The organism is Halomonas sp. LC1 (genome assembly GCF_030247125.1).
Lineage (GTDB): Bacteria > Pseudomonadota > Gammaproteobacteria > Pseudomonadales > Halomonadaceae > Vreelandella.
Genome location: NZ_JASSPG010000006.1, coordinates 226,675 through 315,928 on the forward strand (window position 1 = coordinate 226,675; position 89,254 = coordinate 315,928).

Annotated in this window: 77 protein-coding genes, 1 tRNA gene and 2 pseudogenes (1 of these 80 cut by a window edge); 46 read left to right on the forward strand and 34 right to left on the reverse strand. The window is 58.9% G+C overall.

Annotated features, from left to right (window positions below):
* The 10 genes from ispG to trmJ all read right to left on the reverse strand — a co-directional run.
* Window positions 1-227, reverse strand: the beginning of a protein-coding gene (ispG, locus tag QIT27_RS11605; protein ID WP_285263902.1) for a flavodoxin-dependent (E)-4-hydroxy-3-methylbut-2-enyl-diphosphate synthase. Its footprint begins 889 nt before the window's first position; only the first 227 of its 1,116 coding nucleotides appear in the window; its start codon is at window positions 225-227; its stop codon lies beyond the left edge, outside the window.
* Window positions 228-235: 8 nt separating this feature from the next.
* The gene (locus QIT27_RS11610) at window positions 236-1,234 is read right to left on the reverse strand and encodes a RodZ domain-containing protein (RefSeq protein ID WP_285263903.1); all 999 of its coding nucleotides are present in this window, start codon (window positions 1,232-1,234) and stop codon (window positions 236-238) included.
* A gap of 40 nt (window positions 1,235-1,274) precedes the next feature.
* Window positions 1,275-2,009 (reverse strand): type IV pilus biogenesis/stability protein PilW, encoded by a 735-nt coding sequence (pilW, locus tag QIT27_RS11615; protein ID WP_285263904.1) that lies wholly within the window; start codon window positions 2,007-2,009, stop codon window positions 1,275-1,277.
* A gap of 118 nt (window positions 2,010-2,127) precedes the next feature.
* Window positions 2,128-3,312, reverse strand: coding sequence for a dual-specificity RNA methyltransferase RlmN (rlmN, locus tag QIT27_RS11620; protein WP_285263905.1), 1,185 nt, complete (start codon window positions 3,310-3,312; stop codon window positions 2,128-2,130).
* Between the two features lie 82 nt (window positions 3,313-3,394).
* Complete coding sequence (ndk, locus tag QIT27_RS11625) at window positions 3,395-3,820, reverse strand: nucleoside-diphosphate kinase (RefSeq protein WP_159341190.1); 426 nt, start codon at window positions 3,818-3,820, stop codon at window positions 3,395-3,397.
* Between the two features lie 178 nt (window positions 3,821-3,998).
* Window positions 3,999-4,325, reverse strand: coding sequence for a HesB/IscA family protein (locus tag QIT27_RS11630; protein ID WP_159341191.1), 327 nt, complete (start codon window positions 4,323-4,325; stop codon window positions 3,999-4,001).
* 54 nt (window positions 4,326-4,379) lie between these two features.
* Window positions 4,380-5,549 (reverse strand): aminotransferase class V-fold PLP-dependent enzyme, encoded by a 1,170-nt coding sequence (locus QIT27_RS11635; protein WP_285263906.1) that lies wholly within the window; start codon window positions 5,547-5,549, stop codon window positions 4,380-4,382.
* A gap of 31 nt (window positions 5,550-5,580) precedes the next feature.
* Complete coding sequence (gene iscR / locus QIT27_RS11640; protein ID WP_159341193.1) at window positions 5,581-6,048, reverse strand: Fe-S cluster assembly transcriptional regulator IscR; 468 nt, start codon at window positions 6,046-6,048, stop codon at window positions 5,581-5,583.
* Window positions 6,049-6,125: 77 nt separating this feature from the next.
* Entirely contained in the window at window positions 6,126-6,989 is an 864-nt protein-coding gene (cysE, locus tag QIT27_RS11645) for a serine O-acetyltransferase (protein WP_159341194.1), read from the reverse strand.
* A 166-nt stretch (window positions 6,990-7,155) separates the two neighbouring features.
* Window positions 7,156-7,935 (reverse strand): tRNA (cytosine(32)/uridine(32)-2'-O)-methyltransferase TrmJ, encoded by a 780-nt coding sequence (gene trmJ / locus QIT27_RS11650; RefSeq protein ID WP_285263907.1) that lies wholly within the window; start codon window positions 7,933-7,935, stop codon window positions 7,156-7,158.
* Window positions 7,936-8,075: 140 nt separating this feature from the next.
* Between trmJ and QIT27_RS11655 the strand changes: the two genes are divergently transcribed.
* On the forward strand, window positions 8,076-8,870 hold the full coding sequence (locus QIT27_RS11655) for an inositol monophosphatase family protein (RefSeq protein WP_253019022.1): 795 nt from the start codon (window positions 8,076-8,078) through the stop codon (window positions 8,868-8,870).
* Window positions 8,871-8,985: 115 nt separating this feature from the next.
* Here the strand turns inward: QIT27_RS11655 and secF are convergent, their stop codons facing one another.
* The 5 genes from secF to queA all read right to left on the reverse strand — a co-directional run bounded on the left by secF (window position 8,986) and on the right by queA (window position 14,568).
* Window positions 8,986-9,912 carry a protein translocase subunit SecF gene (secF, locus tag QIT27_RS11660; protein WP_159341197.1) on the reverse strand — a complete coding sequence of 309 codons (927 nt, stop codon included), beginning with the start codon at window positions 9,910-9,912 and terminating at the stop codon, window positions 8,986-8,988.
* Window positions 9,913-9,961: 49 nt separating this feature from the next.
* The gene (secD, locus tag QIT27_RS11665) at window positions 9,962-11,815 is read right to left on the reverse strand and encodes a protein translocase subunit SecD (RefSeq protein ID WP_159341198.1); all 1,854 of its coding nucleotides are present in this window, start codon (window positions 11,813-11,815) and stop codon (window positions 9,962-9,964) included.
* 134 nt (window positions 11,816-11,949) lie between these two features.
* Window positions 11,950-12,276, reverse strand: a complete 327-nt coding sequence (gene yajC / locus QIT27_RS11670) for a preprotein translocase subunit YajC (protein ID WP_159341199.1) — start codon at window positions 12,274-12,276, stop codon at window positions 11,950-11,952.
* A 78-nt stretch (window positions 12,277-12,354) separates the two neighbouring features.
* Window positions 12,355-13,482 carry a tRNA guanosine(34) transglycosylase Tgt gene (gene tgt / locus QIT27_RS11675; RefSeq protein ID WP_463415120.1) on the reverse strand — a complete coding sequence of 376 codons (1,128 nt, stop codon included), beginning with the start codon at window positions 13,480-13,482 and terminating at the stop codon, window positions 12,355-12,357.
* Window positions 13,483-13,536: 54 nt separating this feature from the next.
* On the reverse strand, window positions 13,537-14,568 hold the full coding sequence (queA, locus tag QIT27_RS11680) for a tRNA preQ1(34) S-adenosylmethionine ribosyltransferase-isomerase QueA (RefSeq protein ID WP_159341200.1): 1,032 nt from the start codon (window positions 14,566-14,568) through the stop codon (window positions 13,537-13,539).
* Between the two features lie 114 nt (window positions 14,569-14,682).
* Between queA and QIT27_RS11685 the strand changes: the two genes are divergently transcribed.
* From QIT27_RS11685 to QIT27_RS11695, 3 genes are all read left to right on the forward strand, one after another.
* Window positions 14,683-14,769, forward strand: a tRNA-Leu gene (locus QIT27_RS11685).
* 281 nt (window positions 14,770-15,050) lie between these two features.
* On the forward strand, window positions 15,051-21,197 hold the full coding sequence (locus QIT27_RS11690) for a calcium-binding protein (RefSeq protein WP_285263908.1): 6,147 nt from the start codon (window positions 15,051-15,053) through the stop codon (window positions 21,195-21,197).
* Window positions 21,198-21,378: 181 nt separating this feature from the next.
* The gene (locus QIT27_RS11695) at window positions 21,379-21,735 is read left to right on the forward strand and encodes a RidA family protein (RefSeq protein ID WP_253019017.1); all 357 of its coding nucleotides are present in this window, start codon (window positions 21,379-21,381) and stop codon (window positions 21,733-21,735) included.
* 105 nt (window positions 21,736-21,840) lie between these two features.
* Here QIT27_RS11695 and QIT27_RS11700 read toward each other — a convergent pair whose 3' ends face one another.
* Complete coding sequence (locus tag QIT27_RS11700; RefSeq protein WP_285263909.1) at window positions 21,841-22,953, reverse strand: pyridoxal phosphate-dependent aminotransferase; 1,113 nt, start codon at window positions 22,951-22,953, stop codon at window positions 21,841-21,843.
* Window positions 22,954-23,042: 89 nt separating this feature from the next.
* On the opposite strand from QIT27_RS11700, the gene QIT27_RS11705 reads away from it, so the two are divergent.
* The 11 genes from QIT27_RS11705 to QIT27_RS11755 all read left to right on the forward strand — a co-directional run bounded on the left by QIT27_RS11705 (window position 23,043) and on the right by QIT27_RS11755 (window position 33,778).
* Window positions 23,043-26,705 carry an ATP-binding protein gene (locus QIT27_RS11705; protein WP_285263910.1) on the forward strand — a complete coding sequence of 1,221 codons (3,663 nt, stop codon included), beginning with the start codon at window positions 23,043-23,045 and terminating at the stop codon, window positions 26,703-26,705.
* A complete protein-coding gene (locus tag QIT27_RS11710; protein WP_285263911.1) occupies window positions 26,702-27,331 on the forward strand; it encodes a condensin complex protein MksE in 630 nt (209 codons plus the stop codon). Before QIT27_RS11705 ends, QIT27_RS11710 begins: the two co-directional genes overlap by 4 nt.
* A complete protein-coding gene (locus QIT27_RS11715; RefSeq protein WP_285263912.1) occupies window positions 27,328-28,581 on the forward strand; it encodes a hypothetical protein in 1,254 nt (417 codons plus the stop codon). The genes QIT27_RS11710 and QIT27_RS11715 overlap by 4 nt, the downstream gene beginning before the upstream one ends.
* Entirely contained in the window at window positions 28,578-29,444 is an 867-nt protein-coding gene (locus tag QIT27_RS11720) for a DUF7281 domain-containing protein (RefSeq protein ID WP_285263913.1), read from the forward strand. Before QIT27_RS11715 ends, QIT27_RS11720 begins: the two co-directional genes overlap by 4 nt.
* A 248-nt stretch (window positions 29,445-29,692) precedes the next feature.
* Window positions 29,693-30,532 carry a DUF4747 family protein gene (locus QIT27_RS11725; protein ID WP_285263914.1) on the forward strand — a complete coding sequence of 280 codons (840 nt, stop codon included), beginning with the start codon at window positions 29,693-29,695 and terminating at the stop codon, window positions 30,530-30,532.
* Complete coding sequence (locus tag QIT27_RS11730) at window positions 30,529-31,053, forward strand: hypothetical protein (protein ID WP_285263915.1); 525 nt, start codon at window positions 30,529-30,531, stop codon at window positions 31,051-31,053. The genes QIT27_RS11725 and QIT27_RS11730 overlap by 4 nt, the downstream gene beginning before the upstream one ends.
* A gap of 81 nt (window positions 31,054-31,134) precedes the next feature.
* Window positions 31,135-31,395, forward strand: a complete 261-nt coding sequence (locus tag QIT27_RS11735; protein WP_285263916.1) for a hypothetical protein — start codon at window positions 31,135-31,137, stop codon at window positions 31,393-31,395.
* 2 nt (window positions 31,396-31,397) lie between these two features.
* Complete coding sequence (locus QIT27_RS11740) at window positions 31,398-31,721, forward strand: hypothetical protein (protein WP_285263917.1); 324 nt, start codon at window positions 31,398-31,400, stop codon at window positions 31,719-31,721.
* 396 nt (window positions 31,722-32,117) lie between these two features.
* The gene (locus tag QIT27_RS11745; RefSeq protein ID WP_096922274.1) at window positions 32,118-32,396 is read left to right on the forward strand and encodes a type II toxin-antitoxin system RelE/ParE family toxin; all 279 of its coding nucleotides are present in this window, start codon (window positions 32,118-32,120) and stop codon (window positions 32,394-32,396) included.
* A complete protein-coding gene (locus QIT27_RS11750) occupies window positions 32,396-32,689 on the forward strand; it encodes a HigA family addiction module antitoxin (protein ID WP_285263918.1) in 294 nt (97 codons plus the stop codon). Before QIT27_RS11745 ends, QIT27_RS11750 begins: the two co-directional genes overlap by 1 nt.
* A gap of 126 nt (window positions 32,690-32,815) precedes the next feature.
* Window positions 32,816-33,778, forward strand: coding sequence for a ribonuclease Z (locus tag QIT27_RS11755; RefSeq protein ID WP_285263919.1), 963 nt, complete (start codon window positions 32,816-32,818; stop codon window positions 33,776-33,778).
* A 41-nt stretch (window positions 33,779-33,819) separates the two neighbouring features.
* Here QIT27_RS11755 and QIT27_RS11760 read toward each other — a convergent pair whose 3' ends face one another.
* Entirely contained in the window at window positions 33,820-34,236 is a 417-nt protein-coding gene (locus QIT27_RS11760; RefSeq protein ID WP_285263920.1) for a hypothetical protein, read from the reverse strand.
* A 98-nt stretch (window positions 34,237-34,334) separates the two neighbouring features.
* Here QIT27_RS11760 and QIT27_RS11765 point away from each other — a divergent pair, with 98 nt between their 5' ends.
* Both QIT27_RS11765 and QIT27_RS11770 read left to right on the forward strand, forming a co-directional pair.
* Entirely contained in the window at window positions 34,335-34,988 is a 654-nt protein-coding gene (locus QIT27_RS11765) for a DsbA family oxidoreductase (protein WP_285263956.1), read from the forward strand.
* Between the two features lie 80 nt (window positions 34,989-35,068).
* Window positions 35,069-35,764, forward strand: coding sequence for an aspartate/glutamate racemase family protein (locus QIT27_RS11770; RefSeq protein WP_285263921.1), 696 nt, complete (start codon window positions 35,069-35,071; stop codon window positions 35,762-35,764).
* Window positions 35,765-35,804: 40 nt separating this feature from the next.
* On the opposite strand, the gene QIT27_RS11775 is transcribed toward QIT27_RS11770, so the two are convergent.
* Window positions 35,805-36,977, reverse strand: coding sequence for a UbiH/UbiF/VisC/COQ6 family ubiquinone biosynthesis hydroxylase (locus QIT27_RS11775; protein ID WP_285263922.1), 1,173 nt, complete (start codon window positions 36,975-36,977; stop codon window positions 35,805-35,807).
* Window positions 36,978-37,073: 96 nt separating this feature from the next.
* On the opposite strand from QIT27_RS11775, the gene QIT27_RS11780 reads away from it, so the two are divergent.
* Window positions 37,074-37,940, forward strand: a complete 867-nt coding sequence (locus QIT27_RS11780) for an NAD-dependent protein deacetylase (RefSeq protein WP_502875204.1) — start codon at window positions 37,074-37,076, stop codon at window positions 37,938-37,940.
* Here QIT27_RS11780 and QIT27_RS11785 read toward each other — a convergent pair.
* Window positions 37,937-38,590, reverse strand: a complete 654-nt coding sequence (locus QIT27_RS11785) for a DNA-3-methyladenine glycosylase (protein ID WP_285263924.1) — start codon at window positions 38,588-38,590, stop codon at window positions 37,937-37,939. The genes QIT27_RS11780 and QIT27_RS11785 overlap by 4 nt on opposite strands.
* 70 nt (window positions 38,591-38,660) lie before the next feature.
* On the opposite strand from QIT27_RS11785, the gene QIT27_RS11790 reads away from it, so the two are divergent.
* From QIT27_RS11790 to QIT27_RS11805, 4 genes are all read left to right on the forward strand, one after another.
* Entirely contained in the window at window positions 38,661-40,139 is a 1,479-nt protein-coding gene (locus QIT27_RS11790) for a protein adenylyltransferase SelO (protein ID WP_285263925.1), read from the forward strand.
* Window positions 40,140-40,202: 63 nt separating this feature from the next.
* A complete protein-coding gene (gene dinB, locus QIT27_RS11795) occupies window positions 40,203-41,249 on the forward strand; it encodes a DNA polymerase IV (protein WP_285263926.1) in 1,047 nt (348 codons plus the stop codon).
* A 104-nt stretch (window positions 41,250-41,353) separates the two neighbouring features.
* A complete protein-coding gene (locus QIT27_RS11800) occupies window positions 41,354-42,166 on the forward strand; it encodes an alpha/beta fold hydrolase (protein WP_285263927.1) in 813 nt (270 codons plus the stop codon).
* A gap of 36 nt (window positions 42,167-42,202) precedes the next feature.
* Window positions 42,203-42,451, forward strand: coding sequence for a YkoF family thiamine/hydroxymethylpyrimidine-binding protein (locus QIT27_RS11805; RefSeq protein ID WP_008958845.1), 249 nt, complete (start codon window positions 42,203-42,205; stop codon window positions 42,449-42,451).
* A 37-nt stretch (window positions 42,452-42,488) separates the two neighbouring features.
* Here QIT27_RS11805 and QIT27_RS11810 read toward each other — a convergent pair whose 3' ends face one another.
* Entirely contained in the window at window positions 42,489-42,905 is a 417-nt protein-coding gene (locus tag QIT27_RS11810) for a hypothetical protein (protein ID WP_285263928.1), read from the reverse strand.
* A 124-nt stretch (window positions 42,906-43,029) separates the two neighbouring features.
* Window positions 43,030-44,037, reverse strand: coding sequence for a zinc ABC transporter substrate-binding protein (locus tag QIT27_RS11815; RefSeq protein ID WP_285263929.1), 1,008 nt, complete (start codon window positions 44,035-44,037; stop codon window positions 43,030-43,032).
* A gap of 112 nt (window positions 44,038-44,149) precedes the next feature.
* Here QIT27_RS11815 and QIT27_RS11820 point away from each other — a divergent pair, with 112 nt between their 5' ends.
* From QIT27_RS11820 to QIT27_RS11830, 3 genes are all read left to right on the forward strand, one after another.
* Entirely contained in the window at window positions 44,150-44,896 is a 747-nt protein-coding gene (locus QIT27_RS11820) for a metal ABC transporter ATP-binding protein (RefSeq protein ID WP_285263930.1), read from the forward strand.
* Complete coding sequence (locus tag QIT27_RS11825) at window positions 44,886-45,722, forward strand: metal ABC transporter permease (protein ID WP_285263931.1); 837 nt, start codon at window positions 44,886-44,888, stop codon at window positions 45,720-45,722. The genes QIT27_RS11820 and QIT27_RS11825 overlap by 11 nt, the downstream gene beginning before the upstream one ends.
* A gap of 70 nt (window positions 45,723-45,792) precedes the next feature.
* A complete protein-coding gene (locus QIT27_RS11830; protein ID WP_350338773.1) occupies window positions 45,793-46,149 on the forward strand; it encodes a DUF1826 domain-containing protein in 357 nt (118 codons plus the stop codon).
* 340 nt (window positions 46,150-46,489) lie between these two features.
* Here the strand turns inward: QIT27_RS11830 and QIT27_RS11835 are convergent.
* Both QIT27_RS11835 and mapR read right to left on the reverse strand, forming a co-directional pair.
* Window positions 46,490-47,203 (reverse strand): annotated as a pseudogene (locus QIT27_RS11835) (metal-binding protein ZinT).
* A 122-nt stretch (window positions 47,204-47,325) separates the two neighbouring features.
* Window positions 47,326-48,735, reverse strand: coding sequence for a GntR family transcriptional regulator MpaR (gene mapR, locus QIT27_RS11840; RefSeq protein WP_285263932.1), 1,410 nt, complete (start codon window positions 48,733-48,735; stop codon window positions 47,326-47,328).
* Between the two features lie 206 nt (window positions 48,736-48,941).
* On the opposite strand from mapR, the gene ccoG reads away from it, so the two are divergent.
* Entirely contained in the window at window positions 48,942-50,372 is a 1,431-nt protein-coding gene (gene ccoG / locus QIT27_RS11845) for a cytochrome c oxidase accessory protein CcoG (protein WP_285263933.1), read from the forward strand.
* 48 nt (window positions 50,373-50,420) lie between these two features.
* Complete coding sequence (locus tag QIT27_RS11850; RefSeq protein ID WP_285263934.1) at window positions 50,421-51,068, forward strand: putative class I SAM-dependent methyltransferase; 648 nt, start codon at window positions 50,421-50,423, stop codon at window positions 51,066-51,068.
* Window positions 51,069-51,133: 65 nt separating this feature from the next.
* On the opposite strand, the gene gabT is transcribed toward QIT27_RS11850, so the two are convergent.
* From gabT to csiR, 6 genes are all read right to left on the reverse strand, one after another.
* Entirely contained in the window at window positions 51,134-52,408 is a 1,275-nt protein-coding gene (gene gabT, locus QIT27_RS11855; RefSeq protein ID WP_159341225.1) for a 4-aminobutyrate--2-oxoglutarate transaminase, read from the reverse strand.
* A 56-nt stretch (window positions 52,409-52,464) separates the two neighbouring features.
* Window positions 52,465-53,403 carry a sensor domain-containing diguanylate cyclase gene (locus QIT27_RS11860; RefSeq protein ID WP_159341226.1) on the reverse strand — a complete coding sequence of 313 codons (939 nt, stop codon included), beginning with the start codon at window positions 53,401-53,403 and terminating at the stop codon, window positions 52,465-52,467.
* Window positions 53,404-54,198 (reverse strand): EAL domain-containing protein, encoded by a 795-nt coding sequence (locus QIT27_RS11865; RefSeq protein ID WP_159341227.1) that lies wholly within the window; start codon window positions 54,196-54,198, stop codon window positions 53,404-53,406.
* A gap of 247 nt (window positions 54,199-54,445) precedes the next feature.
* Window positions 54,446-55,660, reverse strand: a complete 1,215-nt coding sequence (locus QIT27_RS11870; protein ID WP_285263935.1) for a CaiB/BaiF CoA transferase family protein — start codon at window positions 55,658-55,660, stop codon at window positions 54,446-54,448.
* 53 nt (window positions 55,661-55,713) lie between these two features.
* A complete protein-coding gene (locus QIT27_RS11875) occupies window positions 55,714-56,892 on the reverse strand; it encodes an acyl-CoA dehydrogenase (RefSeq protein ID WP_153842145.1) in 1,179 nt (392 codons plus the stop codon).
* Between the two features lie 84 nt (window positions 56,893-56,976).
* Window positions 56,977-57,666: a DNA-binding transcriptional regulator CsiR gene (gene csiR, locus QIT27_RS11880; protein WP_285263936.1), complete on the reverse strand. Its 690-nt coding sequence runs from the start codon at window positions 57,664-57,666 to the stop codon at window positions 56,977-56,979.
* Between the two features lie 111 nt (window positions 57,667-57,777).
* On the opposite strand from csiR, the gene lhgD reads away from it, so the two are divergent.
* The 4 genes from lhgD (at window position 57,778) to QIT27_RS11900 (ending at window position 62,714) form a co-directional block, all read left to right on the forward strand.
* The gene (gene lhgD, locus QIT27_RS11885) at window positions 57,778-58,971 is read left to right on the forward strand and encodes an L-2-hydroxyglutarate dehydrogenase (protein ID WP_285263937.1); all 1,194 of its coding nucleotides are present in this window, start codon (window positions 57,778-57,780) and stop codon (window positions 58,969-58,971) included.
* A 155-nt stretch (window positions 58,972-59,126) separates the two neighbouring features.
* Window positions 59,127-60,086 (forward strand): TAXI family TRAP transporter solute-binding subunit, encoded by a 960-nt coding sequence (locus QIT27_RS11890; RefSeq protein WP_285263938.1) that lies wholly within the window; start codon window positions 59,127-59,129, stop codon window positions 60,084-60,086.
* Between the two features lie 18 nt (window positions 60,087-60,104).
* Window positions 60,105-60,599 carry a DUF1850 domain-containing protein gene (locus QIT27_RS11895; RefSeq protein WP_159341232.1) on the forward strand — a complete coding sequence of 165 codons (495 nt, stop codon included), beginning with the start codon at window positions 60,105-60,107 and terminating at the stop codon, window positions 60,597-60,599.
* Between the two features lie 102 nt (window positions 60,600-60,701).
* Window positions 60,702-62,714 carry a TRAP transporter permease gene (locus QIT27_RS11900; RefSeq protein ID WP_285263939.1) on the forward strand — a complete coding sequence of 671 codons (2,013 nt, stop codon included), beginning with the start codon at window positions 60,702-60,704 and terminating at the stop codon, window positions 62,712-62,714.
* A 101-nt stretch (window positions 62,715-62,815) separates the two neighbouring features.
* On the opposite strand, the gene QIT27_RS11905 is transcribed toward QIT27_RS11900, so the two are convergent.
* Window positions 62,816-65,344 carry a penicillin-binding protein 1A gene (locus QIT27_RS11905; RefSeq protein WP_285263940.1) on the reverse strand — a complete coding sequence of 843 codons (2,529 nt, stop codon included), beginning with the start codon at window positions 65,342-65,344 and terminating at the stop codon, window positions 62,816-62,818.
* 193 nt (window positions 65,345-65,537) lie between these two features.
* Between QIT27_RS11905 and pilM the strand changes: the two genes are divergently transcribed.
* The 12 genes from pilM (at window position 65,538) to eno (ending at window position 82,683) form a co-directional block, all read left to right on the forward strand.
* Window positions 65,538-66,599 (forward strand): type IV pilus assembly protein PilM, encoded by a 1,062-nt coding sequence (gene pilM, locus QIT27_RS11910; RefSeq protein WP_159341235.1) that lies wholly within the window; start codon window positions 65,538-65,540, stop codon window positions 66,597-66,599.
* Entirely contained in the window at window positions 66,596-67,165 is a 570-nt protein-coding gene (locus QIT27_RS11915) for a PilN domain-containing protein (RefSeq protein WP_159341236.1), read from the forward strand. Before pilM ends, QIT27_RS11915 begins: the two co-directional genes overlap by 4 nt.
* Entirely contained in the window at window positions 67,162-67,812 is a 651-nt protein-coding gene (locus QIT27_RS11920; RefSeq protein WP_285263941.1) for a type IV pilus inner membrane component PilO, read from the forward strand. Before QIT27_RS11915 ends, QIT27_RS11920 begins: the two co-directional genes overlap by 4 nt.
* Entirely contained in the window at window positions 67,809-68,327 is a 519-nt protein-coding gene (locus tag QIT27_RS11925) for a pilus assembly protein PilP (RefSeq protein WP_285263942.1), read from the forward strand. Before QIT27_RS11920 ends, QIT27_RS11925 begins: the two co-directional genes overlap by 4 nt.
* Window positions 68,328-68,384: 57 nt before the next feature.
* Window positions 68,385-70,448, forward strand: a complete 2,064-nt coding sequence (locus QIT27_RS11930) for a type IV pilus secretin PilQ (protein ID WP_285263943.1) — start codon at window positions 68,385-68,387, stop codon at window positions 70,446-70,448.
* Entirely contained in the window at window positions 70,448-71,014 is a 567-nt protein-coding gene (aroK, locus tag QIT27_RS11935) for a shikimate kinase AroK (protein WP_159341240.1), read from the forward strand. Before QIT27_RS11930 ends, aroK begins: the two co-directional genes overlap by 1 nt.
* On the forward strand, window positions 71,011-72,129 hold the full coding sequence (aroB, locus tag QIT27_RS11940) for a 3-dehydroquinate synthase (protein WP_159341241.1): 1,119 nt from the start codon (window positions 71,011-71,013) through the stop codon (window positions 72,127-72,129). Before aroK ends, aroB begins: the two co-directional genes overlap by 4 nt.
* Window positions 72,130-72,569: 440 nt before the next feature.
* Entirely contained in the window at window positions 72,570-77,012 is a 4,443-nt protein-coding gene (gltB, locus tag QIT27_RS11945) for a glutamate synthase large subunit (protein ID WP_285263944.1), read from the forward strand.
* Window positions 77,013-77,044: 32 nt separating this feature from the next.
* Complete coding sequence (locus tag QIT27_RS11950; protein ID WP_062362444.1) at window positions 77,045-78,463, forward strand: glutamate synthase small subunit GltD family protein; 1,419 nt, start codon at window positions 77,045-77,047, stop codon at window positions 78,461-78,463.
* 332 nt (window positions 78,464-78,795) lie between these two features.
* Window positions 78,796-80,451, forward strand: coding sequence for a CTP synthase (pyrG, locus tag QIT27_RS11955; RefSeq protein ID WP_285263945.1), 1,656 nt, complete (start codon window positions 78,796-78,798; stop codon window positions 80,449-80,451).
* 10 nt (window positions 80,452-80,461) lie between these two features.
* Entirely contained in the window at window positions 80,462-81,325 is an 864-nt protein-coding gene (gene kdsA / locus QIT27_RS11960; RefSeq protein WP_285263946.1) for a 3-deoxy-8-phosphooctulonate synthase, read from the forward strand.
* A gap of 68 nt (window positions 81,326-81,393) precedes the next feature.
* A complete protein-coding gene (gene eno, locus QIT27_RS11965) occupies window positions 81,394-82,683 on the forward strand; it encodes a phosphopyruvate hydratase (RefSeq protein ID WP_253016641.1) in 1,290 nt (429 codons plus the stop codon).
* A gap of 497 nt (window positions 82,684-83,180) precedes the next feature.
* Here the strand turns inward: eno and fdxA are convergent, their stop codons facing one another.
* Both fdxA and mutS read right to left on the reverse strand, forming a co-directional pair.
* The gene (fdxA, locus tag QIT27_RS11970) at window positions 83,181-83,504 is read right to left on the reverse strand and encodes a ferredoxin FdxA (protein WP_044628866.1); all 324 of its coding nucleotides are present in this window, start codon (window positions 83,502-83,504) and stop codon (window positions 83,181-83,183) included.
* A gap of 182 nt (window positions 83,505-83,686) precedes the next feature.
* On the reverse strand, window positions 83,687-86,254 hold the full coding sequence (mutS, locus tag QIT27_RS11975; protein ID WP_285263947.1) for a DNA mismatch repair protein MutS: 2,568 nt from the start codon (window positions 86,252-86,254) through the stop codon (window positions 83,687-83,689).
* A 121-nt stretch (window positions 86,255-86,375) separates the two neighbouring features.
* Here mutS and QIT27_RS11980 point away from each other — a divergent pair, with 121 nt between their 5' ends.
* From QIT27_RS11980 to recA, 3 genes are all read left to right on the forward strand, one after another.
* Window positions 86,376-86,900 carry a CinA family protein gene (locus tag QIT27_RS11980; RefSeq protein ID WP_285263948.1) on the forward strand — a complete coding sequence of 175 codons (525 nt, stop codon included), beginning with the start codon at window positions 86,376-86,378 and terminating at the stop codon, window positions 86,898-86,900.
* An 89-nt stretch (window positions 86,901-86,989) separates the two neighbouring features.
* The gene (locus QIT27_RS11985; protein ID WP_044628863.1) at window positions 86,990-87,190 is read left to right on the forward strand and encodes a hypothetical protein; all 201 of its coding nucleotides are present in this window, start codon (window positions 86,990-86,992) and stop codon (window positions 87,188-87,190) included.
* Window positions 87,191-87,328: 138 nt separating this feature from the next.
* Window positions 87,329-88,378, forward strand: coding sequence for a recombinase RecA (recA, locus tag QIT27_RS11990; RefSeq protein WP_285263957.1), 1,050 nt, complete (start codon window positions 87,329-87,331; stop codon window positions 88,376-88,378).
* A gap of 45 nt (window positions 88,379-88,423) precedes the next feature.
* Here recA and QIT27_RS17070 read toward each other — a convergent pair.
* Together QIT27_RS17070 and QIT27_RS11995 are read right to left on the reverse strand one after the other, a co-directional pair.
* Window positions 88,424-88,855, reverse strand: a pseudogene (locus QIT27_RS17070) (IS30 family transposase); the annotation flags it as partial.
* Window positions 88,852-89,163, reverse strand: coding sequence for an IS66 family transposase zinc-finger binding domain-containing protein (locus QIT27_RS11995; RefSeq protein ID WP_239285177.1), 312 nt, complete (start codon window positions 89,161-89,163; stop codon window positions 88,852-88,854). The pseudogene QIT27_RS17070 and the gene QIT27_RS11995, both read right to left, overlap by 4 nt.
* Window positions 89,164-89,254: the final 91 nt, after the last annotated feature.

Genomic DNA, 89,254 nt, shown 5'->3' on the forward strand with positions numbered 1-89,254 from the left:
TTGATTTTGCCGAAGGCTTCAGCGGCGTCCATATCCGGCACGGAGACGCGGACGATATCCGCGCCCGCTTTTTCCAACTGTTGGATCTGGCCGACGGTGGCGTCCACATCCAGCGTGTTGGTGTTGGTCATGCTCTGTACGGAAATCGGCGCATCGCCGCCCACGGCCACATTGCCAACATGAATTTGGCGTGACAGACGGCGTTTAATCGGAGAAGGGGCGTGCATAAGACGGGTCACTCTCCCAGGGTAAAGCGGGCAACGTTATTGGCACCGGCGCGCTCGGCAAGGTTGACGAGCTCACCTTGGTAGCGCAGTTCTACACCGGTGGCGTTGCCGACGGTTAAACGAAAAGGCGGCTCGCCCTCAACGCTCGCGGTGGTGCCGGGGGTTTGCAGACCGACAAACACGCGCTGGTTGTTGGCATCGAAAATTTCGGTCCAGGACTGCTCGTTGAACGTCAGCTCGAGCAGGTTGGGGTTGGTCGCCGGGGCGGCCTCGGCGACGGTGTCTTCGGGCGCGTCTGCGTCGGCGGTCGGAGCGTCGGTTTCGGCTTCTGTCACCTGGGCGTCAGGCATTTCTTCGGTGGCCTGTACGCGCTCGTCAGTGTCAGCCACGGGCGCGGTGCTGTCGTCGCTGGAGGCGCTGTCGGTAGACGCGTCGCTGGCTGCATCGCTCGTCAGCTCTTCGGTGACGGCAGGTTCAGGCGTGACCACCGGGGTAGGCTCGGGCGCTGGCTCAGGGGACGGTTCGCTCATGGGGGCATCGTTCTCTTCCATGGCGGGGGAGGCGCCGATGCTCGGCGGCTCGCTGCCGCCGCGGCTCTGCCACCAGGCCACCGTCACGGCAATCAACCCGACGATCACCAGCAGCGTGACCAGTTTGAACAGCCACGCGCCGACCTTGGAGGGGGGCTTGGTGACGGCGACCGGCGTGACTTTGCGTTCCGCGTCGCTGGTGCCGTGGCGGGCTTGATAAGCGTCGAGCACCACGCGGTCATCCATGCCCAGGTATTTGGCATAGGCACGCAAATAGCCGCGACGATACGCGGCAACGGGAATCTCTTCGTAATTATCACGCTCCAGGCCATCCACCACGGCCGGGCGCAGATTGAGGGCGCGGGCGGCATCCGCCAGCGGGACGCCGAGCGATTCGCGTTGACGAGAGAGCAACTCACCAGGGGTTGCCGTGCTGTGGGCCGTAGTAACGCTATCGTGTAACTGTGTGTCGCTCATAGCTGAGCATCCTTCAATAATGTGGTGATCAGGGCGGCAATCAGTTGTTTAGCAAGCGCTGGTAGTCGGCAGCCGCGGCGTCGTCACCGCGGGCGAGGGCGACATCGATCGCCATTTCCAGTGCCGCTGGGTCTGGGCCCGCTAGCTGCAAATAGTTCTGCAGCGGTGCCCAGGCCTGATCATAATTGCCCTGCGAAACTTCCAGTTCGGCTAACATTAAATACCCGCGTGGGTTGCGCGGGTCGATGCTTTGCGCGCGTTGCAAACGTTCGCGCGCTTTATCCAATTCGTCGATGGCCAAATAACACTGGCCCAGGTTGGTAAAGAGCTGGGCGCGATTGGCATATTGGGCATCCTGGGATGCCATTTCTAACTGTTCGCAGGCTTTGGAAAACTCGGCCTGCTGATACAAAAACGCCGCGTAGTTGTTACGCGCGCGGGTGAACGATGGCTCGGCATCCAGCGCCTGCTGGAAGTAACGATTGGCCAGCTCGCTCTCCCCCTGCTGTTGGTAGACCAGCGCAAGCGCTTGAAGTGCCTCCGCATGACGCGGGTTCAACTCCAGGGCACGGTCGAGGGCGTTCAGTGCGCGTGGCAGGTTATCACGCTCTAGGTAGGCGACGCCAAGCTGGGTATAGGCATCTACCGCATCGGGATTGGCATCAGTATGGACCCCCTGGCCAGAGGTGGCGCAGCCCGCCAGCAGCAGGCTGCCAGCAAGCACGGACAGCATGGGCATCCTGATGGAGGTAATGCGCCTGCGGTGACCGATCATCTACGCCCTCTTGAGTCGAAACGGTTGAGCCAGTGCCGTACTGCGGACGCTTGGCGAGCGCCCGGCAAAAACGTGTCCATCAAAGCGCTGTGTCGGTTGGAAGTCAAGACAGCAGCGGTTAGTCAGCGTCGAGCTGCACGGACTGAATGTAGCGTGCGCTGCGCTTGGTACGGTCTTTCACACGGCCTACCAGCTGACCACAGGCGGCATCGATGTCGTCACCGCGGGTGGTCCGCACGGTGGCGTTGTACTCTAAATCGTACAGCCACTGTTGAAAGCGCATCACTTGGTTACGTGAAGGCTTCTCATAACCTGAATTCGGGAACGGGTTAAACGGAATCAGGTTGATTTTGCACGGCAGTTCTTTAAGCAGCGCGGCGAGCTGCTCAGCGTGCTCTTGCTGATCGTTGACGTCTTTGATCAGCGTGTACTCGATGGTGACCTGACGGTTATCGGGACACTTGGCCAGATAGCGGTGGCAGGCATCCAGCAGCGCACGGATGTTGTACTTACGGTTGATCGGCACCAGTTCGTTGCGCAGCTCGTCGGTGGAGGCGTGCAGCGAAATGGCAAGGCTCACATCCAGTTCGTCGCCTAGTTTGTCCATCATCGGCACGACGCCAGAGGTGGAGAGCGTGACGCGACGTTTGGAGAGCCCGTAGCCGTTATCGTCGAGCATCAGCTTCATGGCAGGCACGACGTTATCGAAATTGAGCAGCGGTTCGCCCATCCCCATCATGACCACGTTGGTCACCGGGCGGTTGGCGGTATCACGGCGCGGGCCCACGCTGCGTTGGGCGACCCACACCTGGCCGATGATCTCGGCGGCGGTCAAGTTACGCTGGAACCCCTGCTTGCCAGTCGAACAGAAGCTGCAATCCAGCGAGCAGCCCACCTGGGAAGAGACGCATAGCGTGCGCCGCTTTCCGTTCTCGGCCGGAATCAGGACCGTCTCGACGTAGCTGCCATCTTCCACCTCTAACACCCATTTACGGGTACCGTCGCTGGACGTGCCTTCGTAGACAACCCCTGGGCCGCGAATTTCAGCGACTTGGGCGAGCTTGTCGCGCAGCGGCTTCGACAGGTTGGTCATCGCCGTAAAGTCGTCGATACCCTCCTGGTGAATCCACTTCATGACCTGCGTGGCGCGAAACTTCTTTTCGCCGATCGACAAAAAGAACGCTTCCATCTGCTCGCGGGAGAGACCCAGCAGGTTCTGTCGAGCGGGAGACGCGTGTTCGGTCGTCTCGCTATCGGGCGTTGTGTGAGTGGCAGGCGTATGTTGAGCTACGGTGGTGGTCATGGCGGTCAGCGTTCAGAAAGAGGCGGGGGCAGAGCCCCCGCGAAAATGGCCGGCAACGAAGGTTGAAACGGCGGCGCTTGGTTTAGCGCGGGCAGATTTCGTCGTTACCGAAGAAGTAGCTAATTTCGCGCTCGGCGCTTTCCGGAGAATCAGAGCCATGGACAGCGTTGGCGTCGATTGTTTCCGCAAAGTCGGCGCGGATGGTGCCCGGAGCGGCTTCTTTCGGGTTGGTGGCACCCATCAGCTCACGGTTTTTCGCGATGGCGCCTTCGCCTTCCAGTACCTGTACGACGACCGGACCAGAGGTCATGAAGCCAACCAGGTCTTTGAAGAAGGGACGCTCTTTGTGCTCGGCGTAGAAACCGCCTGCCTTCTCTTCAGAGAGGTGCAGCATTTTGGCGGCTACGACTTGCAGGCCGGCTTTTTCAAAGCGAGCGATGATGTCGCCAATGGCATTTTTTGCAACGGCATCGGGCTTGATGATGGAAAGAGTACGTTCAGTCGCCATGCAGAAATCTCCTTAAAAGGGATAAAGCAGAAATTGCCGCCCCGGAAAGCCGGGGCGGCGCAGGAAAAAAGTGGTCGGCTAGGGCCGTCGGTGGCTGCGGCTGCCGAGTGGCCGCGATTATAGCGCCTCCCGGTGGGGATGAATACCGGTGATGTGCGCAACCGTCCTGGCGGGTGGTTTAGACCGTGAAGCTTTCACCGCAGCCGCACTGATCTTTGACATTGGGGTTGTTGAAGCGGAAAAAGCGGTTCAAGCCTTCGTTGACGTAATCCACTTCGCTGCCGTCCAGCATCTCTACCGCGTCTGGCGCGACGTACACGCTGGCACCGTGGGCTTCGAAGCGCACGTCGTCCGCTTGGGCTTCGTCGGCGAAGTCCAGTACGTAGCTGTAACCCGAGCAGCCGCTGGGTTTGACCGATACCCGAAGGCCCAGGCCTTGGCCGCGCTCGTCGAGTACGCGATGGATCTGTTCAGCCGCAGCGGGGGTAATGTTCAGTGTTGCCATGGAGCGTTCTCCTTTGAGAAGTCGTTAGCCGTGCGTCAGGAGAGCGTCAGCCGCCTAACGTGCGTTGGCACGTAAGCCGCTCACCGCGTGGCGCAGTAAGGTTAGTGCGTGGTCGATCTCGGCCGCTTGGGTAAAGCGCCCAACGCTGATACGTAGCGATGAGAGCGCCAGCCGACGGGGCGTGCCAATGCCCAATAGAACATAAGAGGGGTCGACGCTGGCCGAGTTGCAGGCCGAGCCGGTGGATACCGCGACGTCCCGCAGTGCCATCAACAGCGCCTCGCCATCGACACCTTCGAAGGCCAGATTGACGATGTTGGGAACGACGTTCTCGGATGGCGAGTTGGGAACGACGCCCTCCAGATCGGCCAAGCCACTTAACAAGCGCTCGCGTAGCGCGGTGATGCGCGCTTGGTCATCGTCCTGCTGCTGCTGCATGACGGAAAAGGCTTCCCCCATCCCGGCGATCTGATGGGTGGGCAGCGTGCCGGAACGCATGCCGCGCTCATGCCCGCCGCCATGAATCAGCGCTTCGATGCGAATGTCTGGGTGGCGCTTCACGTACAGCGCGCCAACACCCTTGGGGCCGTAGGCTTTATGGCCCGAGAGCGACATCAAATCGATGTGCTGGGCGATGACGTCGAGCGGCACTCGTCCTACCGCTTGCGCGGCATCGGTATGAAAGGCCGCGCCAAAGTCATGGGCGACGTCTGCCAAAGCGGCAATGTCATTGATGCTGCCCAGTTCGTTATTCACCGTCATGAGCGATACCAGCGCCGTATCGTCGCGCATGGCGGCGCGCAGCTGTTCGGGCGTCACGCGCCCGTCGCGGCCGGGGGGCAGCCAAGTGACCTCGAAGCCTTCACTCTCCAGCGCCTTGGCGGTATCCACCACAGCTTTATGCTCGATGGTGGAGGTGACAAGGTGCATGCCACGTTCGCGGTTGGCGCGCATGAAGCCAATCAGCGCGAGGTTGTTGGCTTCGGTGGCACCGCTGGTCCACACGATTTCACGCGGGTCGGCGCCGATCATGTCGGCCACTTGGCGGCGCGCCTGCTCGACCACCTGTTCGGCTTGCCAGCCCAGCATATGGCTACGGGAGGCGGGATTGGCGAAGAGTTGGTCGACTGTGAGGTAACGCTGCATGACCTCGGCCACGCGATCATCGACCGGCGTCGTGGCGGCATAATCGAGATAAATGGGCAGCGAGGGAGTAGCAGTCATCGTCATGGGTTCCAGCGTGCAGTAAAGGCCGTCAAGGAGAGGAGGCGAGGATGCCCGCCTCGACCCGCTGTTTTTGACGGGTAGCGATGCGGATGACATCCGGGCGCTGTATCAGTTGCGCCAGCGTAATATCGTCGAGAAAACTGCGGATTTGCCCGGATAGCTCGCACCATAAATGGTGTGTCAAACAGGTATCGCCCTGCTGGCAATCGGATAGCCCCTGGCAGCGAGTCGCGTCGACGGTTTCATTGACCGCATCGATCACTTGGGACACGCTGATCGCCTCGGGCGCTTTGGCCAACAGGTAGCCGCCACCTGGCCCGCGCACGCTGCTGACCAATCCCGCCCGGCGCAGTCTGGCAAACAGTTGCTCCAGGTAGGAGAGTGAAATCTCCTGGCGCTGGGAGATGTCCCCCAGACTGGTGGGGCCGCTGGGGGCGTTGATCGCCAAATCCAGCATGGCGGTAACGGCGTAACGGCCTTTTGTGGTCAAGCGCATGACAGGTACCTCGTCGCTGAGCGTTCAGCGCACTGGCAGCAAATGTTGCGCCATTATGGAAATCCTGAGTGCTTTGGTCAACTATTGCGGGAAGCGCTGTCCTCCGCCGCTGTATCGCTACGCTCCTGGGCGGCGCGGCCAAGCCCGGGGCAACCGGTGTCGTTTTCCTCCAGAATATCGGCAAAGTCTTCATCCCGCAGGGCGGGGAGCTGGCCGTCGCGGTAGTTGGCGTCCAGTTTGCGCAGCGTCGAGCACATGCGTTCGATACGCTCGTCCACGGCGTGCATGTGATCGAGCATGGCCTGCATCGAGCGCGCCACGGGGTCGGGCATGTCTTGGCTAACGCCATAAGCATCGAAGCCAAATTTCTGGCAGATGGCTTCACGGCGGGCCGGGTCGACGTCCAGCGCTTCTTCCACATCCGGGTCGGCGCGTTTGACGATTTTGCCGGGAATGCCCACAACGGTGGCGCCCGCTGGCACTTCTTTGGTGACCACCGCGTTAGAACCGATTTTGGCCCCGGCACCCACGGTAAATGGCCCCAATATTTTGGCCCCAGCACCGACGATGACGCCATCTTCCAGCGTAGGATGGCGCTTGCCTTTGTTCCAGCTAGTGCCGCCTAGCGTCACGCCTTGATAGAGAGTGACGTTATCGCCCACTCGGGCGGTTTCGCCAATCACCACGCCCATGCCGTGGTCGATGAAAAAGCGTCGCCCGATGGTCGCGCCCGGGTGAATTTCGATGCCGGTCAGCCAGCGGGAGAAGGTCGATAGCGTCCGTGCCAACCATTTGAAGTTCTTGTTCCATAGCCAATGGCTGCAACGGTGCAGCAGTAAGGCGTGCAGGCCAGGATAGTTGGTCAGCACCTCAAGAAAGTTACGTGCCGCAGGGTCGCGGTCAAAAACGCTATTGATGTCTTCACGCAGGCGTTGAAACATGGGTGATCCTTGGGCGATAGGGGGGGGGCGGCAGCAATACGGTATTGGAATTGGTTGAGTGCAAAGCGGCAATCGATAAGGCGATGTTGGGGCGCGTCGATGTAACTTCAAGTTTAGGCCATGGCCGCTTTGCTGGCGCCTTTTGCGACGAGGGCGCCGTGACGGGTTAGTCGAGTTTGTCGCGACTCTCTTTATTCATACGCTGCGTCTCGCTCTGTTGGGCGGCTTTTTCAGTCGCCGAAAGAATGCCGCGTAGAATGTTCATTTCCATCTTTTCGGGCCGTGACCGCAGGTAGAGGCGGCGCAAGCGTGCCATGAGCTGGCGCGGCTGGGCAGGATCGTGAAACTCGATGGCGATCAGCGTGCGCTCTAGGTGCTCGAAGTAGCGCTCGAGTTCTTCGTGGGTCGCCCGCTCGTCGTTGTCATCCGCCACCTGGGGGGCATCGGCCTGGCTAAGCCATGCCATACGGCACTCATACGCCACCACTTGCACCGCGGCGGCAAGGTTCAGCGAGCTAAATTCCGCGTTGGTAGGAATATGCACGTGGGCGTGGCAGCGCTGCAGTTCGGCGTTGGTCAGTCCACTATCTTCACGGCCAAATACCAGCGCCACGCGGGCGTTGTCGGCTTGGCACTCGCCCGGCAGGCGCTCGGCCAGCTCCCGAGGCGAGATCATCGGCCAGGGCAGCGTGCGCGAGCGAGCGCTGGCGCCCACTGCCAGGGTGCAGTCGGCCACGGCATCTTCCAGTGTGGCGTGCACCGTGGCTTGGTGCAGTAGGTGGTCGGCACCGGAGGCGCGGGAAATGCTGTCTTGGGTGATCACGTCGCAGCGAGGCGCGACCAAGGCGAGATCCGCCAAGCCCATGTTGTGCATGGCGCGTGCCACGCCGCCAATGTTGCCAGGGTGGCTGGTGCCAATTAGAACGATTCGGATGCGCTCAAGCATAGTAAGCCCGCTTCAAATGCGTAAAACGCGCAGTTTAGCATGAGTCGATGGCATGCCCGAGGGGGCTCTGTTAGAATTGCCCGCCAAAAGGCGTATGGCGCCTGACCTGTTCTTTAACATCACTGTGACAAGGCCCGATCATGAATCCGATGGTCCAATTTACGCTGCGCGCTGCGCGCGGCGCCGTTGAGCACTTTTTACGCGTTCGCGAACGCATCGAAAACGCCCATGAAGAATTCAACCTCGACCGCTTGCTAGAAGACACGGCACGCAAAGCCGAGGCGACCATCGTTCAGCAGCTGCAGCGCGGCTATCCGCAGCACGGCTTCACCGGCCGCTACACGCCCCATAAAGCGGGCGAAGGCGAAGGGGAAGAGATCGTGTGGAAAATCGAACCGCTGCACGGCTACTCCAACCTGGCGGTAGCCGGTAAGGGCTTTGCACTCTCAGTGGTGTGTCTCGTTAAAGGTCGCCCCGAGCATGCGGTGGTGATCTCTCCCTTTGGTGATGACGAATATATCGCCAGCCGTGGCCGCGGTGCTCAGCACAACGACAAGCGCATGCGCGTGAGCAAACCCACCGCGATTCCTGCCACCCGCATGGCGATGAGCCTGCCGGAAACCTGGTTGCGTCCGAGCCATCTCCCCGCGTACCTGACCATTACCCAACAGCTCGCCCCGCAGGTAGAGTCGCTGCTGGCGACGGGCAGTGGTTTGCTGGATATGTGCGAACTGGCCGCTGGCCGTGTCGACAGCGTCTTCGTCCTGGGGCTCGAAGAGCAGGACATGCAGGTCGGAACGCTACTGTTGAAAGAAGCCGGCGCGCTGATGGGTACCCCAGACGGCAAGCCGAGCGTGAATGCCGAAGGCCAACTGATGGCCGCTGGCCCGCGTCTCTACAAAGCATTGATCAAGCAGCTGGCGCCGCACTTTTAATCACTGGCGGCGCGGTCGCGCTGCGTAGTGAGTGGTGAGTAGTCAATAAAATGGTAGTAAAAAGGCCCTGCCGGGGTTACCCGGCAGGGCCTTTTCGTTGGCTGCTTTTGCGTGCTTACGGCAGCTCTTCTTCCTCTTCATCCACCTCTTTCTTAGCGGGAATGAGATCTTCCCGAGAGAGCTTCAGCGGAATCAGCAGGGCACCGGAGATATAGATAGACGAGAACGTGCCCACCACGATGCCTACCAGCAGAGCGATGGCGAAGTTTTCGATCATGTCACCGCCCAGCAGCAGCAGCGCCAGCAGCACCAGTACGGTGGTGCCTGACGTGGCCAGCGTACGCGACAGCGTGGCGTTGATCGCTTCGTTGAAGATCTGTGACATATCGTCGATACGCGACGTGCGAATCGTCTCGCGGATGCGGTCATACACGACGATGGTGTCGTTCAGCGAGTAGCCGATGACTGCCAGGATCGCGGCCAGTACCGTAAGGTCGAAGTCGAGCTGGAACACGGCGAAGACGCCTACCACGATGATGACATCGTGCAGCAGAGCCAGCAGGGCGCCGAGGGCGAACTTGTACTGAAAGCGGAAGGCCACGTAGAGCATGACCACGCCCAGGGCCACGAGCAGCCCCAGGCCGCTCTGATCGCGTAGCTGGTCGCCTACCTGGGCGCCCACGAACTCGGCGCGAACCAGATTGACGCTATCGCCGTTGCCCCGCAGCAGATTGACGACTTCGTTACCCACATCGCCGTCGAAGGCTTGCTGTAGGCGAATCAAGACTTCGGTCGACGCGCCAAAGGTTTGCACCGACACATCTTGGAAGCCGCTGTCTTCCAGCAGCTGACGAATGGCGTCCAGAGACGGTGCGGCGCCGTAGCGGACTTCCACCAGGGTACCGCCGGTAAAGTCCAAGCCCAGGTTGAGCTGCTGGAACACGATGGCACCAATCGAGACGATCAACATCACGGCGGAGACGATGAACGCTAGGTTGCGCCGCCCCATGAAGTCGATGCGCAGTTGGGATAGGGGTTTCATGACCACCTCTTAAATTCTGTGCTGAGCGCGTGTTGTGATCTCATCGATATCAGATCCACAGCTTTTTGACGGGCTTGCCACCATAGGCCAGATTGACCATGGCACGCGTCACCATCAGCGCAGTGAACATCGACGTCAGGATGCCGATCGATAGCGTGACGGCAAAGCCTTTCACGGGCCCGGTGCCAATCGAGAATAGAATCACCGCCACCAGCAGGGTGGTGATGTTGGCATCCACGATCGATGTGAACGCCCGCTCGTAGCCCGCGTAAATGGCCTGCTGAATCGACATGCCGTTGCGCAGCTCTTCACGTATCCGCTCGAAGATCAGCACGTTGGCGTCCACAGCCATGCCTAGCGTCAGGACGATACCGGCAATGCCGGGCAGGGTGAGCGTCGCCCCCAGCATCGACATCACGGCCACCAGCAGTGTCAAGTTGAGCGCCAGCGCGATGTTGGCAAACACGCCGAACACCTTGTAACGCACCAGCATGAACAGCACGACCAGCAGCAAGCCGATCTGAACCGATAGCAGGCCGCGTTCGATGTTTTCAGCGCCCAGGCTGGGTCCAATGGTACGCTCCTGAACGAAGTAGATCGGCGCAGCAAGCGAGCCTGAACGCAGCAGCAGCGCCAGCTCGGCGGCTTCGGTAGGGGAGTCGAGGCCAGTAATCCGGAAGCTGTTACCCAGTGCGCTCTGAATGGTCGCTAGGCTAATCAAGCCGCGTTCGGTGTAGGGATCCCGAACGATGGTCTCTTCGCCGGTTTCAGGGTCGACCTCGATGCGATCTTCGCTCTTGTGCTCGATGAACAGCACCGCCATGTTGCGGCCAATGTTGGTGCGCGTAGCGCGGTTCATCAGCGTGCCACCGGTGCCATCCAGGTTGATGTTGACCTGGGGGCGACCGTTCTCGTCGAAGCTGTTGCTGGCGCTGGAGACGCTGTCACCAGTAATGATCACATCCCGCATCAGCTCCGCTGAGCGGGCCGGGTCGTTACGAAACTCGAAGCGTTCGGTTTCGGCATCCGGTGTATCGTTGCGCGCTTCTAGACGAAACTCGAGGTTGGCCGTCGCGCCCACGATCCGCTTGGCGGCCACGGTGTCCTGTACGCCGGGTAGCTCGACCACGATTTGGCTCGGCCCTTGGCGCTGTACCATGGGCTCGGCCACGCCCAGCTCGTTCACGCGGTTGCGCAGCGTGGTCAAGTTCTGGTTGATGGCGTAGTCCTGGATTTCGTTGACCGTGACATCGCTCAGCGTCATGACCAAGCTCGAAGCGCGGCCATCCCCTTCGTTGGTGTACTCGAAGTTGGGGAAGTCGCGGCTGATCAAACGACGGGCGTCGTCGCGGTCTTCGGCGCTGGCGAAGTCGATCGATAGCGAGCGTTCGTCGATGGTGGTGTTGCGGTAGCGAATACGCTCACTACGCAGCAGTTCGCGCATGGCGCTGGCGTTCACTTCGAGGCGCTGGGTCAGCGCGGCGTCCATATCCACTTCCAGCAGGAAGTGAACGCCGCCGCGTAAATCGAGGCCCAGCGTCATCGGAGAGGCCGAAAAGGCTTGCAGCCAGCCAGGGGTGGCATCGGCAAGGTTGAGTGCAACGGTCGCGTTGGGACCCAGCACGTCTGCAGCGATGTCCCGCGCGTCGAGCTGGTCATCGTCGCTTTGCAAGCGAATCAGCCACTGGCCATTGGTCTCTTCGACGGCCTTGACAGCGATGTCGCGCTCGCTGAGCGCTTCTTCAACGCGGGTGATTTGCCGTTCATCCAGCGCGTCGCCTTGGGCATCGCTCACCTGAATGGCGGGATCTGCGGGGAATAGATTGGGAAGCGAGTAGATAAGGCCAACCACCAGGACGACCAGTATCAGCAGATACTTCCACAGGGGGTAACGGTTGAGCATGCAAGCCCTGCCTTCAATTACAAACGGAATCGCTGTGCACAGACAGGCTGCGCACAGCAACGTTCACCATCGACGCTACCATGTCACCCCTGCCGGGGTGGCTGGCACTGGGTCGGCAGGGGGGAGTGCAAGCGTTAGATGGACTTAATGGTGCCTTTAGGCAGTACGGCGGCCACGGCGTTTTTCTGCACGTTGACTTCGGTACCTTCAGAGACTTCCAGGGTCAGGAACTCGTCGCTGACTTTGGTCACGCGGCCAACCAGACCGCCGCCGATGACGACTTCATCGCCCTTGGCAAGGCTAGAGACCAGCTGCTTGTGCTGCTTGGCGCGCTTGGCTTGCGGACGCCACAGCAGGAAGTAGAAGATCAGCACGAAACCGACCAGCATGACGATTTGCGCGATGCCACCGCCAGCAGCGGCTTCTTGGGCATGGGCTGGTGAGATGAAGAAATCCAGCATTGCAGGGAACTCCTGGGTTAGAACACTCAATGGGTGAGTGAGTTACGCCACCCGCAGCGACGGGCGGCCATAAAGGGATTAGGTAGTAGCGCCCGCAAGGGGGGGCACAGGGAGGCCGCGCCTTGCATAGAAGCTTTCCACAAAGGTCGTCAATGTACCCGCTTCGATTGCCGCGCGCAAATCAGCCATCACCCGCTGGTAGTAGCGTAAGTTATGGATCGTATTGAGCATGGAGCCCAGCATTTCGTTGCAACGATCCAAGTGATGCAAGTAGCCACGGGAGAAGTTCTGGCAGGTATGGCAATCGCACTCTTCATCCAGCGGGCGGGTGTCGAAGCGGTGCTTGGCGTTGCGAATCTTGACGGTGCCTTCGGAGGTGAACAGGTGGCCGTTACGCGCGTTACGCGTGGGCATCACGCAGTCGAACATATCCACACCGCGACGCACGCCTTCGACGAGATCTTCCGGCTTGCCCACGCCCATGAGATAGCGCGGGGTGTCGTCCGGCATCCAGGTGGGCAAGTAATCGAGTACCTTGATCATCTCTTCTTTGGGTTCGCCCACGGAGAGGCCTCCGATGGCCAAGCCATCGAAGCCGATCTCCAAAAGCCCCTTGAGCGAGCGCTCACGCAGCTCAGGGTGCATGCCCCCTTGAATGATACCGAACAGCGCCGAGGGCGAATCGCCATGGGCGTCGCGGGAGCGCTTGGCCCAGCGCAGCGACAGCTCCATGGATTTTTCGGCCTCTTCGAACGTGGCCGGGTAGGGCGTGCACTCGTCAAAGATCATCACCACATCAGAGCCCAGCGAGCGCTGCACCGCCATGGACTCTTCCGGTCCCATGAACACTTTGCTGCCATCCACCGGCGAGCGGAAATGCACACCCTGCTCGGTGATCTTGCGCATTTCACCCAGCGAGAACACCTGGAAGCCGCCGGAGTCGGTGAGGATTGGCTTATCCCACTGGGCAAAGTCGTGCAGGTCGCCGTGGGCTTCGATCACATCGGTGCCGGGGCGCAGCCAAAGGTGGAAGGTATTGCCCAGAATGATCTCTGCGCCGATCTCTTTGACCGACTCGGGCGTCATGCCCTTGACCGTACCGTAGGTGCCGACCGGCATGAACGCGGGGGTTTCCACCGTGCCGCGTGGGAAGTGCAGGCGGCCACGGCGCGCGCGGCCATCTTCGGCGAGGCGCTCGAAGCGCATAAAACATTCGTTTCGCATGACAGTCACTCGTTGATCGATCGGTAGGCGCGGCGGTTAGCGGGTCAGCAGCATGGCGTCGCCATAGCTAAAAAAGGCGTAACGCTCTTCGACCGCCGTACGGTAAGCCTGCATGATGTGCTCATAGCCCGCGAACGCCGACACCAGCATCAATAGGGTGGATTCGGGCAAGTGGAAGTTGGTGATCAGTGCATCCACGCAGCGCCACTCGTAACCGGGATAAATGAAGATATCGGTGTCGCCGCTGAAGGGCGCAATCTGGCCATCGCTGCTCTTCATACAGGCGCTCTCCAGACAGCGAACGCTCGTCGTCCCCACGGCAATCACGCGCTTGCCAGCGGCTTGCGTCTCGCGAATTTGCTGGCAGGTGGCCTCGGTGACCTCGATCCACTCGCTGTGCATGTGGTGTTCGAGGATGTTATCCACCCGCACCGGCTGGAAGGTGCCTGCGCCGACGTGCAGTGTCACGAAAGCACTGTTGATGCCTTTCTCGGCCAAAGCATCCAGCAGCGGCTGATCGAAGTGCAGCCCCGCGGTCGGTGCTGCGACGGCCCCGTCCCGGCGAGCGTAGACGGTTTGGTAGCGCTCGCGGTCACTTAGCTCGTCTTCCCGAGTGATATAAGGGGGCAGCGGCATGTGGCCGTGCTTTTCCAGCAGCGCGATCATCGGCGTCTCGCCTAAAAAGCGCAGTTCGAACAGTGCATCGCGGCGGCCTTCCACCACGGCATGAATGTCGCCTTCGAAAATCAGCTCGGTGCCCGGCTTGGGCGACTTGCTAGAACGAATGTGCGCCAGCCCTCGGTGGCTATCCAGCGGACGCTCCAGCAGCATTTCCACCTTGCCGCCGCTGGCCTTGTGGCCGTGCAGGCGAGCGGGAATCACTCGCGTGTCGTTGAACACCAACAGGTCGCCCGGTTCTAGCAGGTCTAACAGGTCGGGAAAGCGGCGATGGTCCAGGGCACCGCTTTGTCCATCCACACACAGTAAACGGCAATCGCTGCGCTGTTCGGACGGATAGCGGGCAATTAGCTCATCGGGTAGCTCGAAATGGAAATCCGCACGCTGCATGTGAAGAAGCTCTTTTCAGTGGTCAAACAAGCCGCCTAGGATAGCGCTTTAGGTGGATAAAGTCAGTCGATGTGATTGACCTAGTGGGTTATCTACGTATAATGCGCATCCATTGCCGGTGTGGCGGAATTGGTAGACGCAGCGGATTCAAAATCCGCCGCCTTTACGGGTGTGCCAGTTCGAGTCTGGCCACCGGCACCAAATTCAAGGGCCTAGCGTTTATCGCTAGGCCCTTTTTTTGTGCCTAACATTGACGTCGGTGGACGTTTTTGCCCGTGATGATGCCTTTAATCCTGCGAAGCCTTGCATTACCCCGCCTTTTTACGGGTTTATTTCCTGCCTCTTTGTGAAATACTTGAGCCTATTTATCTAATCGCCTCTTGTCATCCACGATTGATGAGGGCGCTAAGGCGGCCAACGCCTGTCTTTCATAAAAACGTTTGGCGCAACGCGCTTGCGAACCTTCAGTGGAGATGTGCTCAATGGCGAAGTCATCAGCCGATATGCTTAAGTCAACGCAACCCGGCGTTATGAGTGGCCACCTGCTCAACAGTGTCAGGGTCAGCGCCCAAGAGTCTCACCGTGATTGGGACTTCTTGGCCAACACGCGCGACGACGTAGTGCGTATCGACGTACCGGCTGATCCCCAAGAGCGCATGGCGTTTGTCCGCCGCTGGATGGCGAAACATCAAAAAGCCCTGAAACAGGGCGGTATGGCCGCCACCCTCGTGCTGCCACTGATGGCGCAACAGGCCCTGGCGGATCAAATGGTCGCCGTCAATGATCTGCAAGGCGTGGCAGAAGTGATTCGCCAGCCCAACGGCAGCCTGACCCTCATCATGAACAGCGGCCAGCGCATTGATATTGCAGCCGCCGATGTGGCCTTGGAAAACGGCCGTGTCGTCGTCGATGTCGACTCCCTCATGGAGCTATTGGGCAACGACAGTGGCCTGTTGGTACCGCTGAGCCAGCTTCCCGACGTGCAAACCTGGGAGCGACTGCCCGACGGCAACGTGATGGTCACCCGTGCCGACGGCACGCAAATGGTCATCGAGCGCGGCGCGCTGGTGCAGCAAGGCGATTTATTCCTGATCAGCCCTAGCAATGCTCTGCAGCAAGGCATCGCCAGTGGCGAGGATTTCGGCAGTTTGTTGTTTGTGCCCAGCGCCTCTTTCGCCACCGATACCTCAAGCACCAGCAGCTTCCCTAGCACCGCAAGCAGTAGTAGCAGCGAGCCGGTCAGCTCGTTTGGTGACATTCCGCCTTGGCTCTATATAGGGGGTGGTGCTATTGCCGTGGGGGCTGCCGCTGCAGGCGGTGGGGGCGGCGGTGGCGGTGGCGATGCTGGTCCGGCCACTCTTAGCGGCTATGTGGTCGATGGCTATATCTCTGGCGCGACCGTCACCCGGGCCGTAAATTCGAACCAAGTCACCACCAATGACGATGGCTTCTTTAGCGGTCTGCAGGGCAGCGGTATCTTGACCGCGACTGGCGGTGTCGATATTGCTACGGGTCTACCATTTACCGGCGTACTACGGGCCCCTGAAGACGCGACGGTCATCACACCGCTGACCACGCTGATGGTGCAGCTCTCCGAGCAATTTGGCCTGAACGACGCTGACGCCCAAACGGCCATCAAAACGTCGTTAGGGCTCGACCAGCGGATCGATCTAACGACGACCGATCCGCTGGCAGAGTCCTCGCCGAATGTCGATCTGCTGGTGGCGGGCGTAAAAGTGGCGAGCGTGTTAGCGATGGCGGCCACGGCAGGCATCAGCAGCGCCGATGCCTTATCGCGCCTGGCGAGCGCCTTTAACCAAGCCAGCGACGCCGACCGCGAGCTGACCAACCAAGAGATGGCCGATGCGCTGTCGCTTCCGTCCATTGCAGGTCAGGTCAAGCAGGCCCTGGACGCCATCGATAATGCCAGTGATGGCCTCAATGTCGACGCCTACCGTGACGGTAACAACAACCCACTGCGTGATGCGCAGCAGGATGCCCAAGACCCTAACAGCGAACTGTCCGAAACGATCGACTCCCGCGCCGAAGTGCCCTATTTCACGCTACAGCAGGCGGTAGCGCTGGCGGCCAACGATGAACTGCCCGCTCAGTACTTGATCAACCCCGACCAGCCCTTTGCCGCTGGCACGCTGGGGCTCACGGCGGCAGGCAACCAATTAGCGCTGGTCGAAACGGTGCTGGCGGGAGATTTTGATGTCGCCACTGCGCCTATTGCGCTAGCTGACCTCTACACATGGTCGGTGCGTGCGGATGCCGAGGACGTGTTGGTGAGCGGTGGTTTAGGTCGCCCGGAGGTGGTGGGTGCGCAGAGCGTGACGCTGACCAATGCCACCATCCGTCCGGATCAGTTCGCTGACCTTAATACCCTCGACAATTTTGATCTGGGCAACACGGTCGTGCCTTACACGTTGGAAGAAGCGTTAGCGACCGACGTGATGCCCGCCAACTACACGCTGAACCCGAGTACCCCTTTCTCCGCCGGTGATTTGACCGTGCGGGAAGCCGCCGAGCTGATCGACAGCACCCGCATACTGCTGGATCTTGCCCAAAACACCGACAGCGATAACCTCTCTCGTGACTTGCTCTTAGAGTGGAACATCGTCGATAGCCTCGACACGATTTTAGGAACGCCCGCCGCGCGCCCGCAAATCGCCGAAGCCAACAGTATCAGCGTGACGGAAGCGATCATTACGCCTGCTCAATTCGTACAGCTCAATGGCTTGGCGAATTTCGTGCTTGGCGAGACCGAGGTGGATTACACCCTGGCCGAAGCGCTGGATGCCGATCCGCTCGCCAGCAATTACATCATCGACCTTCAGGCAGTGCTGAACGCAGGCACGGTCACCGTGGCCGAGGCAGAAACCAAGTTTGCCGACGTTAGCCGGGTATTGGAAGGCGCTAGCAACCAGCCGCCGCTCACGCTATTTGAGTGGGTCATTCGCGATGACGTTGATGCGATTATTGCCGACCTGGATCAAGGGCATGTGATCGAGGCGAATCAAGTGTCGGCGAGCAATCGCGTGATCACGTCGGCTCAATTTGACCAGCTCAACACGTTGGACAACTTCGAGCTGGGCGCGACTATCGTTCGCTACACGCTGGAAGATGCCGTCAATGCCGATGAATTGGCTGCCAACTACGAAATCGACACCACCGTGCCCTACGAAGCAGGCGAAATTAGTGTTGATGAAGCTTCTGCAAGGCTGGCAGATGTCGAAAGTATTCTTGCTGGTGCAGACAATACCCAAACGCCCGACGCCGATGAGTTGTTCAACTGGACGGTCGTCGATAGCGCCGCGGCGATTTTAGAAGCGGGTAACGTACCTCACCTCGTCCGCGCGGATGCAGTGAACGTCAATGACGACATCATTACGATTGCGCAGTTCGAAGCGCTGAGTGCCGCTGAATTTAACTACGTTCGTCTTGGTGAGCTGGTGGAGTACACGCTGGCTAACGCCATCTCCGTCATCGATGCTGGCGATAGCCCACTCGTCGACAGCTACGTGATTGATCTGGATACATCGTTCGACGCCGTATGGACAGTCGACCAGGGAGAGAGCTACTTCGCGATCATTGCAGGCGCAGAGAACCAGACGGCCTTGCTGGCAAGCGATGCCGTGGTATGGCAGATCGAAGACAACATTAGCAACTTGCTCAACGGTATCAGTAACGTCAACGCCGATGATGATGCGTTTGGCGACGATGCCATTGTGAATGCTGAAACGGTGCGGGTGACAGGTACCACCATCACGCAAGCTCAGTACGAAGAGCTGTCGGAGTTGTTAGGTAATACGCTGCGCTTAGATGCAACTGACAGTGCCGCCAGAACCACTGTCACCTATGCGAACCTGGAAGCAGCCGTGGGTGCCGAGGCCGGTGGTGTGCTTGCCCCCAGTGAGTTTTACTCCATTACAGGCAACACGCCCTACGAAAATCCCAACGGGGCATTGAGTGTTGCCAATGCGCTGACAGAAATTGAGACCGTCAAGAGCATTCTTGAGGGCTCTACCAATCGCGACGCAGCCAATTTTGAAGCCTTTTACAATTGGAGCATCACCGACTCTGCCAGCAATATTCTTGATGTCATTGAGAGCAGTACAGGCGGTATTCCGGAAGTACTTGAAGGCGCAGACAGCATCCTTGCGGCCAATGGCGGTGCAGATGGCAACATTCTAGCCGCTGAGTACGACGCCTTAGTCGATGGCCTTGGCGACGGCGGCTTTGATTATAACGAGGTCGAATACACGCTGGCCTACGTGTTTGACGAAACTGACAACACCTTTGCCGCTCCAGACGATCTAGCCGACCGCTTCTTCTTTACTCGCGACGTGTTCGACATTGACGAAGCCGTTGGCGAAGGCAATATCAATGTGGCCGAGGCAGAAGGGTATTACAACGCCGTATTAGCACTGGTGAATGCAAGCACCGACAATTTGTCAGTGACGGACATCTACGAGTGGAGCGTTTTAGATAGCGCAGCCGCCATTGTCACGGCCTATACAAATAACGGTAATCAACATCCTCCTCACATCCGCGATGCAACGCTGGTCGAAATAAACGACACGGCGGTTATTTCGTTTGAGCAATACGCCATTCTGGATCAAATCGCTGGCTTTGAGATTCAGACGTATACGCTTGAAGAAGCGGTGGTGATTTATCTAGAAAATAATAGTGGGCTGGCGACGAATTATATCATCGATGATTCAACAGCATATTTGGCTGAGTCACTATCCGTTGAGGAGGCTTTAGAGTACAGGAATGCCGTTAGTATAATCGTGGATGAAAGCGAACAGTCTGCAAGGAATGCGCGATTAGATAGCGCAGCTTTAGATGAGCTTTATAGCTGGACCGTCCTCGACAGTGCAGTTGCAATACTAGGTGCTGCAGACACAAATGGGCGCCTTTCAGAAGCCGCTGAAGTGTCGGTCAATGATGATGTGATAACGTCATCAACTGCCCAGGAACTTAGAGACAATTTTGATAATTTTGTCTTAGGTGAAACGCCGGTCAGTTTCACGTTTACAGAAACTCGTACGCTGGTTCAGATCGAAGGGATTACTGAAAACTATCAGATTCTTCCTAATGAGGGAGATATTCCAAACTTTGACTTATCAGGCGTTTCAGAGGCCGAGGCACGCTACACAGAAACACAAGAAATTGTGGATGGCGCGCTTAACAGAAATGACGTGTCGGTTGAGCAGCTTCAAACGTGGACGATTGCTGATGCTGGCCCTGTGGAGTTATTCAATGCACGGGCAGAGGCCTGGGTGACTGGTGCTGATAGCATTACCCTCGACCTACCGGCTGGCGCAACGCTCACTCCTGAGCAGTATGAGGCATTCTTGGTCTTGGAGAATGTGACCCTTGATACTGCAAGTGTCGAGTATACGTTGCAGCAAGCGGTTGAGTTCGTAGATGGTGGCGGCGTGCTACCTGGGCAAGCAGTAGAACGTCCAGGTAGTTACCAAGTTGAATCTTCGACAGTATTTAGCCCAGCCAACGCTCAAACAGTTAGCCAAGTCACTGCCTTGTTAGGGACGGCGGATGCGGTGTTGGCGGATGCTGACAATACTGCTGATTTGGATCGCAGTGCGCTCTTTAGCTGGTCAGTACAAGATAGTGCCGAGAATCTTATTGCTTCTATCGGCGAAACTGCAGTGACAGATGCTGATAGTGTACGTGTCGATGTGCCAGAAATTGGTTATGAGGACTTTGAAGCACTAAGTGTTTTAGATAACTTCAACCAAGATGGCCTGACGGTCTCTTATCCGTTGGGTGAGCTGGTTGAGCGCTTTCTCAGCGGTGAAGATATCCCTGCTGCCTATGCAATTGATACTGAGGCGCCGCTCTTTGAGGCAGGCGCATTAGATGTTCATGCCGCAGAGCGCCTCTACGATACGGCGACAACGCTGATTGATGGTGCGGTCAATAGTGACGTGTCGCTACCTTCTCTAACCTCTTGGATTGTTCAAGATACGTTCGAGAACATCTATACGCAGAATATTGTTGGTAATGGTGGTGAGCCAGCCGAATTTTTGGTGAGTGATGCAGCGACTATTTATGTTGTTGACGATGCTCTCACCCCTGGTGATATCGAAGATCTAGAGCTGTCATTAGGTCTAGGTGGTTTTGAAGAACGTCCAGAACTTGCGCCAGGCAGTAGTATTTCTCAACTCTCCAAAACGTTTGCCATTAATGGACAGCCGGACGGTGAGGTTGATCTCATTACTGATTTCCGGGTGGGGGATGCTCCTGGCTTTGATCAGGTATTTATTGACCTGACAGCAGATGAATTCGCATCACTTCGTGGAACCTATCCAGGGTTTGTAAAAGACCCCATAAGCGGAGCTCTTGGCGCGGAGGAAGCCTTCGCCGTTTTCACAACCGAGAGCTTTGCGGATCTTACGTGGCTTGATCAACTTGGCTTAGAGGATGACGAGGTCGTTTATCTCTTGGCTAATGAAGACGCGAGCGGAGAAAATGCCCAGTTATTCCGCGTTGAGGACATAGGCACTGAGTTCGATACGCAGGCGCTAGCCAACTTCGAAAACCTAGATCTCAATAACTTCCTCGATGACAACTGGAACACCAACTACTCCATTGCCTAATGCATGACTAAACAAACCCCCAGCAGCCGCAAGGCTGCTGGGGGTTTTTGCTGTTCCCTCCACGTTAACAACAGCCAGCCGTACCATGTCTATTGTTGAATCCCGCCAAGCATCGTATAAATGCGGTGCTTAAGTGCACATCAACTCAATAACATACACATCTTCGCTGGAGATACCCCCCATGGGCGTGACCTATCACGAAAGCAATGCACGTATGAGCCAAGTGGCTGTTCATAATGGAACGGTTTACCTTGCGGGCCAAGTACCTGCGGACGCCACGGTGGGCATGCGTGGCCAAACCGAGCAGGTGTTGGCGCGCATTGATGAGCTGCTGGCGCAGGCGGGCACCTCTAAAGAGCACCTGATCTCTGCTCAGGTGTGGGTGACCGATATGGCGGAGTTTGCGGAAATGAACGACGTGTGGGAAGCCTGGGTGGTGCCGGGGCGTCCGCCGGTACGTGCGGCGCTGGAAGCCAAACTGGCCAAGCCCGAGTGGAAAGTAGAAATTATGGTGATCGCAGCACTGCCTGACGCTTGAGCCAGGCGTTACCGCCGCGTTCGCTAGATGATCACGCCCGCAGCGACTAATGCGTCGCTGCGGGCGGTTGTATCAACGCTAGCCTTGATTAACGCTCTCCCCGAATCAGCACACTCCCTCTGCCACTGCCTTCTCCAGCGCGGCCAACCTGCCGGGCTCCAGCGCTGCTTCCACCGCCGTAATACGAATCACGTTGGCCAGTTCAGGGTGGGCGAGGCGGGCCACCAATACACCTTCGGCTAGCAGTTCCTGGTGAACCGCCGCTGCCAACTCCGCGCTGGAGAGCCGAATGCCGATGAAATTCGTCGCGCTGGGCAGCACGTCGGCACCCAGACCGATAAAGTGCAGCGCCAGCTGTTCGCGGCGGGCTTTCACCGCTTCAATGTGCTGCTGTACTTCCTCCGGGTGATCGAGCACGACTTCGGCCGCTGCCTGGGCGAACGAGGACACCGCGTAGTGAATACGCACCTTCATCATCATCGCCAACACGTCAGGCTCGGCAATCGCGTAGCCAATCCGCATCCCGGCAAGGCCGTGGGCCTTGGAGAGCGTACGCAGGCGAATCACCCCCGGAAGCGCCTGGCCGAGGAACTCGCTGCCCGCGTCGTCACGAAAATCGCCGTAAGCCTCATCCAGCAGCAGCCAGCACGCCTCCGGCAGCGCCTCGCGTAGCTTGAGAATCGCGCTATCGCTGTGCAGGTGGCCGCTGGGGTTATCGGGGTTCGCCAAATACACCAGCCGCGCATCTTCTTGATGAGCCGCCGCCGCCAGCGCTTCTAAATCCGGGGCGAGTACGCCGGGCGCTTCATGGTAACTTGGCTCGATCAAGCGGCAGCCCTGGCCTTTGGCGAAGTAACCGAAGGTAGGGTAGGTGCCCGCCGTACTCACGACCGCATCGCCCGCCGTGCAGGTAGTGCGCAGCGCCAGAGCGATCAAGCTATCGGCACCGGCATCCACCAGCAGGTGCTCCAGGGGAATGTTCTGCTGTGCGCTCAAGCGTTGGCGCACTCCGAACGCCTCGGCATCGCCATAACAGTAAACGTGCTGCGCCACCGCATCTCCAAAGTGCTCCCGCAAGGCGCGATGGGGCATGTCTAACCCCTCGTTAGAGCCCAGCCGGTGCGGGATCTCTCGGCCAAGCCGACGCTCCAATACTTTAATGCCGGGGAACGGGTTGGCCGGGCCTTCGCCAGTAAGATGCTCGGGGTAGCGGGGCATAACGTCTCCAAATCAGATAGCGTAAACTGTCGCCTAGCACAGTAATGAAAGCATGAACGGCAATGACAATACCCGTCCAAGGATACGGCATGGCTCACTTATTGCGAATCGTGATGATTCACGGCCACTTAAACGGGGTGGTCGAACTCAGTGTGGATGGCCACACCAATATTTGCGGCACCAACGCCTCCGGTAAAACCACGCTGCAGCGGCTGGTGCCGGTGTTTTACGGCGAATTACCTAACAAGGTAGTGCCCAAAACGCGTATGAAGTTCGACGCGTTCTACTTGCCCCACCGGAACAGCTATCTGGTGTACGAATACCGCCGCGAAGCGGGCAATATCTGCCAGGCGGTGCTGACCCGCAAGGCCGAAGGTGGCGTGGAGTACCGCTTCGTGGGCGCACCTTATCGACCGGATGATTACCTAGTGGAAACGGAGCAGGGCCCGCTGGCGCTGGACTATACCCAGTGGGCCAGCGGGCTGCGCCGTAGCGGCACGCCGGTTTCTCCCAAGCTGGGCGCGACCTCTGAATTCCGCTCGGTGATTCAGAACGACTTTACCCAGCTCCACGGCAACAGCCGCGACGGCCTGAGGCTGCGCCAGATCGCCGCTCAGTTTAGCCTAGTGAACCCCGAGCGGCGCATTCGCCATATCGAAAAGCTGGTCTCGGCGGTGCATGCCAAAGAGGGTAAGATGGATACCCTCAAGACCATGCTGGCGGCGATTTTCGAAGAGGACGGCGTCGAGCTGCCCGTCACCCGCATCCGCAGCGCCAAAGCCCGTGAATGGATTGCCCAGATGCGCCAATCCATGCGTCTGGAGCCGCTGCAAGCCTCGCTGGCCAAGCTCTCTGGCATCGACCGCGAGCTGGCCGAACTCGACACCACCCTGTGGCAACTCAAACCCCAATTGGCCGACGACCGCGAACAGGCCCAGCGGCGGGTGGCCGATGTAGACAGCGAACTCAATCGCCACCAGCAGGCATTCCAGGCCGAAGAGCAGGCCTACACCGAACGGCGGGATGCACTCAACGACCAGCACAGCGAAGTGGCAAGCCAACTGCAGCACACCCAGCGTCGCCTCAACGACCTGCAAACCCAGTTCGAGCGCTATGCTGATGCCGATATGCCCGGCCTGGAGCGGGATATCAACGCGCTGCCCCAGTGGCGCGAACAGCGCGACCAGCTGCAGCAACACCTGCAAGTGATGCAGGACGCAGTGAAGGAAAGCCAGGCGCGCCTAGATGGCCGACTGCGTGAACTCTCCGATACCCTCGCCCGCCAGACCCAAGAGAGCCAGGCGCTGATTGACGCGCTGGTCGAAGAAAAGGCCGAGCGCCGCGAACAGCAGTGGCAAATCGAACAGCAGCATAACGAGCGCTACCAGCAGGCCCGCCAGCGGCTAGAGAGCGAGTACCAAGCCCAGCTAGAATTAGGCGTCGAGCAGTTGGCCGAGCTAAAAGCCCAGCTCGCCATGCCCACACAAACCCGCGAAGAAGCTCAGGAAGCCGAACTGGCCCAGGCGCGGCTGGACGACGCCCAGCAAGCCCGCAGCGCGGCGGGGGCGACTCTGGAAGCGCTGCGCCGCGAGCTGGATGCCCACAAACGCGAACGCGACATCGCCGAGCAGCATCTCGTGCAGTGCCGCCAACAACGCGAGCGCGCCGAGCAGCACTGCTACACGCTTTATCAGCAGCAAACCCCCGAGCAGGGCAGCCTGCGCTACTTCTTGCGCTACCACCGCCCCGGCTGGGAGCAGCAGCTCGGCAAGGTGATTGCCCCCGAGCTGCTGGAGCGCCGCGACCTCGCCCCGCAGCTAGCGGAAAACGCCAGCGACGACCTGTTCGGCCTGGCGCTGGACCTTTCCGCTATTGCGCTGCCGGAGTATGCCCAGGACGAAGCCAGCCTGCTGGCCGCCATCGAAGAAGCAGAAGGTGCCAAAGCCCGCGCCCAAAGCGCCTGCGTCGCCGCTGAAAAAGCGCTCAAGCAGCACAACGAGCGGGTGCAGCAGGCGGATGATGCCCAGGATACTGCTCGCCTCGCCCTCCAGCGCGCCGAACAAGAAGTCGGGTATGCCCTGGAAGCGCGCCGCCAGCAGCAGGCCCGCCACGCGGAGAGCCAGAAAGCTCGCCGCGCTCATATCGAAGCCGCCTTGGCCCGCCAGGAGCAAGCGCAAGCCGAGCTGCGCGAAGAAAAGCGCGAAGCCCTGGCCGAGCTGGCCGAGACCCATCAAGGCCAACTGCTGGAACTCAAGGCCGACGCCCAGAGCCAGCTCGACAGCCTGGAGGCCCAGCTACGCACCTATAAACAGCAGCTTAGCGATGCCAACGCCGAACACCAGCGCCAGCGCGAAGAGCTGGAAGCCGCCTTCAGCCAGGAACTGGCCGACCAAGGCGTCGACCCCGCCCAGCTCAAGGCCACCAAAACCCGCCTGGAAGCGCAGAACGAGCGCATTCGCAACACCGCCGCTCGCCAGGAGGAACTGGCCGAGTACCAGCGCTTCATGCGCATCGAATGGGGCCAGCACAAACCGCAGCTAGTGGCGGAAGAGGCCGAACTGGCCCAGCGCGACCAGCAGCTCAAGCGCGATAAAGCGCATCTGAAGAACGCCTTCAATGCCGCCCGAGAGGCCCACCAGCAGGCGGTGAACGACCTCAAAGCCCAGCGCGGCAGCGCCCGAGGTACCCTGGACACTCTCACGCCGCTGCTCAACCAGCTGGACAGCCTGGAGCTGGTGGCCGAAGGCGCGCCAGCGGAAGCCAGCGTCGGGGATGTGGACGAGCGTATCGAGCGAACCCGCCAAGCGCTGACCAGCCGCCACCAGCAGCTAGAACAGTTACGCCGAGGCTGTCTGGAGGTCGAAAGCCAACTGATCAAAGACGCCAGCAGCGGCTTTGCCGATGCCTTGCAAAGCGAGCGCGACAAGCTGCCCAGCGACAGCCCCCGGCTACTGCTGCCGCTGCTGCGCGGTATGCTCAAACTGCTGGAGGACCAACAGCAGCAGCTGATTCAAGAGGGGCGCAACCTCAGCGACGACCTGGACAAGTTCTTTATCGTTTTCCGTGACCTGAACCGGCGCATCAGCGCTCAAAGCCGCCGGCTTTCGGAAGAGGTCGCCGACGACCTGCGCTTGGAAGGCATCACCAAGGCGGAAGTGCGCATTCAATCCACCATCGACGAGCTGGGCTTCTGGGAGCCGCTCAAACTGTTCGCCCAGCGCTACAAGGCGTGGCGGGAGTCCGGCCAGACGCTGCCTAGCGACGACTACCTCAACGCCCTGGCGGACGTGGTCGACCTGCTGCGCAGCGACCAGCAGTACAGTTTCGAAAGCCTGCTGCGCCTGGAGCTGCATCTGAACGAAGGCGGCACCGATCTAGTCATCAAAAACGACCGCCAACTGCTCGAGTCCTCCAGCCACGGCATGGCGTATTTGATTCTATGTAAGTTCCTGCTTGCTTTTACCCGCCTGCTGCGCGGCGAGGCGCAAATCGCCATTCACTGGCCCATCGATGAGATCGGCACGCTGGCCTACCACAACGTCGAAAAACTGTTCGATGCCTGCGACAGCAACCGCATTCATATCGTCGGTGCGTTTCCCAACCCGGAATCCGACGTGCTGCTGCTGTTCGCCAACCGCTACCTCATCGAGCGGGATGCCACTCACCAGCAGCGCCAGCTCAAGCGTATCGAGCCGCGTCTCAGCGCGCTGGCGCAGAAGATCAAGCAGCGCCAACAGGAGGTCAGCGCATGATCGAACATGGTCCTTTACTGGAACGCCTGCTGGCCGGTGACTTCATCTGCGCCGTCAGCGACGACAACGCCTACCGCCACCTCTCCAACGAAGAGACCCGCGAGGCGATCGACGCCTACCTACGCCCGCTCAACCGGCGGCTGGCCAGCAACGAGGATGCCAGCGTCTACTTCCTGGCCTGGCGCCAGCTCAACGACGCGGCGCGGGAGCAGCTCTCCCGCCAGCTAGCTGACACGCTCAACAGCCTGCTGCCCATGCTGGAGTGGCTGCAATTGGTGCAAGAAGCGCTAGGCCACGACACCCTGGCGGCCCCCGGCGATGTGCTCAAACCCGCCGAATTCAGCGCCAAATGCGAAGACAACCAGAGCCTGCGCGAGCGCCTGGAGCGGCTAGCTACGGATAGCTTCTTTGGCTCCCAGAGCGACCAGTTGGATGCCCAGGTAAAGCAGATTTTCAAGCGGCTGAAGGAGCACGGCTACCTGATGCAGCCCCACAGCGAGCGCCAGGTGTTCGTGGTGACGGGCAAGATGGATTACTTGGTGGATGTGGTGCGCTTCATCCGCGACGAAGAGAACCTGCCGATCGATGCCGACGGAGACGAGGGCACGCAGGAGGCGCTGCTGTGAGTAAGCGTGTGGGCAATGGCGTGAGCGAACTGGAGAGCCGCCTGCTGAAAACCGGCGCGGAGCGCTTGGCGCTGCTGGGCAAACACGCCGAGCGCCTCATGCAGGGCTACACCCGCGACGACTTACCGCTGGAAGGCCTGAGCGACGGAGCGCTGCGCAAACTGCTGGCTGCCCGCGTGCTGTGGCGGCCCGACGAGCAAAGCGGCGTGAAGCTCTCGCCCAAGGTGCGCGACCTGATCGCCGAAATGCTCGCCGACGAAACCCGCCGCCACGTCAATGCCGACGTAGCGGAAACCCTGGAGCTGATTCGTAGCCAGATAGAGAGCTACCGGGAAGCGCGCAGCAAAGGCGAACACTGGCGGCAAGAGCAGCAGCTACTGCGCCTGCGCCAGGAAGTGGACGATCTCAACGGCCGCTTTGCCGACGCCATCGACAGCCTGTGGCAGCGGCTGAATAGCGATTTCGGCTTCGTCAGCCAGCTCAACGACAAGATCCGCGAGAACGACCGCGCCCAAAAGCAGATCGTGCGGCTACTCGATGGCCTTGCGCTGATCGACTTCGACGAGCTAATCGAACTGGTGGGTAGCGACGGCAGCCTGCGCAAGCTGCTCATCAGCCAGCTTCAGAACCGCCTGAGCCACCACTACACCAGCCTGAGGGAAGTGCAGCGTCGGCTGATCGACCTCATGGCGCGCTTTCGCAAGCAGCAGGCCCGCAGCCGTCTGATGACCGGCATGGCCGCCTTCATGCGCGAACACCCCGGCTTTGTGCCCGGCAACTACGCCCAGCGTAGCGAGGTGCCCGCGCTCTTCAACCGCGCCACCCCGCTCAACCCCGCCGCCGCCCCGGCGCTAGACCGTGCCCTGGATACCCGCGTACTGGCCGAGCTGCTGCATGACCTGCCCGCCCCACGCCACGCCGCACAAAACGTCGCGGTCGCCAACCCCGTACAACCCGCCGAAGAGAGCCTGGCCGCCGCCCGCCAGCAAGCGCTCAAGCAGGACGTGGAACGCTTCTACCTCGCAGTGCTCGATCAGCCGCCTACCGAACCGGTCAGCGCCCTGGCGTACCTGCAAGAGAGCGGCCTGGAGTGGGCGGACGAGATTTGGTTGTTCCAAGTCATTGCCGAGTACCAAGGGCTGCCGCGCAGCGAACAGCAGGCCTTCCGCCTGCAGCAAGAGGAGAGCAAGGCCAGCGCCTATAACGACCTGCGGCTGATTCACGATGTGGCCCTGGCGGTGGCGGTATGAACCTGACGGGGCGCGCCCGCTCTGGTCTCAATGACGTAGCGCTACAGCTTCGCCGTCAGCCGATAGTGGAAAAAACGCGCGGTCAATGGGTGGAAGACGTGGTGGCCTGGTGCCGCCAGCAGGATATCGATCTCGGCAGGCGGCTCTCCAGCCAAGCCCTACGCTTCGATGCCGAGCTATTGGCACAGATCGATGACGTACTAGAGAGTGCCCGCTTGGCACCGCTAGGCCGCTCACTCAGCGGCCTGCCCAGCAGCGCCCAAGCGAAAGAGGGCGTTGAAGAAGACAAAGCCACCCGCGAAGGCCCCCGTGCCTGGCGCGTACTGCTCAGCCTGCCGCCCCAGCCCACCTCGGGGCTTTCCAACGAGCCGCGCTGCATACGCGACGTGGACGTTCGCCACCTCACGCTGGGGGCCTTCGGCGCGCTGGTGCAGGTGGAAAACCTCGACAGCTTCTACGCTTTCAACCCGAACATCAGCGCCCTCAGCGGATACGCCAACCCGCTCATCGCCTACCGAGGCGATAGCCACTACGGCGGCGGTTTTGCCTACCTGGCCGAGGTATGGCGCAAAACTCGCAGGCCGCACCTTTACGCAGGCGACTTCGACGCCAAAGGCATTACCCTGGCGCTGGACAGCGGCGCCACGCACTTACTGCTCCCTGACATCGCGTGGCTCACCCAACACGCCACCCCCCTGCACCAGCCTGCGGGGCAACTGCCTTATCAGCGACGATTACGACAGCTTCATGTCGGCCTATCGCCTCAACATCCGCTAAGGCCTTACTTAGCACTGTTGGAGAAGCAGCGGGGGCTTAAGCAGCAGTGGTTTGAGGGGGAATTGGTGGCTGTGGGGGGTGGTTAGCGGCTTGCTTTCATCTTGGCTTTGTGTGTCGCATCCGCCGTGCAGTGCGTTTCTGGCGGTTTGATGGGGCAAAGCAAAGCGTGGAAGCGCGCTGCTTTTGGATAAGATGGCTATTTTTTCTTTGCTTTCAGACGAATCAGTGAGATAGAGTCGAGAAAACTGGCTACATAACCTTAATGAATAAGCGGGCGCGTTTATTGGGGTTATGCAGCCTTGCGTATAAGCACTGTTAACGAGGAGGGGAGTTCGTGCCAAGCATCTATCTTTTTCGGCTAAAAGCAATAAAAACCGCGCAAGGTGCCCTCTTTGAAAATGGAACTTCAAGAGAAGAGTTCTTGACCTCAGTTATCGAGAGCAAGCCTTCTGAAGAGCTTCGAGAAGGTTATGTTTGGCACGTCGGTAATGTATTGAACGTGGGGAAGGATGGACTTTTATTTGCGGCTGGTCGGACAACCAAGAAAAGCAAAGAACTCTATGATGAAGAAACCGGGGATTTTATTCAGGTGGATGATGAAGAATCTCCGTTTACTTATGTGTACTTTGATAGAAAATACAGCGTATTAGCTATAGAACCGAAATCAAAGCTTTCTCCCACAGTAAAGGGTATAGCGAATAGTCTGGAGAAGCTTTTTAACCAGCAAGCCTCAGTGTACGACTACGGAGCGAAGATAGAAATATCGGAAATATGGGACCCGGAGGATTTTCTTAAACAAATACGAAGCGCATATTCTGTAGTTGGTTTCACTGTCGAGTTTACCAAGCCAAATCCTTTCGATGTTGAGGCTGATTTTCACAAGCCAATGGAGCAGTACATCGAAGCTACAGGCGGGCAAAAAGGAAAAACTATCGTTCAAGGCGAGGATCTTGATCGAAATAGTATTGAAAAGGTGACTCGATCTGTTGCTTCAACGGGCAATGATGCGTCAGCGAGAATAAGGCATGAGAAAGGACAACGGCCGGTAACACGACATTTACGAGGCGATCCGGTCAGTGTTGCATTTGACGAGGAGGAGCGACAGGAACCAAAAGGTTTAATGGAGAGGATTCGTGAAGCTTATGCGCGGATTCGGAGGCAAGATAGAATATGACTACGTTTTGGTCATGGCTCTTTAAAGGTTCAGGAAATGGAGCTGGTCTTAAAAGGTTTCTGGATCGTTGGATTCTATTGCATATTGCTGTTGGTCTTGCATTGGCTTTTCTTACCCCCATACCGCTCAAAGACGCAGCGGTTACGTTATTATTACCAGTAGCTGGGATCTTTATTGGGCTGTCCTTTGCTTGGGGCGGAAATGCCCAAGCATTGCTCCAAAGCACAGAAATTGAAAATTTGTCGTCTTTTCGAGATGGTGGGTATGTTGAATATGTTTACACCTTTCAGGCGGCCATTCTTATGATATTAGTTACGCTGGTTCTTTGGGCGATAGCCGGACTTGGCGTTTTCGATATGGTGTGGCCAACCTGCTCGAACCATTACCTCTATCTTGTGATCTCATTTTTCTTGTTCTTCTTTTCTAGCCTGACAGTGAGAGAGTGTTGGCATGTTGTGCTGGGGGCGCAGAGTATGCTCTTGGCAAGGTTTCAGATCAGGAAAAGTTCAAATGAACGTTAACAAGTGCAGGTTGTCGGAAGGTTATTCCGTTATAGTTCACTACTGCCGAAACTGCAAGCGTTATACCTAGAAGGAGGTTATATGTCTTTTGATGAAGAAAAGGTTAAAAAGGCCTTTAAGAACAAAAAATTCATCTGGCGAACAGTACGAGGTGTATCAAAGGAAACAGGCATAAGCCCCAATGAAATCCAAACATACGTTCTGAGCCATGGTGATCAGTTTGTTAAATCATCATCAAGAAATACACGTGGTGAAGTTCTGTTTGCAGACAGAGAAGTTTATCGAAGTAAAGCAAGCCCTGTACGAAGAATTATGGCAGCGGTTAAAAACCGTGGAGGTTAAGTATGGGTGAGCTTATCAGTAATTTAAGCCCTGCTGTTTGGTTCGCGATATCAGGAGCCTTCGCAGTAAAATTATTAGAACTCGCAGAATTACACAAAGTGCCAAAGCTTGAGCGCCCAGACTTGAAGGATTGGCTTTATTGGGTTCCATTTTTGGTAATGCCTGTCTTGGGGGGATGGCTAGCCTATGCATATGTCTCATCAAACACGGTATTAAGTCCAATATTGGCTATTAATGTGGGGGTTTCAGCTCCACTTGTGTTAAGGGCAATGGCGCAGATTAATCCATTGGACTCAGGACCAGTTAATACACCGGATGATGCATAACACAGCGCTCAAAATGGACGTCAATTACGCTGCGTTCCATTGGCGCCCTTTAGCTCGGCGTTGAGGCTGTAGAAAACCCCCTTTGACAGCTAGGTTTTGGTAGGATCGGGAAAACAGACGAGGAGTGGTCGGCATGCCGTGCTTCAAGGTTTACAACTATGATCAGAACGCCATGGTGGTGTTGAATTACCAGCATCCGCTCCAGCTCGAGATGTAGATCTGTTGCAAGACCAGCATCATCGGCAGAGCTTTTCTTTGATACCGTACCGCATGACACCTCGCTGATAGGCCTTATCGGTCGATGTGCCCGATGTTCGAACAAGCGTTGCTGATGTCAATCTTGGTGATAAGCGCAAGACTATTGTTGCGCGATGCGCATCATGCTATGGTTTCTTGATGATTAAATCATTCCGGCACAAAGGGCTGAAACGGTTCTACTCGACTGGCAGCACCGCTGGCATACAGCCGGATCATGCCAAGAAGCTACGTATGCAGCTTCTTGCTCTGGATACCGCCACTTCAGTCGAAGATATGAACGTCCCTGGCTTTAGACTTCACCCATTGAAAGGGAAAGACAAAGGGCGATGGTCGATTTGGGTAAACGGAAATTGGCGTATGACGTTCGAATTTCAGGACGGCAACGCCTACATTCTTGACTATGAGGATTATCACTAATGACGATGCATAATCCGCCGCATCCTGGTGAATTTATTCGGGAAGTGTATCTGGAACCCTTTGGCATTAGCTCGCGTCAGCTTGCTTCGAGTCTGGGCGTTTCACCGTCCACGTTGTCCCGGCTGCTCAAAGGAGAAAGTGGCATTAGCCCGGAAATGTCGCTGCGCCTTTCCAAAGTGCTGGGGCGTAGCCCTGAGAGCTGGTTAGCGATGCAAGATATGCACGATCTTTGGGTGGCTCGGAGTACGGTCAATCTGGATGATCTCCATCCACTGGAATTTAACGCCGCTTGATGATCGCTTAACATGGTTGCTTCTCTTCCATTGCTGTTTCGCCTCCATGGTCAAGGCGCGCTTGGTGTAGGCGTTCTAGCGATTTTCCGAGAATAGCTATTCCTCTCCATGGCCCCACAAAACACCATGAACCTACTCTTCCTCGGCACCTCCGCGGGTGTGCCTACCAAGCAAAGAAATGTCTCCGGCATCGCTTTGCGAGAGAGCAAGGGAAAAGGCTGGTACCTGATCGATTGCGGTGAGGGCACGCAGCATCAGGTTTTGCATACGAAGCTGTCGTTCCATTCGCTGAAAGCCATCTTGATTACCCACGTACACGGCGACCACTGCTATGGGCTGCCGGGCATTCTGGCGAGTGCGGCCATGGGAGGGCGCACAGCACCTCTAACCATTGTGGCCCCGGCGGGTATTCAAACTTGGCTGGAAGCAACCTGTGAGGTAACGCAGCTCAGCTTGCCCTTTGCTCTGGAATTTATCTGCTCGGACGACCTGCCCAGCGTTGAGCTTGAGAACATGGCGGTAGAGACGTTTGCGCTTTCCCATCGTGTGCCGTGCTATGCCTATGCGTTCACCGAGCGCAACGTGGAGGCTGCCCTGGACGTGGATAAGCTGGATAAGCAAGGCATTCCCAGAGGGCCGTTGTGGGGGCAGTTGAAGCAGGGGATGGATGTGGAGTTTGAAGGCAAGCAGCTGCGCAGCCAGGATTATCTGCTGTTCAAACACGCCCCCAGAAAAGTGGTGATTGCGGGAGATAACGACCAGCCCGAGCTGTTGGCAGAGGCATGCGCCGGGGCACAGGTGCTGGTGCACGAAGCCACCTACACCGAAGAGATGGCCGAAAAGGCCGGTGAGGTAGGGCATAGCTACGGCAAGCAGGTGGCGGCGTTTGCTCAAGCCATCAAGCTGCCCAACTTGGTGCTAACCCACTTCAGCCCTCGTTATCCGCTTATCTCCCATACCTCGCCCTCCATTGAGGATATCCGCAAAGAGGCGCAAAGCGTTTATTCAGGCGCGCTCTATTTGGCGCGGGATTTTGGCGAATACAGCTTGGATAAGGTGGGCCAGTTGACTGAACTGCCGTACGAATAGCCGATGTCACTGTGCCACTTCTTGATAGCCCAACGGGTAGATCAGTCGCGGCAATAGCCTTCGCCTGTTGCGACTACCAGGCAGTCTTCCTTTTCCAATAGCCACTTCATACCGGTGGCTTCGCCGTCGCCCGCACTAAGCAGCTGTGGACCGTCCCCGCGGTTGAAGCGGATGCCCTCGGCGGTTGCTTGGCCTTCGAAGGTGCCGCGTTGATCAGCATCCAGGCCGTACTGCATTTCAAGTAGATAGTGGCCGGGGCCTGCAGGTTCGTCTTTGCTGATGTCCAGAAATAATCCTTCTACGCCTGTCCATCGGCCTATCCATTGATCGGTTAGCTGATGGTGGGGCGGGTGTTGCTCCGTTACCGTATCCGTAGCAGGCGCGCTAGGTGACGCGGCGTTGCTGCTGCACCCGCTTAGTAGCAACACGGCGATGAGTGCTATCGCGGCTTTTTCCATGGTGGCCTCCGTCATCGGTACTGCCGTTACTCACTATATACACGTACCATGCTGTTAGTTGGATCGAATGTTGGAATATGTCGAAGAGGAGTTCCATGATGCAAAAGGTAAGAATCGACCTGGTATCCGACGTGGCCTGCCCGTGGTGCGCCATTGGCTACCGGCGTTTGGAGCAAGCGCTAGAGACACTCAAGGGCGAGATCGACGTTGAGCTGGTCTGGCAGCCTTTTGAGCTGAACCGCGATATGCCGCCTGAAGGCGAGCCGATTCTGGAACACTTGTGCCGCAAGTACGGCAAAGACGCGGCCACCATGGAGCAGTCCCAGCGCGAGATCATGGCCGCTGCCGAAGAGCTTGGCCTGAATTTCCGGGGTGCCCTGGAGCGCCGGGCGAACAATACCTTCGCCGCCCACCGCGTGCTGGCGTGGGCCGGAACTCAACACCAAGAGACGGCGCTTCAGTTGGCTCTATTTGAGGCCTATTTTGGTGAAGCGAAAAACCCCGCCGACCCAGTGGTGCTTCGCGAGAAGGCCATTGAGGTTGGGCTGGACGGCGACACCGCTGAAGCCATTGCCCGCTCTGACCAATACACGGAGGAAGTACGCGAGGCAGAACAGCGCTTTATGGACGCGGGGGTGAGCGCGGTGCCGGGCTTCATTCTCGATGGCCGCTACCTGATCTCGGGTGCCCAGCCCGCCGATGTGTTGGTCGATGCGCTGCGTCAGGTGGCCGAAGAGAACGCTAACAGCTAATGTGTGAGAAGCCCCGCCTGAAGGCGGGGTAGCACTCTCAGCCTATCCTTTTCCAAGCACCAACTTGTGAACGCGACCCTATGAAAACCATCGGCTTAATCGGCGGTATGAGCTGGGAGTCCACGCAGACGTATTACCGCCTCATCAACCAGCATGTGCGCAAGGCGCTGGGCGGGCTGCATTCCGCCAAAGTGGTGCTGTACAGCGTCGATTTTGCCGAGATAGAGGCGCTACAGCATCAAGGCAACTGGCAGGCTACCGCTGAGATACTGGCGGCGGCGGGTAAAGCGGTCGAGGCGGCAGGGGCCGATTTTCTGGTGCTGTGTACCAACACCATGCACAAGGTGGCTGAGCCGCTGGAAACGGCGGTCTCCATTCCGCTGCTGCATATCGCCGATGCCACGGCCCAGGTGCTGCAACAGCAGGGCATTACCTGCGTGGGTTTGCTAGGTACGCGGTTTACTATGGAGCAGGCGTTTTATATCGAGCGCTTGCAGTGTCACGGCATCGAGGTGGTGGTGCCCAACGAGCCACAGCGCGAGCGCGTGCATTCGGTGATTTACCAAGAGCTGTGCCTGGGCGTAGTGAAGGCAGATGCCAAAGCTGACTACCTGGATATCGTCGCTTCGCTGGCTGAGCGCGGCGCGCAGGGCGTGATTTTAGGCTGTACAGAGATTGGTCTGTTGATTCAGCAAGCGGATACGAGCGTGCCGCTGTTCGATACCACTGAGATCCATGCGGAGCAGGCGGTTCAGCGGGCGTTGGGGCGTGGTTAGTCAGTCACTGACGTCCTCGCCCCTTTTGTGACAGTCGGCATTAGCCGATTTTAAACGGATTCAACCCATTGGCTTGCTGCATCATCATACGTTTAGCAAACGGCACTCGCTCGGCCAAATGCAGGCTGAGATCGCCCAGTTGGCGCAGCGGTTTTGCGCCGGTGAACAGGTGGTGGAAGCTGTCGGTGGCGGCAATCATCGCTTGGTTGGCCAGGCGGCGCTGGCATTCGAAGCGGTGCAGGCTGATGTGGTCGCCGGGGTCGCGGCCTTTGATGATCAGCTCGGCCAGGGTGTCGGCGTCGTGTAGGCCGATGTTCAACCCTTGCCCGGCCAGCGGGTGCACTACGTGGGCGGCATCGCCAATCAGCGCGAGGCGTTTGCCGATGTAGCGTTTGGCGTGCTGGCGCTTAATGGGAAAGCTGGCCCGCGCCACAATACGGGTGAGCTTGCCCAGGCGCTTGGGGAAGGTGGTTTCGATGGCGTGCTGGAGCGCGTTGTCGGAGAGCTGTTCGCGGGCTTTGGTGGCTTCATCGCTGTCGTACCACACCAGCGAGGCGCGCTGGCCGGGCAGCGGCAGCATGGCAATCGGCCCTTTGGGGGTAAAGCACTGCCAGCTAACGTCCTGCTGGGGCAGCTCTGTCTCGACGTTAATAATCATCGCCCGCTGGTGGTAGTCGTAGCTGGTCACGCCAATGCCCGCCAGCTCTCGCAGCGTAGAGCGCGCACCGTCGGCCCCTACAATCAGCCGGGCGCTTAGGGTTTTGCCGTTATCCAGCTCTAGCATGCGGGCGGTGGTGGCCGCCATGGTGCTGAGCGGGGCACACTGGGTGTAGCAGGTCACGCTGGGCAGTTCTTCCAGGCGTTGCCACAGGGCGTACTGCAAAGCGCGGTTTTCGATAAAGATACCGAAGTCGTTCATGCCGCTCTCTTCGGCGGAGAACACGGAGTGGCCGGTGCCATCCTGATTCGCCACATCGATATGTCGGAACGGACAGCAGCGCTCGCCAGGCAGTATCGCGCCGCTAGCTTTCACAAACGCGAGCGACCGGGCGTTGAGCGATGAAATACGCAGGTCGTAGTCGCCGCTGGCGGGTTTCGGGGCGCTGCCGCGCTCGACGAGCCCTACGGAAATGCCCGCCTGGCCGAGCCTTGCCGTCAGGGCCGCGCCCACCATGCCGCCACCGACAATAATAATCTCGTGATCCCACTGCATGAGAGGCTCCTTACTCCGCTATCGAGGGCACATTGCATGTGCTTATATTGTCATACAGTATCGTTGACTTGTCGCAGTATTGCCTAGGGTGATCCATTGACGCAGGCCGTGGAAAGTACAGAAAAACGCGAGAGCAGCCAGGTGGCCGGGGAAGCGCTGGCCGCGTTCATCAAACGCCACCCCAAACTCTGGGTGATTACCGGGGCGGGGGTGAGTACCGACAGCGGAATTCCCGATTACCGCGATGCCGATGGCCAGTGGAAGCGCCCGCCGCCGGTGCAGCACGGTGATTTTATGAGCTCCTTCGCCGTTCGTCAGCGCTACTGGGCGCGGGCGCTGGTGGGCTTCAAAGCCATGCGCGAAGCCCAAGTGAGCGGGGCACATCGGGCGTTGGCAGAGCTGGAGGCCATGGGGCATGTGGAGTTGCTGGTCACGCAAAACGTGGACCGCCTGCACCAGCGGGCGGGCTCGAAAAAGGTGATCGATCTTCACGGCAGGGCCGATGTGGTGGCCTGTATGGCCTGCGGCTATCAAATGATGCGCCACGCCATGCACAGTGAAATGGCGCGCATGAACCCAGCCTTTGCCGCGCTGGAGGCCCGCCACGCGCCGGATGGCGATGCGGATCTGGAAACCGATTTCTCCACCTTTAACGTATTGGACTGCCCCCGCTGCCAGGGCATCCTCAAACCGCAGGTGGTCTACTACGGCGATGTGGTGCCCCCGGCGCGGCGGTTGGCGGCCCAGGCGGCGCTGCAGCAAGCCGATGCGGTGCTAGCAGTGGGGACGTCGTTGATGGTCTATTCCGGCTACCGCTTCTGCCGCGATGCCCACGCCATGGGGCTGCCTGTAGCATCGCTCTCGCTGGGTGTGACTCGCGCCGATGCGTTTTTGACTCACCAGTGGCGTGCGCCGCTAACGCCGGTGTTGGAGCAGGCGGTGGCGTGCTTGAAGGGCGCTTAACGCGCTTTCGACACCCACGGGTTGCTCTCGCTCCATAACCGCCAGGGGGCGTCGCGGTCGGCGGGTTGGGCGTAATCGATGCCGACTCTGGGACCGCTGGCAATCGCGCTGGGCGGCTCGCCAGAGGTAATCCACAGCCCATTCGCCTGATCGCCGTTTTGCGTCATATCGTGGCCGTAGAGGGCGTTATCGATACGCAGTGCCCGAGTCAGTTTGCCGGGGCCGTTGCTTAGATTACGCCCCGCCACGTTGCGCCATGCGCGCATGGCAGGCTCGCCGATCACCGGCTCTACCGCTCGAATCAATACCGCGCAGGGGTTGCCTTCCGGCTGGGTCACCACGTTCAGCAGCCAGTGCATGCCGTACACCAAATAGACGTAGGCGTGACCGGGCGGGCCAAACATCGCCTCGGTGCGTGGCGTTCTGCGCCGGTGGGCATGGCAGGCGGAGTCTTCCGAGCCACGATAGGCCTCGGTTTCCACAATGCGCGCGGCCATTAGCTCGCCATCGAGCTGGCGCACTAGCCAGCAGCCCAGCAGGTCTCGGGCCACTTCCAGCGTATCGCGGTTGTAGAAGGCCTGGGGCAGGGGCGTGAGCGCCTCTTGCTCTATTGGTAACTTAACAGGGGTTAACGTGTCTCTCTGCGGCATGCTATCGCCAATTACTTGAGTAAGCTGCTAGGGTATTCTGTAGGCCATTAATTGAAAAGCGGAGTTGCCCGTGCTGACCTTTGAACACCAGTTTGCCACGCTGCCAGAGCCCCTATGGGTGGCCTGCCAGCCTACGCCCGTGGCACAGCCCAGCTTGATCGCGTTTAACGATGCCCTGGCCGCGCAGCTAGGTATGCAAACCCGGCCCGACGACGCCACGCTGGCCCAATGGTTCAGCGGTAACCAGCTGCCGCCGGGTGCCGATCCTAAAGCGCTGGGCTACGCCGGGCACCAGTTCGGCAACTTCGTGCCGCAGCTTGGCGATGGCCGCGCGCTGCTGTTAGGCGAAGTGGTGGATCAACAAGGAATACGCCGTGATGTGCAGCTAAAAGGCAGCGGGCGCACCCCGTTTTCTCGCGGTGGCGATGGCCGCTCGCCCCTTGGCCCGGTGCTGCGGGAATATCTGGTGAGTGAATTTATGGCCGCCGTGGGCGTGCCTACCACTCGCGCCCTGGCTGCCGTTGCCACCGGTGCGCGCGTGGTGCGCCAAATGGCCGAGCCGGGGGCCGTGCTGACCCGCGTGGCCAGTAGCCATATTCGCGTGGGCACGTTCCAGTTTGCCGCCGTTCGCCGCGATGAAGACGCGCTAAAAGCGCTGGCCGACCATGTGATTACCCGCCACTACCCAGAGGCGGCTAACGCTGACGATCCGTACCTGGCGCTGTTGGAGGCGGTGACCGCCCGCCAAGCGACGCTGGTGGCGCGTTGGATGAGCTTGGGCTTTATTCACGGGGTGATGAACACCGACAACTGCAGTATTGCCGGTGAGACCATCGATTACGGCCCGTGTGCGTTTATGGAACAGTTCGACCCACAGAAGGTATACAGCTCCATTGACCAGGGCAGGCGCTACGCCTTCAACAATCAGCCGGGCATTGCCCAGTGGAACCTAGCCCGCTTTGCCGAAACCTTGCTGCCGCTCATGCGTGAAGAGGGCGATGCCGTGGTAGAGCAAGCCACCGAGGTGCTTCGCGGCTTTACAATCCGCTTTAGCGCCGAGCAGCGCCGCCTGCACGCTAATAAGCTGGGCCTTGCCCCAGAAAGCGACCGCGCCGTGGCGCTGATGGAAGCGCTGGAAATCCAGATGCATCAAGGCCGCATGGATATGACCGCGACGTTCGACGCGCTAACGCACTATGCGCAAGCGCTGAGAAAGAACTCGTCAGCCCATTCCCAAAAAGAGGCGCTGCTAGCGCTAACCACTCAGCCCGACGGCCTGACCGCTTGGCTGGCCGACTGGGAAAACGCCCAGCAAGCGAGCCAGCAGAGTGAGCGTTTGGAGGCCATGCGCCACGCCAATCCAGTGGTGATTCCCCGCAACCACCGCATTCAAGAGGTCATCGATGCGGCGGTAGAGGGTGATTTCGCGCCTTTCCACACGCTGCTCGCGGCGGTCACGCGGCCCTTTGATGAATCCGAAGAAGCGCGCCGCTTGGCCGCTCCGGCCACGGAAAGCGAGCAGGTGTTGCGCACCTTTTGTGGTACGTAAATGCTGCACACCCTGTGATAAACTGTGCTTTTTTACAGGTAAAAGTGGAGGCAAGGTCGGCCTGTGCGCAAAATTATCCACTGCGACTGTGACTGCTTCTATGCGGCGGTAGAGATGCGCGATAACTCCGCGTTAACCGATATCCCCATTGCCATTGGCGGCAGTGTGGAGCAACGCGGGGTGGTCGCTACTTGCAACTATCCGGCGCGCAAGTTCGGCATCCACTCCGCCATGCCCATGGCTCAGGCGCTCAAACGCTGCCCCCACCTCACGGTGATTCGTGGCGATATGGCGAAGTACAAAGATGTTGCCCGCCAGGTGTTTGCTATCTACCGCGATGTCACCGAACTGATCGAGCCGCTCTCTCTGGATGAAGCCTTTCTGGATGTCTCGGAGGTCACGCTTCACCACGGCAGCGCCACCCGCATGGCTGAAGCCATTCGCCATCGGGTGAAGCAGGAAGTAGGCATTACCGTCTCGGCGGGCGTGGCACCCAACAAGTTTCTCGCCAAGATCGCCAGCGACTGGCGCAAGCCCGATGGGCTATTTGTCATCACGCCAGACGATATCGACGCCTTCGTGCAGCAGCTTCCGGTGAAAAAAATCCACGGGGTAGGGCCGCGCACCGCTGAAAAACTGGCGGAGTTGGGCATTCAGACCGGCGCGGATCTGCGCGCCCGGCCGCTTACCGAGCTGGTAGAGCGCTTTGGCCGCTTTGGCCATCGGCTGCATGAACTCAGCCATGGGCGCGATGAGCGCCCCGTTAAAACCCACCGCGAGCGCAAGTCGATCAGCACCGAGCTAACCTACTCCCAAGACCTACCCACCCTGGAAGCCTGCCGCCGCCAGCTCCCCGAGCTGATTAGCGATTTAGAGCGCCGCTACGCCCGCCTAGACCCGGCACCCGCCGTGCGAGGAGTAATGGTGAAGATCAAATTCAACGACTTCACTCAAACCACCGTCGAACACGCCGACCCCGCCCCCAACTTGGAACAGTTCGAAACCTTGCTGAACGTGGGATGGGCAAGGGGCGAGCGCCCCGTGCGCCTGCTGGGGGTGGGCTACCGCTTGGCGGAAGAGACCGCTGCCCAGCAGCTCTCGCTGTTTTAATTAGCCTGTTAATCCTTGGGTGGATTGACGGGTTTCAGTGCTCGCGTTAAAACAGACGTATGATAGATAGCGCTTCTTCCCGTTAGCCTAACCGCGAGCCTGCCATGCCTGCCGATGCCACCCAACGCCCCCGCTTAGTGTTTGCCCATGCCAACGGCTTTCCCGGTTTGAGCTACCGCAGCCTGTTAGACCCGCTGGCAGAGTCGTTCGATTTACACCCGCTAGATCGGCTAGGCCACCATCCGGATTACCCGGTGAACCACAACTGGGGCAACTTGGTGGAGGAGCTGATTAGCTACCTCCCCGATACCGACGCGCCGCTGCTGGGCGTCGGGCATTCGCTGGGCGGCACGCTGATGGCCATGGCCGCCGACAAGCAGCCGAAGCGCTTTTGTGGCGTGATTATGCTCGACCCGCCGCTGATGCTGGGGCCGGATGCCTGGGCGATGAAAGCGGCCAAGCGGTTTGGGCTGATGGATCGCATTACGCCGGCGGGTAAAACCAAAGGGCGGCGCAGCGTGTGGCCCAGCCGTGAGGCGATGGCGACCTCGTTACGGCGGCGAGGGCTGTTTCGTCGCTTTACCCCTGAGGCGCTCAACGACTACATTGAAGCAGGCACGCGGCTTTTAGATGACGGTAGCGCCGAGCTGACCTTTGACCCGCGCATCGAGCTGGAGATTTTCCGCCACCTGCCGGATCACCTCTCCAACCTGCCGCAGCGCGTAGGCGTACCCATCCAACTGGTGGCGGGGCAGCAGTCGCACTTGATGACGCCTTCACGGCTCAAGCGCATCGCTCGACGCGGGCTGCCGGTGAGTATGGTGCCCGGCACGCACATGTTCCCGATGGAACACCCGGAAGAGACGCGCACGGCGATACTGGCCGCGTGGCAGCAGTTTCAAACGGTACAGCCATAGAAGCAATGCAGCCATAGAGGCGATTAAGGAGACGATATGTACCTTTCCGTACAGCTGAGCTACTACCCGCTGGCCGATGATTTCAAGCCCGTGGTGAAAGAGGTGGTCAAACGTTTAGAGGCCACCGGGCTGGAGGTTCACCCCAACCGAATGAGCACCCAGGTGTTTGGAGAGTTCGATGAGGTAATGGCGGCACTGAGCGACGTGATGAAATGGTCGTTCGAGACCCACGGCAAAGCCGTGTTTACGGCTAACTTTTTAGAGGGTGACCGGCGGCCCCGGTAAATCCCTCCATGGCTGGCCTAACGTCATCCAACCCAGCCTAGCCGTTGCCACCTGCCTTGAAGGGCGTGTTGCTGATGAAGCGGTTGCGCCAATCAGCGCGCCACTGCGGCATACCGATGGAGAAATGCTGCGCCTGTTTATCGAAGCGCACCCAAACGATGGCGTCCAGGTAGCGGCTATCCTCCGATGTTTTCGAGAAGTCGATGTGCTGCGTGGCGAAAAGCGGCGTGCGGTAAACGGTCGAGGGCGTTTTCCGGTCGATGATGCGCAGGTAAGCGACGCCGCCCAGCGGAGCAAGCAGCCCGGTTACCCTCACGGATTCGATGACGTAACCGCCCATCGGGCTAACCACCGAGACGCTGGCAGGCGCCTGCAGGGTGCTGTAAAGGCTTGTACCGATGCCGAAGAGGGCGAGCAGCGCTATCCCAAACGCGACGAAAACCGCTTTTTTCATATGTACGCCTTTTCCTTGGTCAGCCATGCCAGCCCGACTTCTTTCCCCTACTGACTAACGTAACGCTGCGCGCAGCACGCCATTCGCAGCGCTACGTTTTGATCACTCGCACGAAAGACGAGTATTACGCACTTTCAGCACGCGTGCAGCGCGTTATCTCACCGGCTAGCTGTTCCAGTAACGCCGCATACAGTCCCGCATCCAGCGTCAAGCCCACGCCAAGAGGGTCCATCACACCCAAGTATGCTGACGTATCGCCAAACACGTTGTTGACCATCTGCGGGTTGAACTGCGGTTCGCTGAAGACACACTGAATATTCTCTTCATTGACCAGCGTTTGTAACGCCTCAATGCGTGCTGGGCTAGGTGCAGACGCGTCGCCGATGGAAATGGCGCCTGCGGCCTGAACGTTAAAGGCTTCCTCGAAATACTGGTACGCATCGTGGAACACGATGAAGCGGGTGTCGGCGCTGTGGGCGAGGCGCTCCTGAAGCTGTTGTTCCAGCGCGATCAGCGCGTCTTGTCCTTGTGCAGCATTGTCACGGTAGGCGGCAGCATTATCCGGATCGAGGTCGCTTAGCTGGTCGGCGATCGCCGTGAGCCACTGGCGCGCGTTCGAGGGTGACAGCCAAGCGTGCGGGTTCGTGCCGGTATGGCTGTGATGATGGCCGTGGTGATCTTGATGATCGTGGTGGTCATGAGACTTGGCATGCGCATGTGCGTGGTCATGTCCATGCTCGCGCTCGTGAGCTTGCCCCTCATCCAGCGTGAATGTCGCTTCTTCGCGGTATGCCAGTGTGGTGATGCCGGGCACGTCCATCAGCTCTAGGTGGTGTGCGTCTCCCGCTAAATGTTCTACCGGTCCTTCCAGCCAAGGGGTGAGCGAATCGCTGACCCATATCACCAGATCCGCACTGTCCAGCGCGCTGGCTTCCGAGGGGCGCAGCGAATAGCCGTGGGGAGAGGCGCCAGGCTGAATGAACAGCTCGGGCGTGCCCACGTCGCCCATGACGGTCGCCACCAACGAGTACACCGGGGGAATATCTACCGCAACGCGGGGCACTTCCGCCAAGGTTGCTAGGGGAAAGGCCGTCAGTAATGGCAGCGCGAAGTACGTTAAGCGGTATGGCATGGGAGCTCCTGATGAAACGGGGGTGAGTGAACGAGACAAGGAGGGACATTCGAGTATCGCTTGTCTTTATATTTATGTTATAACATAACAAATACGTCAAGAGCGGATGGCTATGATGTCACTTGCATCTTCCCCCCATCGTGAAGCGGTACTTAGCGTTCGTCAGTTGAACGTTCGCTTCGGTGGGCAGCAGATTCTCGAGAATATTCACTTCGATCTGTTTCGTGAGCAGGTGCTCACGCTAATCGGCCCTAACGGTTCGGGCAAATCGACGCTGGTAAAAACCTTGATCGGTGCGGTGAAGCCCACCTCGGGCAGTGTCACCCTCGCTCCACAACAGCGCATTGGGTACGTACCCCAGCGGCTCCATTTGGATGTGACGCTGCCGATGACGGTCCAGCGCTTCATCAACTTGCCGCGCCGCCATTCTCGTCAAGAGGTCGACGGCGCGCTAAAAGACGCCGGGGCCGAGACGCTTTTGCAGGCCAATATGAGCGATTTGTCTGGCGGGCAGTTGCAGCGCGTGCTGCTGGCGCGAGCGCTCCTGGTCAAGCCCGACATCTTGATTCTCGATGAGGCGACGCAAGGCCTCGACCACCGAGGAACGGCGGCGTTTTATCGCCATATCGAACGCGTTCGCCACACCTACGGCTGCGCCGTGCTAATGGTCAGTCACGACCTGCACGTGGTGATGCAGACCGCCGATCACGTGCTTTGTCTCAATCGCTGTGTCTGTTGCCAGGGTAAGCCTGAGCACGTGGCCTCGACGCAGGATTATCGCTCGCTGTTCGGTGATCAAGCCGCACAAACGCTGGCGCTCTATCATCAGCAGTCTCAGGAGGCCGCCCATGCTGGATGATTTTATGTGGCGTGCCCTGTTGGCGGGCATGCTCGTGGCCATGGCGGCCGCACCGCTGGGTTGCTTCGTGGTGTGGCGACGCATGGCGTATTTTGGCGACGCTACGGCCCATGCGGCCATTCTGGGCGTTGCGCTGTCGCTGTTGATGAATATCTCGATTTTCCTCGGTGTGCTGACGGTAGCACTGCTGATGGCGACCTGTGTCTCTTTGCTGAGCGGTCGTGGCTACGCCATGGATACGCTGCTCGGTGTGATGGCTCACTCGGCGCTGGCAGTGGGGCTGGTGGCCGTGTCGTTTCTCACCGGCGTGCGTATCGACCTTCACGCATATCTATTCGGCGATATTTTGGCTGTTGGCAAACAGGATCTTTGGGTCATTGGCGGTGGCGTGGCGCTGGTGTTGCTACTGCTGTACTGGCGCTGGTCGCCTTTGCTGGCGGCGACGCTCAGCGAGGAGCTGGCCTACGCCAGTGGCATTCAGCCGCGTCGTGAACAGTTAGTGCTCACCCTGGCACTGGCCGTGGTGGTGGCCGTCGCGCTGAAAGTCGTGGGCGTCTTGCTGATCGCCGCGCTATTGATCATCCCTGCCGCGACTGCACGCCCGTTTTGCCGGACGCCCGAAGCCATGGCGATGGTGGCCGTTGGGGTCGCCATGCTGGCGGTCGTGACAGGGCTCAAAAGCGCCTACCTGCTGGATACCCCCACCGGCCCGACCATCGTCTCCCTGGCTGCCCTGCTATTCACATTGGCAACGCTGATGTCTCACGTTTGGCGCGTTTTTCGTCAGCGCCTTGCATCAGAGACTCCCAAGGTTCCCATGCGCTAAATCAGTCGGGCGGACAGCGGGCCTTTGGGGCGGCTCGTCGCCACGCGCTAGCGCTTATATCGCCGACGCGGTGGCCTTTTTATTCGAGACGCGTACCGTCGGTCTTCGCTTGCGCCTGCTTAACAGTGCCATGTGCCCACGCTTTCACTGCGACAACCTGCCGGTGCGCCTCGTCACGACCTATGTTGGACCCGGTAGCGAATGGTTGCCGGAGTACGCTATCAACCGTACAGGACTGGGGGCGCCGCACCCTGATAAACCCGAGATTGCCACTGACACTGCTGCCATCCAACGCCTTGCGCCCGGCGATATTGGTTTGATCAAGGGCAGCGGTTGGGTTGGCAGCGAAGAGCGTGGGTTGGTGCATAGAAGCCCTGCACTCGACAATGGCCATAAACGCCTGCTAATGAGCATCGATCCCGCGTAAATCTCTTTGGCGACGGTGAGAGGACCGGTGAGCCCACGAGCTTGGCAGGCGGATATGAAAGCCCACTGCCAGGCTCTATAACGAAGCAAAGAGTGCCAGGAAAATACGAGCACCATGAGTGCCAAGCTAGATGGGGGCTGGATGTATATAGGATTCAACGTCCCTTTCTATTCGTCTACTCACGGGCTTTCTCGGCAGAGGCAAGATGAAAGTGGAGCACATTGAAAGCTTGCACGCTCATCATGCCGCGGCGCGTAGCGAACGGTGGGGATAAAATGAGAGCGCTGGCGGGGGCCGCCAGCGCTCAAGGAGGGGTATCTCATGGAAAAAATGAGTGAGATTAGTGAGACAGCATCTCATCGACAATCTCTTCACCACTGAGCGATGAAGCGTAGTAGGTTGGCCAATTGGTCACTTCCTACAACAGCGCCTCACGATCATCTCCCCAGTAAAGGTGGTAGTGGTGTGCATCCGTCGGATAGATGCTGTGGTCGCTGAACTGAAGGTAGCGAGGGAGTGCGTCATCGGCTTCTTCTGCGAGTTCGAAGATGAAGCGAACGCCTCGGTTGCCGGCTTCGTAATTTAGAATCTCGTAGCCATCGTAGTGGTAGTCGCCGGTCATCGGCTCGCCGTTGGTAAAGAAGGTGACGCTGCTTCCATCGATGACGATCCGCTCTACATCAGTCGCGTAACCGGTATCGTAGTACGCTTTGTACTCCTCGGCGCTTTTGTCTCCCTTCTCAGCTTTATGGGCGAAAACAGGGTCTAACGTGCCGTCCAACAAATAAGGATAAACGGACTGCCAGTCGCCTTCCCAATCGGTAAGCGGGCGATCGGCAATTTGGTCATCGTCAAAGTAGCCCGCATAGATATCGTTATCATGCGAATGGTCATGGTCATGGTCATGGTCATGGTCATGAGCGTTGCTGTGGCTATGGTCATGATCATGACTATGGTCGTGATTATGGTCATTGGCCTGGGTGACTTGAGCGCAGGTCAGTAGTGCAATACTGAAGGCCAGCGTGCTGATTTTCGGGTTAGCAAGTACAAACATCACTCATTCTCCATGTTGGCGGTATTTGATTATGTTATAACATATCTTTTAATGGTTTCAATAGAGCGGTATCAATGATCTAGGGCCATCGTTTGTTTACGTTGGGAATGTGTCCACTGGGTTTAGATCTGGCTCAACAACTTACCTAGCGTTTCCATCCCCCGTTCGCTGCGCTGGGTCCAGGGGTGGCCATAGCTCAAGCGAATGCAGTGGCGAAACTGTTGGGTCGCGGAGAAAATGGGGCCTGGCGCGAGGCTAACGCCATGGTCGAGCGCTGTGCGAAACAGCTGCAGCGAATCCACGTGATCGGGAAACTCCACCCAAAGGAAATAGCCGCCTGCAGGTCGGGTGATGCGCGTATGCGCTGGGAAGTAGCGATCTGCCGCCGCCAGCATACTGGTTTGTTGGGCTTCTAAGGCATGGCGAAGCTTGCGCAAATGGCGGTCGTAGCCACCGTGTTGTAAGTAGTCAGCAATGGCGGCCTGGGCGGGGATAGAGGGGGAAATGGTGGTCATTAGTTTTAGCCGCGAGATCTCCTGGGCATAACGGCCGCCCGCTACCCAGCCCACCCGATAGCCGGGTGCCAAGCACTTCGAGAAAGAGCTGCAGTGAATCACCAAGCCCTCATCATCAAAGGCCTTAACGGGAGCGGGCGGCGTGCTGCCAAAATAGAGCTCGGCATACACGTCATCCTCTAGCATGGGCACTTGGTGCTGCTTTAATAACTGGTAAAGCACCTGTTTGCGCTCGTTGCTTAGGCTGGCGCCGATGGGGTTCTGCAGGTGGCTCATAAACCAGCAGGCTTTGATGGGCAGCGTCGCTAGTCGCTCTGCCAGCACGTCTAGGTCAATCCCTTCCCGAGGGTGAACCGGAATTTCCACCGCGCGCAGTTTGAGCCGTTCCAACACCTGCAGGCTGGCATAAAAAGCAGGCGACTCAACCGCGACCAGGTCCCCCGGCTGGGTCACGCACTGTAGGGCTAGATTAAGCGCCTCCATTGCGCCATTGGTAATCACCAGTTCGTCCATCGGCAGCTGAATACCGCCCAGCATGTAGCGCAGAGCAATCTGCCGGCACAGGTCGGTATGCCCGGTGGTCATATCGGCTACCACCTGTTGGGGCGAAAGCGCCCGCAACCCTCGCGTCATACTGATACTCAAGCGAGAGAGTGGAAACAGCTCAGGGCTCGGGAAAGCCGAGCCAAAAGGCACCGTTTGATCATCCTGCAGTGAGTCCAGCACCGAAAACACCAGCTCGCTGACCTTCACTTCCGCTGGGTCGGTGGGTTGTAGCGTGACGCGGGGTTCGTTGGTCAATCGCCGCGCATGTTCACGAACAAAGTAGCCCGAGCGCGCTCGTGCACTGATAAGCCCCTGGTTTTCCAGTAAGTAGTACGCCTGAAACACCGTCGAGGGGCTAATGCCGTGATGGCGGCTCGCTTGGCGCACTGACGGAATGCGCTCGCCTGGGCCCAGTACGCCTTGGCGAATCAGCGTTGCTATCTCATCGGCAAACTGTTCATAGCGTTTCATGGCATAAACCTGCAGGTGCTTGGCGCGGGTGCTTAGTGGGATCAACAGAATCGATACTCTCAATCAAAAGCATATCAAAACTGATACGGCTTTTTTCTCTAAAACTGCATCTGTTTTAGTGGTTGGCTGGGAGAGCATAGTAGCGGCTCATTCGGTGACGCCCCTCGACCGTATAGATCGCCACTCCCTCTTTTCTGGATATCGGTATGACGCAACGCATTCCTCTGCAAGACCTAACCACCGATGCAGCCGTTGAACACCATTCGCCTCAGGCTCAATCTACTAATCGCTCGCCATCCACGTCTGGGCATATCTATGTGCGAGAAATACAGGGCTTTTTTCAGCGCATAAGGCGTTATTCCAACTGGCTGCTAATAGCGCTTTATGTGGGCTTGCCATGGCTTCAGTGGGGAGACCGCCCCATGGTGTGGTTTGACCTCTCTGCCCAGAAGTTTCATCTCTTCGCAGCGACGTTTTATCCCCAAGACTTTATTCTACTGACCTGGATTTTGGTGCTGTGCGCGTTTGGTCTGTTTTTGATCACGGTGGTGGCGGGGCGAGTGTGGTGTGGCTATAGCTGTCCGCAAAGTGTATGGACGTTTTTGTTTATTTGGTTCGAGCACCGCCTGGAGGGGCCAAGGCACCGTCGGATACGTCGCGACAACGCATCTAACACGCTGGGGTCGTTATGGCGAAAAGGCGCTAAACATACCGCTTGGCTACTGATTGCGTGGGTAACGGGCGTCACCTTCGTGGGCTATTTTACGCCGGTGGGTGGGCTCGTGAGGGATCTATTCAGCCTAGAGGCGCACCCTTGGGCGCTTTTTTGGATCGGTTTTTTTACTCTGTTTACCTACCTGAACGCTGGCTGGTTGCGCCATCAGGTGTGTCTGCACATGTGCCCCTATGCACGCTTTCAGTCGGCCATGTTTGATAGCCATACGCTGATGGTTTCTTACGATCCCGCCCGTGGTGAGCCCCGTCGTGGCCATCGCAAAGAGGTTGCGGAAGCGGCTGCTGGGGACTGTATTGATTGCGAACTGTGCGTTCAGGTGTGCCCCACGGGGATCGATATTCGTGATGGCCTGCAGTATGAGTGTATTGGCTGCGCGGCGTGTATCGATGCCTGCGATAGCGTGATGGCGCGTATCGATAAGCCGCTGGGCCTGATTCGCTACACTACCGAGCGCGCGCTAGAGGGCAAACCTACGCGGTTTTGGCGTCCTCAGCTGTTGGCCTATACGGTGGCGCTGCTTTCTATGGTGGTTTTGTTGATCAGTTTTTTGAATGCCCGAGTGCCTATTGATGTAGACATTGCCCGAGATCGTCAGGCGCTGTTTGAAAGCACGGCCGAGGGGCGCATTATCAACTACTACACCGTGACGCTGCGCAATCAAGATACGAAGGAACACCAATACGCGCTATCCGCCACCGGTTTGCCCGGCCTGCGTTTACAAGGGGCTGACACATTCGTCTTGGCCGCTAATGAAACGAGGCAGTTACGCGTGGCGCTCAATGTTGACGCGTCAGCGCTGACCCAGCCGAGCCACCCGGTGTTGCTGTACATTGTTGCGTTAGATGAGCCTTCAATCTCCTCTAACATTGAAACGCGGTTTTTGGGATCGACCCGTCAGTAAGAGTGAGAATAAGTAGATGTGAGGATAAGTAGGAATGAGGATAGATAAATGCTAACTGTGCTGATTTTTTTGATGATATTCGTGGGTGTAACAGCCGCTTGGTACCAGATTTACCAAATGCACTTCAATATCAATACGCCTAACGATGTGAAGCTTTCGGGTCATAAAAGTAGGCAGTTGGATACGCTCACGGCCGCTAAGCAAACGTCGTCGGATGAGGCCGATGCGTCACGCTTTGAAGAGGCAGCAACGCGCATCTTTGGGCGTGGATTTAACATAGACGCCCTACGCATTGCGTTTTCTCAGGAGGGGCGAGAGGCCTATGGGCTGCCGCTTCTGCGACATCAGAGAAAACTCACTCGTAACCCGTCGCATCAAGCAGGAGAGGGCGGTATTCGCATTCGCCATCTGCGGCTGCTTAAGACGCGCTTGCCGTCTATCAACGTCAGGAGTGCGTTCATCCTGGCGGTGATCGCGAACTGTGGGTTGGTTCAGCTACTGGCGGCGATGAGCGTGTATACCATTCACTACTCAGTCGACGTATCGGCGTTCGCGTGGGTCAATCAGCCGGCGATGATCCTATCGGCGATATGGGGCGTGGTGGTCTTGAATGTCCTGATCTTCAAGCTGGATGCCTATCTTCATGATCTTTATCAGGTAAGAGAGTTGAATCAGCGGGCGCCCCTATTCCGCTAACGACATAAGATGCATAAAAACGACAACGCCGCCCAGTGGGCGGCGTTGTGGGTGGTGCAGAGCGCTTAGATCAGCGATTCCAGGCAGGATTCGATGATATCCAGGCCTTCGTTCAGCACGTCGTCTTCGATGGTGACCGGCATCAAAAAGCGAATGGTGTTGCCGTACATACCGCAGGACAGCAGGATCAGGCCCTCTTCGCGGGCTTTCTTGCACAGGGCTGCCGCCAGTTCCGGGTTCGGCGTGCGGTCGGTTTTGTTGTTGACCAGCTCAAACGCCGCCATCGCGCCCATGTTGCGCACGTGGTCGATGCAATCAAACTTGCCCTGCCACTCGTTGAAGCGCGCGGCCAGTTTTTCGCCAAGTGCCTGGCTCTTCTCGAGGATGTTCTCCTCTTCGAAGACGTCCATTACCGCCAGCGCCGCCGCACAGGCGGTGGGGCTGCCGGTGTAGGTGCCGCCTAGGGAGTTCGGGCCAGAGGCGTCCATGATGGTGTCGGTGCCGACGACGGCAGAGATCGGCATGCCGTCGGCCATACTCTTGGCCATGGTCATCATGTCCGGTTCCACGCCGCTGTGCTCGATGGCGAACATCTTGCCGGTACGGCCAAAGCCCGACTGCACTTCGTCGATGATCATCAGCATGCCGTGTTCATCGCAAATCTCACGGATCTTTTCGAGGAAGCTCTTCGGCGCGGGATAAAAACCGCCTTCACCCAGCACCGGCTCAAGAATGATCGCAGCGGTGTCTTTCGGGTTCGCGTCGGTTTTCAGCGCCATTTTCAGGCCGCGAATCGCTTCGTCTTCGCTGACGCCGTGGTAAGGCACGGGGTAGGGCGCACGGAAGACGGTGCCCGGCATTGGGCCGAAATCGGTTTGGTAAGGGGCAACCTTGCCGTTCATCGCCATGGTGTAGAAAGTACGGCCGTGGTAGCCGCCATCGAAACAGATGACATTAGAGCGACCGGTAGCGGCGCGGGCGATCTTCACCGCATTTTCCAGCGCTTCAGCACCGGAGTTCGCCAGCATGACTTTGGCGTGACCACGTACAGGGACGATGTGGCTCAGCTTCTCGGCCACTTTGACGTAGCCTTCATAGGGCATGACCGTTTGGCAGGTGTGCATCACCTTATCCAACTGGGCTTTCACGGCTGCCACGACTTTCGGGTGACGATGCCCTACGTTCAAGACGCCGATGCCGCCAGCGAAGTCGATAAAGCGGTTGCCGTCGGCGTCCCAGATCTCAGCGTTTTCGGCGCGATCCGCAAAGGCGGTAGCGGGGCTTGCAGCGCCCGCAGCGACGTATTTCTGCTTTAGTTCGTTTAGCTCGGCATTGCTCATGACTCAGCTCCTTTAAGGATAGGGTGTTGCTTTAGCATAGTGCGCAATAGCGTTGATCACACTGATGACGATGCGATGACAATCCGGTTGCGCCCTGCTTGTTTCGCCTGGTACATCGCTTTATCCGCGCGATCAAGCATTCGAGTACTCGACGCTTCAATGTAACATGCGATGCCCGCCGATAGGGTCACGGTCAGCTCATGTTCGGTGTAAGGCGTTTGCTCGACCTTTTGGCGGATGCGCTCCATGGCAATATGCGCCGAATCCGCATCGACCTCCGGCATGATGATCAAAAACTCTTCGCCTCCCAGGCGGACCTGGAAGTCGGTTTCCCGCAGCTGTTGATTGACGACCCGGGTCAGCTCTTGGAGCACGCTGTCGCCGGTGCTGTGGCCGTAGGTATCGTTGATGTTCTTGAAGTCATCCAAATCGAACAGCACGATACTGAGCTGATTGCCGTAGCGGCGGCAGCGCTCTAGGGCTTCGTCCAGCTTGGCGAGCCCTTGGCGACGGTTGAGCAGCCCGGTGAGTTCGTCGTGGTGGGCCAAATATTCCAGGCGCTCGTTGGCTTGTTTCAAGCGCTCTTCGAGCTGCTTACGCTGGGTGATATCGACGATGAAGGTAACCTTGCGAGAAGCACCGTCGTCGCCCTCGATGCGGGCAGCTTCGGCGATGATGGTGCGGGTTTCGCCGTTTTTACAGCGCACTTCCCACTCTTGGCGAAGCTCATGGGTTTCATCGCCTTGAATGAAGTCATCGTGTAGCTGGCGCATGTGTGAGCGGTACGCTTCGGGCACCACGAGCGTGAAGTGCTGGCCGATCAGCTCCTCTTCCCGATAGCCGTAGAACTGGCAGTAGGCCGGATTGACCATCTCGAAATTCCCGTGAGGGTCGGTAATGCAGATGCCCAGTGGTGCGGTCTTGATCACGTTCTCCGTATTGCGTTTGGAACGGTTGACCAACTGGTAGAGATGGTCCGTGCTCATGCTTGTCATTCAGCTCTCCGTGCTTAGCTGGGCCTCTGACCGCAACGCTTCAAGCAGTGGTGTCAATTCGGTGCCCAGTTTGCCAATGGCGGGTTTGGCGTAGTAAAAGCCCTGCTGGCGAGTAATGCCCGCCCGGGCGAGCCATAGGGCTTCAGCGCGGGTCTCTACCCCTTCGGCAATTAGCGTCATGTCGAGTTCGGCGGCGAGCAAAATAATGGCATTGAGCAGTGCCTGGCGACGGGGATCATGGTCGCACTGCATGACCAGCTCGCGGTCGATTTTCAGCTTGTCCGGGGCGAGGTCGGTGAGCAGGTCCAGGTTGGCATAGCCGTTACCGAAGTCGTCGAGAGCCGTTTTAAACCCCATGGTGCGGTAAGCGTCGATGATATTGCACAGGTGCTGACGGTCGCGCACTCGCTCGGTTTCGGTAATCTCGAAAATCAGCTTGTCCATCGGCCAGCCTACCCGCTGGGAGACTTCCAGCGTGGCCTGAATGCACGCTTCTGGCTCGTAAACCGCGTTGGGCAGAAAGTTGATGGAGAGATCCGTGGTCATACCCAGCTCACTGGCGAGCTCGATGGCTTTGACGCGGCAAGCTTGATCGAAGCGGTAGAGCAGCTCATCGGTGACTTGAGAAATGACGCTCCAGGCAGACTCGCCATTGATCCCCCGCACCAAGGCTTCATGGGTGACCACGCGGGCCAGCCGAACATCGACGATGGGTTGGAACGCCATCGTGAAATCAAAAGGCAGTTCCCCTTCACAGCGTTTACACGTGCCGTTCACCCGTGCGCAGTTGCCCATAACGTCTCCTGAAGTGTTCGCTCGCGCTCGCTTGCGTGGCATAAATACCGCGCACTGATGTCGTCAAAAGCCTGAGTATGTGAGTGTTTTCTAAACAAATAGTGAAATAAGCCGTAGTCGCAGTCTAGCCGCTCATGCTCTTTCTGTATAGGTTTTGTATAGAGAACTATGGGCAGGGCTGGGGCGGATTCCCCAATGAAAAACGCCCCGCAGGGCGTTTGGAGAGCGGCGTGATGCCTTAAGCGGCCTAAATGATGCCTGCTTGACGCAGCGCCAGGCGCTGTTCATCGGTAATGCCGATGGCATCCAGTACGCTGTCCGTGTGTTCGCCCAGGGTTGGCGGTGCGGTACTGGCGCTGATCGATTCGCCGTTGATACGAATCGGGTTCGCCACCAAGTGCACTTCTCCCGCCTGACGATGGGGCAGCGTTTGCTTTATGCCTCGGGCTTTCACGTGGGGGTCGTCGAAGACGCGATCTAGGGTATTAATCGGCCCGCAGGGCACGCCCACCGCTTCAAATGCTGAGAGCCACGTATCCGTAGGCTGCGATGCTAAAGCGAGTTCTAACATTGGCACCAGCGTCTCGCGATGCTGCACACGGCTACCGTTGGTGGCAAAGCGTTCATCTTGCGCTAGCTGCGGTTGATCGATCACTAGGCAGAAGCGCTTGAACTGCTCGTCGTTGCCCACCGCCACAATCATATGGCCATCCGCCGTGGCAAACGCCTGGTAGGGCACGATATTGGGATGCGCGTTGCCCAACCGCTGAGGCACCTGACCGGAAGTCAGATAGTTCAGCGCCTGGTTCGCCAGCACGCCTACCTGAACATCCATCAGGGCCAAATCAATGTGGCAGCCTTCGCCGGTGTCGCGGCGCTGGTAGAGCGCGGCCAGCACTGCGTTGGCGGCATATAGGCCGGTAAAGATATCGGTAAAGGCCACGCCGCTTTTGACCGGGCCGCCACCGGGCTCACTATCTGGCTTGCCGGTCAGGCTCATGATGCCGCCCATGGCTTGAATCATGAAGTCATACCCCGCCCGGTGGGCGTAGGGGCTTTCCTGGCCAAAGCCGGTGATCGAGCAGTAGATAATGCCGGGGTTGAGCGCCTTTAAACTGGCGTAATCCAAGCCGTACTTCTTTAGCCCGCCGACTTTGAAGTTCTCCAGCACCACATCCGACTGAGCGGCGAGCTGTTTGATCAGCGCCTGGCCTTCGGGCTTGGCCATATCCACCGTCACCGAGCGCTTACCGCGATTGGCGCACAGATAGTACGCGGATTCAGCGCTGCCAGAGAGCCACGGAGGCCCCCAATGGCGCGTGTCATCGCCGCTTTGGGGGCGCTCGATTTTGATCACCTCGGCCCCCATGTCGGCCAGCATCTGCCCGCACCAGGGGCCTGCCAGTACCCGAGAGATATCGAGGACTTTAATGCCTGCCAGGGGCTTCGCGGCTGTGCTCATTGGGCGCCTCGTGAGTGGTGATCGATTCGTTAATATGCGTTAGTCGGTATGGATTAGAAGAAGGACTGAATGCCGGTTTGCGCGCGGCCCAGAATCAGGGCGTGCACATCGTGAGTGCCTTCGTAGGTATTCACCGACTCCAGGTTCACCATGTGGCGAATCACACCATACTCGTCCGACACGCCGTTACCGCCGTGCATGTCGCGGGCCACACGGGCAATATCCAGCGCTTTACCGCAGTTGTTGCGCTTGATCAGTGAGATCATTTCCGGTGCCCAGTTGCCGCTGTCCATCAGGCGACCCACCTGCAGGGCGGCTTGCAGCCCCAGGGTGATCTCCGTCTGCATATCGGCCAGCTTCTTCTGGATGAGCTGGTTGGCGGCGAGCGGGCGGCCAAACTGCTTGCGGTCCAGAGTGTATTGGCGGGCGGCGTGCCAGCAGAATTCAGCGGTGCCCATCACGCCCCAGGCAATACCGTAGCGCGCTTTGTTCAAGCAGCCGAAGGGGCCTTTCAGGCCGCTAACGTTGGGCAGCAGGTTCTCTTCGGGAACGAAGGCGTTGTCCAGCACGATCTCGCCGGTGATCGAGGCACGCAGCGATACTTTGCCTTCGATTTTGGGCGTGGAGAAGCCTTCGGTGCCGCGCTCAACAATAAAGCCTTTAATCTGGTTGTCGTGGGCGGCAGATTTCGCCCATACCACGGCAATATCGGCAATCGGGCTGTTGGTGATCCACATTTTCGCGCCGGTCAGGCGGTAGCCGCCATCGACCTTTTCCGCGCGGGTGATCATGGAGCCCGGGTCGGAGCCGTGGTCGGGTTCGGTCAGGCCAAAGCAGCCGACCATCTCGCCGCTGGCAAGCTTGGGCAGGTACTTATGCTTCTGCTCTTCAGAGCCGTAGGCTTCAATGGGGTACATCACCAGCGACGATTGCACGCTCATGGCAGAACGGTAGCCGGAATCGACACGCTCTACTTCGCGGGCAATCAGGCCGTAAGCCACGTGGTTCACGCCTGCACCGCCGTACTCCGGGGAAACTGTCGCGCCCAAGAGGCCCAGCTCGCCCATCTCGTTCATGATCTGACGATCAAAACGCTCTTCACGGAAGGCGCTGAGCACGCGTGGCTGTAGATTTTCCTGGCAATAGTCGTGAGCCGCATCGCGGATCTGGCGCTCTTCGTCGGTGAGCTGGCTTTCCAGCAGTAGCGGGTCGTCCCAGTTGAAGCGTGTCATGGCGTGAACTCCGAATAGTGATCTTGTTGCGTTCAATGTATCGCCGTTATTTAAAAATTTCTACATTTTTTTAAAACGCAGAATTTAATTAATGCCCCGCGCTTGGAGCACCCGGGTAATGATCGGCACCGGCGTCATGAGGTGGTCACGCATCAGGCTGGCGGCTTGCTCGGCGTTGCGCGCCAAAATCAAGTCGACCAGAGCGGCATGCTCCTGGCGTTTGGTGTCAAGGGCTTGGGGCGACATCACGGTCTCTTGCAGCCATAAGTGGCGGTAACGCTCTACCTGATCGAAGAGGGTATCGCGCATTTGCAGCAGGTGCGGCGAGTTACAGCCGCTGGCGATGGCGGTGTGGAATGCTTTGTGGCGTAAATCCCAGCCGTCCAGTAGCTCATCGGGGGAACTGACCTCGGTCACCTTGGCCAACCGGTGGGCAGTAGCCAGCACGTTAGCTTCCCAGTCGTCATCGCCGCGCTCGATCGCCAAGCGCAAAATCAGCCCTTCTAACTGGGCGCGGGCATCGTAGATATCGTTCAGCTCGGCCAGCGACATCGCCGCCACTCGATAGCCGCGCTGGCTAATGGCGATCACTAAATGGTCGGCCACTAGTTGGGAAAGCGCTTCGCGCAGCGGCCCCGTGCTCACTCCGTAATACGCTTTTAAGCGGCTCATTAAGAGCTTCTCTTCAGGCGCGTAGCGGCCGCGAATAATGTCGTGCTTAAGCGCTTGGTAGGCGCTAATCGCGAGGTTTTGGCGCGGCGCATCGTGCTCCATAAGAACTCCTTAGACCAAGGTTCGTTAGACCAATGTAGGGGCGTGGCGATCAACGTGAATTAACGGCTATTATCAATAAATTTTGAAAATTTGGCACAGGTAACGACATTCATGTGGGATTTCATCATTGTCGGTGGCGGTATTTTAGGCTTCTCCACCGCCATGCAGCTGCAACAGGCCTACCCGGATAAGCGCCTGCTGGTGGTCGAGAAAGAGTCGGGGGCGGCCCAACACCAAACCGGCCACAATAGCGGGGTAATTCATGCGGGGGTGTACTACACGCCGGGCAGCCTGAAAGCGAAGTTTTGCCTGGAGGGCAACCGCGCCACGCGTGAGTTTTGCGACCAGCACGATGTGCGCTACGACATCTGCGGCAAACTGCTGGTAGCCACCAATGACCTTGAAAAGCAGCGCATGAAAGCATTGTGGGAGCGCACCGCCGCCAACGGGCTGGAGCGTGAGTGGCTGGAAGCCGATGCGCTCAAAGAGCGCGAGCCCAATATCACCGGCGTGGCGGGCATTTTCGTGCCCTCCAGCGGCATCGTGAACTACGCCGAGGTCGCCCGTGCCATGGCGGCGGAATTCGAACGCTTGGGTGGTGAGATCCGCTTTGATCACTGCGTGACTGGCCTTGAAGAGCGCACCGATGAGGTGGTGGTGACCACCCAACAAGACACCTTCACGGGGCGCTATCTCGTCACCTGTTCTGGCCTGATGGCGGATCGAGTCATTCGCATGCTGGGCAAAGACCCTGGCTTTACGATCTGCCCGTTTCGTGGGGAGTATTATCTGCTACCCGAGCACCACAACCAGATCGTGAACCACCTGATTTACCCGATTCCTGACCCCGCTATGCCGTTCTTGGGCGTTCACTTGACGCGGATGATCGATGGCACGGTGACCGTAGGCCCCAACGCGGTGCTAGCGCTGAAGCGCGAGGGTTACCGTAAGCAGGATATGTCGCTAAGCGATATGGGACAGATGTTCACCCATCCCGGTATTTTGAAGGTGCTGGGTAAGCACTTGAAACCAGGGCTGTTCGAAATGAAAAACTCGCTCTATAAGCGCGGCTATCTGGAACTGGTGCGCAAGTATTGCCCTAGCTTAACGCTTGACGACCTAACGCCTTACCCAGCTGGGGTGCGCGCTCAGGCGGTCTCCAACGACGGCAAGCTGGTGGACGATTTTCTGTTTGTGAATACAAAACGTACGGTGAACGTGGGCAACGCCCCGTCGCCGGCGGCGACCTCGGCACTGCCGATTGGTGCTCATATCGTGGAGCAGGTCAACACCCTGGTGAACTAAGCTGAGCGTGTGGCCTGTATTAGCATCCCACGCACTAGCCGTGCTAACTTCTTGGCACCGCCCCGGGCAGCCGTAACGGCGAGTCGGGGCTGGGGCTTCACACCTCCTTTACGTCAACCATACCTATAAGTCCAAGCAGGACGGAGGAAACGCTCATGCGAACTCTAAAATATACCGTAGCCGCATCCATGCTAGCCGTGGCGCTGCCCGCTAGCGCACAGCAACTCTCGATTGCCACCGGTGGTACCGGCGGCGTGTACTACCCCATCGGCGGCGGCTTTGCCGAAATGATCAACAACCACATCGACGGTGCCCAGGCCACGGCCGAAGTGACCGGTGCCTCCGTGGAAAACATGGGCCTGATCATGCGTGGCGATGCCGACATGGCGTTGGCGCTGGCCGATACGGTCTACCAAGCCTACACCGGTACCGGCGATTTCGAAGGCCGCCAGATCGAGAACACCCGTGCGCTGGCGTCGGTATACCCGAATGCCGTGCAGCTCGTCACCTTGGCAGAGTCTGACATCGAAAGCATCGCGGATCTGGCTGGAAAGCGCGTGTCGGTCGGCGCACCGGGTAGCGGTACCGAGCTGAACGCCCGTGCCCTGCTGGAAGCCAATGGCGTGAGCTACGAAGACTTTACCCCCCAGCGTTTGAACTTCAACGAAACCGCCGATGCGATCCGTGATGGCGACATCGACGCCGGTTTCTGGAGCGTTGGACCGCCCACCAGTTCTATCCTCAACCTTGCCGCGACACGCGATATACGCCTCATTGGCCTGTCGGATGAAGAGATCGCCAACGCACAAGAAGCCGAAGCCGTCTTCGCCCCTTACGAGCTGGCCGCCGGTATGTACGACGGCATGTACGAAGCGGTGCAGACCATCGGTATTCCCAACGTGCTGGTCGTCAACTCTGACATGGATGAAGAGTTGGCCTACCAACTGACCCAGCTTCTGTTTGAAAACACCGATGAGCTGATTGCCGTTCACCCGGCGGCTAACGACACCACCATCGAGTTCACCATGAACTCAACACCGGTGCCGCTGCACCCGGGTGCGATTCGCTACTTCGAAGAAGTCGGCGCCGAGATCCCGGACCGTCTGCGCCCTTAATCCATTAGGAGCCGTGCCATGCAGTGGCAACGACGACTGATGGCGCTCTTACTGGTGGGTGGTTTGTTCGCCGAAGCGGGGGCCTCCCTCGCTTCGGCGACTGCGTCTAAGCGCTTGACGGTGGTGACCGAGCAGGGCGACACGCTAGTGGATGCAGCCGCGCCAGAGGGCAGCCGCTGGTGCATCCAGTGGCAGCACTCTGTCGAACACTTCACGGTGTTGGACTGCTACCGCAACGCGGCCGGTACGCTGCTGCTCGAGCGCAGCCATCAACCGGATTTTGCCGCAGGGCTTGGACATATCTTTGGGCGTGGTGAGCAGGTATCCGACGGTGAGGGCGGTTACTGGATCAACGCGATCAACGAACCGGTGGCGAACAACCGCTACGTGCTGCGGGTAGGCTCCGAGGCCGTCAACCACCGTGTCATGTGGCCAGATGGCGAGCATCCCACCGTGAGCTTGAGCGAGCGGGCCGCCGGTCAGCGCGTCACGATTGCTTTGTCATCGCCCTAACTCCTGCGTCGCTTGCCAGCTATGTGCGCTTATCGATGTCACGTTTCATAAAAATTAAGTGGGTGTTAACCCCCTAAGTTAGCTAACGCATCCGAGGACTTCATGAACGAATCCACGCCACCGCCGACTGTGATGCCGGGCGGCAATGCGATTCAACCCCGCTTCGTTTTATGGTGTATCACCATCGTGGCGGTGGGACTCTCGCTCTTCCAACTCTACTCGGCGGGGATTCAGCCGCTGGGCCTGTTCTATCAGCGCAGTATTCACCTGGCGCTGATCATGCTGCTGGCATTTTTGATGTTTCCGGCCTTCGGGCCTAACCGAAAGCGCGGCATTCTGGGCTGGGGCATCGACCTCGTCTTCTTTGCCGGGGCGCTGATCACCGGCGGCTACCTGGTACTCAACCTCGATGCCATCTTCAGTCGCGCCGGGTTCTGGAACCAGACCGATATCTTGGTCGCGTGTATTGCCACGGTCACCGTGCTGGAAGCCAGCCGCCGCGCGGTGGGCTTTGGTATGACGGTGATTGGCCTGTTGGCCATTATCTACGCCTTTGCTGGCCCCCGGGGGGAGCTGCCTTGGCTGGGCGAGTGGATGCCCGGCATCATGGAACATCGTGGGTATAGCCTCGACCGCGTAGCGGGCCAGCTTTACCTTGGCCAAGAGGGCATTTTCGGCCTGCCGCTGGGAGTGGCGGCCACCTATATCTTTATTTTCGTGCTCTTCGGCGCCTTTCTGGAAAGCACCGGTGCCGGTAAATTCTTTATCGATATGGCCTATGCCGCCACCGGGCGTCAGCGCGGCGGCCCGGCGAAAGCCGCCGTGCTGGCCTCGGCGGGCATGGGCTCCATTTCGGGGAGCGCCATTGCCAACGTGGTGACCACCGGCGCGTTTACCATTCCCCTGATGAAGAAGCTGGGTTACCAGCCCAAACAGGCGGGGGGTATCGAAGCGGCGGCCTCTACCGGCGGGCAAATCATGCCGCCGCTGATGGGTGCTGGCGCGTTTTTAATCGCGGAATATACCAACACGCCGTACCTGGAAATTGTCAAAATCAGTATCCTCCCGGCGATCATGTACTTCGCGACGGTCTATCTCTTCGTGCATATCATCGCCTTGAAGCAGGGCATGCAGGGCATGGCCAAGAGCGAGTTGCCGCAAATGCGTCAGGTTATGAAGGATGGCTGGCACTTCCTGCTTCCGCTGGCGGTACTGGTGTGGCTGCTGGCCATGAGCATGTCACCCATGCGGGTGGGCTACTACGCAGTCGTCACCATGGTGGCGGTGGCCGTTTTGCGCTACGCGCTGTGGTACTTCTTCGTGGCACCCAAACAGGGCGAGCCGGTCACGGTCGAACGCACCAAAGCGGTCGTATGGGCAGGCCTGGTGAAGCTGGTACAGGGGTTGGAGCTGGGCGCGCGCAATGCCGTCGCGGTTTCCATGGCCTGTGCGGTGGCGGGTATCATCGTCGGCGTGGTCGGTTTGACCGGGCTGGGGCTGAAGTTCTCCTCCATGATGCTGGCGTTCTCCGGCGGTAATCTGGTACTCGCGCTGCTGCTAGTGCTGATTGCGAGTTTGATTCTAGGCATGGGCCTGCCGGTGACCGCGAGCTATATCGTGCTGATCGTTCTCGTCGGACCGGCGCTTACCTCGGAGTTCGGCGTGCCGCTGTTGATCGCGCACCTGGTGGTGTTCTGGTACTCCCAGGACTCCAACGTCACGCCGCCCATTGCGCTCGCGGGGTTTGCCGGGGCGGCCATTGCGGGCAGTAAACCCATGGAGACGGGCTTCCAGGCGTGGAAGTTTGCCAAAGGGCTCTATTTGATTCCGCTGTTCATGGTCTTCAATCCGGAAATCATCATCGGCGGGCCGGTGCTCGTGGTGGTCTGGAACGCGGTCATCGCGCTGCTGGCGCTCTGTGCGTTTGCGGCTTCGCTAGAGGGGTATTTGTTCACCCGCATGTCTTGGCTGCCGCGCCTGGCCATTGGCGGTGCGATCGTCGGTGTGTTCTACCCGAGTCTCTGGACCGAAATAGCAGGGGTCGCCGTGATGATCGTCGCCATCGCGGCCAACTGGCAGGCGAGCAAGCGGGAGACACCACCGGTTGCCGGTTGAGTGTGCCGAGTAGACAAGCAGCACCAAAAAAGCCCGGGAACGTCAGTTCCCGGGCTTTTCGTGTCAAAGGCTCACCCGTGGGGTAACCGATGGTTGGTGCTTTAGAAGATCGACTCTGCCGTGCCTGACCCCTGCGAGCCGCTGGCCTCTTCCAGCTCCTGGCTGATACGGCGCGGCTGGAAGTCGGGCAGATGATCCTGGTGGAACAGCTCCGAGATGCCGCCAGACTGGTCATCGTGCAGGCGACGGCCGGTATTCGGGTCCACCCGCGCGGTGACGATGGTATCGGGACGCTCTGGCAGCGCAGAGGGCGTCCCTTCCAGCGCATCGCCCATGAAGTCGATCCAGATCGGCAGTGCTGCATTCGCGCCGTACTCGGCAATGGTGTCGTTGCTGTCTTTACCGACCCACACCGTCGTTACGAGGTTGCTGTTGAAACCGGCAAACCAGGCATCCCGCTGGCTGTTAGTCGTCCCGGTTTTACCGACGATGTCGTCACGGTTCAGGCTTAGCGCTGCCCGGCCCGTGCCCGATGTGATGACGTCGCGCAGCATGTCACGCAGGATGTACACCGCTGCGGGGTCAGCGACGCGGGGCGCGATAGGGTAGCTCTTCCCATCGATTTCGACGGTTTCCTGGTCCTCGGCACAGTTCACGCAGGCCACCTGCGGCGTGGCTTCGTCGATGACTTCGTTATCGTCATCACGAGTGACGCGCTCAATAAACCAAGGCGCGACCTGGAAGCCACCGTTGGCGATCACCGCGTAGGCGTTGGTCATCTCCATGGGCGTGAGGCTGGCGCTCCCCAGAGCCAGTGACAGGCCGCGGGGGAGGCGCTCAGGCGCAAAGCCAAAGCCTTCGAGGTACTGAATGGTGTGGTCGAGCCCCATGGTTTGCAGAACGCGAATGGTGACGAGGTTACGTGAACGCGCAAGCGCCGGGCGCAGGCGCATCGGCCCTTGGAAGTCGCGGCTGGAGTTCACCGGACGCCACAGCGAATCGCTGCCGTCGTCCAGCACCACCGGCGCGTCATTGACCACACTGGCAGCGTTCATTTCGCCATCCTGTAGCGCGGCGAGGTAGATGAACGGCTTGAAGATCGAGCCGGACTGGCGCTGGGCCTGAACGGCACGGTTGAACTTACTGGCGTTGAAATCAAAACCGCCTTGAAGCGCCAGAATCGCGCCGGTGCGCGGGTCTTGCGCCACCAGCGAACCTTCGGCATCCGGGCGCTGAGAGAGACGCAGCGTGCCGTCGTCGGTTTCGATGACACGAACCATATCGCCACGTTCGGCAATCTGCGCTGCGCTGCTTGGCTCGGCCCCGCGGCTACGCGGGCTCAAATAGGGGCGCGCCCAGTTCAGGCCGCTCCACGGAATGGTTTGCAGCTCGCCGCCACGGGTCAGTACCTGCATCTCGCGGCCACTGCTCTCTACTACGATGGCGGGTTGCAGCAGGCCGTAGTTAGGCGTGCGCTCCAGTACCTGTAGCCAGTTGCTCACATCGCCATCCACACCTTCGACTTCGGTTTGGCTGCGTTGGGCAGCCTGACGTGCGGTTTGGCGAATTTCCGGCGACTCGGACAGCTCCTCTTCCAGGCCCTGGGTATTGGTCTGCTCTTGGGCTTCTACCAAGCTGGGCGCGATGTCTTCCTGCTCGGCACCGCGCCAACCGTGGCGCAGGTCGTACTCGATCAGACCGTTGGCCAGCGCTTGGCGGGCAAAGGGCTGAAGTTCGCTGTCGATGGTGGTGTAAATACGGTAGCCGCCGGTATAGGCGGTGTCGCCAAAGCGCTCGATGGCGTACTGGCGAGCCATCTCTGCCACGTAGGCGGCATCCACTTCGGTTTGCGTGTAGTGACGGCGCGCGGTGACCGGCGCCTGCACGGCATTCTGGTAGGTATCGTTATCGATATAGCCAAGCTCGCGCATACGGAACAGGATCCAGTTGCGACGGATCAGTGAGCGCTCGGAGTTGGCCAGCGGGTTGAACGCGGAGGGTGCTTTGGGCAGCCCGGCAATCATTGCCGTCTCTGCCAGACTCAGCTCGGCCAGCGGCTTGTCGTAATAGGTCTCGGCGGCGGCAGCAATCCCGTAGGCGCGGTTACCTAGGAAGATTTTGTTGACGTAAAGCTCGAAGATCTCCTCTTTATCGAGGATTTGTTCCATTTGCAGGGCCAGCAGAATCTCGCGAATCTTACGCGTGAAAGTCTGATCCAGGGTCAGCATGTAGTTACGCGCGACCTGCATGGTGATGGTAGAGCCACCCGATTGAATGGTGCCGCCGCTCTGTACCAGCTCGACCGCCGCCCGCGCTAGGCCGCGCGGGTCGACACCGGCGTGGTCGAAGTAGCTGGCATCTTCGGCGGCGATCAGCGCGTTGATCATGTCTTGGGGAATGTCGTCGAAGTCGATCGCCATGCGGCGCTCTTCACCGAATTCGCCGATCAGCTTGCCATCGTTGGTAAAGATTCGCAGCGGCGTGTGCAGTTCGAAATCCTGCAGCTGGCGCACGTCGGGCAGGCCCGGCGAGAAATAGATAGCGGCACCGATCACCGCCAGTATGACCGCACCCGAGAGCGCAACGACCAGCGAAAATAGTGACAGCACAAGAGTTCGTAAAAACGTCATGAACAGTGGGCACCCGTGAAAAGAAGAGTAGGTATGGTGGTGTAACCGCCATAGCGCGCAATTGGCTGCCATTATAGGAAGGGGAGGCAGCGGCCACCAGTGTTGATATGACGTAGAGGCATTGGCGTGTGCCTTAACTAAAAATCATGTAACCTCGAAACTCGCACGACAGGCAGGCGGAGCCGAACTCAACATGCGCTTACTAAAACCCAGTAAAGGGTTGATTGGTGTCGATATTACGTCGGCCACCGTCAAGCTACTCGAACTCAAACGGTGTAACGACAACTATCAGGTCGAGAGCTATGCCGTGCGTCCGCTGCGCGAGGGCGCGGTGGTCGAACGCCGCATTCGTGATATGAACGATGTTGCCAACGTGCTGAGTCGTGCCGTCGAGCATGCCAAACCGTCTACGCGTAAGGCGGCCGTGGCCGTTCCGGCCAGCGCCGCCATTACCAAGACGCTCCAGTTTCCCGTGTCGCTGAGCGAAGACGAAATCGAGGAGCGGATCATCGCCGAGTCTGACCGGCATATTCCGTTTCCGTTCAGCGAGGTGGCGTTCGACTTTCACTGCCTTGGGCCCGCGCCCTTCGATGACGAGCAGCAGCAAGTCATTCTGGTCGCCTGCCGCCAGCAGGACGTGTCGCAGCTCACTGAAACCTTGGAGCGGGCAGGGCTAGAGCCCGCGGCGGTAGACGTGGAAACCTTCGCCATGGAGCGTTCGCTGGCCGAGCTGCGCCGCCAGCTCAACGTAGACAGCGACCCCAACGCCTGCGTCGGGCTGGTGGATATCGGCGCGAACATGAACGCCTTTCACGTGGTGCGTGGTGGCCATATCGTCTACAGCCGCGATACCGTGTTTGGCGGCCGCCAGCTCACCGACGCTATTCGCGATCACTACTCCTTGAGCAACGAAGAGGCCGGCTTTGCGAAAAAGCGCGGTGGACTGCCAGAGGATTACCACGACAAAGTGCTCAATCCGTTTCTGGAGACCGTCGTGCAGCAGGTGGGACGCTCGCTGCAGCTTTACTATACCGCTGGCCGCCAACACGAAGTGCAACACATCGTGCTAGCGGGCGGCTCCAGCGTCATTCCCGGCTTGGCCGAACGCATTGCCGAAGATAGCGGCATGTCGGTGACCATTGCCAACCCGTTCCAGCGGATGCGGGTCAACAAGCGCCTCAACATGGAAGGTCTGACCAACGATGCCCCTGCCATGCTCACCGCTGGGGGTTTAGCGATGAGGGTCGGGCTATGAGCATCACGATTAACCTGCTTCCCTGGCGGGAAGCGCGCCGGGAAAAGCGGACCCGCCGTTTTTACGGAGTCGTGGTGCTGATGCTGGTGGCGGGCATTGCCCTGGGCCTGGGGGTCGCCCAGCTCTACCAGCAAAAGCTAGCCGCCCAGCAGCAGCGTAATGCCTACATCACCCAGCACATCGAGCGCCTGAACAACGAAATTGCCGACGTACAGCGCTACCAGCAAACCGCCGAGCGCTTGGGTGAACAGTTAACGCTGTTTCAAACCCTGCAAGCCGAGCGGATCAGCACCGTGCAGCTTTTCAATGCTATCGCCGCGAGTGCGGTGGATGGCGTGGTGTATCAGCGCCTGACGCGCACCGGCGAGCAGGTGAGCGTATCGGCCATGGCAGGCAGCGAGCGTCAGGTCTCCGATCAGCTTCGTCAGCTCGCCAGCGTGCCAGAGCTTGGCGTGCCGCTCCTGTCGGAAGTCACCAGCGGGCAGGATGGCAACAGTCGCATGTTCCAGTTCGAAGTGGTGCAATCCTCGCTGGAAGAGCTCGGTGATGAGGAGGAGTCGCCATGAAGTGGGGGCGCGAGCGGTGGCAGGATGAGTGGCAGCGGCTGAAAACCCTGGATTGGCAGGCGCTGGATGTCAAAGAGGCGGGTGAATGGCCTGTGCTGCTCAAAGCACTGTGTGGTGCACTGGCGTTTGGCGTCGCCCTTGGCGGGCTGAGTTGGTGGTTGGTGAGCGAAAAGCGCGTCGAGCTGGAAGCAGCGCAGCGCCAAGAGGCGCGGCTTCTGAACGAGTACCGCAGCAAAGTTTCCGAAGCGGCGTTTTTGCCCGAAGTGCGCGACCAGCTCACCGCTCTCGAAGAGCAGATGGCCACCATGCGTTCCATGCTGCCCACCAGTGCCGAAATTCCCTCGTTGCTGGACAGTATTAGCGATGCGGCGTTGGATAATGACCTCAGTATCGAGACGATTCGCCTGCGTCCCACCGTGAGCAACACGCACTATGTAGAACACCCGCTGGATATTCAGGTGCGTGGCGGCTATCACGAGCTGGCGCAATTCGTGGCCGATATTAGCCAGCTAGCACGTATCGTGACCCAGCACGATGTCGCGCTCTCGCCTGCCGAGCAGAGCGGGGAGTCGCTGCGAATGTCGCTGGTGGCCCGCACCTATAGCTATATAGAAGAAGCAGACGAAGGGGAGGTGCCAGCCCCATGAGGCGTTTATTCAGCATTGGCATGGTGGCGCTGCTGGCAGGCTGTGGCGATGCCAACCTCAGCCAGCTAGAGTCGGTCATGGAGGAGATTCGTCGTGCCCCCACGGGGCAGCCGCCGGTCATCATTCCGACGATTCCCGAATACCAGCCGGTGGATTACCGCTATAGTGACACCCGCAGCCCCTTTCTGGCACCTGAGAGCGTGCGGGCGACCGACGTGGTTGCGGTCTTCGACAGCGCCTTGGCTCCCGACCAGCAGCGAAAGGCCGAGCCGCTCGAGCAGTTTCCGCTCCAAAGCCTGCGTTTAGTGGGCACGCTGCGCATGGGGGGGCAGCAGGTGGCGCTGATCAGCGCGCCGGACGGCAGCGTGACCAGCGTGCGTGAAGGCAATTATCTCGGCACCGACTACGGGCAGGTCACCGACATTCGCCCGCAGGAAGTGCACATCACCGAACGTATTTTAAATCAGCAGGTGGGTTGGCAGGAGCGTCAGGCAACGCTCAGCTTGGATGAGTAGCCAGCGCGCTCACGCCACCAGGCAACCCACTTCATGACTTGTTACCGGATGACACCTATGGCCGCTACACTTCGTCGAATGACGCTATCACTGTTAGCTCTGATGCCAACGTTTGCTTTTGGGTCCGTGCTAACCGATTTGGATGTGCGCCAAACCGGCAGCGGTGAGGTCGAGCTGCTCCTGCAATTCAGCGGCGGTGTCGCCGAACTGCGCGGCTACCGATTGGACGCGCCGCCCCGCTTGGCGCTGGATCTGGCCGATACGCAGAGCGATCTGCCCCAGCGCCGGATCAGCGTGGAGAACGCAAGCGTCGAGCAGATTACAGCGCTGGAGGGAAATGGCCGAACGCGTCTGGTGGTCGATTTACGCCAGCCGCTCGACTACACCTCCCGAGTGGAAGGCGACCAGCTGCGCATTACGCTGGCGGCGGCTGCCAGTGCGCCGCCGTCTGCGCCAGCGGCCATGAACGCCGCGTCGTCCGAGCCGGTCAGTGGCGGCCTGGAAACCGACGAAGGGCCGCAAGTCACCGACATCGATTTTCGCCGGGGAGCGGATGGCGCCGGTCGTTTGTTGGTTACGTTCGACCGCGAAGGCGTGGTGACCCAGGTGCGCGAAGGCAGTGACGGAGTGGTCGTGGCCGAACTGCGCGATGTGGACATTCCCGATGCGCTCAACCAAATCTACGATGTGACCGATTTCGCGACGCCGATTACGCGCATCACGCCTCGCTCTGGGCAGCGCGATACGCTGCTGGAGCTGCAAACCAACGGTCCCTACGCGATGATCTCATCGCAAAGCGGTCGTACGCTCACCGTCGAAGTGCAGCCAGTGAGCCAAGCCAGTCAGCAAGAGCGCGAGCAGCAGGGCGAGAGTTTTACCGGCGATCGCCTGAGTCTCAATTTCCAAGATATCGAAGTGCGTGCGGTGCTGGCCACCCTGGCCGAATTTACCGGCCTGAACCTGGTGGCGAGCGACAGCGTGACGGGCCGTGTGACGCTCAATCTGAACGACGTGCCCTGGGACCAGGCGCTGGCGCTGATTCTGCAAAGTCAGGGACTCTCAAGCCGTGAGCAGGGCAATGTCATTGTCGTGGCACCGGCGGGGGAGCTGGCGGAGATCGAGCGTCAAGAGATCGAAGCGCGCAACCAGCAGCAGACGTTAGCGCCGCTGGTGACCGAGTTCATCGAGGTGAAATACGCCCGGGCCGAAGACTTGGCCCAACTGCTGCGTGGGGCGGAAGGCTTTGGTTTGCTGACCGAGCGTGGCCGGGTGAGTGTCGATCAGCGCACCAACACGCTGTTGATCCAAGATACCGCCGATCAGGTGCGCGACATCATTCGTACCCTTGACCGTCTTGATGTGGCGGTACGCCAAGTACAGATAGAGGCGCGCATCGTGATTGCCCGGGATACGGCGTCTCGCGAGCTGGGCGTGAACTGGGGCGTTTCCAGCACCCGCGGCTTTGTAGAAGGAGACGACGGCACGTTCTCACGTCGCGATATCAACCCTGACGGCATCAACCGCGCTCAGGGGGGGCTGGCGGTGGATTTGGGCTCCACGGCGGCAGCCAACACCGGCTTTAGCTTTGGCTACCTTTCTGGGGATATTCTGCTCGACCTGGAGCTGCGCGCGTTGGAAAGCGAAGGCAAGAGCCAGACGATCTCCCAGCCCCGCGTGATTACCGCCAACCAGCGCACCGCCACCATTCGCCAGGGCGAAGAGCGGGCGTTCCAGAGTGTCGATGCCCAGGGCAACCCGGATACCGAATTCAAAGAGGCGGAGCTGTCGCTGGAGGTGACCCCACAAATCACCCCGGACAATCGCATCATCATGGATTTGGTGATCAAGAACGATAGTTTCCGTGAAAGCGAGTTTGGCGGCGAGCCGCCCATCGATACCAACCAAATCGAAACCCAGGTGCTGGTGGATAATGGCCAGACGGTGGTGTTAGGCGGTATTTTGACCACAGAGCAGCTTAGCCAAATGGCCAAGACGCCGCTTCTCGGTGACCTTCCGGTGCTAGGACGCCTGTTCCGCTATACCGAAGAGAGCAATGAAAAGGTAGAGTTACTGGTCTTTATTACTCCACGACTACTTGATGATGGTTTGGCGGTTCGCTGATGCAGGATTTACCCAATCTTTTTTTAATAGGCCCCATGGGGGCTGGTAAGAGCACGATAGGCCGCCTGTTGGCGGGAGAGCTATCGCGCCCGTTTTACGATAGCGACCACGCCATACAGGACCGCTGCGGTGCCGATATTCCCTGGATCTTTGACGTAGAGGGCGAGCCCGGCTTTCGCCAGCGTGAAATCCAGATGATCGACGAGCTTACCCAATTAGCGGACGTGGTCGTTGCCACCGGCGGTGGCGCGGTGCTGCGGGAAGAGAACCGCCGTGCCCTGCGTGAGCGCGGCACGGTCATCTACTTGATGACCACCGTCGAACAGCAGCTAAAACGGACCGCCAAGGATCGCAACCGCCCGCTGTTGCAGTGTGCCAACCGCGAGCAGGTGCTCAACGACATGTTTGCCACCCGCGACCCGCTCTACCGCGCGACGTCTGACATTACCGTGCGCACGGATCGCCGAAGCCCGCGGGCGGTGGTCAACGAGATTTTACGCCGCGTACACCGCATGATCGATCCGTTGGACGCTGCCAGCGCCCCGCAGAAAAAGGTATCCCCATGACCGAACAAGCCCATCACCACACGTTAACCGTTGAACTGGGTGAGCGCAGTTATCCCATTCACATTGGCGTGGGGCTGCTCCAACGCTCGGATAGCTTCGTGCCTTATCTGGCAGGTCATCAGGTAATGATCGTCACCAACGAGACGGTGGCCCCGCACTATTTGAAGGCGCTACAGGACGTGTTGCCCGAGCAGCTCGACGTGCGTACCTTGGTGTTGCCTGACGGTGAGCAGTACAAAACCATCGAGCAGGTGGGGCGCATTTGGGATGCGCTGCTCGAAGCAGGCTTCAATCGGCGCTGTACACTGATTGCGCTAGGCGGCGGTGTGATGGGCGATATGGTGGGCTATGCAGCGGCGTCCTATCAGCGCGGCGTGGCGTTCATCCAAGTGCCCACCACGCTGCTGTCGCAGGTGGACTCCTCGGTGGGCGGCAAAACCGGCGTGAACCATCCGCTGGGTAAGAACATGATTGGCGCGTTTTGGCAGCCCAAGGCCGTGGTAGTAGATATCGCTACCCTCACCACCTTGCCCGCTCGGGAACTCTCAGCGGGGCTTGCCGAGGTAGTGAAGTACGGTTTTATTCGCGATGCGGCCTTCCTCGCTTGGCTTGAGCAAAACATGGCGGCGCTACGCCGTGTCGAACCCGAGGTGGTGGCTGAAGCCATCGCCAAGAGCTGCCAGATCAAAGCCGATATCGTGGCGGAAGACGAAACCGAGCAGGGCGTGCGTGCGCTCTTGAACCTTGGACACACCTTCGGCCACGCCATCGAGGCGCATCAAGGCTACGGCAACTGGCTGCACGGCGAAGCCGTGGGAGCGGGCATGGCGATGGCCGCCACGCTCTCTCATCAGCTTGGCTGGATTAGCGCGGATGCACTTGAGCGCACGAAAAGGGTGATTGAAAGCGCGGGTCTTCCGCTGGTCGCGCCCGCGGGCATGTCGACGGATGACTTCTTGGCGCGTATGCGGTTGGATAAAAAGAACGTCGATGCGCGTCTGCGTCTGGTGCTGCTGAAGGACTTGGGCGATGCTTGCGTCAGCGACGCCACTCCAGCCGACACCTTACGGCAGCTACTGGATGGCTATCCTCGCGGCCAGGGGATAGTTGGCTAGCCTCACCGCTCGGAACCCGCCTCTGATCAGGCGGGTTTTTTTCTGCCCGTGAAGAGCCGATACAAGCATTGCGTAATGATATCCGTATGCCTTATGCGCTATCGGCATGGGGTTTCTGGTGATAATTAGACTAAAGTCTAATGAGCTCTTTCGGTCGTTAAAATATCGTTTCTTTGCATTGCAAGCCGTTGAAGTATAACTGTTTTTTTATTGAACGGTAATGCAACTACGGGTTTTGGCGAGGGTTTTTCGCGATTGGCGCGCGCCGGGCGATTGCGCTACGCGGTGGCAAATCGCTATGCTGAGCGACCATTTTCTTGCAGCAGCGAATGCGGAAAACACCCTATTTCGGGCGGGTAACAAGAGCCATAAAAAAAGAAAAACCCGTAACAATACCATAAAAACGCTGCTTACAAAATACGCTGACTAGAGGCACGCCCATGAATAGAGGTCTTCACCAGCCAGGCGAGTTTCGCGATAACTGCGGCTTTGGCCTTATTGCCCACATGGAAGGGCAGGCCAGCCACGACTTGCTGAAAACGGCTATTGAATCACTGACTTGCATGACCCACCGTGGCGGTATCGCGGCAGATGGTAAAACTGGCGACGGTTGCGGCCTGCTGCTAAAGATGCCCGCACAATTCATGCGTGCTGCCGCCAAAGAAGCGCTCGACGTCGAGCTGGGCGAGCGCTTTGCGGTGGGCTCGGTGTTTTTGCCCAACGACGATGCGCGTGCCTCTAAAGCGAAAGAGACGCTGGTTGCTGAACTCAGCGCGCGTGGTTTGGACGTGCTGGGCTGGCGCGTGGTGCCCACGGACTCCAGCGTCTGTGGCCCCATGGCGCTGGACTGCCTGCCGCGCATCGAGCAAGTGTTCGTTGCCCCTGGCAGCAGCGAGCACTTCGATGTCGACCTCTTCATGGGTCGCCGCTACGCCGAGCAGGCGCTGCGCAGTGATGAAGATTTCTACGTGGCGTCGCTCTCCACTGAAGTCGTCTCCTATAAAGGCTTGGTGATGCCGGAAGATCTACCGGCGTTCTACAAAGACCTGAACGATCCGCGTCTGGAAACCGCCATCTGCGTGTTCCACCAGCGCTTCTCGACTAACACCGCACCGCGCTGGCCGTTGGCGCAGCCGTTCCGCCTGCTGGCGCACAACGGTGAAATTAACACCATCGAAGCCAACCGTGGTTGGGCGAACTCGCGTAAGGCGAACTTCGTTAACGAGCGTCTGCCGGATATCGCCAAGCTGGACGAAATCGTCAACACCACCGGCTCCGACTCCTCCAGCATGGATAACATGCTGGAAGTGCTGCTGACCGGCGGCATGGAGCTGCACCGCGCCGTGCGCATGATGGTGCCGCCCGCCTGGCAAAACGTCGAGACCATGGACGCTGAGCTGCGCGCGTTCTACGAGTACAACTCCATGCACATGGAGCCGTGGGACGGCCCTGCGGGCGTGGTGATGACCGACGGCCGCCAAGCAGTCTGTATGCTGGACCGTAACGGCCTGCGCCCCGCGCGCTGGGTGATTACCAAGAATGGCTACATTACCCTGGCCTCCGAAATCGGTACCTACGGCTACAAGCCGGAAGACGTCGTAGCAAAAGGCCGCGTCGGCCCTGGCCAGATGCTGGCCGTGGATACCCAAACGGGCGAAGTACTGCACACTCAGGATATCGATGATCGCCTGAAGTCCGCATACCCCTACAAGCGCTGGCTGAAGCAGGAAGCGAACTACCTGGAGTCGGCGCTGACCGAACTGGCGCGCTTCCAAACGATGGACACTGAGGCACTGAACGTGCAGCAGAAGATGTTCCAGGTGACGTTCGAAGAGCGCGACCAGGTGCTGCGCCCGCTGGCGGAAAGTGGCCAGGAAGCGGTGGGCTCCATGGGGGACGACACGCCCATGGCCGTACTGTCGAGCCGTCCGCGCCTGCTGACCGACTACTTCCGTCAGAAGTTTGCCCAGGTCACCAACCCGCCGATCGATCCGCTGCGCGAAGCGATCGTGATGTCGTTGGAAACCTGCTGTGGTGCGGAGCTGAACGTCTTCAAGGCCACGCCGGAACACGCTCACCGCTTGATTTTGACCACGCCGGTGCTCTCGCCGCGTAAATTCACTGCCCTGGTAAGCCAGGATGATCCGGCTTTTGCCAGCCACATGCTGACGCTGGGCTACGACCCTGAGCAGACCAGCTTGCAGCAGGCGATTACCGCGCTGTGCCAAGAAGCCGAAGCGCAGGTGAAAGCGGGTAAAGTGATTCTGGTGCTGAGCGATGCGGAGCTGCCCAAAGGCCAGTTGCCCATTCAGGCAGCCTTGGCGGTGGGTGCCGTTCACTCCCACCTTGGCCGCTTGGCGCTACGCCCCAACGCCAACATCGTGGTCGAGACTGGCTACGCTCGCGATGCGCACCAGATGGCGGTGCTGTTCGGTGTGGGCGCCACGGCGGTCTACCCGTGGCTGGCGTATCAGGTCATGGCGGATATGCACCGCACGGGCGAGCTGACCGGCAACCCAGCAGATGCTCGCGAGAACTACCGTAAGGGCCTGCAGAAAGGACTGTTCAAGATTCTTTCGAAGATGGGCATTTCGACGCTGGCTTCCTACCGCGGCTCCATGCTGTTTGAAGCCGTCGGCCTGGCGGATGAAGTCATGGATACCTGCTTTGTGGGCATGGCCTCTCGTATTCAGGGCACCGGCTTTGCTGAGCTTCAGCTTCAGCAAGAGCTGCTGGCCAAGGATGCATGGATTCCCCGCAAAGGGATCTCTCAAGGCGGTATGCTCAAGTACGTGCACGGCCACGAGTACCACGCTTATAACCCGGACGTAGTGAAATCGCTGCAAGCCGCTGTGCAAGAAGGCAGCTACGCCAAGTGGAAAAAGTTTGCCCAGCTGGTCAACGAGCGTCCGGTGGCCACCATTCGTGACCTGCTGACGCTTAAGCCTGCTGAGTCTCCGGTGCCGCTGGAAGAAGTCGAGCCCATTGAAGCGCTGATTCCGCGCTTTGATAGCGCCGGCATGTCGCTAGGCGCGCTGTCGCCTGAGGCGCATGAAGCGCTGGCACAGGCCATGAACGAGGCGGGTGGTCGCTCCAACTCCGGTGAGGGCGGCGAAGACCCGGCGCGTTATGGCACCATTCGCAGCTCGAAAATCAAACAAATCGCCTCTGGGCGCTTTGGCGTGACTCCGGCTTACTTGGTCAATGCCGAAGTGCTGCAGATCAAGGTAGCCCAGGGCGCCAAGCCCGGTGAGGGCGGCCAGCTACCGGGCGGTAAGGTCAATCAACTGATTGCCCGCTTGCGCTACTCGGTGCCCGGCGTCACGCTGATTTCGCCGCCGCCGCACCACGATATTTACTCCATCGAAGACTTGGCGCAGCTGATCTTTGACCTCAAGCAGGTCAACCCAGACGCGCAGGTCTCGGTGAAACTAGTCTCCGAGCCAGGGATCGGCACTATTGCCACCGGCGTCGCCAAAGCCTATGCGGATTTGATTACTGTGTCTGGCTACGACGGCGGCACCGCAGCCAGCCCGCTCACCTCCATCAAGCACGCCGGTTCCCCTTGGGAGCTGGGGCTGCCTGAGGTGCATCAAGCGCTGCGCATTAACGGCCTGCGGGACAAAATTCGTCTGCAAACCGATGGTGGTCTGAAGACCGGCCTCGACGTCGTCAAAGCGGCGATTCTGGGTGCTGAAAGCTTCGGTTTCGGCACCGCGCCGATGGTCGCGCTGGGCTGTAAATACCTGCGTATTTGCCACCTGAACAACTGCGCCACCGGTGTTGCAACCCAGGATGACTTCCTGCGTGGCGAGCACTTCCGCGGCACCGTGGATATGGTGAAAAACTACTTCCGCTTTATTGCCGAAGAAGTACGCGAGCTGATGGCCATGCTGGGCGTGCGTAAGCTCACCGACCTGATTGGCCGCACGGACCTGCTGGAAGTGTTGGAAGGCAACACGGCGTCGCAGCGTAAGCTGGACTTAATGCCGCTGCTGGCGAACGACTTCGTGCCTGCAGATGCGCCGCAGTTCTGTGAAGTGAGCCGCAACGTGCCCCACGACCCGGGTGCCAAAAACCAGGAAGTCTTGGCGGCGCTGAAAGAGGCCATTGAGTCTCAGTCTGGCGGCACGTTCGATTTCACCATCACTAACTGCGACCGCAGTGTAGGGGCGCTCACCTCCGGGGCGATTGCCAAGCGTTACGGTGAAGAGGGCCTTGAGGCCGCTCCGGTCACCGCGCGCTTTACCGGCGTGGCAGGCCAGAGCTTTGGGGTGTGGAACGCCCGCGGCCTGAACCTTTACCTGGAAGGCGATGCCAACGACTATGTCGGTAAAGGCATGAACGGCGGCAGCATTGTGATCGTGCCGCCGAAAGTCAGCCAGTTCGAGAGCCACAAAACGGCCATCATCGGCAACACCTGCCTCTATGGGGCGACAGGCGGCACACTGTTTGCCGCAGGTACCGCCGGCGAGCGCTTTGCGGTGCGTAACTCCGGCGCAACGGCTGTGATCGAAGGCGCGGGCGACCACTGCTGTGAGTACATGACCGGTGGTTTGGTCTGCGTGCTGGGTGAAACCGGCGTTAACTTTGGGGCGGGCATGACCGGTGGTTTTGCCTACGTGTTGGATGAAGATCGGACCTTCGTGGATAAGTACAACCATGAGTTGGTCGAGATTCACCGGGTCAACACCGAAGCGATGGAAGCCTACCGTCGACACCTGCGGGAAATGATCGAGGCCTACGTGGCCGCGACGGGTTCCGCACGCGGTGCGGCGATTCTGGAAGACTTCAGCGACTACGCGCGCCACTTCTGGCTGGTGAAGCCAAAAGCGGCCAGCCTGGGTAGTCTGCTGGATCAGTCTCGGCGTCAGCCGCAATAACCGTCAGCGCCTACGCTTCGAGGAGAGAGATCATGGCCAACCGTTTAAACAACGATTTTCAGTTTGTCGACGTGGGTCGTAAAGACCCACAGAAAAAACCGGCGCATACCCGGGCCAAAGAGTTCGCGGAAATTTACGAGCCGTTCAAGCCCACCGATGCGGCGAGCCAAGCGCACCGCTGCTTGCACTGCGGCAACCCTTACTGCGAGTGGAAGTGCCCGGTACACAACTACATCCCCAACTGGCTGCAGCTGGTGGTGGAAGGCAACATTATCGAAGCCGCCGAGCTGTCCCACAAAACTAACTCGCTGCCGGAAGTGTGTGGCCGCGTGTGCCCCCAGGACCGTCTGTGTGAGGGCGACTGTACCCTGAACGACGGCTTTGGCGCGGTCACCATTGGCTCGGTAGAGAAGTACATTACCGATACCGCCTTTGCCATGGGCTGGCGCCCGGATATGTCCAAGGTGGTGTGGACCGATAAAAAGGTTGCCATTGTCGGTGCTGGCCCTGCGGGCTTAGGCTGTGCCGATATTCTGGCGCGCAATGGCGTCAAGCCAGTGGTGTTCGATAAGTACCCCGAAATTGGCGGTCTGCTGACTTTCGGTATTCCTGAGTTCAAGCTGGAAAAGAACGTCATGGAGCGCCGTCGTGCGGTATTCGAGGAGATGGGCGTCGAGTTCCGTCTGAATACCGAAATCGGCACCGATGTCGAGTTCGAGACGCTGCTGCAGGAGTACGACGCGGTGTTCCTGGGCATGGGGACGTACAAGTACATGCAGGGCGGCTTCCCCGGTGAAGACCTGCCCGGCGTCTACAAAGCGCTGGATTTCCTGATTGCCAACGTCAACCGCCGCTTGGGCTTCGAGAAAGACCCGAACGACTTTATCTCGATGGAAGGCAAGCGCGTGGTGGTGCTGGGCGGTGGCGATACCGCGATGGACTGTAACCGCACCTCGATTCGTCAGCGCGCCGCCAGCGTGACCTGTGCCTACCGCCGCGATGAAGAGAACATGCCGGGCTCGCGCCGTGAAGTGGCCAATGCGCGGGAAGAGGGCGTCGAGTTCCTGTTCAACCGCCAGCCGGTAGCGGTAGTGGGTGAAGACAAGGTCGAAGGCGTAAAAGTGGTTCGTACGCGCCTGGGCGAGCCGGATGAGAATGGCCGTCGTCGTCCTGAAGTCGTGCCGGGGTCTGAAGAGATCATCGCCGCTGATGCCGTGGTGGTGGCTTTCGGTTTCCAGGCAAGCCCGGCGCCGTGGTTCGATAGCGCCAATATCGACGTTAACGAATGGGATCTTGTTAAAGCGCCTGAGCACGGTCAGTACGCCTTCCAAACCAGCAACGAGAAAATCTTTGCCGGTGGCGATATGGTGCGCGGCTCCGATCTCGTGGTCACCGCTATTTATGAAGGGCGTCAGGCCGCCGAGGGCATTCTGGATTACCTAGGCGTGTAAAGTGTGTATGTCATGCCGAACAGCACCAGGGGTAGGTCGTAGCGAGGGTCTTCTTGTCATGGATGACAAAAGTAGCGCCCAGGATTGGGTTTACAGTGCCTCGCGCAGATCTACCTCTGGGGCAACTGAGCATCGGCATCCTTTAGCCCGATCAATTGGCTTCCCACTGCTTATATATAGCCAGTGCTAGAGTGGGAGGCAGCTTTAGCTCGCGACCGAGGCTGGCGCTGTTTCAGTTCAAATTGAGCCTTAAGGCGTACTCTGCTATTCTGTCGTCCCATCCTGGTGTGGCTTTCTGTTACGCCTTTTGATCACGTTTCGACAGGTTTTCCATGACACGATATATCTTCGTGACCGGCGGCGTTGTGTCCTCTCTTGGCAAGGGCATCGCGTCGGCCTCGCTGGCGGCGATTCTAGAGGCCCGCGGCCTTAAGGTCACCATGCTCAAGCTCGACCCGTACATCAACGTGGACCCGGGCACCATGAGTCCTTTCCAGCACGGCGAGGTGTTCGTCACTGAGGATGGCGCCGAGACGGACTTGGACTTAGGTCACTACGAGCGCTTTATTCGCACCAAAATGACCCAGGGCAACAACTTCACCACAGGCCGTGTGTACGAACACGTGCTGCGCAAAGAGCGCCGTGGCGATTACCTGGGTGGCACTGTGCAGGTCATTCCGCACATTACCGATGAGATCAAGCAGCGCGTCTACGCCGGAGGCGAAGGCTTCGACGTGGCGCTGGTGGAGATCGGCGGTACGGTGGGCGATATCGAATCGCTGCCGTTCCTAGAATCTATTCGTCAGATCCGCAGCGAGCTGGGCGCTAGCCGCGCCATTTACATGCACCTGACTCTGGTGCCGTACATCAAGACTGCTGGCGAAACCAAAACCAAGCCGACGCAGCACAGTGTCAAAGAGCTGCGCTCTATCGGTATCCAGCCCGATATTTTGATTTGCCGCAGCGAAGTGGAGCTTGAGGAGAGCGAGCGTCGCAAGATTGCCTTGTTCACCAACGTGGAAGAGCGCGCGGTGGTGCCGCTGCAAGATGCCGACACCATCTACCGCATTCCGCTGATGCTGCACGAGCACGGCCTCGACGATATCGTCTGCGACAAGCTGCGCCTGGAAGCAGCACCTGCGGACCTGTCGGAGTGGGTCAAGGTACTCGATGCCAAGCTCAACCCGCTGAAGTCCGTCAGCATCGCCATGGTCGGCAAGTACATGGAGCTGCTGGATGCGTACAAGTCGCTGAACGAAGCGCTGATCCACGCAGGTATTCAGGGCCGCATCAAAGTCAACGTCGACTACATCGACTCTGAAGACATCGAGCGTCACGGCACCGAGCGTCTGGCAGGTAAAGACGCCATTCTGGTGCCCGGCGGTTTTGGCGAGCGCGGCGTGGAAGGCAAGATCCTGACCGCCCAGTTTGCCCGTGAAAACAACATCCCTTACCTGGGTATCTGTCTAGGCATGCAGGTAGCGGTGATCGAGTTCGCCCGCAACGTGGCTGGCTGGAAAGACGCCAACTCCACCGAGTTTACCCACGATACCAAGCACCCGGTGGTGGGGTTGATCACCGAGTGGATCAATGCCGAAGGCAAGATCGAGCTGCGCGACGCGGCCTCCGACCTGGGCGGCACCATGCGTTTGGGCGGCCAAGTGTGCCATCTGGCCGCTGGCAGCAAAGCCCGCGAAGCGTACGGTGCCGACGAAATCGTTGAGCGTCATCGCCACCGCTTCGAGGTCAACAACCAGTTCATCGATGATCTGGAAGCCGCAGGCCTGGTGATTTCGGGCAAGAGCGTCGACCAGTCGCTGGTCGAAGTCGTCGAGCTGGCGGACCACCCTTGGTACGTGGCGTGTCAGTTCCACCCGGAGTTCACGTCGACGCCTCGCGACGGTCATCCGCTCTTCTCTGGCTTCGTCAATGCCGCGCTAGAGCATAAAACGGCACGTACCCGTGCCCACGCCGCACCTCAGGAATAAAGGGGGAAGCATGTCTTCTCAATCCCAATTCCCAGAGCATCACATCAACGTTGCCGGCTTAACCGCCGGCAATTCTTTGCCGCTTATGCTGCTAGGCGGCATGAACGTGCTGGAGTCGGCGGAGCTGGCCGATGAAGTCGCGCAGGCCTACGTGAATGTGACGCAAAAGCTGGGTATGCCTTATGTGTTCAAGGCCAGTTTCGATAAAGCGAATCGCAGCTCGATCCACTCCTATCGTGGTCCTGGGCTGGAAAAAGGCCTGCAAATTCTGGCCGATATCAAAGCTCGCTATAACGTACCCATCATTACCGATGTGCACGAGCCGTGGCAGGCAGCGCCTGCGGCAGAAGTCGCCGATATTATCCAACTGCCGGCCTTCTTGGCTCGCCAAACCGATCTCGTGGTGGCGATGGCGAAAACCGGTGCGGCGATCAATATCAAGAAGCCGCAGTTTTTGGCCCCCCATGAAATGCGCCATATCCTCACCAAGTTTCAGGAAGCGGGCAACGACCGCCTGATGCTGTGCGAGCGGGGCACCAGTTTTGGCTACAACAACCTCGTCGTGGATATGCTGGGCTTTGGTGACATGAAGCAGACCGGCTACCCGGTGTTCTTCGATGTGACCCACGCCTTGCAGCGCCCCGGTGGCCGTGCGGACAGCGCCGATGGCCGCCGTGCTCAGGTTGCCGAGCTTGCTCGTGCGGGCGTTGCCGTGGGCTTGGCCGGACTGTTTTTGGAAGCTCATCCAGACCCCGATAACGCCAAGTGCGACGGCCCCTGCGCGCTGCCGCTGGACCAGCTTGAGCCGTTCTTGACGCAGCTGTCGCAATTAGACGCGCTGGTAAAAGGCTTTGAGCCCTTGACCATCCGTTAATCGCGGCGGCAATCCGTGGTATACATTGGACCTCTCATCGATTAGACCGACAACCAAAGGACACTGTAATGACCAAAATTGTTGAAATCAGTGCGCTGGAAGTGCTCGATTCGCGCGGCAATCCGACCGTTCAGGCCACCGTACGTTTGGAAAGCGGTGCCGTCGGCGTTGCCTGCGCACCCAGCGGTGCCTCCACGGGCTCCCGCGAAGCGCTCGAGCTGCGCGATGGCGACAAGGCACGCTACCTCGGCAAAGGTGTTTTGAAAGCCGTCGAGGCCGTGAATGGCAAGATCCGCGATGCGTTGTTGGGAATGGATGCGCGGGACCAGCGGGGCTTGGACGACGCCATGCTGGCGCTGGACGGCACGGATAACAAAGCCACCCTCGGTGCCAATGCGATTCTGGCGGTATCTCTGGCGGCGGCGAAAGCGGCGGCAAACGCCAAAGGCGTGCCGCTGTATGCGCATATCGCCGAGCTATACGGCCAGCCCGGCCAGTACAGCATGCCGGTGCCGATGATGAACATTCTGAACGGCGGCGAGCACGCGGATAACAACGTGGACATCCAGGAGTTCATGGTACAGCCAGTCGGCGCTGCGAACTTCCGTGAAGGTCTGCGTATGGGCGCGGAGATTTTCCACGCGCTGAAAAAAGTGCTCTCCGCCAAAGGCCTCTCGACGTCGGTGGGCGATGAGGGTGGCTTTGCGCCGAACTTGGCGTCCAACGCCGACGCGCTGGCGGTCATCAAGCAAGCCGTTGCCGATGCGGGTTACACCTTGGGCAGCGACGTCACGCTGGCGCTGGACTGTGCCTCATCCGAGTTCTACAAAGACGGCCAGTACAACCTCTCTGGCGAAGGCAAGAGCTACGACGCCGAAGGTTTTGCGGACTACCTGGCGGGCCTGTGTGCCGACTATCCGATCGTCTCGATCGAAGATGGCATGGACGAGTCCGACTGGGCCGGTTGGAAGGCGCTGACCGACAAGCTGGGCGACAAAGTGCAGCTGGTGGGGGACGACCTGTTCGTGACCAACACCAAGATCCTCAAGCGCGGCATCGATGAGCAGATCGGTAACTCCATCCTGATCAAGTTCAACCAAATCGGCTCGCTGTCTGAAACCTTGGATGCGATCAAAATGGCCCAGGATGCAGGCTTCACGGCGGTCATCTCCCACCGCAGTGGCGAAACCGAAGACACCACCATTGCCGATCTGGCCGTGGGCACCTGCGCGGGTCAAATCAAGACCGGCTCACTGTGCCGCTCTGACCGTGTCGCGAAGTACAACCGCCTGCTGGTGATCGAAGCCGAGCTTGGCGATGTGAGCTACCCCGGTTTGAAAGCGATTAAAGGTCAGTAAGCGGAAAAATAGCCTCCGCGTGTAAGAGATCTCTCAAAAATTTGTAAGAGATCTCTTACAAATGCCGACGACATTCGCTCGGAACCATGTAAGAAAAAGCGAATTTTTTCACTAATCTTAATTTAAGTCGTTGATATTTAAGATTTTAGTGAGAGAAGGGCGAGCCGGTAAGGCTCGCCTTTTGCGTTTTGGGCTTGGTTGAGAAGTTAGCCGCTTCTGCCACAATGATCTCAGGACAAGGGGAGGCAAGGATGCTTCAGGCAGGATGCAACGGGATGCAGGTAGGTGCGCCGGGTGACACAGTGATGTGAGCCCTGGCAAGGACGTCACCTGAGGAGGTTGACACAGGGAGTGGTCAGAGGAAGTGCTTGGAGCGGGCGGCCTACGGGCCGCCTTTTTTTATGCCCGCCATTTACGCAGCGCTGAAGCGCTGTTCATCGGCTCACAAAAAAACCAGCGCGTACGCTGGTTTTTTGCGGCGTGTCGACACGCAGCGCTTAGCGCTCGAGTTTTTCCAGCTTGCCGGTTTTGCCGTCCCACTCTTCGGCATCGGGGAGCGGGTCTTTCTTCTCGGCAATATTGGGCCACACCTCGGCCAGCTCCGCGTTGATCTCGATGAACTGCTCCTGACCATCGGGCAGCTCGTCCTCGGAGAATATCGCCTCAGCCGGACACTCTGGTTCACACAGCGCGCAGTCGATGCACTCGTCTGGGTGAATGACCAGGAAATTGGGGCCTTCGTAGAAACAGTCGACCGGGCACACTTCCACACAGTCGGTGTATTTGCATTGGATGCAGTTCTCGGTAACGACAAACGTCATCTTGCTATCCCTCTTGCGAGACCGAGAAGTCTCCCGGTCGTGGTCAATCGTGAATGGTTATAAATCAGCGGTTTTTTATAAGATAAAAAAGTATGGCCGACATTCTAGTGGTGCCCATACCCGGCGGCAAGCGCTCACGCTCATCTGTTGATGCGATTACTGCCGCTCATTATATCCATTGTCTATAGCAGCTCTCGCCACTGATACAACAGGGCCAGCGCTTCCCGAGGCGACAAGTCGTCGATATCCGCCTTGCCGAGCGCTTCCACCACCGGGTGTGGGGCGCTAGCGAACAGGTCGTTTTGCTGCGGTATCGACGGGCTCTCCGCCGGTCGCTGCTGTTCGTCGACATCCCGCTGTTCGAGCATCATCAGCTTTTCCCGAGCGCGGCGAATCACCGGATTAGGCACGCCGGCGAGCTGGGCGACCTGCAAGCCATAGCTCTGACTGGCAGGACCCGCCTCGATACGGTGCATGAACACGATACCATCGCCGTGCTCTGTCGCTGTCAGATGAATATTGGCGACGCCCTCCGCCTGCTCAGGCAGCGCCGTCATTTCAAAATAGTGCGTGGCAAACAGCGTGAGCGCCCGCGCGTTGGCGAGATGCTCAGCGCTTGCCCAGGCCAAGGAGAGCCCGTCGAAGGTACTGGTGCCGCGGCCAATCTCATCCATCAGCACCAGGCTATGCTCGGTGGCATTATGCAGGATATTGGCGGTTTCGGTCATTTCCACCATGAAAGTCGAGCGTCCGCCGGCGAGGTCATCCGACGAGCCAATTCGGGTAAAGATACGGTCGACCGGGCCGATCTCGGCGGCATCGGCGGGCACGAAGCTGCCGCTATGGGCGAGTAGCGCAATCAACGCCGTCTGGCGCATGTAGGTCGATTTACCGCCCATGTTGGGGCCGGTAATGATCAGCATGTGCTGCTGCGGGGTTAGCCGCACGTCGTTGGGCACGAACGGTTTGTCGCTGACCTGCTCCACGACCGGGTGGCGCCCGGCAGTAATGGTGATGCCGGTGGCCTCCACCAATCGAGGGCGCACCCAGTTGAGGGCGTCGGCGCGCTCGGCGAAGGCGCACAGCACGTCTAGCTCTGCGAGTGCACGAGAGGTGTTTTGTAGCTCGTGCAATTGGGCGTTGAGGTCAGCCAGGAGCTGATCGTAAAGCCATTTTTCCCGAGTGAGCGCCCGCGACTTGGCGGAAAGTGCCTTGTCCTCGAACTCTTTCAGCTCGGGAATGATGAAGCGTTCGGCGTTTTTCAGCGTTTGGCGACGGATGTAGTCGGCGGGCGCGTGCTGCGCCTGGGCGCGAGGGAGCTCGATGAAGTAGCCGTGTACGCGGTTATAGCCCACTTTGAGGTTGGCGAGTCCGGTGCGCTCGCGCTCTCTTCTTTCCAGTTGTACGAGGTAGTCGCCAGCGTTTTCGGCCATACCGCGGTGCTCGTCCAGCTCGGCATCGAAGCCGTCGGCAATCACGCCGCCATCCCGAATCACGACGGGTGGGTTGTCGACCATCGCGCGCGCTAGCGTATCGGCCAGCTCGGGGTAGGGTCGAATGTGTGGCTTGAGGCTATCCAGGGCGCTGCCGCTGTCGATATCGGTCAGCAGCGCTTCCAGCGTGGGCAGCGTGGCGAGCGCATCTCTCAGACGCGCGAGATCGCGTGGGCGCGCGCTGTAAAGAGCCACGCGGGCGAGTATGCGTTCCACGTCCCCCACGTCGTTCAACGTCTCCCGCAGGCTCATGTAAGCGGCATCGATGGAGAGCAGGGCAACACCGGCTTGGCGGCCCTCGACGATCTCTCGCTGGCGCAGCGGGCGGTTCAGCCAGCGCTTTAAAAGCCGCGACCCCATGGCGGTGGTGCAGGTATCGAGCACGCTGGCCAGGGTGTTATCGCTGGTACCCCCTAGATTGATGTCGATCTCCAGGTTACGGCGGCTGGCGGCGTCGATCACCACGGCATCATCGCGGTTCTCTACGCTGATGGCGGTCACGTGGGGCAGGCGCGAGCGCTGGGTATCGCGGGCGTAGTCGATCAGGACACCGGCCGCGATCAGCGCCGTGGAGAGGTGCGCGCAGCCAAAGCCACGCAGGTCACTGACTTCAAACTGGTCGCATAGGCTGCGGGTGGCGCTCTCCAGATCGAATAGCCACTCCCCCTGGCGGCGTAGGCTGCGCTGTTGCGACCACGCATCAGGCAAGGTCAGACTCTCCGGCACCAGCAGCTCAGCGGGAGAGAGACGAGTAAGCTCGGCGAGCATTTCCGCTTCGCTCTCGACTTCCAGTACGTTGAAACGACCGCTGGAGAGCTCCAGCCACGCCAATCCCCAGCCTGCTTTGCCGGGGGCAACGGCCACCAGGACGTTATCTCGCCGAGCATCGAGCAGGGCTTCATCGTGCAGCGTACCGGGCGTCACGATACGCACTACCTTGCGCTCTACGGGCCCCTTGCTGGTGGCCGGGTCGCCGATTTGCTCGCAAATCGCCACCGACTCCCCGCCGGCCACCAAGCGTGCCAAATACCCCTCGGCGCTATGGTAGGGCACGCCAGCCATGGGGATGGGCTTGCCTCCAGATTGGCCGCGTTGCGTCAGCGTAATATCCAGCAGCGCGGCGGCGCGTTTTGCGTCGTCGAAAAATAGCTCGTAAAAATCCCCCATGCGGTAAAACAGCAGTACCTCGGGGTGCTCGCGCTTGATGTTAAGGTATTGCGCCATCATTGGCGTATGGGCGGGGCTGGCCTGTGACATGGGCGTCCTGATTGAGCGTGGCGCAAGCGTTGGGCCTGCGGCATGTTCGTTGGGCAATTTCGTTGAGAAAGCTAAACGCAGTATTCTACGCTACCCTAAGGTCTTACATGAAGGAGTCACCATGGCCCCCAGTGTTTCCAGCCTCAAGAATCTCGATTTATCGCTGCTTGCCCAGCGCCTGGGGCGTCAATGCCTTCAACTGGGCGTGGAGGTGACCACCGCAGAGTCATGTACCGGTGGCGGCATCGCTAGCGCCATCACCTCGGTGGCTGGCAGTTCGGCCTATTTTACGGCGGGCTACGTTACGTACTCCAACGCCGCGAAAACACGTCTGTTAGGCGTGGAGGCGGCCACTCTCGCTGACCACGGCGCGGTCAGCGAACCCGTGGTGAAGCGCATGGTCGCCGGTGCCTGCCGCGAGAGCGGTGCCGATGTGGCCGTCGCGGTGAGCGGGGTGGCAGGGCCCGATGGTGGCAGTGATGACAAGCCGGTAGGTACCGTGTGGATCGCTTGGGGCTGTGCCGAACAGCAAGAGGCCGAGCGCTTCCTTTTTCCTGGCGATCGCCAAGCGGTGCGTGAGCAGGCGGTGCGTGAAGCCCTGGCGGGGCTGGTCGCTCGGTTGAGCGCCCAGGCGCAGAAGAAATAATCGTTAAAGTTGCCGTCGAGGATTTGTTTAGTCGCTAATCTTTGGCATACTACTGGCTAATTATACAGCTTGTTATGAGGAATCTCTGCATGGCTCAGGAAGACAACCGCACAAAAGCGCTTAATGCCGCACTCAGCCAAATTGACCGTCAGTTTGGCAAAGGAACCGTTATGCGCCTCGGCGATGCGCCTCGCGTCGTTATGCCGTCTGTCTCCACTGGTTCTTTAGGGCTGGATATTGCCCTGGGCATTGGTGGTTTGCCGTTTGGTCGCGTCGTCGAAATCTTTTAATTGGTACTAGAAAAAATGGTACAAGCTAACCGAGTGAGTGAGTAACAGCTCCGCAATGCTTTAATAAATATTTTTTAATTTTGTACCAGTACAATTTAGAGCAAGCTCGCCTAATTATGTAGCATTTTTTGGAGAAAGATCATGAATGATGAGAACCGCAAAAAGGCCCTGTCTGCCGCGTTGAGTCAGATCGAACGTCAGTTCGGTAAAGGTGCTGTTATGAAAATGAATGAGTCAGCGGGCCCAATGCCTGCGATCTCTACGGGCTCTCTGGGTCTCGATATTGCACTTGGCATAGGCGGGCTACCATTGTCCAGAATTTGCGAGATATATGGCCCAGAAAGTGCAGGTAAGTCCACACTTTGTTTGCAGCTGGTGGCCGAAGCACAGAAGAAAGGTTTAAGCGCGGCGTTTATTGATGCAGAGCACGCACTAGATCCAGTTTACGCTGAAAAGCTAGGCGTTGACTTGGATGAATTGTTGGTTTCTCAGCCAGATACTGGTGAGCAGGCTCTTGAAATCACTGACATGCTTGTTCGCTCCAACTCTGTTGGCTTGATCATCATCGACTCTGTCGCAGCGCTTGTGCCGCGGGCGGAGATCGAAGGCGAAATGGGCGACTCCCATGTTGGCTTGCAAGCAAGATTAATGTCCCAGGCTCTGCGTAAGCTAACTGGTAACGTAAAAAACGCGAACTGTCTTGTCGTGTTTGTCAACCAGATTCGGATGAAGATCGGTGTGATGTTCGGTTCTCCTGAAACTACCACCGGTGGTAACGCGTTAAAATTTTACTCCAGCGTGCGCTTGGATATCCGTCGCACTGGTTCGGTAAAAGTGGGTGACGAAGTCACTGGTAACGAAACTCGTGTTAAAGTGGTGAAAAACAAGGTGGCGCCGCCCTTTAGACAGGCGGAATTCCAGATTATTTACGGTAAAGGGATTTATCATGCTGGTGAGGTCATCGATCTTGGCGTGCAGTGTAAATTGGTCGATAAAGCCGGTGCCTGGTACAGCTATAAAGGCAAAAAAATCGGTCAAGGTAAGGCCAATGCTGCGCAGTATTTAGAAGACAATCCGGAAATCTCAGACGAGATTGAAGCTGAAATACGTCGCCAACTGATGCCAGTCGCGCAGCGCAAGGGCGAAGACAAAGCTGTAGCTGTACAGGTACCAGAAGAGGACGCCTAACGCAGATTGTTAAAGGTTTTTACAAACCTTGTCCATGCGCAACACCTAAATTAAACTAATAAGTGCAGCACCCGCGGTTTGTTGTTCTCCAAGTATTCACTTAATAACACCTGGGCTGGGGGCGGTATCTCAGCCTCTTTCTTAGTCTATCGTTCAGCTTATCGACCACTCTTCTTAGCTCTGTGTCAGACAAGGTTCGAAAGTCAGTCCCTTTCAGGAAATATTGGCGAATCAGGCCATTCGTATTTTCATTGGTGCCACGCTGGCATGAGTGGTACGTGTCACAAAAACAGATCTTGGCTGAGACGGTCTTAGTAACTGTCGGTGCTCGGCGAATTCAGAACCGTTATCCAAGGTGATGGTCTGCACTGCGCCTCGGCGTGGTTCTAACAACCGGATCATCGTCTTGGCAGTTTCAGTGGCCGTTATCTTCGGTAGGCGCGCTGCTAAGAGGTAGCCGCTGTGTCGTTCGATCAGGGGAGAGTGCGTCCTGGTATTTGGCGGTCGCGATATAGAGGCGAGCAGCGTGGCGCTGGCATTGCTTTTAGGCAAAACAGCTTGGCCGGCGGCGCGGGGGCGGTCTTCATGCCTTCTTCGCACGTCGGGCAGGCATATTTGCGGCGCACATGACGGGTCACCTCGATCCGGGCAGGCAACCCGTGCAGTTTCTCAATGACCTCTTCACCGATTATCTTTAGCGCGGCACTGTCCTTGTGGCAGTGGTGATCGTTATCGGGCAGTTCATGCACCACCTCAACGCGCGGTAGTTCTGGCGGTAGCGCCACACGCCCGGCGCGCGTGCGACGATTAGCAGTTGAGGTCGTATCGCACGTTGCGTCATCAGCGACCTTCCCAGCAAACCACTGACACTTCTAG

Coding starts and splice junctions, on each gene's coding strand:
- eno (WP_253016641.1), top strand. CDS start 81,394: ATGACCAAAATTGTTGAAATCAGTGCGCTGGAAGTGCTCGATTCGCGC.
- QIT27_RS11720 (WP_285263913.1), top strand. CDS start 28,578: ATGAACCTGACGGGGCGCGCCCGCTCTGGTCTCAATGACGTAGCGCTA.
- QIT27_RS11705 (WP_285263910.1), top strand. CDS start 23,043: ATGGCTCACTTATTGCGAATCGTGATGATTCACGGCCACTTAAACGGG.
- gltB (WP_285263944.1), top strand. CDS start 72,570: ATGAATAGAGGTCTTCACCAGCCAGGCGAGTTTCGCGATAACTGCGGC.
- mutS (WP_285263947.1), bottom strand. CDS start 86,254: ATGTCACAGGCCAGCCCCGCCCATACGCCAATGATGGCGCAATACCTT.
- QIT27_RS11730 (WP_285263915.1), top strand. CDS start 30,529: ATGACTACGTTTTGGTCATGGCTCTTTAAAGGTTCAGGAAATGGAGCT.
- QIT27_RS11745 (WP_096922274.1), top strand. CDS start 32,118: ATGATTAAATCATTCCGGCACAAAGGGCTGAAACGGTTCTACTCGACT.
- QIT27_RS11980 (WP_285263948.1), top strand. CDS start 86,376: ATGGCCCCCAGTGTTTCCAGCCTCAAGAATCTCGATTTATCGCTGCTT.
- QIT27_RS11890 (WP_285263938.1), top strand. CDS start 59,127: ATGCGAACTCTAAAATATACCGTAGCCGCATCCATGCTAGCCGTGGCG.
- QIT27_RS11895 (WP_159341232.1), top strand. CDS start 60,105: ATGCAGTGGCAACGACGACTGATGGCGCTCTTACTGGTGGGTGGTTTG.
- yajC (WP_159341199.1), bottom strand. CDS start 12,276: ATGCTGGATTTCTTCATCTCACCAGCCCATGCCCAAGAAGCCGCTGCT.
- QIT27_RS11800 (WP_285263927.1), top strand. CDS start 41,354: ATGCCTGCCGATGCCACCCAACGCCCCCGCTTAGTGTTTGCCCATGCC.
- csiR (WP_285263936.1), bottom strand. CDS start 57,666: ATGGAGCACGATGCGCCGCGCCAAAACCTCGCGATTAGCGCCTACCAA.
- QIT27_RS11915 (WP_159341236.1), top strand. CDS start 66,596: ATGAGCATCACGATTAACCTGCTTCCCTGGCGGGAAGCGCGCCGGGAA.
- QIT27_RS11900 (WP_285263939.1), top strand. CDS start 60,702: ATGAACGAATCCACGCCACCGCCGACTGTGATGCCGGGCGGCAATGCG.
- pilM (WP_159341235.1), top strand. CDS start 65,538: ATGCGCTTACTAAAACCCAGTAAAGGGTTGATTGGTGTCGATATTACG.
- pyrG (WP_285263945.1), top strand. CDS start 78,796: ATGACACGATATATCTTCGTGACCGGCGGCGTTGTGTCCTCTCTTGGC.
- QIT27_RS11740 (WP_285263917.1), top strand. CDS start 31,398: ATGGGTGAGCTTATCAGTAATTTAAGCCCTGCTGTTTGGTTCGCGATA.
- QIT27_RS11760 (WP_285263920.1), bottom strand. CDS start 34,236: ATGGAAAAAGCCGCGATAGCACTCATCGCCGTGTTGCTACTAAGCGGG.
- QIT27_RS11950 (WP_062362444.1), top strand. CDS start 77,045: ATGGCCAACCGTTTAAACAACGATTTTCAGTTTGTCGACGTGGGTCGT.
- QIT27_RS11985 (WP_044628863.1), top strand. CDS start 86,990: ATGGCTCAGGAAGACAACCGCACAAAAGCGCTTAATGCCGCACTCAGC.
- QIT27_RS11755 (WP_285263919.1), top strand. CDS start 32,816: ATGAACCTACTCTTCCTCGGCACCTCCGCGGGTGTGCCTACCAAGCAA.
- QIT27_RS11850 (WP_285263934.1), top strand. CDS start 50,421: ATGCTAACTGTGCTGATTTTTTTGATGATATTCGTGGGTGTAACAGCC.
- cysE (WP_159341194.1), bottom strand. CDS start 6,989: ATGTTTCAACGCCTGCGTGAAGACATCAATAGCGTTTTTGACCGCGAC.
- secF (WP_159341197.1), bottom strand. CDS start 9,912: ATGAAACCCCTATCCCAACTGCGCATCGACTTCATGGGGCGGCGCAAC.
- QIT27_RS11820 (WP_285263930.1), top strand. CDS start 44,150: ATGATGTCACTTGCATCTTCCCCCCATCGTGAAGCGGTACTTAGCGTT.
- QIT27_RS11865 (WP_159341227.1), bottom strand. CDS start 54,198: ATGGGCAACTGCGCACGGGTGAACGGCACGTGTAAACGCTGTGAAGGG.
- aroB (WP_159341241.1), top strand. CDS start 71,011: ATGACCGAACAAGCCCATCACCACACGTTAACCGTTGAACTGGGTGAG.
- QIT27_RS11925 (WP_285263942.1), top strand. CDS start 67,809: ATGAGGCGTTTATTCAGCATTGGCATGGTGGCGCTGCTGGCAGGCTGT.
- QIT27_RS11735 (WP_285263916.1), top strand. CDS start 31,135: ATGTCTTTTGATGAAGAAAAGGTTAAAAAGGCCTTTAAGAACAAAAAA.
- QIT27_RS11630 (WP_159341191.1), bottom strand. CDS start 4,325: ATGGCAACACTGAACATTACCCCCGCTGCGGCTGAACAGATCCATCGC.
- fdxA (WP_044628866.1), bottom strand. CDS start 83,504: ATGACGTTTGTCGTTACCGAGAACTGCATCCAATGCAAATACACCGAC.
- trmJ (WP_285263907.1), bottom strand. CDS start 7,935: ATGCTTGAGCGCATCCGAATCGTTCTAATTGGCACCAGCCACCCTGGC.
- QIT27_RS11770 (WP_285263921.1), top strand. CDS start 35,069: ATGAAAACCATCGGCTTAATCGGCGGTATGAGCTGGGAGTCCACGCAG.
- pilW (WP_285263904.1), bottom strand. CDS start 2,009: ATGATCGGTCACCGCAGGCGCATTACCTCCATCAGGATGCCCATGCTG.
- QIT27_RS11765 (WP_285263956.1), top strand. CDS start 34,335: ATGCAAAAGGTAAGAATCGACCTGGTATCCGACGTGGCCTGCCCGTGG.
- QIT27_RS11920 (WP_285263941.1), top strand. CDS start 67,162: ATGAAGTGGGGGCGCGAGCGGTGGCAGGATGAGTGGCAGCGGCTGAAA.
- mapR (WP_285263932.1), bottom strand. CDS start 48,735: ATGAAACGCTATGAACAGTTTGCCGATGAGATAGCAACGCTGATTCGC.
- ndk (WP_159341190.1), bottom strand. CDS start 3,820: ATGGCGACTGAACGTACTCTTTCCATCATCAAGCCCGATGCCGTTGCA.
- QIT27_RS11750 (WP_285263918.1), top strand. CDS start 32,396: ATGACGATGCATAATCCGCCGCATCCTGGTGAATTTATTCGGGAAGTG.
- QIT27_RS11635 (WP_285263906.1), bottom strand. CDS start 5,549: ATGACTGCTACTCCCTCGCTGCCCATTTATCTCGATTATGCCGCCACG.
- ccoG (WP_285263933.1), top strand. CDS start 48,942: ATGACGCAACGCATTCCTCTGCAAGACCTAACCACCGATGCAGCCGTT.
- QIT27_RS11695 (WP_253019017.1), top strand. CDS start 21,379: ATGGGCGTGACCTATCACGAAAGCAATGCACGTATGAGCCAAGTGGCT.
- QIT27_RS11870 (WP_285263935.1), bottom strand. CDS start 55,660: ATGAGCACAGCCGCGAAGCCCCTGGCAGGCATTAAAGTCCTCGATATC.
- QIT27_RS11860 (WP_159341226.1), bottom strand. CDS start 53,403: ATGACAAGCATGAGCACGGACCATCTCTACCAGTTGGTCAACCGTTCC.
- iscR (WP_159341193.1), bottom strand. CDS start 6,048: ATGCGCTTGACCACAAAAGGCCGTTACGCCGTTACCGCCATGCTGGAT.
- QIT27_RS11610 (WP_285263903.1), bottom strand. CDS start 1,234: ATGAGCGACACACAGTTACACGATAGCGTTACTACGGCCCACAGCACG.
- QIT27_RS11815 (WP_285263929.1), bottom strand. CDS start 44,037: ATGCCATACCGCTTAACGTACTTCGCGCTGCCATTACTGACGGCCTTT.
- QIT27_RS11930 (WP_285263943.1), top strand. CDS start 68,385: ATGGCCGCTACACTTCGTCGAATGACGCTATCACTGTTAGCTCTGATG.
- QIT27_RS11875 (WP_153842145.1), bottom strand. CDS start 56,892: ATGACACGCTTCAACTGGGACGACCCGCTACTGCTGGAAAGCCAGCTC.
- lhgD (WP_285263937.1), top strand. CDS start 57,778: ATGTGGGATTTCATCATTGTCGGTGGCGGTATTTTAGGCTTCTCCACC.
- QIT27_RS11810 (WP_285263928.1), bottom strand. CDS start 42,905: ATGAAAAAAGCGGTTTTCGTCGCGTTTGGGATAGCGCTGCTCGCCCTC.
- QIT27_RS11710 (WP_285263911.1), top strand. CDS start 26,702: ATGATCGAACATGGTCCTTTACTGGAACGCCTGCTGGCCGGTGACTTC.
- rlmN (WP_285263905.1), bottom strand. CDS start 3,312: ATGACCACCACCGTAGCTCAACATACGCCTGCCACTCACACAACGCCC.
- QIT27_RS11805 (WP_008958845.1), top strand. CDS start 42,203: ATGTACCTTTCCGTACAGCTGAGCTACTACCCGCTGGCCGATGATTTC.
- gabT (WP_159341225.1), bottom strand. CDS start 52,408: ATGAGCAATGCCGAGCTAAACGAACTAAAGCAGAAATACGTCGCTGCG.
- kdsA (WP_285263946.1), top strand. CDS start 80,462: ATGTCTTCTCAATCCCAATTCCCAGAGCATCACATCAACGTTGCCGGC.
- QIT27_RS11655 (WP_253019022.1), top strand. CDS start 8,076: ATGAATCCGATGGTCCAATTTACGCTGCGCGCTGCGCGCGGCGCCGTT.
- tgt (WP_463415120.1), bottom strand. CDS start 13,482: ATGCGCTTCGAGCGCCTCGCCGAAGATGGCCGCGCGCGCCGTGGCCGC.
- QIT27_RS11905 (WP_285263940.1), bottom strand. CDS start 65,344: ATGACGTTTTTACGAACTCTTGTGCTGTCACTATTTTCGCTGGTCGTT.
- secD (WP_159341198.1), bottom strand. CDS start 11,815: ATGCTCAACCGTTACCCCCTGTGGAAGTATCTGCTGATACTGGTCGTC.
- QIT27_RS11690 (WP_285263908.1), top strand. CDS start 15,051: ATGGCGAAGTCATCAGCCGATATGCTTAAGTCAACGCAACCCGGCGTT.
- queA (WP_159341200.1), bottom strand. CDS start 14,568: ATGCAGCGTGCGGATTTCCATTTCGAGCTACCCGATGAGCTAATTGCC.
- QIT27_RS11785 (WP_285263924.1), bottom strand. CDS start 38,590: ATGCCGCAGAGAGACACGTTAACCCCTGTTAAGTTACCAATAGAGCAA.
- QIT27_RS11700 (WP_285263909.1), bottom strand. CDS start 22,953: ATGCCCCGCTACCCCGAGCATCTTACTGGCGAAGGCCCGGCCAACCCG.
- QIT27_RS11775 (WP_285263922.1), bottom strand. CDS start 36,977: ATGCAGTGGGATCACGAGATTATTATTGTCGGTGGCGGCATGGTGGGC.
- aroK (WP_159341240.1), top strand. CDS start 70,448: ATGCAGGATTTACCCAATCTTTTTTTAATAGGCCCCATGGGGGCTGGT.
- QIT27_RS11825 (WP_285263931.1), top strand. CDS start 44,886: ATGCTGGATGATTTTATGTGGCGTGCCCTGTTGGCGGGCATGCTCGTG.